Below are 115,343 nucleotides of genomic sequence, written 5' to 3'. Positions count from 1 at the left end.
CCTGCTGGACGTGGATGGCAAGTTGCTGCCGCGCTTTATCACCGTGGCCAACATCGAGAGCAAAGACCCGCAGCAGATCATCTCGGGTAACGAGAAAGTCGTGCGCCCACGTCTGACGGACGCTGAGTTCTTCTTCAAGCAAGACAAGAAGCAGAAGCTCGAAGACTTCAACCTGCGCCTGCAAAACGTGGTGTTCCAAGCGCAGTTGGGCAGCGTGTTCGACAAAGCCGAGCGCGTGTCCAAACTGGCTGCGTTCATCGCGCCACGCATTGGCGGCGACGCCCAGCGTGCTGCCCGTGCTGGTTTGTTGTCCAAGTGCGACCTGGCCACTGAAATGGTGGGCGAGTTCCCGGAGATGCAAGGCATTGCCGGTTACTACTACGCCCTCAACGACGGCGAGCCGGAAGACGTTGCACTGGCGCTCAACGAGCAGTACATGCCACGTGGCGCAGGCGCTGAACTGCCAGGCACCCTGACCGGTGCGGCCGTGGCCATCGCTGACAAGCTCGACACCCTGGTCGGCATCTTCGGGATCGGCATGTTGCCTACCGGCAGCAAAGACCCGTATGCCCTGCGCCGTGCAGCGCTGGGTATCCTGCGCATCCTGATCGACAAAAAACTCGACCTCGACCTGACTGAAGCCGTTAATTTCGCGGTGACCGCGTTTGGCGCCAAGATCAAGTCGGCGGGGCTGGCGGATCAAGTGCTGGAATTCATCTTCGACCGCCTGCGTGCGCGTTATGAAGACGAAGGCGTGGACGTGGCCACTTACCTCTCGGTACGTGCCCTGCAACCGACCTCGGCGCTGGACTTCGATCAACGCGTGCAAGCCGTACAGGCGTTCCGTCAATTGCCGGAAGCCGCTGCCCTGGCGGCCGTGAACAAGCGCGTGTCGAACCTGTTGAGCAAAGTGGACGGCACCGTGTCGACCCACGTTGAAGCCAAGTTCTTCGACAATGCCAGCGAGTTCTCGCTGTACTCGGCCATTCAAAAGGCCGATGAAGCGGTGCAACCCATGGCCGCTGCCCGTCAGTACAACGAGGCCCTGACCCGTCTGGCGGCGTTGCGCGAGCCAGTGGATGCATTCTTCGAAGCCGTGATGATCAACGCTGACGACGCCAACGTGCGGGCTAACCGCTACGCATTGCTGGCGCGCCTGCGCGGTCTGTTCCTCGGCGTTGCCGACATCTCGTTGCTGGGCTAAGGGGCTGCTGTTGAAACTGCTGATTCTCGATCGGGACGGAGTGATCAATTACGACTCCGACGCTTACATCAAGTCTGTCGAGGAGTGGATCCCGCTCCCCGGCGCGATTGAGGCCATCGCGCAGTTGAGCAAGGCGGGCTGGACGGTGGCCATCGCCACCAACCAGTCCGGCATTGCACGCGGCTACTACGACATCGCCACCCTGAACGCTATGCACGACCGTTTGCGGGCGCTTGTGGCCGAGCAGGGCGGCGACGTTGGCCGGATTGAATATTGCCCGCACGGGCCTGATGAAGGCTGCGACTGCCGAAAACCCAAACCCGGCATGCTGCGCACGATTGCCGAGCATTACAGCGCCGATTTACATGAATGTTGGTTTGTTGGCGACAGTTTGGGTGACTTGCAGGCTGCAAAAGCCGTCGGTTCACAGCCAGTTTTGGTGAAAACCGGAAAAGGCGAAAAAACGCTCGAAAAAAATCTTCCGGCTACTACCCTGATTTTTAACGATCTGGCGGCAGTTGCCGCAAAACTTATCCACACATAAGGCATTTTTGAACACCTGCTGACATCCGTTGCCCAGGCCTGTTCACAAATGCATTATCCGCAACGGTAAAAGCCTCTATGTCGATCCTGCAGGCCATCAGAACTTTTTTCTTTTACCTGCTGCTGGGCACCAGCTCGCTGCTGTGGTGCTCGCTGAGTTTTTTTGTCGCCCCCTTTCTGCCGTTTCGTGCGCGTTATCGTTTTATCAACGTGTACTGGTGCCGTTGTGCACTGTGGCTGACGCGGGTGTTCCTGAACATTCACGTTGAAGTGAAGGGCGCAGAAAACGTCCCGCAGCGTCCGTGCGTGATTCTGGCCAACCACCAAAGCACCTGGGAGACGTTTTTCCTCTCCGCTTACTTTCAGCCGCTGAGCCAGGTGCTCAAGCGTGAACTGTTGTATGTGCCGTTTTTCGGCTGGGCCATGGCCATGCTGCGCCCGATAGCCATCGACCGTGACAACCCGAAAGCGGCACTCAAACACATCGCCAAGAAGGGCGACGAGCTGCTCAAGGACAACATTTGGGTGCTGATCTTCCCGGAAGGCACGCGGGTGCCTTACGGCACGGTGGGCAAGTTCTCCCGAGGCGGTACGGCGCTGGCGGTCAATGCTGATTTGCCGGTGTTGCCGATTGCCCATAACGCGGGCAAGTACTGGCCAAAAGTGGGTTGGGCGAAAAAACCCGGCACGATCGAGGTGGTGATTGGCGAGCCGATGTACGCCAATGGCACCGGGCCACGCGCCATTGCCGAGCTGAACGACCGGGTTCAAGCCTGGAACGAACAGGCTCAACGCGCCATGGGTTCGCTGCCGCCAGTGACTGAACCGGTTGAAGCGATTGAGCGCTAGGCGTTTTGTGGATAACGTGTGTACAAGTTTTGGACCTCTTCGTAAAAACGCTCGTAACTCGTTGATTTGTTTGCTTATTTCTCGGTATGACTTTTTAACGTAAAACGTGCATAAGTTTTTCTAAGGCTTAAAAAAACCGGCATTTTCGCCGGTTTTTTTGTGCCGCTTATACAGCCTCTTACACCTTATCGATATTCACGTTCCGGGTTTCCTTAAGGCACAGCATGCCCACCACCAGGCTGACCCCGGTAATCAGCACCGGATACCACAGCCCGTAGAAGATATCCCCGGTGTACACCACCAGCGCGAACGACACGGTGGGCAGAAAACCACCAAACCAGCCATTGCCGATGTGGTACGGCAGCGACATGGACGTGTAGCGAATGCGGGTCGGGAACAGTTCCACCATCACCGCGGCCAACGGGCCGTAGGTCATGGTCGCAATCAACGTCAGCATGACCATCACCAGCACCACCATGGGCTGGTTGACAGCACTTGGGTCAGCCTTGGCCGGGTAGCCGGCGGCCGAGATGGCGGCACGCATGGCCGCTTCGTCGAAGCCCTGGATCTGCTGCTCGCCCACCGACACTTGCACGGGCGTGCCGGGCGCTGCCGACACAGAGGTGTACGGCAAACCCTGTTTCACCAGGAAGGTTTTGACCTTGTCGCACGGGCTGTCGAAGCGCGCCTTGCCCACCGGGTCAAACTGAAACGTGCAGGTCGAAGGATCGGCCATCACCACAATCGGTGACTGGCGGCTTGCCGCGTCAATCTGCGGGTTGGCGTAGTGGCTGAGGGCTTTGAACAGCGGGAAGTACAGCACGGTGGCCAACAACAAGCCCATCATCAGGATCGGCTTGCGCCCGACGCGGTCCGACAGCCAGCCAAAGAAGATGAAGAACGGCGCGCCAATCACCACGCTGATAATCAGCAGCGTGTTGGCCTGCGCCGGGTCCATCTTGAGCATTTGCGTGAGGAAGAACAGCACGTAGAACTGCGCGGTATAGAAGGTCACGGCCTGCCCGGCGTTGATGCCGAACAGCGCAATCAGCACGATTTTGAGGTTTTCCCATTTGCCGAAAGACTCGCGGATCGGCGATTTGCTGCTTTTACCTTCGGCCTTCATTTTCACGAAGGCAGGTGACTCATGCATGCTCATGCGGATCCAGGTCGAGATGCACAACAGCACGATGGACAGCAGGAACGGCAGGCGCCAGCCCCACACTTCAAACTCGTCGCCCGTCAGGTAGCGACAGCCCAGCACCACCACCAGCGACAGCAGCAGGCCCAGGGTCGCGGTGGATTGAATCCAGCTGGTGTTGAAGCCGCGCTTGCCGGGCGGCGCGTGCTCAGCCACGTAAGTGGCAGCACCGCCGTATTCACCGCCGAGCGCCAGCCCTTGAAGCATGCGCAGCAGCACCAGCATGATCGGGGCCGCAATGCCGATGCTGGCATAGGTGGGTAGCAAACCGACGGCAAAGGTCGAAAGGCCCATCAGAACGATGGTCATGAGGAAGGTGTATTTTCGCCCGATCATGTCGCCCAAGCGGCCGAACACCAGCGCCCCGAACGGACGCACCAAGAAGCCGGCAGCAAAGGCCATCAGCGCAAAAATGAACGCAGTGGTGTCATTCACCCCGGCGAAGAACTGCTTGCTGAGGACCGTCGCCAGCGCGCCATACAAGAAAAAGTCATACCACTCGAAAACGGTCCCGAGGGATGACGCAAAAATGATTTTTCGTTCTTCTCGACCTGTCGGCGCTTTCGCGACGCCAGCCGTTTGTGCGATTGAGTCTGACATGTTCAATGTCCTCGGCCCTTGGGGCCACAGTGATTATTGTTGTTGTCCACTGTCGGTTCCGGATGACTGCGACCGGAACCACGATCACCTTCAGGCGACCGGTATTGCTGCTACGCGAGACGTATCCACCGCTTTTTCTGCCCGATTGACGGGTGGTTCAAGAATCAATTGCGCAGCTTTTTCGCCAATCATCAGCGTAGGCGAACAGGTATTGCCCGACACGATATCGGGCATGATCGACGCATCGGCCACCCTTAATCCCACGACGCCATGAACCCGCAATTGAGCATCCACCACGGCGTCTGAATCCTGCCCCATGCGGCAGGTGCCCACGGGATGGAAAATCGTCGTACCGATGCGGGCGGCCGCTTCATACAACTGTTGCTCAGTTTGCAGTTCAGGGCCAGGCAGATATTCCTCGGGGCTGAAGCCTTGCAGGGCAGGGCTGGCGACAATGTGGCGCGTCAGCCGGATGGCATCCGCCGCCACGCTTAAATCGTCGGGGTGGCTGAGGTAATTAGGATCGATCAACGGCGCGTCGTCCGGGTTGGCAGAGCGGATATCCACGCGGCCGCGACTCTTAGGCCGCAGGTTGCACACCGATGCGGTGAAGGCGGGAAAGGTGTGCAACGGCTCACCGAAGCGTTCCAGCGACAATGGCTGCACGTGGTACTGCAAATTCGCGGAAGGCTGCGCGGGGTCTGACTTCACAAATGCCCCCAACTGGCTGGGCGCCATGGCCAGAGGGCCGCTGCGGTCGTAAGCGTAACGCAGGCCCATGCCCAGTTTGCCCCACAGGCTATTGGCCACCTGATTGAGGGTGCGCGCTTTGCTCAGTTTGAAGATCAGACGCAGTTGCAGGTGGTCCTGCAAGTTGCCGCCGACACCGGGCAGCTCGTGCTCGACCTTGATGTTCAGGCTTTCGAGTAAGGGTCGCGGGCCAATCCCCGAGCGCTGCAAAATCCCCGGCGAGCCTATCGCGCCTGCGCACAGAATGATTTCACGCTGCGCGTTGAAGTCCTGTTCCGTGCCTTGCCAACGTGCGCGCACATGGGTGGCGCGGCCATTGTCTAACAGCACTTTATTGACGTGAACGTCGGTGAGCACGGTCAAATTCGGCCGTTTCAGGATCGGCCGTAAAAATGCTTTGGAGGCGTTCCAGCGCACCCCGGCACGCTGATTGACCTGAAAGTAGCCACAACCCTGATTGTCGCCGGTGTTGAAATCGTCGACGGTTGGGATGCCGCTTTGGGCAGCGGCGGCGCGAAAAGCGTCGAGTATGGGCCAGGAATAACGCTGTTGCTCCACGCGCCATTCGCCGTCACTGCTGTGCATATCGGCATTGCCGCCGTAGTGTTTTTCGCTGCGTTTGAACAGCGGCAGCACGTCTTTCCAGGCCCAGCCCGGGTTGCCCTGTTCGGCCCAACGGTCGTAATCACTTGCCTGACCGCGCATGTAGATCATGCCGTTGATCGACGAACAGCCGCCCAGCACCTTGCCCCGTGGATAACTCAGGCTGCGGCCTTGCAAGCCGGCCTGCACTTGGGTTTTGAAGCACCAGTCGGTGCGCGGGTTGCCGATGCAGTACAGATACCCCACAGGGATGTGAATCCATGGGTAGTTATCGCGGCCGCCCGCTTCCAGCAGCAGCACCGAGTGGGCAGGGTTGGCCGACAAACGGTTGGCCAGCACAGAACCGGCAGGGCCTGCGCCCACAATGATGTAGTCATAGACCTGAGTCGCTGATGGCATGAAGCACCTCGCGCCTGTATTTATTTTTATTGTCCTGCCCCATCGTATTGATTAATTTCGAGTTGAAAACGCGCGATTTCGCCCATGGCCTGTGCGTTTTTGCACAACACCTCCTACAGCTGCGCCCGAGGACACTCATGTTCGACTGGAATGACCTGCGGTATTTTCTGGAGTTGCAGCGCAGCGGCCGCCTGCTGACCGCCGCCAAACGCCTCAATACCACCCACAGCACGGTGGCGCGGCACATTGAGACCATCGAACACCATCTGGGCACAGCGCTGTTCGTGCAGCATGCGCAAGGGTACGAACTGACCCCGGCCGGGCAAGCGCTGCTCAAGCACGCCGAGGCAATGGAAAACGTCGCGCTGCTGGCTCAGGAAGAAATCACCCAGGCCATGGCGCCGCTGGGCAAGATCCGTCTGGGGGTCACCGAAGGCATCGGCATCATGTTCATTACAGCCCGTCTGCGCGGCCTATTTGAGCGCTATCCGGGGCTGGAGGTGGAGCTGGTGGCGGTGCCGCGCTTTGTCAGCATTCTCAACCGTGAGGCCGAAATCAGCATCCATCTGGAGCGACCCAACGCCGACCTGTTGATCACCCGCAAACTCACGGATTACACCCTCGGGCTTTATGCCAGCCCCACGTACCTGGAAAGAGCACCCGCGCTCAATGATCGCGATGACCTTGGCCAGCACGATTGGATCGGGTACGTCGATGACCTGTTGTTCAGCCAGGAGCTGCTGTTCCTGAATACCTTCTGCCGCACCCCGACCGTGACGTTTCGCAGCACCAGCGTGATCGCACAGCAACAGGCGGCAAGCGCCGGGTTGGGCATTGCCGTGCTGCCCAATTACATGGCCCGTCACGACCCGGCGCTGGTGCGGGTCTTGCCGCAGGAGTCGGTGCAACGCAGCTACTGGATCAGCACCCGTCGCGAGCTGCATAAGTCTGTGCGGTTGCGCGTGGTGTGGGACTTTTTGCTGGCGCTATGCACAGCCGAACAACCCGTGCTGATGGCCCCCTGACCGGCCCACGCGCGCGGGGGCCTGTGGATAACGTTTAAAAAACAAAAACGCGAAACAGCCCACACCTTGTGCATAAATTCGGCAGCACATAAAACCCTGTTCTAGAGTCACGCCCTTAAATCGGGACTTCGCGATAGAAGCCCGCGCTCTAATAACGATAAGAAGTGAGCTTTTATGAACAGGGACGTTCGTCGTGGCAGCGCCGCGCCTATTGTTTGCGCCAGCCTGCTGGTGATGCTTTCTACCCCGGCCCGGGCGGTGTATCAGGAACAGGGCACCGCAGGCGATGCGGCCAGCTGGCGCTCCGCCGAGTATGGGCAGGATTGGGGCCTTGAGCGGCTGTCGGCCAATGCGGCGTACGCGGCGGGTGTCACCGGGGCCGGGGTCAAGATCGGCGTCATGGATTCGGGGTTCGACCCGGGTCATCCCGAAGCCGCCCGCTTCCAGGCCGTTACGGCCAGCGGTCAGTCCGCAGACGGCACGCCCTTTTCGGTCAGCGGCGTGCTCAACCCGCGTAACGACTCCCACGGCACCCACGTCACCGGCACCATCGCCGCCGCCCGTGATGGCGTTGGCATGCACGGTGTGGCCTTCAATGCCGATCTGTATGTGGCCAATACCAACCAGAACGACGGTTTTCTGTTCGGCCCCCACCCGGATGCACTCTATTTCAAGGCCGCCTATAACGCGTTGGCGGATGCAGGCGTGCGAGCGATCAACAACAGTTGGGGCAGCCAGCCCAAAGACGTGAACTATCAAACCCTCGGTGGTCTGCACGCGGCGTATGCACAGCATTACAACCAAAACACCTGGCTGGATGCGGCTGCCGACGTGTCGCGTCGTGGGGTGATCAATGTGTTCAGCGCCGGTAACAGCGGGGTGGCCAACGCCAGCGTGCGTTCAGCGTTGCCGTACTTTCAACCCGACCTTGAAGGACACTGGCTGGCGGTCTCCGGGCTGGATAAAAACAATCAGCAAAAGTACAACCAGTGCGGCATCGCCAAGTACTGGTGCATCGCCACCCCCGGCGCATTGATCAACAGCACTATCCCGGGCGATGGCTACGGGGTGAAGTCCGGCACTTCCATGTCGGCCCCGCATGCCACGGGCGCTCTGGCGCTGGTCATGGAGCGCTACCCGTACCTGAACAACCAGCAAGCCCTCAACGTCTTGCTGACGACCTCCACCCAACTGGACGGCTCGCTCACTCAGGCACCGAGTGAGCGGGTGGGCTGGGGCGTACCGGATCTGGACCGGGCAATGAAGGGGCCGGGCCAGTTGCTCGGGACCTTTGATGTGCAACTGAACAACGGGCAACACGATGTGTGGAGCAATAACCTGACGGATACCGCGCTGGCCGCCCGTCAGCAGGAAGACGCGGCCGAGCATCTGGCGTGGCAACACACGCTGATCGACAACGGGTGGACTCAGGGCCTTGCGAGCGGCGCCAGCCAACAGGAACACACCGATTACGCCATTGGCATGGCCCGCGATGCAGCCGCTGCCCAACGCGAATACCAGGGCCGTCTGATCAAGTCCGGTGCAGGCAGCCTCACGCTGACCGGCGCCAACACCTATCGCGGCCCCACCACAGTCAATGGCGGCACCCTCAACGTGAACGGCTCGATCACCTCGAACGTGACGATCAACGACAGCGGCACACTCGGCGGATCGGGCAGTGTCGGCGGTTTGATCGCCAACACAGGGGCGAGTGTGGCGCCCGGTAACTCCATCGGCACGCTGAACGTCGCGGGCGACGTGACCTTCAAGGCCGGCTCGACCTACGCCGTGGAGTTATCCCCAACCCAAAGCGACCAACTGGTCGCGGGCGGCAAGGCCACGCTGGAGGGCGGTACTGTGACACTGGCGCTGGAAAACACCCCTGATCTGCTTACCCAGCCGCAAGCGCGCAGCCTGCTAGGCCGCCAGTATCAGATCCTGCACGCGGCGGGCGGCATTGAAGGGCAGTTCGCCAGCGTCATGCCCAATTTCCTGTTTATCGGCGCACACCTCGACTACTCGGCCAGCACCGTGCAGATGGCGATCGAGCGCACGGCCACCGCCTTTGCCGACGTCGGCGCCACGCCGAACCAGCGCGCTGTCGCCGCCGCCAGTGAACAATTGGGCGCGGGCAATGCGGTGTATGAAAGCGTATTAAACGCTCCGTCGATCGCCGAGGCTCAACGCGCATTCCAACAGTTGTCGGGAGAAATTCATCCGGCACTGGGCACGATGCTGATCAACGACAGCCGTCAATTACGGGAGGCAGTCGGTGAACGCCTCAATTCGCCAGACGCCTGGCAGTCATCGCACGCAGCGCCCGAGGTGTGGTTCAAGGCACTCGGCGCGTGGGGCAAAACCGACTCAGGCCATGACACGGCGGATTACACGACCTCGATTGGCGGTGCAGTGGCCGGCGTGGATGGCGCACTCAATGACGAAACCCGGCTCGGCCTGCTGGGCGGTTACAGCGACAGTTCGCTGAATATGGGCACCGGCACGCATTCGCGGGCCACGGTGGACAGCTATCACGTAGGCGCCTACATCGGCCACGCGCTGGGGGCGGTTCGGGTCAGCGGCGGTGCAACCTACAGCTGGCACCGTGCCGATGTGAAACGCGACTTGCAGTACAACCACAGCAGCGCCAAACAAAAAACCAAACGTGACGCGCAAACGGTGCAGGTCTTTACCGAAGCGGCCTACCGCGTGGACTTGCCAGCGGTGGAGCTGGAGCCGTTCGCCCATCTGGCGTACATCCACCTCAACAGTGAGGGGTTCACCGAAAAAGGGGACGCCGCCGCACTCAAGGGCAGTCACGATCAACGCGACGCGGTGCTCGGCACATTAGGTCTGCGGGCGCTGAAAACGGTGCATATCGCCCAGCAACCACTGGATCTGGCGGGCAGCCTGGGCTGGCAGCACACCCTCAGCGCAGTCGATTCGGGCACCCCTGTGCGATTCGCCTCGGGCGGGCCGAGCTTCACCGTTGAAAGTTCGCCGTTGGTACGGGATGCCGCCCTTGTCGGCGCGCACGCCAGCCTCGCGATCAACCGCGACTTGCGCGTCAACCTGGATTACAGCGGCCAACTGGCCAATCGGGAAAAAAGCCACGGCGTGGGCCTGAGCCTCAATTGGCAGTTCTGATTTCACGGCTTTCGTAAACACCCTGTGCCTTGGGCGCAGGGCTCTTCAGCACGTCACCAGGGAAGGTCATTAAATGGACGTAACACGTGGGCAACTCCTGCCTGTAGGAACGCTGCCGTTTAAAAAACGGGTCATGTCATTGGCATTGGGCATGGCATCAGTGGGCATGATCGGACAATTGCACGCTGCTCCTTATCTAGAGGCCGGACGGGCAGGTCAGCCCGATAGCTGGCGCAGCCCGGAGTTCAAGGCGGACTGGGGCTTGGGCGCGATCAATGCGCAAGATGCCTACGCCGCGGGGTACAGCGGCAAGGGCGTCAAACTCGGGATCTTCGATCAGCCGGTCTACGCGCAGCACCCTGAGTTCAACAGCCCGAACAAAGTCATCACCCTGACCACCTCCGGCATTCGCGAATACACCGACCCGTACATTCCGGTCAAAGCCGGTGACGCGTTCATCTACGACGGCAGCCCGTCGGCCGGGTCGGACGGCAAATTGGGCTCCCACGGCACCCACGTCGGCGGCATTGCAGGGGGCAACCGCGATGGCGGCCCGATGCACGGCGTGGCCTATGACGCGCAGATCATCATGGCCGACAACGGCGACCCCGGCCCGGAAGACGGCATTATTCGTGGCAATGACGGCGCGGTTTACAAAGCTGGTTGGGATGCGCTGGCCGCCAGCGGGGCGCGGATCATCAACAACAGTTGGGGCATTGGTATCACCGACACGTTTCGCCTGGGCGGACGCGACCCGGCTTACCCGCACTTCACCGCGGACGACGCGCAGAAGCAGTTCGATCAGATTGTGCCGCTGCTCGACACCAAGGCGGGTGGCGCTTACAGCGGTGCCATCGAATCGGCGCGCAGTGGCATCGTGACCATTTTCGCCGCCGGTAATGACTACAATCTCAACAACCCGGACGCCATTGCAGGGCTGGCGCATTTCGTCCCGGACATCGCCCCCAACTGGATCACGGTTGCCAGCTTGCAGCAAAACCCTGACACCACCAGCGCCATCCCTTACACCCTGAGTACGTTCTCATCCCGGTGCGGGTATGCGGCCAGTTTCTGCGTGTCCGCACCGGGCACCGGGATCTACAGCGCCGTGATCGGTGGCACCACGCTGGACAACATGACGGTCGGTTACGGCAATAAAAGCGGCACCTCAATGGCCGCCCCCCATGTGGCGGGCAGTGCAGCCGTGTTGATGGAGCGCTTCCCGTACATGACCGGGGCACAGGTGGCAGGCGTGCTTAAGTCCACGGCAACCGACCTGGGCGCGGCGGGTGTGGACGAGCTGTATGGCTGGGGCATGATCAATCTGCATAAAGCCATCGACGGCCCCGGCATGTTCATCGCCGATGCCGATATCCCACAAGCCCTGCGCGTAGCAGGCTCGTACGGCGACGGCCAGTTTGTGGCAGACATGCCGGGCGTGGGCGCGCTGATAGATGCCGGAAAACCCACGGAGCGACGCTGCACGGATGCCAGCTGCGGTTTGGATGTCTGGCGTAACGACATCGGCGGCCACGGCGGGCTGACCAAACAAGGCATCGGTACGTTGGTGCTGACTGGCGCCAATACTTACAGTGGGCCAACGGCGATCAATCAGGGCCTGCTGGCGGTGAATGGCTCGCTCAGCTCCGCCGTCACGGTGAACCAGAACGGCGTTCTGGGTGGCAGCGGCCAGGTCGGCGCACTGACTGCCAACGCGGGCGGTACGGTGGCGCCGGGCAACTCGATCGGCACGCTTAATGTGGCGGGTAACGTGACGTTCGAGCCGGGCGCCACCTACGCCGTTGAGTTATCCCCAACCCAAAGCGACCGAATTGTGGCGGACGGTAAAGCCACATTGAAGGGCGGCACAGTGACCCTGGCACTGGAAAACAATCCTGCGCTGTTGAGTCGCCAGCAAGCCGGCAGCTTGTTGGGCCAACAGTTCAGCATTCTCCAGGCCGCGGGCGGGGTAGAGGGGCGATTCGCCAGCGTCTTGCCCAACTACCTGTTCATCGGCGGGCAGCTGGATTATTCAGCCACGGCGGTGCAATTGGGCATCGAACGCACGGCTGCATCATTCGCCAGTGTCGCGCTAACCCCTAACCAACGAGCCGTGGCCGCCGCAGCGGAAGGGCTAAGCGCTGGTAATGCGGTGTATGAAGGGATTTTGCTGTCCCCTTCGGTGACCAGTGCGCGTCAGGCGTATCAGCAATTGAGTGGTGAAATTCACCCTGCCATTGCCACCCAACTGATTAACGACAGTCGCCACGTACGCGACGCCGTGGGTGATCGTTTGCGCCAGCATGACCTGTACACCGCCGGTTCAGAGGCGGCTGGCCAGAACTCTGTCTGGGTCAAGGCCCTCGGTGCGTGGGGTAAAACCGATGCCGGCTCATCCAACGCGCAGTACACCACCTCGTTGGGCGGCATGCTGATCGGCGCGGACGGGCTTATCACCGAGGCCACCCGCGTCGGCCTGTTCACCGGTTACAGCCACAGCGGCCTGAACATGGGAGACGGCACGCACGCCAACGCGTCGACCGACAGCTACCACCTCGGCGCCTACGTAGGGCATGAAATCGATGCCCTGCGCCTGAGTGCGGGTGGCGCTTATAGCTGGAACCGGACCGACGTGAAACGTGATGTGCAATTTGCCGACATCGATGCCAAACAAAAAACCAAACGCGATGCTGGCACTGCGCAGGTCTTCACTGAAGCCGCCTACCGCATCCAACTCCCGTCGCTGGCGCTGGAGCCTTTCGCTAACCTGGCGTATGTACACGTGAGCAGCGACAGCTTCCATGAAAAGGGCGGGGCCGCAGCACTCAAAGGACGCCGCGATAATCGCGAAGCCGTGTTATCGACCCTCGGCCTGCGGGCTGCCAAAACCTTCACCTTAAACAGTGACCAAAAAATGGACGTAGCGGGCAGCCTGGGTTGGCAACACAACTTGAATGCTGTGGGCTCGGATCAGGACTTGAGCTTCGTGGCGGGCAGCACGCCCTTCAGCGTTCACAGTGTTTCATTGGCCCGCGATGCAGCGGTGGTAGGTGCTCAAGTGGGCGTGGCACTGGGTAAAGACACGCGCCTGGAACTGGATTACAACGGGCAGTTGAGCAACAAGGACAAGACGCACGGGGTAGGGTTGAACCTGAGCTGGCAGTTCTGACGACCGCGCTTTCTGCGCGCATAAAAAAAGGCCAACGCTTGCGTTGGCCTTTTTCGTGGTGCATTTACATCCGCATTAGAAGTCCAGGTTGGACACCGCCAATGCGTTGCTCTCGATGAACTCACGACGCGGTTCAACTGCGTCGCCCATCAAGGTATTGAAGATCTGGTCAGCGCCGATCGCGTCTTCAATGGTGACCTTCAGCATGCGGCGCACGCTTGGGTCCATGGTGGTTTCCCAGAGCTGATCCGGGTTCATTTCACCCAGACCTTTGTAGCGCTGAATGGTGTGACGCTTGGTGCTTTCAGCCATCAACCAGTCCAGTGCTTCCTTGAACTCGGTGACTTGCTTGCGGCGTTCGCCACGCTGGATGTAGGCGCCTTCATCCAGCAGGGTGCTCAACTGCGCGCCCAGGGTCACAACGGTTTTGTAGTCGTTGCTGCCGAAGAAATCACGGTTGAAGGTGATGAACGTCGAGTGGCCGTGGGAGATCAGTTCGACTTCCGGCAACCAGACGTTGCGCTCCGTGTCTTCACGCAGGCTGGCTTTGTACACCAGACCCGATTTCTCGACCAGACGCAGACGCTCTTCGAACTTGGCCATCCACGCCTGCATGGCAGCGTGGTCACCCAATTGCTCAAGGGTCACGGCCGGCAGGTAGATGAAGTGCTCGGTCAGCTCCTGAGGGTACAGGCGCGACAGACGCTTAAGGGTTTTCATCACCATGCGGAAGTCGTACACCAGACGCTCCAGTGCCTCGCCGGAGATGCCCGGGGCGTCTTCGTTCAAGTGCAGGCTGGCGTCTTCAAGGGCCGACTGCGTCATGTACTCTTCCATGGCGTCGTCGTCTTTGATGTATTGCTCTTGCTTGCCCTTTTTGACTTTGTACAACGGCGGCTGAGCGATGTAGATGTAGCCACGCTCGATCAGCTCCGGCAACTGACGGAAGAAGAAGGTCAGCAGCAGGGTACGGATGTGCGAACCGTCGACGTCAGCATCGGTCATGATGATGATGTTGTGATAGCGCAGTTTGTCGATGTTGTACTCTTCGCGGCCAATCCCGCAGCCCAGCGCCGTGATCAAGGTGCCGACTTCTTGCGAAGAAATCATCTTGTCGAAGCGAGCTTTCTCAACGTTGAGGATTTTACCTTTCAACGGCAGGATCGCTTGAGTGCGGCGGTTACGTCCCTGCTTGGCGGAGCCGCCAGCAGAGTCACCTTCCACCAGGTACAGTTCGGACAACGCCGGGTCTTTTTCCTGGCAGTCAGCCAGCTTGCCCGGCAAACCTGCGATATCCAGCGCGCCTTTACGGCGCGTCATCTCACGGGCTTTACGCGCTGCTTCACGGGCACGGGCGGCGTCGATCATTTTGCCGACAACCAGCTTGGCTTCGTTCGGGTTTTCCAGCAGGAAGTCCGAGAAGTACTTGCCCATTTCCTGTTCAACAGCGGTCTTCACTTCGGAAGAGACCAGCTTGTCTTTGGTCTGGGAGCTGAACTTCGGGTCAGGCACTTTTACCGAAATAATCGCGGTCAAACCTTCACGGGCGTCATCGCCGGTGGTGGCTACCTTGTGCTTCTTGGCCAGGCCTTCAGCTTCGATGTACGTGTTCAAGTTACGCGTCAGGGCAGAGCGGAAGCCCACCAAGTGCGTACCGCCATCGCGCTGCGGAATGTTGTTGGTAAAGCACAACAGGTTTTCGTTGAAGCTGTCGTTCCACTGCAGAGCAATTTCTACACCGATGCCGTCTTCACGCTGAACGCTGAAGTGGAACACCTGGTTAACGGGTGTCTTGTTGGTGTTCAGGTAGTCAACGAATGCACGCAGACCGCCTTCGTATTTGAACAGCTCTTCCTTGCCGCTGCGCTCATCCTTCAGGACGATGCCAACACCGGAGTTGAGGAAGGACAGCTCACGAATACGCTTGGCCAGGATGTCCCAGCTGAAGTGAATGTTCTTGAAGGTTTCTGCCGACGGCTTGAAGTGGATCTGGGTACCGGTGGTTTCGCTCTCACCGACGATGGCCATCGGCGCCTGAGGCACACCGTGAACGTAGGTCTGTTCCCAGATTTTGCCGCTGCGACGTACGGTCAGCACCAGAATTTCGGACAGGGCGTTAACCACCGACACACCTACACCGTGCAGACCGCCGGAGACTTTATAGGAGTTGTCGTCGAACTTACCGCCAGCGTGCAGCACCGTCATGATGACTTCAGCTGCGGAAACGCCTTCTTCTTTGTGCACATCGACCGGAATGCCACGACCGTTGTCGCGCACGGTGATGGATTCATCCGGGTGGATGGTGATGGTGATGTCGTCGCAATGGCCAGCCAGCGCTTCGTCGATGGAGTTATCGACCACCTCGAACACCATGTGGTGCAGACCGCTGCCATCGTCGGTGTCACCAATGTACATACCGGGACGTTTGCGTACGGCATCCAGGCCTTTCAGCACTTTAATGCTCGTTGAGTCGTACGTATTTTCTTCGCTCAATGCCTTCACTCCCGATGGTCGTGGGTCTGGGTGATACAGCCCTGTTCCACGTGGAACAGTGCAACTGGCGTTTCCGTCTGCCAGCCTTCCCTCAATAATTCGTGATCTACACAGGTGATAAACACCTGGCAGCGTAAGTCTTCCAACAAGCGACACAGTGCGTGGCGATGTTGCTCGTCGAGTTCAGACGGCAAATCGTCCACCAGATAAATACATTGGCCGCGCCGTGCCTGACTGACCAAATGCCCCTGAGCAATTCGCAAAGCGCAGACCACTAACTTTTGCTGCCCGCGCGAGAGGATTTCTGCGGCGTTGTGGCCGCCCAGCTTCAGGCGTAAATCAGCACGTTGCGGTCCCGCCTGGGTATGACCCATTTGCTGATCGCGGTGGACGGATGCGGCGAGCACTGCGCTCAGCTCACGGTCTTTGTCCCACCCACGGTAATAACTCAGCGTTAACCCTTCGAGCTCCAACAACTCGCTCAGGGTCTGCTCAAAGACTGGTTTCAAGGCTTTGATATAGGCGCGTCGGTATTCATCGATTTCAGCACTGGCCAGACACAGTTCCCGGTCCCAGGCCGCTTGTGAAACGGCGTCGAGTGTACCATGCCGCAGCCATGAGTTCCGCTGCCGCAGGGCCTTCTGTAGCCGCTGCCAGGTCGACATGAAGCGCGGTTCGACGTGGAACACTCCCCAATCCAGAAACTGCCTACGGATCTTCGGGGCGCCTTCCAGTAGACGGAAGCTGTCCGGGTTAATTAATTGCAGCGGTAATATCTCGGCCAATTGCGCCGCACTGCGCGCATTCTGGCCATCGATACGGATTTGAAACTCCCCCTGCCGGTCGCGTGAGATGCCCAGCGCACTGTGGCCACCTTCAGCCAACTCAACCTGGCCGAAGACGGTGCAGGTCTGTTGTTCATGCTGAATAACGGGGTTGAGGCGCACGCTACGGAACGAGCGGGCCAGCCCCAGCAAGTGGATAGCTTCCAGCACGCTGGTTTTACCGCTGCCGTTGTCGCCGTACAGGATATTGATGCGGGGGGAAGGGGAGAACGTCACCGGGTGCAAGTTACGCACCGCGGTGACTGTGACACGACTGAGGGACATCTAGTGCAGGCTGTGCATAAGTTACAGACGCATCGGCATGACAACGTAGGCCGAATCGTCGTTGTCCGATTCTTGCACCAACGCACTGCTGTTGGAGTCCGACAGGATCAGACGCACTTGCTCAGTGGTCATGACGCCCAGCACGTCCAGCAGATAGCTCACGTTGAAGCCGATCTCCAGCGAGCCGCCGTTGTAGTCAACGCCCACTTCTTCTTCCGCTTCTTCCTGTTCCGGGTTATTGGCCTGGATTTTCAGTTGGCCATTGGCCAGTTGCAGACGAATACCGCGGTATTTCTCGTTGGACAGAATCGCAGTGCGGCTGAACGCTTCACGCAAGGCCTGACGATCACCGATAACGGTTTTGTCGCCGCCTTTAGGCAGCACGCGCTCGTAGTCCGGGAACTTACCGTCCACCAGTTTGGAGGTGAAGGTGAATTCACCAGTTGTTGCGCGAATGTGGTGAGCCCCCAGCACGATGCTGACTTCACCGTCCGGTTCCGTCAGCAGGCGGGCCAGCTCCAGGATGCCCTTGCGCGGCACGATGACCTGATGGCGATCCGGCTGGCCGATATCGGCTTTCATCGAACACATGGCCAGACGGTGTCCATCGGTGGCTACGGCACGGATGATCCCGGCCGACACTTCGAGCAACATACCGTTGAGGTAGTAGCGTACGTCTTGTTGCGCCATGGCGAAGCTGGTGCGCTCGATCAAACGACGCAGCTTGCTCTGTTGCAGGTTACAGGTCAACGAACCTGGGCCTTCTTCAACCGTCGGGAAGTCATTGGCAGGCAGGGTCGACAGCGTGAAGCGGCTACGTCCGGCCTTGACCACCAGCTTCTGGTCATCAAGCTTGATGTCGATCAGCGCATCGTTGGGCAAACTTTTGCAGATATCCATCAGCTTGCGCGCAGGTACGGTGATTTCGCCGGGCTCAGCCGGCTCTTCCAGTTGTACGCGACCTACCAGCTCGACTTCCAGGTCAGTACCGGTCAGCGACAGTTGCTGGCCTTCGACAACCAACAGCACGTTGGACAATACCGGCAAGGTCTGGCGGCGTTCAACGACGCCTGCGACCAGTTGCAGGGGTTTCAACAGGGCTTCGCGTTGAATGGTGAAATGCATGGTCTAGTCCCTTGCCTTAATAAGCTGCGCTGGTGTCATCAGGTGGTCAGTGTACGCAGCAGGTTCTTGTAGTCCTCGCGGATGTCCGCGTCGGATTCCTTGAGTTCGTTGATTTTGCGGCACGCATGCAAGACCGTCGTATGGTCGCGGCCACCAAACACGTCACCGATTTCCGGCAAGCTGTGGTTGGTCAGCTCTTTGGACAACGCCATTGCGACCTGACGTGGACGCGCCACCGAGCGCGAACGGCGCTTGGACAGCAAATCCGAGATCTTGATCTTGTAGTACTCCGCGACAGTGCGCTGGATGTTATCCACAGAGACCAGCTTGTCTTGCAGCGCCAGCAAGTCTTTAAGGGATTCGCGAATCAGCTCGATGGTGATGTCGCGGCCCATAAAGTGCGAGTGAGCAATCACCCGCTTGAGTGCGCCTTCAAGCTCACGCACGTTGGAGCGAATGCGTTGTGCAATAAAGAAGGCAGCATCGTGGGGCAAATCGACTTTGGCCTGATCGGCCTTCTTCATCAGGATCGCCACACGTGTTTCCAGTTCCGGCGGCTCGACGGCCACTGTCAGGCCCCAGCCGAAACGTGATTTGAGGCGTTCTTCCAGGCCTTCGATTTCTTTCGGGTAACGGTCGCTGGTCAGAATCACTTGCTGACCGCCTTCAAGCAGGGCGTTGAAGGTATGGAAGAACTCTTCCTGAGACCGCTCCTTGCGCGCAAAGAACTGAATGTCATCGATGAGCAACGCATCCACCGAGCGGTAGAAGCGCTTGAACTCATTGATCGCGTTGAGCTGCAGGGCTTTGACCATGTCCGCTACAAAACGCTCGGAATGCAGGTACACCACCTTGGCATTCGGGTTCTTCTTGAGCAGGTGGTTGCCCACAGCATGCATCAAGTGAGTCTTACCCAGACCTACACCGCCGTATAGAAACAGCGGGTTGTAACCGTGCTTGGGGTTGTCCGCCACTTGCCACGCCGCAGCGCGGGCCAGTTGGTTGGATTTACCCTCGACAAAGTTTTCAAAGGTGAACGTGCGGTTCAGGTAACTGGTGTGCTTGAGCGCACCTTCGACTTGAACGGTACGTTGCTCGGCGCGAACCGGCGCTTGTTGCGAACTGGCGCCAGCCATTGGATCGAAGCTGTCGCGCGACGGCTCTTCACTCGTCTGCGTTGCAGGCTTGGGCGCAGGCGCAGGTGTTGCAGCGGCCTGAGAAGGAGCACTTGGGGCTACGGAGGGGGCGGGGGCCTGTTGCGAGGCAGCAGCCGCCAACGGCGCATTCGGTGCAGCGCGAGGCGCCGAGCTGCGCTTGCTGCCTATTAATAAGGACAACGCAGGCGCCATGCCATTGCTGTGCTCATTCAACAGCTCAAGCAGACGGCTCAGGTACTTCTCGTTCACCCAGTCGAGCACAAAACGGTTGGGTGCATACACGCGCAACTCGTCGCCTTCGGCTTCGACCTGTAGTGGACGGATCCAGGTGTTGAATTGCTGGGCAGGCAGTTCTTCGCGCAAAAGCTCTACGCACTGCTGCCAAAGTTCCACTGACACGGATATCCCCTAAGTTGAAAGCCGGTGAGGCAAAAACAGGCGCCATTGTAGCGACCACGCGTTCACTTATCCACATGTAGGTTGCCTGTCTATAAGGAAGGATTCGGTTTTTATCCCTGAATAAAGCGACAAATGGTAGGTGCATAAGGTCTGTGGATAAGCGGGCCTAAGCCCGTTGCACAAGTGGGGGTGAAACGTTGTGCATAAGTCGCCTGTGGATAAAGAGCCCTTTCATGCACAGCTTTTCCGACGGTGCGGCACAGGCAGAGCACGGCTTGTGGACAACCTTTTGAATCGCTGAAAGCCCTTTCCCATATGGCCTACAGCGTTTTATCCACAGATACCGGGCTCTGTAAGAGTAGTTAGTTCTTTAAAAGAGCTTTAAATAAAACGTTTTTTAATTTCTATAGCTACGCCGTGAGAGGGCTGTGTAAAAAAGCCCACATCTATTTACCAGGAAAGGTTGGTTGGAAATTGACCTATTGGCTTGCATTCTCTAGAATCGCCGGTCTCTTAAAACGGGGGCCATTCCGGCCCGTTGTGGACGAACCAGGTAGCACGACATGAAACGTACTTTCCAACCAAGCACTATCAAACGCGCCCGCACTCACGGTTTCCGTGCACGCATGGCTACTAAAAACGGCCGTGCCGTCCTGTCGCGTCGCCGCGCCAAAGGCCGTGCGCGTCTGGCAGTTTGATAATCAGACAATGGTGGTGAGTCAGGACTTCAGTCGGGAAAAGCGGTTACTCACTCCCCGGCATTTCAAGGCAGTCTTTGACTCCCCCACCGGCAAGGTACCGGGGAAAAATCTCCTGCTCCTTGCGCGCAGTAACGGTCTCGATCACCCCCGCTTGGGGTTAGTGATCGGTAAAAAGAGCGTAAAGCTCTCCGTTCAGCGCAATCGCCTTAAGCGTTTGATGCGTGAATCGTTTCGTCTCCACCAGGATTCACTGGTCGGTTGGGATATCGTTATCGTCGCGCGCAAAGGTTTGGGTGACGTAGAGAACCCCGAATTGATTCAGCATTTCGGCAAACTCTGGAAGCGCCTGGCGCGTAATTCGCCAGTTCCAGCGGTTAACTCCGAAACTGTAGGGGTAGGCAGTCCTGATGCGTAAACTGGCACTCGTTCCGATCCAGTTTTATCGTTATGCCATTAGTCCTTTGATGGCCAGCCACTGCCGTTTCTACCCCAGTTGTTCCTGCTACGCGTTGGAAGCCATCGAAAATCATGGCGTTCTTCGCGGCGGCTGGCTGACCTTTCGTCGTTTAGGTCGCTGTCACCCGTGGAATCCCGGTGGTTATGACCCGGTTCCACCTATCCCTACCTCCCGTTCTTCTTCGATGGCCGAGTAATCATGGATATTAAACGCACGATCCTGATCGTCGCCCTGGCAGTCGTGTCCTACGTTATGGTTCTCAAATGGAACCAGGACTATGGTCAGGCTGCTCTGCCGACTCAGAATGTTGCCGCCAGCAGTACCACCGCGCCGGCTTTGCCCGACACGGTTCCAGGTAACAACGCTTCCAACAGTGCTGATGTCCCTAGCGCCACGGCTGATACCAGCACGCCGACCGAAACACCGGTTGCTGCTAGCAAAGACTTGATCCACGTAAAAACTGACGTACTGGACATCGCAATTGATCCACAGGGCGGCGACATTGCCCAATTGCGTTTGCCACTGTACCCGCGCCGTCAGGACCACCCGGATGTTCCATTCCAGTTGTTCGATAACGGCAACGAGCGTACCTATCTGGCGCAAAGCGGCCTGACAGGCAAGGATGGCCCGGATGCACGTTCTACCGGTCGCCCGGTTTTCAGCACCGAGAAAAAAACCTATGAGCTGGCCCCAGGCCAGGATCAATTGGTTGTTGATCTCAAATTCAGCGAAAACGGCGTCAACTACATCAAACGTTTCACGCTCAAGCGTGGCCTTTACGATGTACAAGTCACTTATCTGATTGATAACGAGAGCGGCAAGCCGTGGAACGGCAACCTGTTCGCGCAATTGAAACGTGACGCCAGCTCCGATCCTTCGTCCAGCACCGCGACCGGTACTGCTACTTACCTGGGCGCTGCCCTGTGGACAAGTGCAGAACCGTATAAAAAAGTGTCGATGAAAGACATCGACAAAGGTCAGCTTAAAGAGACCGTTGAAGGTGGTTGGGTCGCCTGGCTGCAGCACTACTTTGTAACGGCGTGGATTCCTCAGAAAGGCGATAACAACGTCGTTCAGACCCGCAAAGACAACCAGGGCAACTACATCATCGGTTTCACTGGCCCGACGTTGACCGTTGAACCGGGTAAAACCGCTGAAACCAGCGCCACCCTGTATGCAGGTCCAAAGAGCCAGGGTGTACTCAAAGAGTTATCCCCAGGTCTGGAACTGACAGTCGACTACGGCATCCTGTGGTTCATTGCCCAGCCAATTTTCTGGCTGCTGCAACATATCCACAGCATCGTGGGTAACTGGGGTTGGTCGATCATCTTCCTGACCATGCTGATCAAAGGGATCTTCTTCCCGCTGTCGGCCGCCAGCTACAAGTCGATGGCTCGCATGCGCGCTGTGGCGCCAAAACTGGCCGCTCTGAAAGAGCAGTTCGGTGATGACCGTCAGAAAATGTCGCAAGCAATGATGGAGCTGTACAAGAAAGAGAAGATCAATCCACTGGGCGGCTGCTTGCCGATTCTGGTGCAGATGCCTGTCTTCCTGTCCTTGTACTGGGTACTTCTGGAAAGTGTTGAAATGCGCCAGGCGCCGTTTATGCTCTGGATTACCGACCTGTCGATCAAAGACCCGTTCTTCATTCTGCCGATCATCATGGGTGCAACCATGTTCATCCAGCAGCGTCTGAACCCGACACCTCCGGACCCGATGCAGGCCAAGGTGATGAAGTTGATGCCGATCATCTTCACCTTCTTCTTCCTGTGGTTCCCGGCTGGTCTGGTGCTGTACTGGGTTGTGAACAACTGCCTGTCCATCGCTCAACAGTGGTACATCACGCGTAAAGTTGAAGCGGCTACCAAAAAAGTCGCCGAGTAACTTACTCTGGTAAGCACCACTCAAAACGCCCCCTAGTGGGGCGTTTTGCTATCTGACACTTTTGTTTTCGAGGCCCGTTTTATGAGTGTTCCGGCTGAAACCATTGCCGCTGTGGCAACCGCCCAAGGGCGAGGTGGTGTGGGGATCGTGCGCATTTCCGGTCCACTCGCGAGCAAGGCTGCACAAGCGTTCAGTGCACGCGAGCTCAAACCGCGTTATGCCCATTACGGGCCGTTTTATGGTGAAAACCGCGAAGTGCTGGATGAAGGCATTGCCTTGTACTTCCCGGGGCCCAACTCATTCACAGGCGAAGACGTCCTGGAATTGCAGGGACATGGCGGGCCTGTCGTGCTCGATATGCTCCTGCAACGCTGCATGGAGCTGGGCTGTCGACTGGCCCGTCCGGGGGAATTCAGCGAACGCGCTTTTTTGAATGACAAACTCGACCTGGCCCAGGCCGAAGCCATTGCCGACCTGATCGAGGCGAGTTCTGCACAGGCCGCGCGCAATGCACTGCGATCGTTGCAGGGCGCGTTTTCGCAGCGTGTGCATAACTTGACCGAGCAACTCATCAGTCTGCGGATTTACGTTGAGGCCGCGATTGATTTTCCGGAAGAAGAAATCGATTTTCTGGCCGATGGTCATGTCCTTGGCATGCTGGACAAGGTTCGCGACGAGTTATCCACCGTTCAGCGCGAAGCCGGGCAGGGTGCCTTGCTGCGCGACGGGATGACGGTTGTGATTGCGGGGCGGCCAAACGCGGGGAAATCCAGCCTGCTCAATGCCCTCGCAGGGCGTGAGGCGGCCATCGTGACTGAAATTGCCGGCACGACACGCGATGTGTTGCGCGAACATATCCACATTGATGGCATGCCGCTGCACGTGGTGGACACGGCGGGTTTGCGCGATACCGAAGATCACGTTGAGAAAATCGGTGTGCAACGTGCCCTCAAAGCCATTGGTGAAGCCGACCGCGTGTTGCTGGTCGTCGATGCGACGGCTCCGGAAGCCGATGATCCGTTTGCACTGTGGCCAGAGTTTTTGGAACAGCGTCCCGATCCGTCGAAGGTCACGCTGATTCGTAATAAAGCCGACCTGACGGGGGAAGCCATTGCACTGGAAGTCAGCGAAGATGGCCATGTCACCATCAGCCTGAGCGCACGTTCCACTGAAGGTCTGGATTTATTGCGTGAGCATCTGAAAGCCTGCATGGGGTACGAACAAACCTCAGAGAGCAGTTTCAGCGCCCGGCGGCGGCACCTTGAGGCCCTGGGGCATGCCAGTGCTGCGTTGGAGCATGGTCGGGCGCAACTGACCCTGGCTGGCGCCGGGGAACTGCTGGCTGAAGACTTGCGACAGGCCCAACATGCATTGGGAGAGATCACAGGCGCATTCAGTTCAGATGACCTACTGGGCCGGATTTTCTCCAGTTTCTGTATCGGCAAGTGATGCGGATAGCGGCTGTGTCAGTCAACTCACGCAGCCGCCGTTGAACCGACTCAATAAAAGGCATCCTCATGCCTTTTCAACTGCTAGAGTTTTTGCATTCCTACAGAGGTATTAGTCCAATGCGCCATTGATGCCGCCGCGATGTTAGCGGCCAGTTCTTGTTCCCCTCCTGGCAGGGGCCGTTCTGCGCATCTTTGGAGTACATATGACTCACGCCACCTATGTGACGCTTGAAGGCGTTTCGTTACATCTGCCCGATGGCAGACCACTCTTCACGCAACTTGACCTACAGCTGGACCAACCACGCATGGCGCTGGTGGGGCGCAATGGTGTGGGGAAAAGTCTGTTGGCCCGCTTGATCGCCGGGGCCATCTTGCCCACAACCGGGCGCTGCCTGCGAGCAGGCTCTGTGTACTACCTGGGTCAGTACATGACTGAAGAACCTGGTTGCACAGTCGCGGATCTTTTGCGCGTCAAACCAGTGGTCCAAGCGCTGGAACGCATGGAGCAGGGCCATTACTCGCCGCTTGATCTCGACCTCATCGGTGATCAGTGGATGCGGCGTGAACACCTGCTGAATGCGTTGGCCAACGCGCACTTGTCACACCTCACACTGAACACGCCAGTCGCCTCACTGAGTGGCGGCGAAGCCATGCGGGTTGCTCTACTAGGGGCGTTTGCGTCTAAAGCGGATCTGTTGATTCTTGATGAACCGACCAACCATCTGGATGCCTGTCACCGACAGCTGTTGAGCGAGCAGCTGGATAAATGGCCGAAAGCGGTGCTGGTCATCAGTCATGACCGCGTTTTACTGGAGTCCATGCAGTGCATTATCGAGTTATCGTCGCAAGGGCTAATTCGCTACAGCGGCGGCTATTCGAGTTATGCACAGGCCAAGGATTTACAACAAAAGCGTGCCCAGCAGAGGTTGGAGCGGGCCAAGGTTGAACAAAAACGTGAAGCACAGGCATTGCGTGCGCAACGAGAAAATCTCGAACGCAAACAGGCCCGGGGTCAAAAACAGGCCAGTGACTCCAACCAGGCAAACATCCTGTTGGGTCGACAGAAACAAAGAAGCCAGCTAACCCACGGCAAGGTGCTTAAGCAGCAAGACGCAACCCTTCAAACGTTGGCCACGGAGGTGAAGGCAGCCGCGTTAGGGGTGGAAGAACCACACAGCATCTTTATCCAGCCTGCCAAAACACGTTCAAATGCTCCTGTGCGCAGTGCCGAATTGATCGAGGCGCGCTTGCCTTTTGCAGCGGCCGATGAAGATTCCCTCAACCTGATGTTGACTCGCGGGCAACGAATAGCCGTATCCGGGCCTAACGGTTGCGGCAAGTCGACCTTGTTGAAGGTGCTGGCGGGGCACTTGCCCTTGATTTCGGGGGTATGCACAAGGTTTGTACACACCGCTTACCTTGACCAGACTCTGTCATGCCTGTCGCCACGGCGTTCCAGCCTTGAACAGCTGCAATCCCTTAATCCTGCCATCCACCAAGGGGAGTTGCGCACATGGCTGGCGCAGCTTGGTCTGGGCGCACACCAAATCCACCTTCCATGTGCGCAACTCAGTGGGGGGGAGCGTTTAAAAGCAGCTATGGCATGTGTGTTTTACAGGGCTCAGCCCGTATCGCTGTTATTGCTCGATGAACCGACCAACCATCTGGATCTGGCTTCCATCCAGGCGCTAGAAGTCATGCTCAAGCACTACACGGGCACCTTGGTGATCGCCTCACATGACCACCACTTTATCCGTGCGTCAGAGGTCACTCACACGCTGAAGCGCATCGCTAACGGCTGGCAAATCGCACAGTCTTGATTACCCCTTCATCACCAAACCCGACCTTGCATTCAAAAATCGTCTGACTCTGATGGGGACTGACGGTTTTCTGCTGCCTGAAAGACAGAAGAATGGCTATTTTCTGTGGATTAAGCCCTGTGCATAACTGGGCCACAGCTCGGTGGGTAAGTAGGGTTCAAAACTGAAGATAACCTCGCCTGTGGATAATCCACTGTAATATCCACAGGCTTAAGGCACTTATCCCATCCCCTCATGGGCACATGACCACAGACTTTTGATTCTCTGTACAGTACGTAAAATAAGGCCTTCAAAGATCTATCCACAGAAAAGTAGCTGCATAGAAATAAACATAAAAACAAAGCTTTAATAAATTTCTTCTTTATTTATTTTTCTATCTTGCCTTATCCACAGCTGGTTAAATTTTGTGCAAAGGGTTCTTTAAGAAGGGCGAAGTCCCTATACTTCGCGGTCTATCCAAAACTCCCTAGAAACAGGCACGAGGTGCGTGGTGAATTTCCCTTCCCGTTTTGCAGTGATCGTCATCGGCGGCGGTCACGCCGGAACCGAGGCTGCACTTGCTTCAGCGCGCATGGGCGTAAAAACCCTGTTGCTGACCCACAACGTGGAAACCCTCGGGCAAATGAGCTGCAATCCTGCAATCGGCGGGATCGGCAAAAGTCATCTGGTTAAAGAAATCGACGCCCTCGGCGGCGCGATGGCGACGGCTACCGATAAAGGCGGTATCCAGTTCCGCGTACTCAATGGCCGCAAAGGTCCTGCGGTGCGGGCAACACGTGCTCAGGCGGACCGCATCCTCTACAAGGCCGCAGTGCGTGAAATCCTCGAAAATCAGCCCAACCTGTGGATATTTCAACAGGCCGCTGATGATTTGATCGTTGAACAGGATCAGGTACGTGGCGTTGTGACCCAAATGGGTCTGCGTTTCATGGCCGATGCCGTGGTGTTGACCACCGGCACATTCCTGGGCGGACTTATCCACATCGGTATGCAGAACTATTCGGGCGGACGCGCGGGTGATCCGCCGTCTATCGCCTTGGCTCAACGCCTGCGTGAATTGCCTTTGCGGGTGGGACGCTTGAAAACCGGCACACCGCCGCGTATCGATGGCCGCTCTGTCGATTTTTCGGTCATGACCGAACAGCCTGGGGATACGCCGATTCCGGTGATGTCGTTCATGGGCAACAAGGAACAGCACCCGGCGCAGGTCAGTTGCTGGATTACCCATACCAACGCGCGGACTCACGAAATCATTGCCTCCAACCTTGATCGTTCACCGATGTATTCGGGGGTGATCGAAGGTATCGGGCCGCGTTATTGCCCCTCCATCGAAGACAAGATCCATCGCTTTGCCGACAAAGAAAGCCATCAGGTCTTCATCGAACCGGAAGGCTTGACCACCCACGAGCTGTACCCGAACGGGATTTCAACTTCCTTGCCGTTCGATGTGCAAATTCAGATCGTGCAATCGATTCGCGGTATGGAAAACGCCCACATCGTGCGTCCGGGTTATGCCATCGAGTACGACTATTTCGATCCGCGTGACCTGAAATACAGCCTTGAAACCAAGGTGATCGGCGGTTTGTTCTTCGCCGGTCAAATCAACGGTACTACCGGTTACGAAGAAGCCGGCGCCCAGGGTTTATTGGCGGGAACCAACGCCGCGTTGCTCGCACAAGGCAAAGAAAGCTGGTGTCCGCGTCGCGATGAAGCCTACATCGGCGTATTGGTCGATGACCTGATTACCTTGGGCACTCAGGAACCGTACCGGATGTTTACCTCCCGGGCGGAATACCGTTTGATCCTGCGTGAAGACAACGCCGACATGCGCTTGACTGAGAAAGGCCGTGAGTTAGGGCTGGTCGATGACGCTCGTTGGGCAGCTTTTTGCGACAAGCGCGAAAGCATTGAGCGCGAAGAACAGCGCTTGAAAAGCACTTGGGTTCGTCCAGGCACGGAACAAGGCGACGCCATTGCTGCCAAATTCGGTACGCCGCTTACCCACGAGTACAACTTGCTGAATTTGCTGACCCGTCCTGAGATCGACTACGCCGGTTTGGTTGAAGTGACTGGGCAGGGCGCTATTGACCCGCTGGTTGCTGAGCAAGTTGAAATCAAAACCAAATACGCGGGCTACATTGATCGCCAACAGGATGAAATAGCCCGGCTGCGGGCCAGTGAAAATACCAAATTGCCTGTGGATATCGATTACACGACCATCTCCGGTCTGTCGAAAGAGATCCAGAGCAAGCTGGGTGCCACACGCCCTGAGACACTGGGTCAGGCTTCGCGGATTCCTGGCGTCACCCCGGCTGCGATTTCCCTGTTGATGATTCACCTGAAAAAACGCGGCGCAGGCCGCACGTTGGAGCTAAACGCTTGAGTTCGCTGGTCACTGCACAACACGCCGAAGAGTTATCCACAGGTGCACGCCTGCTGGGCGTCAATCTGACCGAAACCCAGCATCAGCAACTGCTGGGTTATCTGGCCCTGTTGATCAAATGGAACAAGGCTTACAACCTCACGGCTGTGCGTAACCCTGACGAGATGGTGTCGCGCCATTTGCTCGACAGCCTGAGTGTGATGTCTTTCATCGAAAACGGCCGTTGGCTGGACGTCGGCAGCGGAGGCGGCATGCCCGGCATCCCTCTGGCGATTTTGTTCCCGGACTCCCAAGTCACGTGTCTGGACAGCAACGGCAAGAAAACCCGTTTTCTGACCCAAGTGAAACTTGAGCTTCAGCTGGGCAATCTTCAGGTTATCCACAGTCGAGTTGAAGAATATCAACCTGAGCTGCCGTTCAATGGCATTGTGTCCAGAGCTTTCAGCAGCATGGAGAACTTCACTCATTGGACTCGCCATCTGGGCGACAGCGAAACACGCTGGTTGGCCATGAAGGGCGTTCATCCTGCTGATGAGCTGGTAGCATTGCCCACTGATTTTCGTCTAGATAGCGAACACGCCTTGACCGTACCGGGTTGCCAAGGCCAACGCCATCTGCTGATACTGCGCCGCACGGCATGATTGGGAACGCACGCAAGAATGGCTAAGGTATTCGCAATAGCGAACCAAAAGGGTGGTGTGGGTAAGACCACCACCTGTATCAACCTCGCGGCATCGCTGGTCGCTACCAAGCGTCGGGTGTTGTTGATCGACCTTGATCCACAAGGCAACGCCACCATGGGTAGCGGTGTGGATAAGCATGGTCTTGAAAATTCGGTATACGACCTGTTGATCGGTGAGTGCGATTTGGCCCAGGCCATGCACTATTCCGAGCACGGTGGTTACCAGTTGCTGCCGGCCAACCGGGATCTCACGGCGGCGGAAGTCGTGCTGCTTGAGATGCAGATGAAAGAAAGCCGTCTGCGTACAGCGTTGGCACCGGTTCGAGAAAGTTACGATTACATCCTGATCGATTGCCCCCCGTCACTGTCGATGCTGACCTTGAACGCGCTGGTGGCTGCCGATGGGGTCATTATCCCCATGCAGTGCGAATACTTTGCGCTGGAAGGGTTGAGCGACCTTGTGGATAACATCAAGCGCATCGCAGAACTGCTGAACCCTAACCTGAAGGTCGAGGGCCTGTTGCGTACCATGTACGATCCGCGCCTGAGCCTCATGAACGATGTATCGGCCCAGCTCAAAGAGCATTTCGGCGGTCAGCTCTATGACACGGTGATCCCGCGCAACATTCGTTTGGCCGAGGCTCCGAGTTACGGAATGCCGGCGCTGGCGTATGACAAAAACTCCCGTGGCGCGATTGCTTACCTGGCCCTGGCGGGCGAGTTGGTTCGTCGTCAACGTCGTAGCTCCCGCCCTGTTCAGCCAACTTAAGGAAATCCCATGGCCGTCAAGAAACGAGGTCTAGGACGCGGACTGGATGCACTGCTCAGTGGTCCTACGGTCAGCTCGCTGGAAGAGCAAGCGGTCAAGGTTGATCAAAGTGAATTGCAGCATTTGCCACTGGACCTGATCCAGCGCGGTAAATATCAACCGCGCCGTGACATGGACCCGCAAGCCCTCGAAGAACTTGCCAACTCGATCAAATCCCAGGGCGTGATGCAGCCGATCGTGGTGCGCCCGATTGAAGGCAACCGCTTTGAAATCATTGCGGGCGAACGTCGCTGGCGTGCCAGCCAACAGGCGGGCAAAGAGACCATCCCGGCGATGGTGCGTGATGTACCGGACGAAACCGCCATCGCGATGGCATTGATCGAGAACATTCAGCGCGAAGATCTCAATCCGATCGAAGAAGCCATTGCCTTGCAGCGTTTGCAGCAAGAGTTTCAACTGACTCAACAACAAGTGGCTGATGCGGTGGGTAAGTCCCGCGTGTCTGTGGCTAACTTGTTGCGTTTGATTTCCCTGCCTGACGTGATTAAAACCATGCTGTCGCACGGTGACCTTGAAATGGGTCATGCCCGTGCGTTGCTCGGTTTGCCGGAAATTCAGCAGGTTGAAGGGGCGCGACACGTTGTCGCACGCGGACTGACCGTACGTCAGACCGAAGCGCTGGTGCGTCAGTGGTTGAGCGGCAAACAGGAGCCTGCCGAACCGGTTAAACCTGATCCGGACATTGCACGTCTGGAACAGCGACTGGCTGAACGCCTAGGCTCTGCGGTGCAGATCCGCCACGGAAAGAAGGGAAAGGGCCAATTAGTAATTGGTTACAATTCTCTGGATGAGCTCCAGGGTGTGCTTGCACACATCCGCTGAAACAATTCCTCGTGTAGCGCGCAGTCGGAAATCACTACCTGACAGTTGAATAGGGGATTAAGCACCCCTATACTCTGCGCGCATTTTGTCGGCACAAATTATGCCAAGTTATTACTTTTGGCAGCCGACCTTTGAGGAGCAGATGTGATGGAAACACGCACGCCAAACCGCTTGCCGTTCCATCGCCTGGCGGTTTTTCCGGTTTTACTGGCTCAATTTTTCGTTTTATTGCTAGCTGCTCTGGGGCTCTGGCAATGGCATGGAGTTGTCGCCGGATATTCGGGACTCTGCGGAGGCCTGATTGCTTTGCTACCCAATGTGTATTTTGCTCACAGAGCTTTCCGGTTTTCCGGCGCTCGAGCAGCGCAAGCCATCGTGCGGTCGTTTTACGCCGGCGAGGCGGGCAAATTAATTTTGACGGCAGTGCTGTTCGCGCTGACGTTTGCAGGTGTGAAGCCATTGGCGCCGTTAGCAGTATTTGGCGTCTTCGTGCTGACCCAACTGGTCAGCTGGTTCGCTCCCCTGCTAATGAGAACAACACTTTCGAGACCTTAGGGCGTTTGAGGCAACCATGGCAGAAACAACCGCTTCGGGCTATATCCAGCACCACTTACAGAACCTGACCTTCGGGCAGCTACCTGATGGCGGCTGGGGCTTTGCTCACACCGTTGCAGAAGCTAAAGAAATGGGCTTTTGGGCATTCCACGTCGATACACTCGGCTGGTCGCTGTTTGTAGGCCTGATCTTTATCCTCGTTTTCCGCATGGCGGCCAAGAAGGCAACTTCCGGTCAACCAGGCGCACTGCAGAACTTCGTAGAAGTGCTGGTGGAATTCGTTGATGGCAGCGTCAAAGACAGTTTCCACGGCCGCAGCGCTGTAATTGCTCCGCTGGCGCTGACCATTTTCGTGTGGGTGTTCCTGATGAACGCCATCGACTTGATCCCGGTGGACTGGATTCCTCAGTTGGCCATCCTGATCACTGGCGATGAGCACTTCCCGTTCCGTGCCGTACCGACGACTGATCCGAACGCTACCCTGGGCATGGCCCTGTCGGTATTCGCGCTGATCATCTTCTACAGCATCAAGATCAAGGGCATCGGCGGCTTCATCGGCGAACTGACCCTGCACCCGTTTGGCAGCAAGAACATTTTTGTTCAGGCGCTGCTGATTCCGGTGAACTTCCTGCTCGAATTCGTGACGTTGATTGCCAAGCCAATCTCGCTGGCACTGCGTCTGTTCGGCAACATGTACGCTGGCGAGCTGGTGTTTATCCTGATCGCCGTAATGTTCGGCAGCGGCCTGCTTTGGCTTAGCGGTCTGGGCGTGGTGCTGCAATGGGCGTGGGCTGTATTCCACATCCTGATCATCACCTTGCAAGCGTTCATCTTCATGATGTTGACCATCGTTTACTTGTCGATGGCGCACGAAGAGAACCACTAAGGTCCGTTTCGGCGAGCCTGGTGCCCCTCTCGCTTCGGTGAGAGGGTGTCGCAAAATGATTTTGTTTTACCGCTTTAATCTAAAAACCTAAACCATACGACGTAAAAGTCGGGAGGAAAGATGGAAACTGTAGTTGGTCTAACCGCTATCGCTGTTGCACTGTTGATCGGCCTGGGCGCACTGGGTACTGCAATTGGTTTCGGCCTGTTGGGCGGCAAGTTCCTGGAAGGCGCTGCGCGTCAACCAGAAATGGTTCCAATGCTGCAAGTTAAAATGTTCATCGTTGCCGGTCTGCTCGACGCCGTAACCATGATCGGTGTTGGTATCGCACTGTTCTTCACCTTCGCTAATCCCTTCGTTGGTCAACTCGCTGGCTAATCACTCGAATTTTCGAGTTGATTAGAGTGATGGACAACGAACGAGCGAGGTGTTGGCGTGAACATTAATGCAACCCTGATTGGCCAGTCCGTTGCGTTCTTCATTTTTGTACTGTTTTGCATGAAGTTCGTGTGGCCTCCGGTCATCGCGGCATTGCAAGAACGTCAGAAGAAGATTGCGGCTGGACTGGACGCTGCTAACCGAGCAGCTCGCGACCTGGAGTTGGCCCAAGATAAAGCGGGTCAGCAACTGCGCGAAGCTAAGGCTCAAGCAGCTGAAATCATTGAGCAAGCCAAGAAACGCGGTACTCAGATCGTAGACGAAGCCCGTGAACAGGCTCGCGTTGAAGCTGACCGTGTGAAGGCTCAGGCTCAGGCCGAGATCGAACAGGAACTGAACAGCGTCAAAGACGCCCTGCGTACCCAATTGGGTGGCTTGGCTGTTGAAGGTGCTGAGAAGATCCTGGGTGCCACAATCGATCAAAACGCGCACGCGGAGCTGGTTAATAAACTGGCTGCTGAAATTTAAGCGAGGGCGATCATGGCAGAATTGACCACGTTGGCCCGACCTTACGCTAAGGCAGCCTTCGAGCACGCCCAGGCCCACCAGCAACTGGCCTCTTGGTCAGCCATGCTCGGCCTGGCTGCAGCAGTGTCGCAAGACGACACTATGCAGCGCGTGCTCAAGGCCCCGCGACTGACGAGCGCAGAAAAGGCCGCCACATTTATTGATGTGTGCGGCGACAAGTTCACTGTAGAAGCACAGAACTTCATCCATGTCGTTGCCGAAAACGACCGTCTCCCGCTGTTGCCGGAGATCGCCGCTCTGTTTGACCTGTACAAGGCCGAACAAGAGAAATCGGTAGACGTTGAAGTGACCAGTGCTTTTGCATTGAACCAAGAACAGCAAGACAAACTCGCCAAGGTTCTCAGTGCACGACTCGACCGGGAAGTGCGCCTGCAAGTTGCGGAGGATGCCAGCCTGATAGGTGGTGTCATCATCCGCGCCGGCGACCTGGTTATCGATGGCTCGGTTCGCGGGAAACTCGCAAACCTTGCCGAAGCATTGAAATCTTGAGTTTGAAGGGGCAGCAGAGCAATGCAGCAACTCAATCCTTCCGAAATAAGTGAAATTATCAAGGGCCGCATCGAAAAGCTCGATGTGACCTCTCAAGCCCGCAACGAAGGCACTGTCGTCAGCGTATCTGACGGCATTGTGCGGATTCACGGTCTGGCCGACGTAATGTACGGCGAAATGATCGAGTTTCCGGGCAGCGTCTTCGGCATGGCGCTTAACCTTGAGCAAGACTCTGTAGGTGCCGTAGTACTGGGCGCATACACGACTCTGGCTGAAGGCATGAGCGCCAAGTGCACCGGCCGCATCCTGGAAGTTCCGGTTGGTAAGGAACTGCTGGGTCGCGTTGTCGACGCACTGGGTAACCCAGTTGACGGCAAAGGTCCGCTGAACAACACCGAGACCGATGCGGTCGAGAAAGTTGCTCCAGGCGTGATCTGGCGTAAGTCGGTAGACCAGCCTGTACAGACTGGCTACAAGGCTGTCGATGCCATGATTCCTGTCGGCCGTGGCCAGCGTGAGCTGATCATCGGTGACCGTCAGATCGGTAAAACCGCTCTGGCGATCGACGCGATCATCAACCAGAAAGACAGCGGCATTTTCTGTGTATACGTAGCGATCGGTCAGAAGCAATCGACCATCGCCAACGTGGTTCGCAAGCTGGAAGAAAACGGCGCGCTGGCTAACACCATCGTCGTGGCTGCCAGTGCTTCCGAATCCGCAGCGCTGCAGTTCCTGGCACCGTACTCCGGTTGCACCATGGGCGAATACTTCCGCGACCGCGGTGAAGACGCACTGATCGTTTATGACGATCTGTCCAAGCAAGCAGTGGCTTACCGCCAGATTTCCCTGCTGCTGCGCCGTCCACCAGGCCGTGAAGCTTACCCAGGCGACGTGTTCTATCTCCACTCCCGTCTGCTGGAGCGCGCATCCCGCGTTTCGGAAGAATACGTAGAGAAGTTCACCAACGGCGCAGTGACCGGCAAAACCGGTTCCCTGACCGCACTGCCGATCATCGAAACACAAGCTGGCGACGTTTCCGCGTTCGTTCCGACCAACGTGATTTCCATCACTGACGGTCAGATCTTCCTGGAATCGGCCATGTTCAACTCGGGCATCCGTCCTGCAGTGAACGCCGGTGTTTCGGTATCCCGTGTGGGTGGTGCCGCTCAGACCAAGATCATCAAGAAGCTGTCCGGTGGTATCCGTACCGCTCTGGCTCAGTACCGTGAACTGGCGGCATTCGCCCAGTTCGCTTCTGACCTGGACGAAGCGACCCGTAAGCAACTTGAGCATGGTCAGCGCGTTACCGAGCTGATGAAGCAGAAGCAATATGCACCAATGTCGATCGCTGACATGGCGCTGTCGCTGTATGCCGCTGAGCGTGGGTTCCTGACTGACGTCGAAATCACCAAGGTCGGCAGCTTTGAACAAGCGCTGATTGCTTACTTCAACCGCGATCACGCCGATTTGATGGCGAAGATCAACGTGAAGGGTGACTTCAATGACGACATCGACGCTGGCATGAAAGCCGGTATCGAGAAGTTCAAGGCCACCCAAACCTGGTAAGCCGCAGCGGGAGCCGCAAGGCTCCCGCTTGCTAACCTGATAGGTGTTACATGGCAGGCGCAAAAGAGATTCGCAGTAAGATTGCGAGCATCAAAAGCACGCAAAAAATTACCAGCGCCATGGAAAAAGTGGCGGTCAGCAAAATGCGCAAGGCACAAATGCGCATGGCTGCTAGCCGTCCTTATGCGGAGCGCATCCGCCAGGTTATTGGGCATTTGGCCAACGCCAACCCGGAATACCGCCACCCTTTCATGATCGACCGCCCTGTTAAGCGTGTTGGTTATGTTGTAGTGAGCAGTGACCGTGGTTTGTGCGGTGGTTTGAATACCAACCTGTTCAAGGCTTTGGTCAAGGACATGGCGGTAAACCGCGAAAACGGCGCCGAGATTGATCTGTGCGTGGTCGGCAGCAAGGGTGCGGCTTTTTTCCGTAACTTCGGCGGTAACGTCGTCGCTGCCATCAGCCATCTGGGTGAAGAACCGTCGATCAATGATTTGATCGGCAGCGTTAAGGTGATGCTGGATGCTTACCTGGAAGGCCGTATTGATCGCCTGTCCGTGGTGTCCAACAAGTTCATCAACACCATGACGCAACAGCCGACTGTGGAGCAATTGATTCCACTGGTGGCGACCCCGGATCAAGAACTCAAGCACCACTGGGACTACCTCTACGAACCAGACGCCAAAGAGCTGCTTGACGGCTTGATGGTGCGTTACGTGGAATCGCAGGTATACCAGGCGGTGGTCGAGAACAGTGCAGCTGAACAAGCTGCGCGGATGATCGCAATGAAGAACGCCACTGACAACGCCGGTGATTTGATCAGCGATTTGCAGCTGATCTACAACAAGGCGCGTCAGGCTGCGATCACCCAAGAGATCTCGGAAATCGTCGGCGGCGCTGCCGCGGTTTAACGGTTCAAATATTCAGAGGATCCAGCTATGAGTAGCGGACGTATCGTTCAAATCATCGGCGCCGTGATCGACGTGGAATTTCCACGCGAAAACGTACCGAGCATCTACAACGCGCTGAAAGTACAAGGCGCGGAAACAACTCTGGAAGTTCAGCAACAGCTGGGCGACGGCGTTGTTCGTACCATTGCGATGGGTTCCACCGAAGGCTTGAAGCGCGGTCTGGACGTCATCGACACTGGCGCAGCCATCTCCGTACCGGTCGGTAAAGCGACTTTGGGCCGGATCATGGACGTACTGGGCAACCCGATTGACGAAGCTGGCCCGATTGACACCGAAGAGCGTTGGGGCATTCACCGTCCTGCACCGTCCTTCGCTGAACAAGCTGGCGGCAACGATCTGCTGGAAACAGGCATCAAGGTTATCGACCTGGTTTGCCCGTTTGCAAAAGGCGGTAAGGTGGGTCTGTTCGGTGGTGCCGGTGTAGGCAAAACCGTAAACATGATGGAACTGATCCGTAACATCGCCATGGAACACAGCGGTTACTCCGTGTTCGCTGGTGTGGGTGAGCGTACTCGTGAGGGTAACGACTTCTACCACGAGATGAAGGATTCCAGCGTACTGGACAAAGTGGCACTGGTTTACGGTCAGATGAACGAGCCGCCGGGTAACCGTCTGCGCGTAGCACTGACCGGCCTGACCATGGCCGAGAAGTTCCGTGACGAAGGTAACGACGTACTGTTGTTCGTTGACAACATCTACCGTTACACCCTGGCCGGTACTGAAGTATCCGCACTGCTGGGCCGTATGCCTTCCGCAGTAGGTTACCAGCCGACCCTGGCCGAAGAGATGGGTACTCTGCAAGAGCGTATCACTTCGACCAAAAGCGGTTCGATCACCTCCATCCAGGCGGTATACGTACCTGCGGATGACTTGACTGACCCGTCGCCTGCAACCACGTTTGCCCACTTGGACGCGACCGTTGTACTGTCCCGTGACATCGCCTCCCTGGGTATCTACCCGGCGGTTGATCCACTGGATTCGACTTCGCGCCAGCTGGATCCGAACGTCATCGGCCAGGAACACTACGACACCGCTCGTGGCGTTCAGTACGTATTGCAGCGTTACAAAGAACTGAAGGACATCATTGCGATCCTGGGTATGGACGAGCTGTCGGAAACCGACAAGCAGTTGGTATCCCGTGCTCGTAAGATCCAGCGTTTCTTGTCTCAGCCGTTCTTCGTGGCTGAAGTCTTCACTGGCGCTTCGGGTAAATACGTTTCCCTGAAAGACACCATTGCTGGCTTCAAAGGCATCCTCAACGGTGACTACGACCACCTGCCAGAACAAGCGTTCTACATGGTCGGCGGCATCGAAGAAGCGATCGAGAAAGCCAAGAAACTGTAATTCGGGCGCCCGGAAACGGGCGCTAATCAGGTTGAGGCAATCAGATGGCTAATATGACAGTCCATTGCGATATCGTCAGCGCGGAAGGAGAAATCTTTTCCGGTCTGGTTGAGATGGTGATTGCGCACGGCAGCCTGGGTGATCTTGGTATCGCTCTGGGTCACGCTCCGCTGATCACTGAACTCAAGCCAGGTCCGATCCGCCTGATCAAACAGGGTGGGGAAGCCGAGGTGTTTTACATCTCCGGTGGTTACCTCGAGGTTCAGCCGAACATGGTCAAGGTGCTTGCCGACACCGTGCAACGTGCTGCCGACCTGGATGAAGCCTCCGCTCAGGAAGCCGTCAAGGCTGCCGAGAAGGCCCTGAACGAAAAAGGCGCAGACTTCGATTACGGAGCTGCGGCTGCACGACTGGCCGAGGCCGCAGCTCAGCTGCGCACCGTCCAGCAGATCCGCAAGAAGTTCGGCGGCTAAGCTGCCTGCTTCATTGTGTGATTGATTAAAAAGGGTAGCCTCGGCTACCCTTTTTCTTTTTCCGCGAAATACTTTTGGTCGCATCCGCTGACCACCCAGGATTGGTAGCCAGTCATGTCTCTCGATATCGTAATTCTCGCCGCAGGTCAGGGCACCCGCATGCGTTCGGCCTTGCCCAAGGTTCTGCACCCGGTGGCCGGTAACTCCATGCTGGGTCATGTTATCCACAGCGCCCGCCAACTGAAGCCAAACGGGATTCATGTCGTTATCGGTCATGGGGCGGACAGGATCCGCGAGCGCCTCGCCGCGGACGATTTGAACTTTGTGCTGCAAGACCAGCAATTGGGCACCGGTCACGCAGTGGCCCAAGCCCTACCCTTTTTGACGGCAGAGAATGTCCTGATCTTGTACGGCGACGTACCGTTGATTGAAGTCGACACGTTGCAGCGGTTGCTCAAGCACGTAACGCCGCAACAGTTGGGCTTGCTCACAGTCAACCTGGATGATCCGACCGGGTACGGCCGCATCGTGCGTGACGCAGCCGGCAAGGTGAGTGCGATTGTTGAGCACAAGGATGCAACTGAAGCCGAGCGCACCATTACTGAAGGCAATACTGGCATCCTCGCCGTTCCGGCCAGCCGTCTGGGTGACTGGATGAGCCGGTTGTCCAATAACAACGCGCAAGGTGAGTATTACCTGACTGACGTGATTGCCATGGCCGTGAACGATGGCTTGATCGTCGCCACGGAACAACCGCACGACGCGATGGAAGTGCAGGGCGCCAATGATCGTAAGCAGCTGGCGGAGCTGGAACGTCATTATCAACAACGTGAAGCGCGTCGTTTAATGGCGTTGGGGGTCACCTTGCGCGACCCGGCACGCTTCGATGTTCGAGGTGACGTAACCGTGGGACGTGATGTGCTCATCGACATCAACGTTATCCTCGAAGGTCGCGTGGTCATCGAAGACGATGTGGTCATTGGGCCGAATTGCGTGATCAAAGACAGCGTCTTGCGTAAAGGGGTCGTGGTCAAAGCCAACAGCCATCTCGATGGTGCGGTGATGGGCGAGGGCAGTGATGCCGGCCCCTTTGCGCGCCTGCGTCCAGGCAGCGTGCTCGATGCCCGGGCCCATGTGGGTAACTTCGTCGAATTGAAAAACGCCCATCTGGGTGAAGACGCCAAATGCGGCCATCTGACCTACCTTGGGGATGCCGAGGTTGGCGCACGCACCAACATTGGTGCTGGCACCATTACGTGCAATTACGATGGCGCCAACAAGTGGAAAACCGTGCTGGGCGCTGATGTCTTTATTGGTTCCAATAACTCACTCGTAGCGCCTGTGGATATCTTAGACGGTGCAACCACGGCCGCCGGTTCGACGATCAATCAAAACGTACCGGCCGAACACCTTGCCGTTGGTCGGGCACGGCAGCGCAACATCGAAGGTTGGAAACGCCCGGTTAAGCAGCCAAAGGCGTGAAGCAGGGTTATCCACACGCTAAATGCGAACAATGTGGGTAATTTTCTATTGTTACAAATTGCTTAATAATCAATGAGTTATAAAAGCCCTTATCCTCTAGCTGTGGATAAGGGCTTTTTTATTCATACCAATCGATCCTGAATCGCCTCTGGTTATCAGGATTTGAAGAGTTATGCACAGCAAAAAACCCAACAATTCCGTTGACGTCGAATTCGAGATCAGGTCTCATTGCTTTCGTTATCTTTCGAAACGAAACTTAAGGCGTTTATGTCAAAGCGCAATACTCCACAGCGTAGACACAACATCCTTGGCCTGCTCAATGAGCAAGGCGAAGTCAGTGTGGATGAGCTGGCCAAACGCTTCGAAACTTCAGAGGTTACGATTCGCAAGGATTTAGCCGCCCTCGAAAGTAATGGGCTGCTTTTGCGCCGTTACGGCGGGGCTATCACCCTGCCGCAAGAGTTAGTGATAGACCCGACGCAACCGGTGTCACTTTATAAGCAAGCCATTGCCCGGGCGGCCGTCAATCTGCTCAAAGAACATGCGCGCATCATCATTGACAGTGGCAGCACCACGGCTGCCATGATTCCTGAACTCGGGTTGCAGCCGGGCCTGGTGGTCATGACCAATTCACTTCATGTCGCGAATGCCTTGAGTGAACTGGAACACGAGCCGGTGTTGCTCATGACAGGTGGAACCTGGGACCCGCATTCGGAATCTTTTCAGGGCCAGGTGGCCGAACAGGTGCTGCGATCGTACGACTTTGATCAATTGTTCATTGGCGCTGACGGCATCGACTTGCAGCGCGGCACCACCACGTTTAACGAATTGTTGGGGCTGAGCCGGGTCATGGCAGACGTCGCGCGTGAAGTGATCGTGATGGTGGAGGCCGACAAGATCGGTCGCAAAATACCCAATCTGGAACTGCCCTGGAGCAGCGTCCATACCCTTATTACTGATGATCGCTTGCCTCAAGAAGCGCGCGAACAGATTCAGGCCCGAGGCATAACCTTGTTATGCGCGGCACTTAGTTAGGAGAACGTTATGTGTGGAATTGTTGGCGCAGTCGCTGAACGGAATATCACGGCCATTCTGCTCGAAGGCCTGAAGCGTCTTGAATACCGCGGGTATGACAGTGCCGGTGTCGCTGTTTTCACAAACAACGGCACGCTGGAGCGTATGCGTCGCAACGGCAAAGTGGCAGAGCTTGAACAGGCGCTGGCCGGCGAGCCGTTGGTGGGGCGTCTAGGTATCGCTCACACTCGCTGGGCTACACACGGCGCTCCCTGCGAGCGCAATGCGCATCCGCACTTTTCGGGCTCCGATCTGGCAGTCGTGCACAACGGCATCATCGAAAACCATGAAGCCCTGCGCGAACAACTCAAGGGACTGGGCTACGTATTTACCTCGGACACTGACACTGAAGTCATCGCACACCTGCTTAACCATAAGCTCAAAGATAACAACGACCTGACGGCGGCCCTCAAAGCGACTGTCAAAGAGTTGCACGGGGCTTATGGTTTGGCCGTTATCAGTGCCAAACAACCGGACCGTCTGGTCGCTGCTCGCAGCGGCAGCCCACTGGTGATTGGCCTGGGTCTGGGGGAAAACTTCCTGGCCTCTGATCAACTGGCCCTGCGCCAGGTCACTGACCGGTTCATGTACCTGGAAGAAGGCGACATCGCTGAGATCCGCCGCGACAGCGTGCAGATCTGGGATGTGAACGGCCACAGCGTTCAGCGTGATACCGTGCAGTACAGCGACGGCGCCGAAGCAGCCGACAAAGGCGAGTTTCGTCACTACATGCTCAAGGAAATTCACGAGCAGCCTTCGGTCGTTCAACGCACGTTGGAAAACCGCTTGGGTCAAGACCACGTCTTGGTTCAGGCTTTTGGTCCACACGCGGCCGAACTGTTTGCCAAGGTCCGCAATGTTCAGATCGTCGCCTGTGGCACCAGCTACCACGCTGGCATGGTTGCGCGTTACTGGCTGGAGTCTTTGGCAGGCATTCCTTGCCAAGTCGAAGTGGCCAGTGAATTCCGTTATCGCAAAGTGGTGGTCCAGCCAGACACATTGTTCGTTTCCATCTCGCAATCGGGCGAGACCGCTGACACGTTGGCCGCTCTGCGCAACGCTAAAGAGCTGGGCTTCCTGGGCAGTCTGGCCATTTGTAACGTTGGCATCAGCTCGCTGGTACGTGAGTCTGACCTGACCCTGCTGACCCAGGCGGGTCGCGAAATTGGTGTGGCTTCCACCAAAGCCTTCACCACCCAACTGGTGGGGCTGTTGCTACTGACGCTGTCGTTGGGGCAAGTACGCGGGACGTTGGAGGAGGGGGTTGAAGCCCAACTGGTAGAAGAACTGCGTCGCTTGCCTGCCCGTCTTGGGGAAGCACTGGCGATGGATGCGACCGTCGAAAAAGTCGCGGAGTTGTTCGCTGACAAACATCACACCCTGTTCCTGGGTCGCGGTGCTCAGTTCCCGGTGGCGATGGAAGGTGCGCTCAAGCTGAAGGAAATTTCGTATATCCACGCAGAAGCCTACCCGGCCGGTGAGTTGAAACATGGACCGCTCGCGCTGGTGGATAACGACATGCCGGTGGTGACCGTCGCGCCGAATAACGAATTGCTGGAAAAGTTGAAATCCAACTTGCAAGAAGTGCGTGCACGCGGTGGCGAGTTGATTGTTTTCGCGGATGAACAAGCGGCCATGACCAATGGGGAAGGCACGCATGTGATTAACATGCCACACATCCATGACGTACTGGCGCCCATCCTCTACACCATCCCGTTGCAATTGTTGTCGTACTACGTCGCTGTGCTCAAAGGGACGGACGTCGACCAGCCGCGCAACCTGGCGAAATCCGTCACTGTTGAATAAGTGCCCCGACGATAAAAGTCGTTGGTGTTAGACAATTAAAATTGTCGCAGGAGTCGGCAGGTCTGCCTTGCCGCCTCCTGCCTTTCCCAATGGGCCGCTCAGGCCCGTAAAGCGTGACCCCCGTTCTCCGGGGGATCCTCGCAACGGATAGACAAACACTCAGTGAACAACGCCATTAAAGGTGGAAGTCGCCCGCAGCCTCCGGCTGGTACAGCACTTTCCTGATCTCAATGCGGCGCGTGCGATCTGAAATTCGCCAGTTGATGGCGTCCCCCTCTTGATAACCCAGAATCGCGGCGCCGATGTCAGATGACACGGAATATTTGCCTGCGTTACTGTCCGCGTCTTCAGGGTAGACCAAGGCCACCTCCATCTCTTCGCCATCCAGCTGCAGCAAGGCCCTGGAGTTCATCGTGACGACATTGCTCGCCACCTGCTGCGGGTTGACGACAACCGCGCGCTCTAATTCATGTTCGAGTTCCACAACAACTGGGCCTTGTTCCAGCGCGATTAGACTCTCGAGCCTGGCCTTGTCGATTTCAGTGATGTAGATCCGGGTGGCGTCGTCAACGGCCCCTTCGCGCAATAACTGAAGATAACGTCCCGCCGTCATGGAGAACGATTTCAAGGTCGGCGTTTCGCTCTCGAGTTTAAAGCCGCTGCGCAGAAAGGCTTTCAATGAACGCGCGTTGTGCGGATGTATCTTGGCGATGAGTTTCTTGGCCCGCATGTCGAGGAAGGCCATTTTCATGCCCTCGCGGATCGTGCGGGCGCCGAGGTTTCGGCCCCATTTTTCACTGTCTCCAATGGCCAGAACGATCTCGCACTCAGAGCCGGTCTTGATTAGTCGGACAAAGCCCACCGGGTCGTCATACCGGTCATAGGCCATAAAAAATCGGCCGCCCCGGTTGAACAGGTGGGTCAGGATCGGCAATTGAGTCCGGTCGATCGCGTGTTCGAGGGTGCGTGAGACATCACGCGAATCGCTCAGGTAGCAGGTGACACGTTCATCTTCCAACCAATCCATCAACGTCAGCGCGTGCGCCCGAGTTACTTCAGGGCACAGCGAAATGAAAGGCTTGTTCATCTTCACCACACGTATTTGTAAAGGATGAAAGCCTGTCATGGGGATGACCATGCTGGTTCTTTCGGCAACTGGCTATGTTAAGACATATCGTGAGTAATGCCGAATCGATCTAAGAACGTAAGCAATCATGCCTCGGGTTGTGGGTGCTGCACGTCAGGAGACTTAACAGGGTGGAAAGCGGCCGCCTGTCCACGCTGCTATAAAAAACGCGTCAGCCGTTGATTAACCTCTGTTCAGGCTATGCAAACTCACCCCTTTTCGCGCAAGGTGGTGTGCGGCCATGAATCGGACAAGGAACATTCGTTTCAGCACTTGGCCATTGTTTTGTTCCTCTGCAGAGGCCTCTTCATGTTCAAGCGTTTATCCAGACCCGCGCGCATCAGTCTCTTTTGTCTTTCAACGCTGGCCGCCTCTTTCGCCAGTGCCGCCGACACCCCTTATCCGGATGCGGCTGCCAGCGATCCTGCAAAAATGGGCTGGATGGTCGGTGCTCCGCCACCGCCTGACCGTATCATTCGCTTCGCCGATGGCAGTTATTTCAAGTTTCCGGCCATGCGCTGGAGCGTGTCCAACTTCCGCCAATTGATGCCGACCACTAACGTATCCCGTGGTTTGGGCGCTCCAGTACCGTTAGCACGTGCGTTGCGCACCGACATCGATCAACTGACGTTTATACCGACCGGCAGCACAGAACCCATGACCTGGGAACAATCACTGGCGGCCAACTACACCGACGGCATTGTCGTGTTGCATCGCGGCAAGGTCGTGTACGAACGGTATTTTGGTGTGTTGAACCCTGAAGGTGAGCACGCCGCCATGTCGGTGACCAAATCGGTGGTCGGGACAATGGGAGCGATGTTGGTGGCGGATGGCACATTGGATGCCAATAAAAAAATTGTCGATTACGTGCCTGAACTGGCCAACTCAGCGTTTGCCACGGCCACGCTGCGTCAGGTACTCGACATGACCACCGCGCTTAAATTCAGTGAAGACTACGCCGACCCCAAGGCGGAAGTCTGGCAGCACGCAATGGCCGGTAACCCGCTGCCCAAGCCGGCAGGCTACACCGGACCACAAACCTACATGGAATACCTGCAAACGGTTCAACCTCTGGGCGAACATGGCAAAGCCTTTGGGTACAAGACCGTGAACTCGGATGTCTTGGGATGGGTTATTGCCCGGGTAACGGGGCGCAATGTGGCGCAGTTGCTGTCGGAGAAAATCTGGCAACGTCTGGGGGCCGAGCAAGATGCTTACTTTACGGTGGACTCCATCGGTACACCGTTCGCCGGTGGCGGCTTCAATGCCGGTCTGCGAGACATGGCGAGGTTCGGCGAGTTAATGCGCAACGACGGCCAATACTTGGGGCAACAAATTGTTCCCAAAGCGGTGGTGGAAGATATTCGGGCGGGTGGGGATAAAGCAGCCTTTGCCAAGGCTGGCTACGACCAACTCAAAGGTGGCAGCTACCGCAACATGTGGTGGGTGACGCATAACGCCGACGGTGCCTACATGGCTCGCGGCGTATATGGGCAGCGCATCTACATCGACCCTAAAGCCGAGATGGTGATTGTGCGTTTCGCCTCAAACCCCATTGCCAGTAATTCGGCCAATGACCCGGTGACCATTCCTGCGTTTGAAGCGTTGGCCAAACAGTTAATCGCTCACCCCTGATACTGCAAGGCGTGACTATCCGGTTTGCGCTTCGTTTTGAATGATTCAACGTCTGGGGCGGTGAAACTTAAAAAAGGTTTCATCCGCTCTAGATCAAACCTTCTGGCCCGTGAGCCTGACAGTTTCAGTTAATCGACTACCCTTATTTTTTGACGTCTGAAATGAGGGAGGACTACTGATGCTTGCGCAACTGCCACCAGCTTTACAGAATCTCAAAATTCCACTTCGCCTGAAGCTATGGGATGGTCTCGAATTCGACTTGGGCCCAACGCCCAGTGTCACGATCGTGGTCAAGGATCCAACCATCGTTTCAGAAATCACCCACCCCACGCTCGACTTGCTAGGCAGCGCTTTTGTAGAAGGGCGCCTGGAGCTGGCTGAAGGTTCTATCAGTGAAGTCATCCGGGTGTGCGATGAGCTCAGCCAGGCGCTATTGGTTGAGGACGATGACGCCACGCCCCCGCGCCAGTATCACGACAAGGCGACAGATGCCGAGTCGATTTCCTACCATTACGATGTGTCCAACGCGTTTTATCAGCTCTGGCTGGATCGCGACATGGTTTACTCCTGTGGGTATTTCGAGACGGGCGAAGAAAGTCTGGAGGAGGCGCAACAGGCAAAATTTCGTCACCTGTGCCGTAAGTTGCGACTTAAGCCGGGCGAATACCTGCTGGACGTTGGATGTGGTTGGGGCGGGCTTGCGCGCTTCGCTGCTCGGGAGTTCGGGGTCAAAGTGTTCGGTATTACCTTGAGCAAGGAACAACTTGCCTTGGCTAAAGAGCGCGTTAAGGCGGAAGGCCTGCAAGATAAGGTCGACCTGCAACTGTTGGATTATCGGGATCTGCCTCAGGACGGACGTTTCGACAAGATTGTGAGCGTGGGCATGTTTGAACACGTCGGGCACGCCAACCTGCGAGAGTACTGCCAGATTTTGTTTAATGCCGTGCGTGAAGGCGGCTTGGTGATGAACCACGGTATTACCGCCAAGCACACTGACGGTCGTCAGGTGGGACGCGGGGCGGGCGAGTTCATTGAGCGCTATGTGTTTCCCAACGGGGAGTTGCCGCACCTGTCGATGATTAGTGCCCAGATCAGTGAAGCCGGGCTGGAAGTGGTCGACGTCGAAAGTTTACGCCTGCATTACGCGCGTACGTTGGAGCATTGGAGTCAGCGCCTGGAGCAGAACCTTGATGCCGCGGCCAACGAAGTCCCCGAACAGATTTTGCGTATTTGGCGGCTTTATCTGGCAGGTTGCGCTTATGCCTTTACCCGTGGCTGGATAAACATTCATCAGATTCTGGCCACCAAACCCCATGCGGATGGCTCAATTGAATTACCCCCAACACGCGCGGATCTCTATCGCTGAGCGATGCCTGGCCCTGAGATTTGATGAAAACCGTGCCACTGAGTGACACGGTTTTTTTTTATAGAACGGGCGAAACCAGGCGCGCAATGCGCATCCCCAGTTGCTGTAAATGGTGGGTGCTTTTGATGTCGTCTTCGGTGATTTCGCGAGCCAATGCAAAGTCGTCATGCAGCATGTTTTCAACTTCTCGGGCAAAGGATTCATCAACCGTCAGTAACATCACTTCAAAGTTAAGACGGAACGAACGGTTATCCATATTGGCGCTGCCGATGGCGCTGATTTCGTTGTCGACCAACACGACCTTTTGATGCACGAACCCTGGCTGATAACGGAATATTTTTACCCCGGCCCGGACCGCTTCGAAGGCATACAGACTTGAAGCGGCGTACACAATTTTGTGATCCGGGCGCGAGGGAATCAGAATCCGTACATCTACCCCGCGCAACACGGCGAGTCTAAGAGCCGAAAATACAGCCTCGTCGGGTACGAAGTAGGGCGTCGTAATCCATACGCGTTCGTTAGCAGCATGGATGGCTTCGACGAAAAACAACGAGCAGGTTTCGTATGAGTCGGCAGGGCCACTGGCCAAAAACTGACACAGCACGCCACCCTCCGGGTAGGTCTGGGGCAAGATGAGGGGCGGCAATTTACGGGCCGCCCAGAACCAGTCTTCAGCAAATGACTCTTGCAAGCAGGCCACCACGGGGCCACTCACTTCCACGTGGGTATCGCGCCATGGGGACAAGGGAGGCTTGCTGCCCAAGTATTCATCCCCGACGTTATGCCCGCCGACGAACCCTTTAACCCCATCGACCACGACGACTTTACGGTGGTTGCGAAAGTTGACCTGGAAGCGACTGATCCAGCCCCCGCGTGTCGCGAAAGCCTTTGCCTGAACACCGCCAGCTCCCAGGGTTTCAGCATAACTCCCGGGCAAGGAGTGGCTGCCGATGCTGTCGTACAGCAAATACACCTGTACGCCTTGGGCGGCTTTTTCCAGCAACAAGGCATGTAGCTTCTTACCCAGGTCATCGTCATGGACGATAAAAAACTGAACGAGCACCACTTCTTTGGCAGCTCGAATGGCGGCAAAAATGGCATCGAAGGTGGCGGCTCCATTGATGAGTAACCGAACCTGATTGTTGGCCAGGCAAGGCATGCGGCCTAACTTCGGCATTGCGCGCAGCGAGGTATACGCTTTTGAATTACGGGCTGCCAGTGCCTCTTCTACCCAAGGTCTCCAGTCCAGATTGGCAATGGCCTCACGCATTTCCTGGTTGGCCTGTCGACGCGCCTTGATGTAATCGTCGAACGTACTGCGCCCAAAAATCAAATAAGGAATCAGGGTGAAGTAGGGGATGAAGAACAACGACATGGCCCAGGCAATTGCACCTTGAGCGGTTCTCACGGTTAATACCGCATGCACCGCGGCAATCAAACCCAGGCTGTGGATCAATAAAATCAGATAACCGAAAACGTGCGGGCCGAGATAATCCATGCGTATCCTTGCTCCTCAATGTTTGACGCCAAGTACGTAAAAGACCACGTTCTGGTATGAATGTCCCTAATTGTTTACTGATGCAACACCCGCTGTTTTGTGACGTCTAACGCTGACTTATCAATAGGAGCTGCTTGATGAATGTTCGTTTGCTTGGGCTTGTCATGGCCTTTGGTTTATCGATCCCTGTGGCTCAAGCCCAAATGTTGCAACCCGGTCTGTGGGAGCTGACGTCGAGCAATATGCAGGTGGACGGTAATCAACTCCCCGATTTTCAAATGATGATGGGTCAACTCAAAACCATGCTGACCCCTGAGCAATTGGCTCAACTGGAGAAGCAAGGCATCAACATGGGCGGTAAAGGTGTTCGGGTATGCCTGACCCCTGAACAGGTGAAATCCGATTCCATCCCCCTGACTGATCCCCAGTCGGGATGTCAGCAGCAGATCACTGAGCGTAGTGGAAATCAGTGGAAGTTTCGCTTTAGTTGTCCAAAAGCTCAGGGGGCAGGTGTGGCGACATTTGCCAGTGATCGTGAATTCACGACCCATGTTACGGGCACCTTCAATGCGACAGGCCTTAAGCAAACGGGGAGCCTGGATTCCCAGGCTGTCTGGTTGGGTGCTGATTGTGGAACCGTAAAACCTCGCGCCTAAAGCGATATGCCGCGCTCTGCACCGTCAGCGCGCGGTTAACACTGCAATGCTTATCTACGCCAATTCCAACGACTCTTCGCTACAGCATCATGGCTGTGCAAACTCTCTGCATGCACCACCTTCAGATTGAATCCTTTCACCGCTGAAGTGGACTTCAGTGCCACATGCAACCGTCGCACTGCATCCTCGCAAAACATCAAATTCTGTCCATTGGCTAACGCGAAGGCTTGCTCGTCCTCGCGTTTCACAGCGGTTTGTACGGCGGTGCCCAGTGCCTTTTCGGCCTTATCAATGACGTGCTCAATAGGGAAATTGTCTCCGTCTTCGCGGATGTGCAATTGCAAGTGAGCTGTACTTCTCTGGCTATGGGGGGTCGCTACAATCCCTCGCGTACTGCCGAGCCACGCTAAAACCTCGGCGTGCTGAAGTGTTTTATTTGCGTAGTCATCGACAAATTTCTGCTGGATGAGTTGTCGTGCCAAGGCTGCTGAGCAGGGGCACGTTGATGAATATTCCACTTCAACATTTAGTTCCACGTGGAACATTCCGTTTTCCAGGGATGCTTTTATCTCCACGGGATAACTCTTCCAACCACTCAATGGGCTGATCAATGCCGGCCGCTTCAAGAGCATTTGAGTGTTGAGATTCAGGTAGGCACATGTGGACAAGTCGTCATGCGAGTCTAAAAAACGCTGCAAAATTTTCTTCAAAAGTGCGGGGTTCACGGCCTGCGAATCTAAAACTTCTAGCGCTAAAAATAAGCGTGACATGTGAATACCGCGCGCTTCGCCATCATCGAGGCTGACCCCCGCATCGGCTGTCGCTGCTAAGCGTTGCCCATTAATGACAACTGGCAGCGCAATGCCGCACATGCCGACCCAATCCAAGGGAATGTCGTGAAGCGCAGTTTGTGAGGCAATGTCAGGCAGGGTGAGAGAGGTCATGTGTGTTTTCCATTAAGGGAACGCATTTGTGTTACACAGTAACAATTATAGCCTTGTATTGTTATAGTGTATCAATTGCTTCGCTTGCGTCGGTCGCTCCCACAAGCGGGCGTTTTGACCTGCTCACCCTGATGAGGAATCACCATGCCCAAACGTCTTCCCGTAACAGTGCTGTCAGGTTTTCTCGGTGCAGGCAAAAGCACCCTGTTGAATCACATCTTGCGCAATCGTGACGATCTGCGCGTGGCCGTCATCGTCAATGACATGAGTGAGATAAATATCGATGGAGCTGAGGTTCAGCGCGATGTCACCCTGAACCGTGCAGAGGAAAAATTGGTGGAACTGAGCAATGGGTGTATCTGCTGCACCTTGCGCGAAGACCTTTTAGAGGAGGTCAGCAAATTGGCCAAGGAAGGTCGTTTCGATTATTTATTGATCGAATCCACCGGCATTTCTGAGCCTTTGCCTGTCGCTGAAACATTCACCTTTCGAGATGACGCGGGTCAAAGCCTGGCGGATATCGCACGTCTGGATACCATGGTGACGGTCGTGGATGGGCTTAACTTTCTGCGCGATTTTCAGGCCGCCGAGCAGTTGGCGTCTCGCGGTGAAACCCTGGGAGAAGACGACGAGCGCTCAATCACCGACTTGCTGATCGAACAGGTCGAATTTGCAGACGTCATTTTGATCAGCAAGATTGATCTCATCAGCCGGGCCGAACGTGAAGAACTAAAGGCCATTCTTCAGCGACTGAACGCAGAAGCAGAAATTCTCCCAATGGTGATGGGAGAAATTGCGCTGAAAAAAATTCTCGATACCCGCCGTTTCGATTTTGAGCGTGCCGCCCAGTCGCCCGGCTGGTTGAAAGAAATGCGCGGGGAACATGTACCTGAAACCCAGGAGTACGGCATCGCTTCGACGGTCTATCGTGCGGTTCGGCCTTTTCACCCTGAGCGTTTTTTTAACGTTATCGACCGGCCCTGGACCAACGGTAAATTGCTGCGCTCCAAAGGTTTTTTCTGGCTGGCGAGCAAGTACCAGGAGGCCGGTAGCTGGTCTCAGGCAGGGGGGCTGATGCGGTATGGATACGCGGGTCGCTGGTGGCGTTTTGTACCCCAGGATCAATGGCCTGAAGATGCAGAAACTCGCGCCGAAATCCTTAAAAAATGGCTTCCTGAGACAGCAGATTGTCGTCAGGAATTGGTGTTTATCGGTCAGCACATCGACTTCAACGCACTCACCGTCGAACTAGATGCTTGCTTGCTGACCGATGCTGAAGTCGCAATGGGCCCTGAAGCCTGGCTACAGCTGAGCGACCCATTTGGCGACTGGTACAGCGAGGTGGCCGCGTGATGAAGGCTGACGCGCGCCTTATTCAACATGCGCAGGGGAAAGCCCCGCAGGTGTTGACGCGCATCCACGAGGAAGGCGTAAACATGGCCGTGTGGCAACGCGCATTGCCGGTCCATATCGCAGACTTCTGTGCGCTGTTGTTGTCACTCGATGAACCCCTTGCGCAAGCCTTGAGCTTCGAATTACCCGATGAAAATACACCGCCCAATCTGCAAGGGCTGGCGCAGCGATTCTGCGACCTGGAAGGCTATACGGGCTTCATGGCAGATGTTTGCTGGCTAGTCAGTGCCTATGCGTGCCTGCTTGGGGCCAAGCGCGTTGGACTGCGCCTCAGAGCCCTGGATAAAGCCATGTGTCCGCGCTTTCATGTGGACCATGTGCCCGCACGACTGGTGACGACTTATGCCGGGCCGGGCAGCGAGTGGGTAGAAGAAGGCGTGATGGATCGTCAGCATTTAGGCAATGATCAGGCTGAGGGCCCCGACAGTACGTTCATTCAGCAGATGAGCGCGGGAGACGTCGCGCTGCTTAAAGGCGAAAAGTGGCAGGGCAATCAGGGGGCGGGTTTGATCCATCGTTCACCGGCATTGAAAACCGGGGAGCGACGGCTGATTTTGACCCTCGACTGGCTCGCCTGAGGCATATTGCAGCCTTGGATTCCTACAGAAGCGGGCGATGATGTTGCACAACATTCCTACTCATGTGATCGCCGGGCCGCTCGGTGCAGGTAAAACCAGTCTGATTCAGCACCTGATGGCACAGAAGCCGGCACACGAACGCTGGGCGGTTTTGGTGAATGAGTTCGGGCAAATCGGTCTCGACGCGGCCTTGATGAGTTCGGCAGATGATCAAATCGCGATCGCTGAAGTGGCGGGCGGGTGCGTGTGTTGCGTGAACGGCGCGCCTTTTCAAATTGGCTTGAGCCGCCTTTTACGCAAGGCAAAACCCGACCGCCTGTTCATCGAACCCTCTGGCCTTGGCCATCCCGCGCGCATCCTCCAGCAGTTAAGCGTGACGCCCTGGCTGGGTGTTTTGGCGTTACAACCCTGCGTCATGGTCCTGGATACCGAAGCGCTCGCTCAGGGAAAACCCTTGTCGCAAAGCCAGCGCGAAGCCCTGGAAATGGCCGGTTTATTGGTCATGAATAAATCTAATAGTGTGGAAAAAGAGCAACGTGAGCAGATTGCATCATGCCTGCCAAAGTGCCCTCTGCTATGGACCGAACAGGGCTACATCCCGCTAAATACGCTGCCTGTAGCCACTATTAGCGATATTCATGTTGTGGATAACTCATTGATTTATAAGGATTTTAATTCACTTGGCAGTATTTTTTCCGGGCCTGAGACGCCCATTATTGTGTTCAGGCAGCAGCCTGAAGGGTGGAGTGCCGGCTGGAAATGGCAGCCCTCGCGCCAGTTTGATCTGCAAGCGCTGAACCGATGGCTTGAAGGCCTGAATTGGCTGCGTGCAAAGCTGGTTGTTCATGGATCTGCGGGCTGGATGTCCTCAAATTCGCTGAAAAATCGGCTGGAACCCTGGAAAAACGCTGAATGGCGCAAAGATTCACGTATTGAACTGATCTTCGACGCCCCGCAGGACCTGAATGCCCTGACAGAAGGCCTGCAACAATGCCTTTCGCACTGAATTTCCTCTGAAAAGTGCCAATCTGTACTGGTAAAGTTGTCCTACAATTCGTGCTGATTGCGAAAAGTTGAGCTGAAAATATCCACTGGAAAGCGTCTATTTAGGGGTTTTCAGGCGTTTTTAGTGCAATCTGCAAGAAAGTTATCCACAGGTCGCCTAAAAAGCGTAGAGAAGGTTGCCGCGTCCCAGGAGAGGATCAAGTTTCTCCTGGGTTCGGCACTATTGGCGGGGTTTGGTGTGTTGCTGGCGCCATTGGCTCAGTTCGATGACTTGAGCGCTGGGGATATCGCGCTGTTCAGGCTCTGGTTCAGCCTTGAACGGGTAGGGGGCCAGTTCAATTTTGGCGCTGTGGGCTCCAAATTGAGTGATGGTGCCCGCATGGCGCTGATCACCGGTGACGGTGAATTCAAAGTTATACACACGGGCCAGGCGGCGATTGCCCTTGGCGTCCGGGATAAAGGCGATCTTCTTCAGGGCCACGTTTTCATCGAGTAACTCGATGTCGAGTTTGTTGCAGTGCTGTTTGACGCGCTCCAGCGCCCGCTCGCGCATGCCGTGGTTGTGCCACAGCCAGGCAGCGCCTGTTGCCAATAACATCAGCACAAACATATTTCCAAGGGTCAGCATCACATGTGCTCCAACAGAGTGGGCTCAGCTTAACTGCGTCTTCAGCCTGTCGTACAGGTTGCTTTTCGTCGCATACTGCGTGGCTTGAATCCACACGCAGTCTGGAAGCCGGCATGAAACGTACGCCTCACTTACTCGCCATCCAATCCCACGTGGTTTTCGGCCATGCCGGCAACAGCGCGGCCGTTTTTCCCATGCAGCGCGTGGGCGTCAATGTATGGCCTTTGAATACCGTGCAGTTCTCAAACCACACTCAGTATGGCCAATGGGCTGGCGAAGTGCTGGCCCCGGACCAAATTCCGGCGTTGGTTGACGGGATTGCCGCCATCGGAGAGCTGGGCAACTGCGACGCCGTGTTATCCGGTTATTTGGGCAGCGCTGCGCAAGGGCGAGCCATTCTCAGTGGGGTCGCGCGGATCAAGGCCGTTAACCCCAACGCGCTGTACCTGTGCGACCCGGTCATGGGGCACCCGGAGAAAGGCTGCATTGTGCCGTACGAAGTCAGTGATTTTTTGCTGAATGAAGCGGCCGCCGTGGCCGACTTTCTGTGCCCCAACCAGTTGGAGCTGGACAGCTTCTGTGGTCGTCACCCGCAGTCGCTGTTCGATTGCCTGGCGATGGCGCGCAGCCTGTTGGCACGCGGCCCCAAGGCCGTTCTGGTCAAGCACTTGTCCTACCCTGGCAAGCCGGAAGAAAGTTTCGAAATGCTGCTGGTCACCCCTGAAGGCAATTGGCACCTGCGCCGCCCGTTACTGGCGTTTCCCCGTCAGCCCGTCGGTGTGGGCGATTTGACGTCCGGCTTGTTCCTGGCGCGGGTATTGCTGGGAGACAGCCTGGTCGCCGCGTTCGAATTTGCCGCTTCGGCCGTGCATGAAGTGCTGCTGGAAACCCAGGCGTGCACCAGCTACGAACTGCAACTGGTGCGTGCCCAGGACCGTATTGCTCACCCGCGAGTGCGGTTTGAGGCGATGCCGATCCACCTGTAAACCCCGTTTGCTGGCGATAAAACCTTCCCGGTCATTCAAAAATGACGGAATGGGCTGAATCGCCAGTACGCGTGCTCCTACAGGAGCGGCTGAGGTTTACAGCGTCTCGTCTTTCAATTCCTGATAGCGTTTTTCCAGTTCCTGTCGGATCTGGCGACGCTGTTTGCCCTGGATAAAGCGACGTTTGTCTTCGCTGTTAACGGGCTGTAAAGGCGGTACAGCCGCCGGCTTACGATCATCGTCCACCGCCACCATGGTGAAGAAGCAGCTGTTGGTGTGACGCACGGAGCGCTCACGGATGTTTTCAGTGACGACCTTGATCCCCACTTCCATCGACGTGGTGCCGGTGTAGTTGACCGAGGCCAGAAAGGTCACCAGCTCACCGACATGCACCGGCTCGCGAAAAATTACCTGATCGACTGACAGGGTCACGACATAGCGCCCGGCATAGCGGCTGGCACAGGCGTAGGCGACTTCGTCGAGGTACTTGAGCAGGGTTCCGCCGTGAACATTGCCAGAAAAATTGGCCATGTCCGGGGTCATCAAGACCGTCATCGACAGTTGGGCGTTTCCGGGTTCCATAGCAGCAGGCTCGCGGTAATGTTGCAGCAGTGAAAAAGGTATCTCTGTGGATACTTTTCGCGTTTTTTGAAAGCTTCAACAACGGGACGCTGCCGCACGGGCTGCCGTCACGCTCTGGCGCACATGTTTCCACATATTGCGCTGCCTTTCTGCGGTAAATCCCGGTGTTAACCTGCAAACGCCCGTTTCCAGGGTATTTCCTACACTTCAAGCGTCCGCTACGCACAGAGTAATCCTCTGTGTCTGTCGTTTTGTTTCCGGACAGCACTCACACAAGGAGGCGACACGTCATGCATGCCATCAGTTTTATTCAGGATCTGGCAGTCATCATGCTGGTCGCAGGTGTGGTGACCATTCTATTTCACCGTTTCAAGCAGCCCGTGGTCTTGGGGTACATCGTGGCGGGTTTCATCATTGGCCCGCATACGCCACCGTTTGGCCTGATTCACGACGAACAGACCATCAAAACCCTGGCGGAGTTGGGGGTGATATTCCTGATGTTCTGCCTGGGGCTTGAGTTCAGCCTGCGCAAATTGTTCAAAGTGGGCGCCACGGCGTTTATCGCGGCGTTCATGGAAATCACCCTGATGATCTGGATCGGCTATGAGATCGGCCGCTGGTTCGACTGGAACACCATGGACGCGTTGTTCCTCGGCGCCATTTTGGCTATTTCGTCGACCACGATCATCGTCAAGGCGCTGAACGACCTGAAAATGAAAAACGAACGGTTCGCACAGCTGATTTTTGGCGTGCTGATCGTCGAGGACATTTTGGGCATCGGGATTATTGCCCTGCTTTCCAGCATCGCCGTCAGTGGCAGCGTGAGCCCGGAAGAGGTGTTCTCGACCGTCGGCAAACTCTCGTTGTTCATGATCGTGGCATTGGTCATTGGCATTTTGCTGGTACCCCGGGTACTGGCTTATGTAGCGCGGTTTGAAAGCAATGAGATGCTACTGATTACCGTGCTGGGGCTGTGTTTTGGTTTCTGTCTGCTCGTGGTCAAGCTGGAGTACAGCATGGTGCTGGGGGCGTTTTTGATCGGCGCAATCATGGCCGAATCCCGGCAGCTGCTGAAAATCGAAAGGCTGATCGAGCCGGTGCGTGACCTCTTCAGTGCGATCTTTTTCGTCGCCATCGGCTTGATGCTCGATCCTGCCATCTTGTGGGAATACGCTCTGCCGATAGTCGTCATTACCTGTGCGGTGGTACTGGGCAAGATGTTGTCCTGTGGCTTGGGTGCGTTTATCGCAGGTAATGATGGACGGACCTCGCTGAGAGTCGGGATGGGGCTCTCTCAGATCGGAGAGTTTTCATTCATCATCGCGGCACTGGGCATGACCTTGCAGGTCACCAGCAGCTTCCTGTACCCCGTAGCGGTCGCTGTGTCGGTGCTGACCACCCTGATGACCCCGTATTTGATTCGCGCCGCTGATCCGCTCTCGCTCAAGCTGGCGCAGATCATGCCCAACCGGGTGTCGCGCGTGTTCGGGCTCTATGGCGAATGGCTGAGCAGTATTCAGCCCCAGGGCGAAGGGGCACGGTTGGCGGCGATGATTCGCAAGATCTTGCTGCAAGTGGGTGTCAATCTGGCCCTGGTGATGGCCATATTCTTTGCCGGGGGGTATTTCGCCCCTCGCATTGCGGTGTATTTGCAGGGGTGGGTGATGAAATCGAGCTGGCAGCATGGCTTGATCTGGGGCGCCGCGTTATTGCTGTCGCTGCCGTTTCTGATCGCGGCGTATCGCAAACTCAAGGCACTGTCGATGCTCTTGGCAGAGATGGGGGTTAAACCCGAGATGGCGGGGCGGCACACACAGCGCGTCCGTCGCGTGATTGCTGAAGTGATCCCGATTCTATCGTTGCTGGTTATCTTCTTGCTGCTGTCAGCCTTGTCCGCCAGTATCTTGCCGACCAATGAACTGCTGATCGTGATTGCGGTGGTTGCAGCCGGGGTCGCGGCGGTGTTGTGGCGCTGGTTCGTGCGCATTCACACGCGCATGCAAGTGGCCTTGCTGGAAACCCTCGACAACCACAAGGATGTGGGCCACTAGCGGCCTGGTTTATCTTCTGCAGGAGCGAGCTTGCCTCGTGATGGGGATGGTGCTCAGCCCCTCTCGCGCACGCTCACTCCTGCAAAGCAGCTGGCGGGTGTATCAGCTTTCCAGCCAGACATCCCGTGCCCAGTGCCAGACCGATTCCCATGTCTCTTCGGTAACCAGCTCTTCTTCGGCGGACCACAGCACGACCGTGCCGTCTTCCTCGACGCAGTAGTAGTCGTCGCCGTCCTGACAGATAGGGATCAGGCTGCGGTCTACGCCCGCATCCCATGCATTGGCCGCGACGTCAGGCAGGTAGGTATGCGATTGCGGGTCGGTCACAGTGACCGGTTCCAGGCTGCCATACACCACGTCGCTGACCGTCAGCAAAAACTCTCGGAAAACAAAGGGAATATCGATGAACAGCTGTTCTTCGATTTCCACCAGCAAATCTTCGTCAGGCAGTTCCAGAGGAACCGGGACGGGTTCATTTGCCTCACGCAATTGTTCAATGATCTCTTCCACGACCTCAATCCTCATACTCTAATGGCGCGGTTTTATATGACGCGCTTTATACAGTAGCTCGTTATAAGTGCAATCGTGAAATGCAAAGCCCCGGACAAGTCCGGGGCTTTGGTTACAACCTGTTAAGCGAAATCGATCAGCCGTTCTGACGGATACCGGCTACAAGCCAAGGCTGGTTTTCACCTTGAACGCGTTCCATGTTCCAGCTTTCGCTGAAGGCTTCACCCTGATCAAAACGTGAGGTTTTGGAGAGGCCGCTGAACGTCAGTGTGGCGATGGTTTTATCGGCGCGATCGTCCAGGCCGTCCAGCTGAACGGTCAGGTTATCGATGTACGTCGAGTTGAAGCCATCACCCAGATCAGCGCGCTCGCGCTTGAGGAATTCAAGCATTTGCGGAGTCACGAACTCAGCGATCTTGTCCATTTCGTTAGCGTCCCAATGCTGTTGCAAGGACTGGAAATGGTTGCGCGCGGCTTCCAGGAAGCTCTGCTCGTTGAACCAGGCGGGCGCGTTGATGACCGGGCGTGGCGCCGCGGCAGAAGAACCGCCACCGAAGATCGACGCAGTGGCTGGCTTGGCGTCGAACGCTTCGCGCTGCATCGGTGCGTGACCCGCCGGGGCCAGGTCAGCTTGTTGCTTGCGACGACGCGCGGCGATGAAGCGGAAGATCACAAACGCAATGACCGCCATGATCAGGATGTCGAAGATCTGCATGCCCTGGAAGCCGTCGCCCATGAACATGGAAGCCAGCAGGCCGCCGGCAGCGATACCGGCCAGAGGGCCAAGCCAGCGTGAAGCACCACCGGCCTTGGCAGCTGCGCCAGCAGCGGCAGGGGCTGCGGCTGGAGAGGCAGGAGCGGCTTGGCGAGTCTGGTGGCTAGGCGCCGAACCAAAACTTTTGCCGCCGCCGAAGCGCTTGGCATTTGCGTCGAGACTCATCGTCAAACCGATGCACAACGCCATGGCGATGCTAAGAAAACGTTTCATAAAGGGAATTCCCATTTGTGGATGACACGCGCGCCATGGTGCACAGGTGAGGTGTGACTGGCTAGCGGTGAAGTGTTTCGGATTTTTGCCTAATTTAGAGTAAGACGTTTCTTTGTATTCTGTAGTTCACGTTGAAAAGACACGATTGTCGACTCAGTGGGACCCACGGTACGGCGTCTCTAGCGCTTGAGCGCCAGCATCACCACGCCCGCCGTGATCAAGCCGATTCCGCCCCATTGTCGCAGGTCGAGTTTTTCGCCCAGCAGCAGTACACCGATGATCGCCACCAGTACCACGCTGAGCTTGTCCACCGGTGCGACGAGTGACGCGGGCCCCAGTTTCAAGGCGCGGAAGTAGCAAAGCCAGGATGCCCCGGTCGCCAGCCCCGACAACGCTAAAAACAGGTAACTGCGTGGGGAGATCGAACTCAGCGGTTGATACTGGCCTGTGGCGTAAAGAATCAGCGCCAGGCTGACCAGCACCACTGCGGTACGCAACAACGTCGCGAAGTCGGAATTGACGTGTTCGATTCCGACCTTGGCAAAGATCGCCGTCAGCGCAGCGAACGTGGCTGACAACAGGGCCCAGAATGTCCAGGAAGAAAAAAAGCCTGAGCCCATGTTGCCTACCTTATCGTCCGATGGCTGTCGGGTTGCTGTCAGACCGCCTCAAGTTTGGCGTAGCCCATCATCAGCCACTTGCTGCCTTCAGAGAAGTTGACCTGCACCCGCGCCTGCGCACCGGCGCCCTCGAAGTTGAGGATCACACCTTCACCGAATACCGCATGCTTGACCATCTGACCCAGTTTGAATTCGGTTTCCGGAATCTCCGAACCCCCAAACAGGGTGCTGGCGCTCTGCTGTTGACCGCCGCCGAAAGGGCGGCTGACGCTGTTGGACAAACGCACTTCCTGAATCAGCCCTTTTGGTACTTCGCGTACGAAGCGTGAAACCTTGTTGTAGGTCTCACTACCGTAAAGACGTCGGGTCTCAGCATAGGTCATCACCAGGTTCTGCATGGCCCGTGTGATGCCCACGTACGCCAGTCGGCGCTCCTCCTCAAGACGGCCGGGCTCTTCAAGGCTCATCTTGTGCGGGAACAGGCCTTCTTCCATGCCCACCAGGAACACGTAGGGGAATTCCAGCCCTTTGGCGCTGTGCAGGGTCATCAACTGGATGCCGTCTTCGTGCTCTTGCGCCTGGGTGTCGCCGGCCTCCAGCGACGCATGGCCGAGGAATGCGGCCAACGGTGTCAGTTCTTCGTCTTCTTCCGTGTTCTCGAAGTTGCGCGCGGCGCTGACCAGTTCCTCAAGGTTTTCTACCCGGGCCTGGCCTTTCTCACCTTTTTCAGCCTGGTGGTAGGCAATCAGCCCGCTTTGCTCGATCACGGTCTGGGTCATCAGATGCAAAGGCATCTCCATGACTTTTGCCGCGAGGCTTTCGATCAATTCGACAAAACCGGCAATGGCACCCGACGCACGGCCGGGCAGCGCTTTATTGGCGATCAGCTGGCGCATGGCTTCCCACATCGACACATCATTGTGACGTGCGTGTTCACGAATCGCTTCGACGGTTTTTTCGCCAATACCGCGAGCCGGGACGTTAATCACCCGCTCCAGTGCAGCATCATTCCCACGGCCTTCAAGCAAACGCAGGTAGGCCATGGCGTTCTTGATCTCGGCGCGTTCGAAGAAGCGCTGGCCGCCATAAATTCGATAAGGAATGCGTTCGCGCAACAACGCCTCTTCCAGTACCCGTGACTGGGCGTTGGAGCGATACAAAATGGCGATGTCGTTGTGCGCCAGCCCGGTTTTCAGCGCGCTTTCGATGGTTTCAACCACGTAGCGGGCTTCATCGTGCTCGTTGAATGCCGCGTACAGATTGATCGCTTCGCCATCGCCGCCGTCGGTCCACAGCTCTTTACCCATGCGCCCGGTGTTATTGGCAATCAGCGCGTTGGCAGCCTTGAGGATGCCCGCCGTGGAGCGATAGTTTTGCTCGAGACGAATGGTTTCGGCGTCGGGGAAGTCTGTGGAGTACTGGTAGATGTTCTCAATTTTGGCGCCGCGCCAGCCGTAGATCGACTGATCGTCATCGCCGACCACCATCAAGCTGTCGCCACCCTTGGCCAGCAAGCGCAACCAGGCGTATTGAACGGCGTTGGTGTCCTGGAACTCGTCCACGAGAATGTGCCGGAAACGCTTTTGATAGTGCGCCAGCAGGCCCGGGTTATCGCGCCACAGATCGAGCGCACGCAACAGCAACTCGGAGAAGTCGATTACACCTGCGCGCTGGCACGCGGCCTCATAGGCCTCATAAATGCTGCGCATGGTGGCCAGGAACAAATCGCCGCTGGCCTGAATATGTTTCGGACGCAGGCCTTCGTCTTTTTGACCGTTGATAAACCACTGCGCCTGACGCACTGGCCAACGCTGTTCGTCCAGCCCCAGTTCCCGAATCACACGCTTGACCAAGCGTTGCTGGTCGTCGCTGTCGAGGATCTGGAAGGTCTGGCTCAGCCCGGCTTCTTGCCAGTGAGCGCGCAGCAGGCGATGCGCCAGCCCGTGGAACGTCCCGACCCACATGCCGGCCGGGTTGATCCCCATGAGCTGTTCGATGCGATGACGCATCTCGGCAGCGGCCTTGTTGGTGAACGTCACCGACAGGACGGAGTGGGGTGAGGCGTTCTCGACCTGGATCAACCAGGCGATACGGTGCACCAGCACACGGGTTTTGCCGGAACCTGCGCCGGCCAGGACCAACTGACGCCCGACACTGGCCGTGACGGCCTGACGTTGGGCATCGTTGAGGGAATTCAATAAGAGAGAGAGATCTTCGCGCATCGGGGCATTCTAGGGTGCTGGCTCAAACCGGGCAAACGCCAATCCTGTTCCCGCGGGCCGCCTGTCGCAGCTTCGACACGCGTCTTTGAAAAGGCAGGGCGCGCATCTGTTAATTGCGTGGCGTTATTTCGTCTTTTTAATGACGTGTCTCAGTTTGGTCGTGAGCATTGCTTGTGTATGCTCGGGCGACTTTTTTGGCTCATCCACGGATAAGAATATTGCCAATGATTCAGGGTCTTAGCGCGTCGGGTGTGTTGATCGGCACCGGGCTCGGTTTTTTTCTGACTGTGCTGGGGGTTGCTGGCTGGCAAGTCAATCAGCGTCGTCGTGGGAAATCTCAATCTTTGCCGACACTGCCAGAGGCGCAGTCCCCGGCTGCGGAGCGTTTACGCGAGGCTGAGCAGCGACGCCTGGCGGCCACCGTCTTTGAAGCGGCCAGCGAGGGCATTGTGATCCTCGACCCGGATTACCGCATGTTGGCGGTGAATCAGGCATTCAGTCGATTCAGCGGTTATGCGGTTGAAGAACTGGTCGGCCGCCGCGTGAGCGAGCTGGCGTGCAGCCGCGATGCGCTGCGCCACTTCCCGGTCATCCAGCCTGTTTTGGAACAGCAGGACCGCTGGCAGGGTGAGCTGGTTGAAACGCGCAAAACCGGCGAGTTGTACCCGCAGTGGCTGCAATTGAAAGTGGTGCGTGATGATGACGGGCGCATCAGTCATATCGTGGCGTTTGTCAGCGACCTGTCGGCGCGGCGCCGCTCCGAAGCCCGTGTTCGCCACCTTACGCACTTCGATGAACTGACCGGGCTGGCCAATCGCCTGTTGTTCAAAGAGCGGCTTGAAGAGGCCAATCAACGGGCTCGCCAAGGCGCGCGTAACCTTGCCCTGCTGTACATCAACCTGGATCGATTCAAGCTGTTGAACGACAGTCTAGGATCAGAACTGGCCGATCAGGTCCTGCACAAAGTCGCCAGACGCCTGACCAGAGCGCTGCCTGAAGCCGACACCATCGCGCGGTTGTCAGGGGATGAGTTCGCTGTGTTGTTCGACTCCTACGCCAGCCTGACCAGTCTGGCGCGGGTCGCGACGCGGCTGCTGGCCAAGCTGGGCCGGCCGCTTATGATTGAGGGCCATGAACTGGTCATCAGCGCGTCCATGGGGATCAGCCTGCTGCCCGATAGTGCGCGAGACATCGCCACGCTGGTCAGTCAGTCGAATCAGGCCATGCTCCAAGCCAAGCACTTGGGCGGCGGCAGTTTTCAATTCTTCAGCCACAGCTTGCAGCACAGCACCCTGGAGCGCTTACAGCTGGAAAACCAATTGCGCAAAGCGATTGCCGAACAGCAACTGACCGTCTTCTATCAACCCAAGTTGTGTCTGGCGACGGGCCGTATGAACGGAGCCGAAGCACTTGTGCGCTGGGATCACCCCCAGTTGGGCAGCGTGCCGCCGGGCGATTTCATCGGCCTGGCCGAAGAGACCGGGCTGATCGGGCCCATCGGTGAGTTTGTGTTGCGCGAGGCGTGTCGGCAGGCCTGCCAATGGCAGCGCGAAGGGCTGGCGCCGATACGGGTGTCGGTCAATTTGTCGGTGCACCAATTACGGCAGGGCAAGCTGGTCAGTCTGGTGCGTCAGGTGCTCGAAGAATCCGGGCTGGCGCCGCAGTATCTGGAGCTTGAATTGACGGAAAGCCAGCTGCTCGACAGCGTTGAGTCCATTATTTCGACCTTTGAGCAGTTGCATCAGTTGGGCGTCAAACTGGCGATTGACGACTTTGGCACCGGGTATTCCTCCCTCAGTTACCTCAAACGGTTTGCCGTGGACTACGTCAAAATCGACCAGACCTTCATTCGTGGCGTGGGGCGCTGCGCTGAAGACGAAGCCATCACCAAGGCAATCATTGCGATGGCTCATAGCCTTGAATTAAAGGTCGTGGCAGAAGGCGTGGAAGAAGACGTGCAACTGGCTTTTCTCAAGGCGCAACAGTGCGACGAAGTGCAGGGGTATTTGATCAGTCGTCCGATTAACGCGGCCGCTTTGGGCGATTTATTGCGCAGCGATGTAGTCTTTTTGTAGTGCTCAAAAGGGCTACATAGAGCGCGGGCGGCCTGAATAGGGGAGAAAGCCGCGGTTTTAGTCGTGGATTGGTTGGGCAGAAAACGAATTCTTGTAGTATAACTACAAGATTGCTACATCCCGGCCATCCAACCCTTTCAGACCGAGTCCTGCCCTTTGAACTTGCTGCAACATATCGCCCAGTCACGCCACTTGTTACGTAAATCGGAACTCAAGGTCGCCGATCACGTGCTGCTTGATCCTGCGGCTGTAATGCACAGTTCCATGGCCGACCTTGCCCACAGCGTGGGTATCAGTGAGCCCACCATCGTGCGCTTTTGCCGGGCGATTGGTTGCTCGGGGTTTCAGGACCTGAAACTCAAGCTCGCGCAAAGCCTTGCGGCGGGCGCCAGCTTTGGCCAGTTCGCCATCCACGAAGACGACTCGGTTGCTGACTACAGCCTGAAAATTTTCGACACCACACTCCACACCCTGATGGACGTGCGCGAAAAACTCGACCCGGTCGCTTTGCAGCGCGCTGTGACAGCAATGTCTCAGGCCCAGCGCGTCGAGTTTTATGGCTTTGGTGCGTCGGGTGCCGTGGCGGCGGATGCCCAGCACAAGTTTTTCCGTTTGTTGCTGACGGCAGCGGCGTACTCCGACCCACACATGCAGGCGATGTCGGCTGTCACGTTGAAGCCCACTGACGTGGCGATTTGCATTTCCCAGTCAGGGCGCTCCAAGGACCTGTTGATTACCGCCAATCTGGTGCGTGAAAGCGGCGCGACATTGATCACCTTGTGCCCGAGCCAAACGCCGCTGGCGGAACTGGCGACCGTCAACCTGGCGATTGATGTGCACGAAGACACCGAAATCTATACGCCGCTGACCTCGCGCATTGCGCACCTGGTGGTGATCGATGTGCTGGCCATGGGCGTGGCCATGGCGCGCGGCCCGAGCCTGGTCAACCACCTGAAAAGCGTCAAACGTAGCTTGCGCAGCCTGCGCCTGTCGCCTAAATCGCTGAAAAACATAGAAGACTAACAACCCCTCGCGCTCTCCCTTCTCAACAGGGAGAGCGGGCGCACCCAGCGCGTTTCACGCATCTGTCATCTCGACTTCCCCAATTCGTCATAAATCTGGTCCATCGTAAAGCTCCCGTACACGCCTTGGGAGACTCGAAATGGCTCAGCCTTACGAAGAACGCAACAGCGCCGTCAAAACCCGCCGCCAACAGGAAGATCAGCGCCGCATGGCCTTCCGACGTGCGATTGAAGACCATACGGACCAGCGCCAATTGCGCCTGGAAACAGCCGACTACCCGGACCTGAGCGCCATCAATTATTGGCAAGCCTCGTCGGCAAGTGGCCGTCGAAGCGCTCAACCAGCGCGCTGATTTGCAGACGCTCGCTGCGGATAAACCCCAGGAATGCATGCGCCACCGGTGACAGGCGCTTGGCTTTGGCCTGCACCACGCACCAACTGCGGTACAGCGGCAACTCCTCGACAGGCAGCTCGCGCAGCAAGCCTGTTGCCAACTCCAGGCTGACGGCGTGGCGCGTTAACAGCGCCACGCCCAGCCCGGCCACGGCGCACTCACGCTGGGCATCGGTCGACGCCACCTCCAGCGTTTGATTGAAGTGCACGCGCTTCTCCTTGAAATACTCCTCACACGCCCTGCGCGTGCCCGACCCTTGCTCGCGCATTAACAGCGTGAAGGGTTCCAGGTCCTGCAAATGCAAGGTGTCGCGCTGGCTCAGCGGGTGGTCGGGCGGGGCGACGGCCACGATCGGGTTATTCAAAAACGGCAAAAATTCTAGCCCCATGTCCAGCGGCACCATCGACATGATCACCAGATCATCGCGGTTGTCCGACAGCCTGCGCACCGCTTGTGCGCGGTTGACGACCGTGAGCTGCAAATTCACTTCCGGGTGCTGGCGCTTGAACGCCGCGAACAGGTGTGGCACGAAATACTTCGCGCTGGATTCCACCGCCAATTTCAGTTGACCTTGCAGCGAACCGAGCATGTCGGACAACTGCATATCAAGGTTTTCCAGGCGGCCAAAAATATCGCGACTGGCGCGCTGAAGCGCTTCAGCGGCTTCGGTCATGTACAGCTTTTTGCCCACATAATCGAACAACGGCTGCCCGATCAGCTCTTCTAACTGACGAATTTGTAGACTTACGGCGGGTTGCGTCAGCGACATTTCTTCTGCCGCACGGCTGTAAGAACGCAGGTCACACACTTCATTGAACACTTGAAGTTGTCGAAAAGTGATACGCATCAATGACTTACGCATTTTTGACGTTTATTCCGAGCGCAGGGGATGGGTTGACTATAAGTCGTTACTTATGCATGACCCAAGAATTATTGATTTTTGTTTATCGATGCGCAGGTCTAGTGTGACGACACAACGGTTCAGACACATTTGGACACGTGCCGACCTGGTCTAGCAGGTCGTTTGTTCCATGGGCTTTAGGAAAATCCAAGTGATAAAAAAGATCCTGATCGCCAACCGCGGAGAAATTGCTGTGCGCATCGTGCGTGCCTGCGCCGAGATGGGCATTCGCTCTGTCGCGGTCTACTCCGAAGCGGATCGGCATGCTTTGCACGTCAAGCGCGCCGATGAAGCGCACAGCATTGGTGAAGACCCGCTGGCCGGCTATCTGAACCCGCGCAAACTGGTGAACCTGGCGGTCGAAACCGGCTGTGACGCCTTGCACCCCGGTTACGGCTTCTTGTCAGAAAACGCTGAATTGGCTGACATCTGCGCAGAGCGCGGCATCAAGTTTATTGGTCCGGCCGCTGAAGTCATTCGCCGCATGGGTGACAAGACCGAAGCCCGCCGCAGCATGATCAAAGCCGGTGTGCCGGTCACGCCAGGCACCGAAGGCAACGTGGCCGATATCCACGAAGCGTTGCTCGAAGGCGAGCGCATTGGCTACCCGGTCATGCTCAAGGCCACCTCGGGCGGTGGCGGTCGCGGCATTCGCCGTTGCAACAGCCGTGAAGAGCTGGAGCAAGCCTTCCCCCGCGTGATCTCCGAAGCCACCAAAGCCTTTGGCTCGGCCGAAGTGTTCCTCGAAAAATGCATCGTCAACCCCAAGCACATCGAAGCGCAGATTCTCGGTGACAGCTTTGGCAACGTGGTGCACCTGTTCGAGCGTGACTGCTCGATTCAGCGCCGTAACCAGAAGCTCATCGAAATCGCCCCAAGCCCCCAGCTGACCCCGGAACAGCGCGCCTACATCGGCGACCTGTCTGTGCGCGCAGCCAAGGCCGTGGGCTATGAGAATGCTGGCACCGTGGAGTTCCTGCTCGCCGAGGGCGAGGTGTACTTCATGGAGATGAACACCCGAGTGCAGGTGGAACACACCATCACCGAAGAAATCACCGGCATCGACATCGTTCGCGAACAAATCCGTATCGCCTCCGGCTTGCCGCTGTCGATCAAGCAAGAAGACATTCAGCACCGCGGCTTTGCCCTGCAATTCCGGATCAACGCCGAAGACCCGAAAAACAACTTCCTGCCCAGCTTCGGCAAGATCACGCGCTACTACGCGCCCGGTGGCCCCGGCGTGCGCACAGATACGGCGATCTACACCGGCTACACCATTCCGCCGTTTTACGACTCCATGTGCCTGAAGCTGGTGGTGTGGGCGCTGACCTGGGAAGAAGCGATGGACCGTGGTTTGCGCGCCCTCGACGACATGCGTCTGCAAGGGGTCAAAACCACCGCCGCGTACTACCAGGAAATCCTGCGTAATCCGGAATTCCGTAGCGGCCAGTTCAACACCAGCTTTGTCGAAAGCCATCCCGAACTGACCAACTACTCGATCAAGCGCAAACCCGAAGAGCTGGCATTGGCCATCGCTGCCGCCATCGCCGCCCACGCAGGCCTGTGAGGAACATAAGAATGTCCAAGAAGATTTTTGTAACTGACACCATCCTGCGTGACGCCCACCAGTCGCTGCTGGCGACCCGCATGCGCACCGAAGACATGCTGCCGATCTGCGACAAGCTCGACAAAGTCGGCTACTGGTCGCTGGAAGTGTGGGGCGGCGCGACGTTTGATGCCTGCGTGCGCTTCCTCAAGGAAGACCCGTGGGAGCGTCTGCGCCAACTGCGCGCGGCACTGCCCAACACCCGCCTGCAAATGTTGCTGCGCGGTCAGAACCTGCTGGGCTATCGCCACTACAGCGACGACGTGGTCAAAGCATTTGTGGCCAAGGCTGCGGTCAACGGCATCGACGTATTCCGCATCTTTGACGCCATGAACGACGTGCGTAACCTGCGGGTCGCCATCGAAGCGGTCAAGGCGGCCGGCAAGCACGCACAGGGCACCATCGCCTACACCACCAGCCCGGTTCACACCACCGAAGCGTTCGTGGCGCAAGCCAAGCAGATGGAAGCCATGGGCTGCGATTCCGTCGCCATCAAAGACATGGCCGGTCTGCTGACACCCTTCGCCACGGGTGATCTGGTCAAGGCACTGAAAGCTGAAATCAGCCTGCCGATTTTTATTCACTCCCACGACACCGCCGGTCTGGCAGCCATGTGCCAGCTCAAAGCAGTGGAAAACGGCGCCGACCACATCGACACCGCGATCTCCAGCTTCGCGTGGGGCACCAGCCATCCTGGCACCGAATCGATGGTTGCAGCCCTCAAAGGCAGCGAATACGACACCGGCCTGGACCTGGCGCTGTTGCAGGAAATTGGTTTGTACTTCTACGCCGTGCGTAAGAAGTATCACCAGTTTGAAAGCGAATTCACCGCAGTTGATACCCGTGTGCAGGTCAACCAAGTGCCGGGCGGCATGATCTCCAACTTGGCCAACCAGCTCAAAGAGCAGGGCGCACTGAACCGCATGAACGAAGTGCTGGCCGAGATCCCGCGGGTGCGCGAAGACCTGGGCTTCCCGCCGCTGGTGACCCCGACTTCGCAAATCGTGGGGACGCAGGCGTTCTTCAACGTACTGGCAGGCGAGCGCTACAAAACCATCACCAACGAAGTGAAACTTTACCTGCAAGGTGGCTACGGCAAGGCGCCGGGCGTGGTGAATGAAAAGCTGCGTCGTCAGGCGATTGGCAACGAAGAGCTGATAGACGTGCGCCCGGCCGATTTGCTCAAGCCGGAAATGGTCAAACTGCGCGGTGAAATTGGCGCGCTGGCCACGTCCGAAGAAGACGTGCTGACCTACGCCATGTTCCCGGACATCGGCCGTAAATTCCTTGAAGAGCGTGCGGCGGGTGCCTTGGTGCCTGAAGCCCTGCTGCCGATCCCGGAAGCGGGCGGCGTCACCAAGGCCGGTGGCGAAGGCGTACCGACTGAGTTCGTGATCGACGTACACGGCGAAAGCTACCGCGTGGACATCACCGGAGTGGGCGTCAAAGCCGAAGGCAAGCGTCACTTTTACCTCTCCATCGACGGCATGCCGGAAGAAGTGGTGTTCGAGCCGCTCAACGAATTCGTCGGCAGCGCGATTGGCAAGCGCAAGCAAGCCAGCGAACCGGGCCACGTCAGCACCACCATGCCGGGCAACATCGTCGATGTGTTGGTCAGCGTCGGTGACACCGTCAAGGCCGGCCAATCGGTACTGATCACCGAAGCCATGAAAATGGAGACCGAAGTACAGGCCGCCATTGCAGGCAAAATCGTCACCATCCACGTAATCAAAGGCGACCGCGTCAACCCGGGCGAAATCCTGATCGAAATCGAAGCCTGATACGCCTTTGATTAAAACGCTTTAAACCTCGGGGGAGCATGTGCTCCCCTTTTTTTACCCAAAATTCACCGGCCTAACCCCAACGTGTAGGAGTTGCCGGAGCAGGCTGTATAAAAACGTTTTTAAGCTAACAGGTATTCAAAACCAGACTGTAAATCGCGCTTCCACGCAAAATCCACATTTGCTGATGTGCCGATAAATGTCAGATTTAACGTAGAAGCACACACTTCGATTTTGGCGACGCGTTTTTACACTTTCTGGAAGGCTGCGGTCTTTTGATTTTTAAAAAGATCGCAACCTTCTGTAACTCCTCCGAGGAGCCCAAAAATCCGGCATTTCGTACGACGCCTCCCTTTCAATCCGTAGAAACTTCCGAGCGAATCAACATCGCTTGCGTCGGCCAAAAACGGGGGCTAGTCTCGGCCCATCGAAGTAAAAAATATGATCGGCTTATCATTCGTATATATACTTAAATATAGATTTCTGCGTTCGAAGTCAGCTGATTTTATGTGAAATAAAATAATTATGGCTGTTACTGTAATTCTCTTGTGTGAGTTTTACGTGTTCTTTTTATTTATCAGTCCATGAGTCGAAAGGAATATTTTTAAATTTATCGCGCAGATGTCTATCCAGAGATGCTAGTACTTGATGGTCTATCTTCATAAAATAAAGAGTGAATTATATGCAGCAAGAAAAAAATATTCTTGTAAATAGAGGAATACCCAGAGCTCTTTCTGTCTCAGGTCACAGTTCAGGGAGGATGTCACTTGGGGGAATACTGTATCCATCATCTGGGTCGGGAGGATTTCATTCTGATTTCGATGATCTTAGTGACTTTGACCGTGGTCGAATTGTGAAAGATCTTAATTTTCATTATCTTCGAGGAAAAATTATTTCAGCGTTAGATAGATTGCAAAATAAGATTGATGCGATGTATACCGAACTTTCTACTGTTACATCGACCCTAGTGGAGAAAGAGCTTGCAGGAGCAGGTTTTAGATCCAGTGAAAGCCGAGAAGCTATTACGCTTAACAATAGTATTATCGAGGGTTTGATAAAAGAGCATAAGAAAAATTTAGAAGCTTTTATTAAAACGGCTAACCTTTATTCAGGTGGCAATCCATTGGCCCTTACAAAGTCAGAGCGAACAACGATTGGTATCAAGGCTATGGGAATGAATCCCCGCCTTTTCGCTGAGCGTTCAAAGGAGCAGCTTGAGAGTTACGGTACTTCGTACATGGCTGCCAAAGATGCCAAAATTCTGACTCAGGTCATTGACCAACTGGTTGCTCGGTCTAAGGCTCTATCACATCAGCTTTATCTAGCCGAAGCCGCTGATGCTTCAGCTTTAGAGGCCGCAAAAGAACAGGTCCGATTAAAACAGTTTCCTAGCGCTCCGCCGGGAGTCTCTTTAGACAACAATATGGAGGAGACTTTGAAGCATGATCTGTTTTACCCCTCCCGTCGCGGTGCGTTATTTTATAGTTGGTTTTATGTTAAGGTTCGAAACGGAGGACCGTGGGATTACAAGAAAGGTCAGCCTCAATATGAAAATTTTGGTAATTTCCATTACGGTGCAGTTGGTGCGGCAGCCGGAATCCCAGAGGCGGTACTTTTGAGAGCTGCCGGCGCCGCACAGATGAGGGCAGGTACTTCAGAGGAAAGTTTTGGTTACTTTTGGGCTGATGCCCCTTATGGGGATGATCCGGTTGACCAGGTGTGGATTAAGGCTGGCATAGATTATGCGAAATCTAAGGGTTATTAATTGGGCAGTTTGGGGGCTTTTGGTTATTTGTTTAGTGCAGGCTATATATATCTTTATACCCTCACCATTCAGACCAAACCCTAGCAAGATCGTATCAGTCACCAAAGTTATCGAAGGGGGGGCAGTTTATGAAGTGCTGTATGACTCTGGGGGGGCCACTGTGGCGGATACTTATAGGTATTTTCTCATGGAGGTTCAGCCCAGTGACGAAGCGGCTCTTGATAAATCAAAAGAGATTGGACCATTCCTTGTTACCAAGAGTGCTAACGCTGTTCGTGAGGTCTTAGGTGATAAGGTAAAATTAAAGACTAATAATACGGTCTATGAGTTTCATAGTAACTCAATATTTAAAATAAATGGAGAAATTCAGATGGTAAGGTTTGAACTTGATTCTACCACTCCTTAAGGATGGACTAAATTATCCTTCAACTTTTGACGCTTTATCTGCTGGAGGTTTATAAATAACAATATGGTCAAGTAATAAAAATTTTCTTTTTCTTAATTCATGATTATTTCTAATAATCTGAGTTATCGTCATGAAGAAAATCGTCCCCGAGGCACCTGCCCTCGACACTGCTGCGAGCACCGACCTGTTATTGGATCGTGCCGCCACGGATCGCGCGTTAAAAATAATTACCTGCTCAACCACTGTGCACCTCAACCCGCGAAAACCGCCACCTATGCCATCTGGCGACAGCGTTAGGGAAAGCTCCGATCAACTTGCCGCAACCGTGCGGCAAGTTGAAAATCCCGCTGAACTTGGCGCTATTGACCGCGAAATATCCTGTACGCGCCGCCTTGGCGAGCGTCCCAGCCATTTCTCCGTGTAACGCGCGTAATTAGCCCATACCCATCAGCTTTTTTCGAGCCATCCACAAATTGGACAAGGCAAATAATGTGGTCAATAGAGTGGTGTTTTTCATCAGTCCGCGAAAGCGCACTTTCACATAACACTACGTAGTGTTTGCGTATGGGCGTTTACAAGGCCGAATGAACGGGCTTAAAAGCAATGGCGAAGAGGACAATAAGCTGGATTCAAATGTGCTCGCGCTCCGTGTGCATTCCAGCGCTGCATCAACAAACCCATCGGCTGCAAATGGGTGTCGTTCGATTACCGCGCCTGTTCTGATCATTTTTTCTACAGCCAAAGCTTGGCATTCTTCCAGCGTCTTGATTTGGCCGCTTTCTGGCTGGTTATCACGTGCCAGCCACTTCCCATTATTTGAACTGACCCTATTTCTGCACTTTAATGCAGAGGATCAATTCAAAGAATGCTTAATCTGCATTAAAATACATATTTTAGCGGGATAAGCGCGCTTAACTGCACTATATTGCAGTTATTGCGGGTTTTACGTGTCTCGATAGGCATTAAATTGCAGGTGAAATCATGTTTCAGCTGACATTACAGCTCTACAGCGATGGCCAGTGGCAGGACGCTATAACGCTGCTTTTTCCTGAGCCAGAGAAAGGGTTCGATGGGCCGTGCCGTTTTGGCTACAAGCAGGATTATTTGCTGCAAAACCTGGATCTCATCGACAGTCCATTTATGAAGTCTGTGAGTGCTCGCGTGCCGCTTGGGTGGGATGCACACAATGTGAAAAAAGCACCTGCGTTTTTGCATGACATTGCGCCTGGCGGTGCGGCGAGAAAAATCCTGATCAAGCAAATAGGTCGAGAAAAGCCTGAAGGCCTGAGTATTGATCTGTTTCTACTCGGGCGCAGCACGCCTGCGCCGATAGGTCATTTACGCGTTAAAGAGTCGTTTGAGCGACTTGATACGCTGGCACCCTTGGGCTTCGCTCGCCAGGACGTGATTGATCGCGACAATCGTTTTCTTGAGTACGCTCACGAACAAGGGGCCGCTATTGGCGGCGCAACCGGGGCGGGTGGCGAAGCACCCAAGCTCTTGATGGCGCAAAGTGCGGAGGGCCTTTTATACCCGGATGCCACGTTGGCAGATGTGGACGTCAAGCAGCACTGGTTTATCAAGTTTGCGCGTAACCGGGCCCTTCGCCTTGACTGCGATATTTTGCGCAGTGAATTTATGTACTACAAAGCCCTGCAAGCGCTGGGTATTGAAACCGTCCCGGCTCAAGGGCTAGCGCTGGAGGAGGGTCGCAAGCCTAGTTTGTGGATGCAGCGCTTTGACCGAAAAGTTACAGCGCAAGGCGTAGAGAGGCTTGCAGTAGAGTCGATGTATTCCTTGGCTCAGGTGACGCAAGCCGGGAGCGATATGACTCATCATCACGTGCTCAAGCTACTGGCGTCGCTCTGGACGCAGGCGGGCCTGCACGATCAGATTCCGGACATGGTGGCAGACTATTTGCGCCGCGATTTGTTGAACAAAATCTTGGGTAACAGTGATAACCACGGGCGTAATACCGCGATCATCCGGGACGTGGATGCGCTGCGTCTGGCTCCCATTTATGATTTGGCGCCGATGGTTATGGATGACGAAGGTATTACGCGTACAACCAAATGGTCCCGGGATGTAGAGCGTGCGGGACAGATCAATTGGCGTGCGGCGTGTGAATCACTGAAGGAGATTATTGATCCTGACAGTGCATTTGAACGCTTGCGCGCCGATGCCGAGTTGTTGCGACCCTTACCCGACGTACTCCGCGCGCAAGGGCTGCCGGACGTGACCATGGATCACCCTCATATTGCGCTTAAGCATCTTGATCAACGTTTGCGGGAGTGGGGGTTGAAATGACTGTTTCGATTGATGCACGCCGCTTGATGATCGAGGCCATTGAAGCGGATTTGGCTCGGGGCGAAATCACCTTGGGCGATGCCGTGAAGCGGCTCAGGGGGGAGGTGACAAAGCTGCAGCAAACGCAATTCGCCCGAATGTGCAAAATTTCGGTGCGAACGTTGATTCAAATCGAGCACAACGAAGGCAATCCCACGCTCAAATCCTTGAACGCCGTCTTCAAGCCCTTTGGGCTGCAAATGGGCGTCGTACGATTACCGCGCCCGTTTTAACCCTTTCTCAACGCAAAAACGCCCGACAGTCCTTGTTGGGCGTTCTGATTATTTTTTATACAGCTAATGCCCTGCAGGCTTCCAGCGTCTTGATTTGGCCGGTTTTTGGCTGGTTATCACGTGCCAGCCATTTTTCGAAGCCTGCCGCGACAGCTGGCCATTCCGTACTAATGATGCTGTACCACGTGGTATCCCTATTTTTGCCTTTGACCACCATATGCTGGCGAAAAACACCTTCAAAGGTGTATCCCAATCGTACTGCTGTACGTTTGGATCGAGCGTTGTCGTTGTTGCATTTCCATTCCAGCCGACGATTGCCCAAGTGGAAGGCTTCTCTGGCCAGCAGGTAAACGGCCTCGGTGCTTTTAGGCGAGCGCTGCATCGGCGCGCCAAATGCCACATGGCCAATTTCGATACGCCCATGTTCCGGCACGATGCACATCAGGCTGAGCAAACCCTGTGCCTGTTCAGCGACGCTGTCGATGACCGCATAAAAATGCGGGTCGCGGCTGGCGGCGTTTTTGGTCAGCCATTGATCAAATGCAGACCGTTCGTTGAAAGGCCCATACGGCAAGTAATCCCACAGCTTGGGATCGCTCGTGGGCCCCTGTAAGGCTAGCCACAAATCGTCGCCATGCCGGGCCGGATCGAGTTTTTCGAGGCGAATGTAAATCCCCTCTAGTGTTCGGTTATCCGGTGTTTTGGCCGGTTGCCAGTGTTGTAGAGATTCGGACATGGCGCGCTCCTTGATTACGACAAGACTTTGCGAAATTGAATGAAGCCTGGACGATCCGCGATGCGTTCGTACAGGCGAATAGCCGTGGCATTGGTTTCCTGCGTCAGCCAATGCACTTTGGCGCAATCCAGGGCGCGGGCCTGGGCGTACACATGCTCGATCAACTGGCGGCCCACCCCGGTGCCGCGTACCTGTGGGCTGACATACAGGTCTTGCAGGTAGCACGAATTACCCACGCTCCAGTTGGAGCGATGAATCACCGTCTGCACCATGCCCACCGCCTCATCACCTTGCCAGGCAAGGGCCAGATGGGTCGGTTCGGACGGGTCCATGAAGCGCTGCCATGTGCTCTCGCTCACGTCGTCGCCCAGCTCGGTGTTGTAAAACGTCAGGTACGCCTGCCAGAGCGGCATCCAGGCATCACGATCGGCGGCGGTAGCGGGTTTGATTTGAAGGGGCTGGGTCATGGGGCTATTCCTTGGCGATTAATTGAGCGAGTGCGTGGTCGTACGGGTTGTCACTGGCCAACAGGCCGTCGCGCACGCCAGCCTGATCGGCAGCGCTGCGGTTTTGGCTGAGTTTGCGCTGACCTGTCAGGCGGCTGATGGGCAGGCTGAAGCCGACGATCGCCTTGAGCAGGTTGTCGATGTACTCGCGGGGCGCGTCACTGACCGCCCACGGCGCGGGTCGATTGGCCTCATGGCGCTCACTTAATTGAGTGACCACCCGCAACAGCCCTGGCGCGTCATCAAAGACGGTGGCGTGGCCGTAAGCATGGACGGCAACGTAGTTCCAGGTCGGAACAGCCTTGGCGTGTTCGGCTTTGCTGGGGTAGAACGCCGGGCTGATATACGCCTGTTCCCCGGCAAAAATGACCATCGCTTCTGCCCCCTCGGCCAGCGCCTGCCACTGCCGATTGGCACGGGCTAAATGCCCGTAGAGTGTGCCGCGGCTGCCTTCGTTCGGGTTCAGCAACAAGGGGATATGACTGGCGATCAGGCCGCACTCGCCCTGGGTCACGAGCACAGGCAGCGGGGTGGCGAGCATCTGGGCCTGCAAGGCTTCAAGGTCGTTTTCAGCAAATGCGCGAGGTACGTACATGGAAGAATTCCTTGGCGAATGCCTGCATCCTAGGCAGGCTATTGGTTCGTTGTAAGAGCCACTCATGGTCAATTTCGTAGGTCCAATGCATGTCGGATTCAGTGCTGCCCATCGCCTTCAACCCTGCGGGTATCCTCCTTGATCCTAAAAAAGGGCTGAGCCGTCAGCTCTATCACGCCCTGCGTGCGCGCGTGCTGGACGGGCGGCTGAGTGGCGGGGCGCGTTTACCGGCTAGCCGCGATCTGGCGGCCGCGCTCGGTATTTCGCGCAACAGCGTGGTACGTGCTTACGATCAGTTGTACGCCGAAGGCTTTATCGAAGGGCGTATCGGGGATGGCACCTACGTGACGCAATTACCTGAAAAAACCTCGCCGCCAAAAAAGTTGTCCACCAACTTGTCCACAGGGTTTTCAACAGGCTTACCCACAGGTTTATCCACAAAAACGCCTGTTTTACCTGTGATTACATCCAGTAAAGTTATCCACAGCAGCGCGCTGCATAAGGTCGCCCGACACTCACTGGACAGCCCGCCAAGTGGTCCGCCGCGTGCTTTTCGGGTGGGTGTTCCGGCCTTCGACTTATTCCCTTTTGATGTATGGAGCAAGCTGCAAGCGGGTTTCTGGCGAAAACCGGATTTGCAGCAGTTGTGTTATGGCGATCCGGCAGGGGATGCGCGATTACGTGGGCTGATTGCCGCCTATTTGCGCACCTCGCGGGGTTTGGCGTGCACGCCTGAACAAATTTTGATCACCTGCGGCGCACAACAGGGAATTAGCCTTTGTGCACAGTTGCTGGTGGAGTTGGGCGAAGGGGTGGCTGTGGAAAACCCCGGCTACCACGCTGCCGCCCAAGCCTTTGCTATTGCGGGGGCGCAAGTGTTGGGCGTACCGGTGGACCAAGAGGGCATGCAATGCGACGCACTGGCAGGTTTGCCCCATTGCCGCCTGGCCTATGTCACGCCGTCCCATCAGTACCCGTCCGGCGTGACCATGAGCCTGGCACGGCGGCTGGCGTTACTCGATTGGGCCGAGCGCACCCAGGGCTGGATCGTCGAGGACGATTACGACGGCGAGTACCGCTACAGTGGCGCGCCCTTGTCGCCACTGGCGGCGCTGGATCGTCAAGGGCGAGTCATTTATGTCGGCACCTTCGGCAAGGTGGCGTTTCCGGCCCTGCGCCTGGGGTATCTGGTGCTGCCCAAGGCCCTGATCGAACCGTTCGCCCAGCGCCGTTCATTGGACATGCGTCACTCTGAGGTCAGCACCCAGGCGGTCATGGCTGAATTCATGGCATCCGGGCATTTTCAACGCCATATCCGGCGCATGCGGCGTGCCGCCTTGAGCCGTCGCAATACGTTGCTGGCGCACTGGCCACAGGGGGTAGAAGGGCTCGGAGAACTGCCGGCCATCGTCGCGGGCCTGCATGTGACCGTTGCGGTCAGCAGCCTTGAACGTGAACAGGCCTTGCTGGCGTTGGCCAGTCAGGTGGACGTAGAAATCAATGGGTTGAGCCGCTACTGGCTGCGTGATTCCACCGAGCCTGTGGATAACCGCGCCGGTCTGGTGCTGGGGTTTGCAGCCGTGCCCGAGCTGGCTATCAAAGCCGCACTCGCGCGCCTCAGCCACGTGTGGCGATAAAACCCGTTGCCGCTGGCGCAGGTGGCGCCAGCGGCAGCAGGTCGACTCAGGTGCCCGACTTGATTTTGGTCCAGGCGCGCGTGCGGGCGCGTTCGGCTTCTCGGGGCAATGGGGTCAGGGTGTACAGCGTTTCCATTGCCGCTTGCGTCGGGTACAGGTTCGGGTTGTTACGGATGCTCGGGGCCACGAGGTCGGTCGCATCTTTGTTCGGGTTGGGATACCCGACAAAATCACTGATCGGTGCAATGACCTGGGGTTGTAGCAAGTAGTTGATGAAGGTGTAGGCGTCTTCTTTATCTTTAGCGCCTTTCGGGATCGCCAGCATGTCGAACCAGATCGGTGCGCCTTCTTTAGGCAAGCGCATGTCCACGGTCACGCCATTGTTGGCTTCCTTCGCCCGGTTGGCCGCTTGCGAGAAACTGCCGGAATACCCCACCGCCACGCAGATGTCGCCATTGGCGATGTCGGCCATGTACTTGGAGGAGTGGAAGTACGTGATGTACGGCCGAATCTTCAGCAGCAGGGCTTCAGCCTTGGCGTAGTCCTTTGGGTTTGTACTGTTGGGATCAAGCCCCAGATGTTGCAGCGCCAGCGGCAAAATTTCAGACGGCGAATCCAGTAACGCCACACCACATTGCTTGAGTTTGCTGATGTTCTCTTCGTTGAAAATCAGATCCCAGCTATTCACAGGCGCCTGTTCACCCAGCGCCGCCTTGACCTTGTCAGGGTTGAACCCGATCAAAATCGTGCCGTACATGTACGGCACGGCGAACTGGTTGCCGGGGTCGTTGGCCTCGATCAGCTTCATCAGCTTGGGATCAAGGTGGTTCCAGTTAGGGAGTTTGCTGCGATCCAGCGGCTGAAACACGCCCGCCTCGATTTGTTTGGCCAGAAACACATTCGACGGCACTACCACGTCATAGCCAGAGTTGCCGGTGAGCAGCTTGGCTTCCAGCGCCTCATTGGTGTCGAAAATGTCGTAGATCAGCTTCACCTTGGTGTCTTTTTTAAAATCCACCAAGGTCTGCGGGGTGATGTAGTCGAACCAGTTGTACACCCGCAACGTACGTTCTTCGGCATGGACGGCGGCGCTGGCCAGCGCCGCGGCACACAGCGCGGGAGTGAATAAACGCGTAAGAGCTTTCATTGTTATTAAATCCTTATTGAGCGCTCAAAAAGCCTTCAAGTACGTTGACGGCATTAACGCCAATCTCTTCTACCGCGTACCCGCCTTCCATCACGAACAGCGTTGGCTTGCCCAAGCGCGCAATGCGTTCGCCCATGCGCAGGTAGTCCGGGCTGTCGAGTTTGAACTGGGAAATCGGGTCGTTTTTGAACGTGTCCACGCCCAGCGAGATCACCAGCACCTCGGCGTCGTAGCGCTCGATTTCAGCACACGCCTTTTCCAGTGCAGCGCTCCAACGATCCCAGGCCGAGCCTGCGGCCAGCGGGTAGTTGAAGTTGAAGCCTTCGCCCGCGCCTTCACCCACTTCGTCTTCGTAGCCCAGAAAGAACGGAAACTCCGCTTCAGGGTGGCCGTGGATCGAGGTGAACAACACGTCGCTGCGTGCGTAGAAAATCGACTGCGTGCCGTTGCCGTGGTGGTAGTCCACGTCAAGGATGGCCACTTTGCTGCGACCCTGATCGAGGAACGCCTGCGCCGCGATGGCGGCGTTGTTGAGGTAGCAATAACCGCCCATCAAATCGCTGGCGGCGTGATGGCCCGGTGGCCGGCACAAGGCGAACGCGCTGTGTGCGCCGCGCTGGATTTCTGCCTGTGCTGTCAGCGCCACTTGCGCCGCGCTGTAGGCCGCTTGCCACGTACCCGCCGTAATGGGGGCGCCGCCGTCGAAGCTGTAATAACCCAATTGCCCATGCAGGCTGGTGGGGATCACGGCGCGCAAAGTGCGGGCAGGCCAGGTGTAGGGCAACAGGTCACCGTCGCGCCCGTGCTCGGTCCAGCGCGCCCAGGCGCCCTGAAAAAAATCCAGATAGGCCGGGGTGTGAATGCGTTCGAGGGGGCCGCGGCCAAAGTCTTGCGGGGCCTGCACCGGGCCCAGTTTGCGGGTTTGCACCCGTTGCAGGATGTGATCGGCACGCGAAGGCATTTCGAAGCAAGGCATCAGTTGCCCGTCCATCAACTCGCAACGGCCGTGATGCAGGTGGTGATCGTCTGAATAGATCGTCAGCATTTTTCTTATTCTCCGCAGGCTTGATCGGTGACCTACAGTTTTGCGGCCCTGAACGTTTCAGAGAACGGCAGGAGCGGCCAAAAGGGGATGGATATGGCCAATATGATTGACCTGAATTCGCCCCTTTTCGGCGCGGGCGTGCGCCATTTGCAGGCATCACCCTCAGCGGGCAGGGCATGGCGGGGTGTTTACGCGCGAAACTGGCTGGGTGAGACGCCGCTCCAGCGCACGAACGCGTGGCGAAAGCTGGCGGTTTCGCTGAAGCCCAGGTGTTCGGCGATCCGGTAGATTGGCCATTCGGTGTCGTTGAGCAGCCGTTTGGCGCGTTCAAAGCGCAGGTCGTCGAGCAGCGTTTGATAGCTGCACCCCATGTCGTGCAGGTGGCGGCGCAACGTGCGCGGCGAGCAGTTCATTTGCTCGGCCAGGCCCTCAAGTCCCGGGGCGGCCTGCAGTTGCGCGGTCAACAGTTGGCGGATGCGATCGAGCCACGACTGGCGGCCCGTGAACTCCAGGTTCTGTTTGCGGCAGCGCTCGGCCATGGCCTGATGGGTCACGGCATCGGCCAGCGGCAAGGGTTCATCGAGCCAGCGCGGGTCGAAGCCGAACGCGTTGTCACAGGCCTGGAAGGCATGCGGGCAGTCAAAGCTGTGGGCGTAATGGGCGTGATAATCCGGGGCGGGGTGAGCGAAGCGTGCCCCGACGAGGGGCAACGAGCGGCCCAGTAAATCCTCACAAATGACCTTGAGCGACGTCAGGCACAGCTCGGCGTTGAACACCGCCAGGTGCGGGCTTTCGCGATAACCCGTTGCGCAGAACCAGACGACGCCGTCTTCCTGGGCCAGGCTCAGTTCAAAAAGTGTTCCCAGCAACGCCGGGTAGCGCAAAGCCAGGCGTAAAGCGTCACCTAAGGTGGCACTGGTGAGTAAGGCGTAACCCAGCATGCCGTAGGACGACACGTGCATGCGCTGACCCAATTCCAACCCGATTTCGCGGCGAAGGGCCACGGCGTTGGCGCAGACGCGCATTTCTTGATTGGTGGTGATGCGCGTGTCGGCGCGGCTCAAGTCGGCGGCACGTATGCCGCTGCCGGCCAGTAGCGCCTCACTCGACCAGCCTTCGGCCTGGAAGGTGCTGAGCACCAACGAAACCGCGTTCAGGGTAGTGAGATGGGAATGCAGCATGCTCGCTTCCAGCGGGGGGATGCTGGAAGGGAGCAAATTATGTGCCGAGTCGCGCAGTGATGACCGGCGTTACACCAGCTCCCCGCACAGATCGAGTTCAATCAGGCGGCGCACGTCGGTCAATGACAGGTCGGCGCCCAGCAACGCCTGGAGCTTGCCGAACACCGCTTCGCGGGTCATGCCGCCCCCCGAGAGCACACCCGCCTCACGCAGGCGGCTACCGGCTTCGTACACGTCCAGCTCCACACCGCCTTCATGGCATTGGGTGATGGCGACAATCACGATGCCGTTTTCCTGCGCTCGTTGCAGGCTGGCAAGGAAAGCCGGGTCGTCACTGGGACCGGTGCCGCTGCCAAAACATTCCAGCACCAGGGCTTCGAGGCCGCTGTTGAGCAGTGCATCGAGCTGCGGCGCGCCAATGCCCGGCACCAGGGGCAGCACACCCACGCTGGCCACGTGCTTGGGCCGGGTATAGAACAACTGGCCGGGGATGTCAGCGGCCGGGGTGCCGCCGCCGTTTCGGGCCAGGGTTACAAACGGGTGGCGCCCGAAACTGCGCACTTTGGCGCAGCGCGTCGGGGCCATCAGTTGGCCGTGGAAGTACAGCTGAACCCCGAACGGTTGACCCTCGGCCAACGCCGACAGCGCACCGCTGACGTTCTCCCAGGCGTCGCTGTCAGGCACGCCCGCAGGCAGCATGGAACCGGTGAACAACACCGACGCCGGCAGGCCGATCAGTTGAAAGCACATTGCCGCCGCACTGTAGGCCAACGTGTCTGTGCCATGCAGGACCAAGACGGCGTCGCAGTCCTCCTGCTCAACCGCTTCGACGATGGCCGCGCTCAGGCGCAACCAGTAGGCGGGCGTCATGTTGGCGCTGTCGATCAGTGGGCTCATCTCGCGAAAGCGCCATTGCGGCACGTGCAGGTCCGGCTGGCTGGCGAGAAAGGCGATCATTCGCGCCTCAAAACCCGAAGCGGGTGCAAGCCCGTTGGCGCTGGCTTGCATGCCGATGGTGCCGCCGGTGTACAGCACCATCACGCGTTTGGCAGGGTAGGAAGTGGCAGCAGTCATGTGGAGTCCCCATAAGCAAAAACGCGGCGGTTCTGTTCAGAACCGCCGCGTCAGTGTCAGCGTTTTGTGTCTTCGACCTTGGCGGCCGGTGTCGGCGGCCAGGCCTTCAAGTCCAGGTCCAGGTCCGGGAATTTACTGGAATCGAACACCGGTGTCTTGATCCCGGCGCGACGTTGGTCGTCGTAATCCTTGAGCACGCGCATGCAGATTTTGAACAGCATGGCCAAGGCAATCAGGTTCACGAACGCCAGCATGGTCATGGTGATGTCAGCGAAGGCGAAGACCGTTTGCAGGTTTTCAATCGAGCCCCAGAAGATCAACACCAGCACCAGTGCGCGGTAACCCATCAGCGCCTTGCGGTTTTCACCAACCAGGAAACGCAGGTTGTTTTCGCCCAGGTAGTAGTTGTAGAGCATCGAGGTGAACACGAACAACGCCAGTGCCACGCTGATAAAAATGCGGCCCCATTCCCCGACCACCGCGGCCAGCGAGTTTTGGGTCAGGGCAATGCCGTCGCCTTCAAAGCCCGGCGTGTAAAAGCCCGACAGCAAAATCAGCAGCGCCGTACAGGTGCAGATGACGAAGGTGTCGAGGAACACGCTGAACGCTTGCACCACGCCTTGTGCGATCGGGTGCTCAACGTCTGCCACGGCGGCCACGTTCGGGGCGCTGCCCAAGCCTGCTTCGTTGGCGAATACGCCACGTTTGACACCCATCACAATCGCGCTGCCGATCAGGCCGCCAAACACCGGGTCCATGCCGAAGGCGCTTTTGACGATGTGGCCGAGCATGGCTGGCACTTGGTCAAACTGCAGCACGATCACGTACAGGGTCACGGCGATGTAGGCGAGGGTTTTGACCGGCACCAGCAGGTCGGCTACCGAGGCGATGCGTTTGATACCGCCGATGAACACCAGGCCCAGCAGCACGGCGATGGCAAACCCGGTGTAGTTGACCTGGAACCCGAACGCGTCTTGCAGCGAGTGCGTCACGGCGTGGGCTTGCAGGCCCATGAAGGCAAAACCGAAGGTGATCAGCAGCAGAACCGCCATCAATTTGCCCATCCACGCTTTGCCCAGCCCGTGCTTCATATAGAAGGAAGGACCGCCGCGCAGTTGGCCTTCGGCATCGCGGCGTTTGTACAGCTGGCCCAGCGAGCATTCGATCAGGCTGCTGGACATGCCGACCAACGCGGTCACCCACATCCAGAACACGGCGCCGGGGCCGCCGAGGGTCACGGCAATGCCGACGCCGGCGATGTTGCCCGCGCCCACGCGGCCCGCCAGGCTCAGCATCAATGCCTGAAACGAGCTCAGTTGACCGGCGCTGCTGCGCAAGCTGTCTTTGAACACCGCAAACATGTGCAGGAAGTAACGAAACTGAACGAAACGCGAGCGGATCGTGAAGTAGCCACCGAGCCCAACCATGAGCACGATTAGCACTTTCCCTGAGAGGAAGTCATTGATGACTTCAAGCATGGATTATTCCTCGCTGTTTTTATCTGATGGCAATACGGCCGGATCGAAATATCGCGTTACACCCGTGTGTGCAGGGCGAAAACGTAGGCGATCAAGGCGATCCTGGCCATGTTGCTGCTTGGTTTACGATGCTGTTTGCGCAGTGCCACTGGCCGCTGTTGCGGGGCCGATGCATGGCAAGAGGGCGGGCACTATACCTAGGCGCAGTGGAAGCGTCTGCATAAGCCATTGATTTTTCATCTGCATACGTCTGAAAAGCGCTGCTTAAATGTAGGAATTAACCGCGATTCAGAGGGTGCGAGCACCGGCCGCAACCTTCGTGTGGAGGGGGTTGAACATCGGATGGACGGGCATTGTTCACCCGGGTGCTGTAGCAGGCCGCATGAGGCCCGCAGAACGCTGCTCAAGGCCACGCCGGCGTGGCTGAAAACCGCTGAAAATCAGGGTTTTCGTACGATGCTTCCCTTTCATTCCGCAGAAACTTCCTTGAAAATCCCGTTCGCTTGCGCCTGCCAATTTCGGGGTCTAGTCTCGGCCCACCGCTGCACACTCAGCGGTCGGGTTTAGTAGCCCGGCGATATGATCAGGCGCAAGGCGCCACCTCCGCGAGGCGCTTTTTTTCGGCCTCACGTTTTATGGTGGCCGTGCGCAGGGCGCCTTCGAGCGCGCCGGTTCTCCTGATCACCGGTCTACTAACCTGCGTACGGCTGCCACCCATCGTTTAGTAGCGACGGGTGTCAGCTCCTTGAATTGATTGGGAGTCATGTCATGAAAAAAATTGTTCCAGATCCCCCTTCGTCCGGCCTGTCGGATGCGGCTGAGTGCCTTGCCCTGTCACTTGACCGTGCGGCCGCCGAGCGCGCGCTCAATTACTACCTTAACGACCATCAGCCTGCTCGCCCCGTGGGCACTGCCACGTATGCCATACCCGACAGTGTCAATTTAGAAGCGGCCCTGGCCCAGGCGTCAGACTTGTTGCGCTGCATGGGAGCAACGGCGAGCGAGGCGGGGAATGGATTGAACGGGTCGCCGCGTGATGTGGTGTTGTCGATTGTGCATTTGGCGGAGCTGGCCAAGGCGTACGTCGACAAATCGCTGGACTGTCTAGTGGCGCACTAAGCCGCACGCGCCTGCTTGGCGACAGGCGCGTCAAACCCCTGTTGGGTGCAACGACAGGCGAGCAAAAAAAAAAGGACCTGCAGATAAATCTGCAAGTCCTCAAAAGGTGAGAGGTGTCTAGTCCCTCGACCTGGTGATCGTGTTACCGCATCAGGCCTTCAGAGGCACCAGACGCGGAGCAATCATGTTTTCCGGGCGCAGGATGTCGTCGAGCATGGCGTCGTCGAGCAAGCCTTCTTCGCGCACCAGTTCCAGCACGCCGCGGCCGCTTTCGAGGGCGATACGGGCGATGCGGGTGGCGTTTTCATAGCCGATGTACGGGTTCAGTGCAGTCACCAGACCGATCGAGTGTTCGACCAGTTCGCGGCAGCGCGCTTCGTTGGCGGTGATGCCGACGATGCAGTGTTCGCGCAGCATGTCCATGGCACGTTGCAGCAGGCGGATCGAGTCGAAGATCTTGAAGGCGATCAAGGGCTCCATCACGTTCAATTGCAGTTGGCCACCTTCGGCGGCGATGGTCAGTGCCAAGTCGTTACCGATGATCTGGAACGCCACTTGGTTAACGGCTTCCGGGATAACCGGGTTGACCTTGCCAGGCATGATCGAGCTGCCGGGCTGGCGCGCTGGCAGGTTGATTTCGTTGATGCCGGTACGTGGGCCGCTGGACAGCAGGCGCAGGTCGTTGCAGATCTTCGACAGTTTGACGGCGGTACGCTTGAGCATGCCGGAGAACAGGACGAATGCGCCCATGTCCGAGGTGGCTTCGATCAAGTCGGCGGCCGGCACCAGCGGGTGGCCGCTGATGGTGGCCAGACGGGTCACAGCCAGGTTCTGGTAGCGCGGGTCGGCGTTAATACCGGTCCCGATGGCAGTACCGCCCAGGTTCACTTCGGTCAGCAGCTCTGGCGCCAGTGTTTTCAGGCGAGCCAAGTCTTCGCCCAAGGTGGTGGCGAATGCGTGGAATTCCTGGCCGAGGGTCATCGGCACGGCGTCTTGCAGCTGGGTACGGCCCATTTTCAGGACGTGGTTGAACTCAACCCCTTTGGCCGCGAACGCTTGAATCAGGCTGTCGAGGCTGGCCAGCAGCGCATCGTGACCCAACAACAGGCCCAGACGGATGGCCGTCGGGTAGGCGTCGTTGGTGGACTGCGCCATGTTCACGTCGTTGTTAGGGTGCAGGTATTGGTATTCGCCTTTCTGGTGGCCCATGGCCTCCAGTGCGATGTTGGCGATGACTTCGTTGGCATTCATGTTGGTTGAAGTGCCAGCGCCGCCTTGAATCATGTCCACCACGAACTCTTCGTGGAAGTCGCCGCGCACCAGACGGGCGCAGGCTTCACTGATGGCCGCGTGCTTTGGCGCGCTCAGGTGGCCCAGTTCGCGGTTAGCATCTGCCGCGGCTTGCTTGACCATGGCCAGGGCCACAACCAACTTTGGGTAATGCGAAATCGGAACGCCGGAGAGACGGAAGTTATTCACCGCTCGCAGGGTCTGGATGCCGTAATACGCTTGAGCGGGTACTTCGAGTACGCCAAGCAGGTCTTTTTCAGTGCGGAAAGATGCAGCGGAGGACATGATAGAAATCATCTCGATAAGGACCCGGTATAGGCCGGAACGCTGCGAATCCTAGGCTTGCGGGGTATTTTGGGCCAATGCCTTTAAACACTATCCTATGCAGAAACGGCATAATGCCGACGTGACGCGACGGGCGCGTCGAACGTGTGACCCAATTTGGTGCGCCTCTGGGAGGCTCGATGAATCTCGAAAGTAAATGGCTGGAGGACTTCAGTGCCCTGGCCGCCACGCGCAGTTTTTCTCAAGCGGCTGAGCGTCGTTTTGTGACGCAACCGGCCTTCAGTCGACGTATTCGCAGCCTCGAAGCGGCCTTGGGGCTGACGTTGGTGAATCGTTCCCGCACCCCGGTGGAGTTGACCGCGGCCGGTCAGTTGTTTTTGGTCACGGCGCGCACAGTGGTCGAGCAGCTTGGGGAGGTGTTGCGTCACCTGCATCACCTCGAAGGCGGGCAGGGCGAGGTCATGCAAGTGGCTGCCGCTCACTCGTTGGCGCTGGGTTTTTTCCCGCGCTGGATCGCCCAATTGCGTAACGAAGGGCTGAACATTGCGACACGTCTTGTTGCGACTAACGTCGGAGACGCGGTGCACGCATTACGTGAGGGCGGTTGCGATTTGATGCTGGCGTTTTACGACCCGGACGCGGCGTTGCAGATGGACCCGGAGATTTTCCCGTCGCTGCATTTAGGCAATACCGAGATGTTGCCGGTGTGCGCCGCCGATGCGGACGGCAAGCCGCTGTTCGACCTGGAAGGCGATGCAAGCGTGCCCTTGCTGGCCTACAGCGCGGGGGCTTTTTTAGGCCGTTCGGTCAATTTGTTGCTGCGCCAGCGCAGCCTGCGCTTTACCACTATTTATGAAACCGCCATGGCGGACAGCCTCAAAAGCATGGCGCTGGAAGGGTTGGGCATTGCGTGGGTGCCGCATTTGAGTGTGCGCGCCGAGCTGGCACGCGGCGAACTGGTGGTGTGTGGCGGCCCGCAGTGGCACGTGCCGCTGGAGATTCGTTTGTACCGCTGCGCGTTGGTACGCAAGGCCAACGTGCGGTTGTTGTGGCGCAAACTCGAAGGTGGCGCCGCGCCTTCGGCGACGTGAAGGGCAAGGCCTCTGGATCCGGCTTTGCCCGTTTCATTCATCGCTTGAGTGAGCAGTTGAATCAGCCACTTGGCGTAAAGCGCTTAAGGGGCATCCTTTAAGTAGTTATGAATGTTGTAGCGGTTCTCTGCACTGTAGCCAAAGAGTGCGCACGTCCATTCCGGGCGCTGGGTGGCCATGAATGTGGCGCAGTGATAGGGGTCATTGAATTGGGTGTCTCTGTACAGCGCGGCATCCTCATGGGTGGCCCCCAAGCAGTGGCCCACTTCATGGGCGACCACCACACGGCCGAAGGTGGTGGCGCATGCGATATTGGCCTCGGGTAGCGCGATGCCTTCAACCTGTAGGGATTTAACGAGGTAGCCATCGATCAACAGCAGGTCAATGTCTGTCAGCTTTGCGGGTCTCGGCGAGTTGGCCTTGCAGGCCGCGAACGCTGTTTGAAGATCAGCGCTTATCGCTTCTTCAAAGGCGCATAAATCTGAGTAGCAGTCTGAATAATGGGCATAGCTAAAGTCTGTTATGCCCGGCACATTACGATGGAACGTAACGGTGACCTCACGCCCTGTTATTTCAGATAACTCCGGCGTAAATACACTAAAAAATAAATATTCAAGTTGTTTGTCGTTCGTTTCTTGAACGGTGTCGTGAACATACGTATGGATGTTAATCGGCAGCATTTTAAAGTCCTGAGACAGGCTAATAAGTTCCGCAAGCTGGCTGAGCAACTTGCACGTACCGCACGCTTTCGTGAGGGTGTAGTGCCCGCTTATGGCGTGATGGAAAACAGCACGGGTCTTTTTTAAGGGACGTCTTTCAGGTAATTAACAATGTGCTCACGGTTTTTCGGGGTATAGCGATAGCAATTGGCACGGTTTTTACTCACCTCGGGAAACACATAGGTTTCACACGGCAAACCCCACGCGTTCCAGCCGATTTCGGCATCTTCATGGGTCGCTGTGAAACTGTGCCCAACTTCATGGGCAATCACTTGATAGCTGCTGACACTGGCAATCAGCGCGGGTTGTCGCGGGAGGGCCGCACCTAATACCTGGTCATTAATTTTGCCCTGGGTGACCAAAATGTAACGGTCGGTGCGGGTCCAGCCCAAGTTGTGGGTGTTTCTATAGTCGGCGGCCACCGCCATCCAGCGGTCAGCGACTGCTTGGGCATTTTGAGAAGCGTATTTGAAGTTCGTGACGCCCGGGATGTTTCTGAGCATGTTGAATTCGAACGAACGTCCTGTAATGGCGGAGATTTCTTCAGTGAACTTTTTGAAATATTGAAGGCCGAGGACACGGTCGCTCAGGGTGACATCGTCGTGAACAAAAATATGAAACGTGATGGGCTTCATCGATAAATCCTTTTATGTATGAAGAGCGCCTCGCCGGGTGTGCAGGACGCGGTGTCATGTCAGTTTTTCAAGGTGACTTCATCAGTTAAGGCGCAGGGGGTGGTTTTAACGACGCGCGGTGTCTGTGAGTCGACCTGTTTATTTCGCCTGTAGCTGTAGGCTTTTTCGATTGTTTGCCGGCGTGGTGGCGGGATCGCGGGCATGCCTGTGGCCTGACCCAAGGGTCAGTAAAACCGGGTGTTTGCCGGATTTAAACGGCTGCGGACAGATGGTCGTCAAAGGTGCTGTTAACGCACTTCTTTGGGGTATACTGCGCGGCCTTCGGCTGGCTTGACCGGCCTTAATTCCTATAACAAGCCACGTCGGATCCCCCACGTGGCTTGTTGTTTTTTGACGCGCCTGCGGGCGCCCAAGAGAAGAGGCGCGACGATGAGTGCACTGGTAGGCGTGATCATGGGCTCCAAGTCCGATTGGTCCACCCTCAGCCACACCGCCGATATGCTGGAAAAACTCGGCATCCCTTATGAAGTGAAAGTGGTCTCTGCCCACCGAACGCCGGATTTGCTGTTCCAGTATGCCGAAGAGGCCGAAGGCCGCGGAATCGAGGTCATCATTGCCGGTGCCGGTGGCGCAGCCCACTTGCCAGGCATGTGTGCGGCTAAAACCCATTTGCCTGTACTCGGCGTACCGGTCCAGTCGTCGATGCTGTCGGGTGTCGACTCGCTGCTGTCGATCGTGCAAATGCCCGCGGGCATTCCGGTGGCGACGCTGGCCATCGGCAAGGCCGGGGCGATCAACGCCGCGTTGTTGTCCGCCAGCATCCTGGGCGCCAAACACCCGCAATTCCATACCGTTTTGAAAGCATTCCGTGCTGAACAGACTGACAGCGTGCTGGACAATCCAGACCCGCGCCTGGCCTGAGGTTTCTGACGATGAAAATCGGTGTAATCGGTGGCGGCCAGTTGGGTCGCATGCTGGCTCTGGCGGGCACTCCGCTGGGCATGAACTTCGCCTTCCTTGACCCGGCGCCCGACGCCTGTGCGGCGCCTTTGGGCGAGCATATCCGTGCGGATTACGGGGATCAGGATCACCTGCGCCAGTTGGCGGACGAAGTCGATCTGGTGACCTTTGAGTTCGAAAGCGTGCCAGCCGAAACCGTGGCGTTCCTGTCGCAATTCGTACCGGTGTACCCGAGTGCCGATGCGCTGCGCATTGCCCGTGATCGCTGGTTCGAAAAAAGCCTGTTCAAGGACTTGGGTATTCCTACCCCGGCCTTTGCCGACATTCAGTCCCAGGCGGATCTGGATGCAGCGGTGGCCAGCATTGGCCTGCCAGCCGTGCTCAAAACCCGCACCCTGGGTTACGACGGCAAGGGCCAGAAAGTGCTGCGCACCCCAGCCGATGTGGTGGGGACGTTTGCCGAGCTGGGCAGCGTCGCGTGCCTGCTGGAAGGATTCGTGCCGTTCACGGGTGAAGTGTCGCTGATCGCCGTGCGCGGTCGTGATGGCGAAACCCGGTTCTACCCGTTGGTGCACAACACCCACGACAGCGGCATTCTCAAGCTGTCGGTTGCCAGCACCGATCACCCGCTGCAAGCACTGGCTGAAGACTACTCCAGCCGGGTGCTTAAGCAGCTGGATTACGTGGGCGTGATGGCGTTCGAGTTCTTTGAAGTCGACGGTGGCCTCAAGGCCAACGAAATCGCGCCCCGCGTTCACAATTCGGGCCACTGGACCACCGAAGGCGCCGAGTGCAGCCAGTTTGAAAACCACCTGCGTGCCATTGCCGGGCTGCCATTGGGCTCGACCGCCAAAGTGGGCGAGAGCGCCATGCTCAACTTTATTGGCACGGTGCCACCGGTTGAGAGGGTGATCGCGATTGCCGACTGCCATTTGCATCACTATGGCAAGGCGTTCAAGGCGGGCCGCAAAGTGGGTCACGCCAACCTGCGTTGCGCCGACATGGCGACCCTGCAAGCGCAGATCCTGCGGGTCGAAGCACTGATCGACGAAGCCTGAGCGGTACATCGGCGGGAACCATTCGGTTGCCGCCGCCCTCTGATGGCGTGATGCCAAAGTGCTGACTAGGCTTTGGTTTAACGCCATTTAAAGAGAGGAAGCGTCCATGGGCATTATCGGAACCATTTTTATCGGCTTGATCGTTGGCCTGCTGGCCCGTTTCCTGAAGCCGGGCGATGACAGCATGGGCTGGATCATGACCATCCTGCTGGGTATCGGCGGTTCGTTGGCAGCCACCTATGGCGGCCAAGCGCTGGGTATCTACAAGGCGGGCGAAGGTGCCGGCTTTATTGGTGCCGTGGTCGGTGCCGTGATTCTGCTGGTCATTTACGGCCTGGTCTCAAAAAAGAGCTGATCGGACGTGGGTGCTCTCTGCGCCCGGCGCAGAGAGCGCTAGAATGCGCGGCGTCTTACGTCTTTCTTAATTGAGTCCGCCATGCGCCGTCTTGTAATGACCTTTCTTTTGCTGGGCGCAAGCCTGGTACACGCGGCAGACCTGCCGGAAACCGACTGGCTCGACCTGATGCCCAAGTCGGATCAAATGGCCCTCGAACAGATGCCTGAAATCGACCACGACTCGCCTGAAGCTCAGGGGACGTTTACCGATAAGGGTGGCCTGAAACAAAGTAAAGGCCTGCCGGCCGTGATGTATTCCACCAAGACAGTGGCCAGCATGAACGGCAAGCACATCCGTCTGGGCGGCTATCCAGTGCCGCTGGAAAGCGACGCGAAAGGGCGCAGCACGCTGTTTTTCCTTGTGCCTTATCCGGGTGCCTGTATCCACGTTCCGCCGCCGCCTCCCAATCAACTGGTGCTGGTACGTTATCCAAAAGGCTTGAAGCTGGATGACATTTACACGCCGCTGTGGGTCACGGGGACGTTGAAGGTTGAAAAGGTCAGCAATGATCTGGCCGATGCGGCGTATGCGCTGGACGCCGGGCAGGTGCGGGTGGTGAAGGAAGAGGATCTGTAAGGCTGTTGCCAGTCGCTGACGGGCCGCGCATTGATCGCGGCTGCCCGTCAGCGATTGCAGAGGTTAAAGCACGTTTGCGCTGATACTGACGCCCAGCGTGTGGCTGGCGTCCGGTTCCAGTGTGATCACGTCGTCCATCACATTGGCCGTTTCGATGCACAGCATGCGCTGCCAGCCGTCGGCGGCCATGTCGTTGAAACGCGCGGTCTTGTCGATCCACGGGTTCCAGATCACGGCGCTGCGTGAACCCTCGCTCTTGAGGGTGATGCGACGTTCCCATTCAGGGTCAACGATGCTCAGTGTGTCAGGGGTGTCGAGGTAGATGCGGTCGGTTTCGCCGCTAAAGGTCAAATCCCCTGACTGCTTGACGCGTTTCCAGTCATCCAGGGTTTCGATGTAGGTCAGCCCCTCCACGCCTTCGACATGCACCTGGCGCACATCGCTGACCGCAAAATAGCTGTGCAGCGCTTGGCTGATGCTCACGGCGGTGTCGCTGCGGTTATGGCTGACGAGGTTCAGGTGCAGTTGAGTGTCGAGGCGGATGTGCAGGGTCAGGGTCACGTCGTGCGGCCAGCCTGGCAGGCCGCCCTCAACCTGAGGCAAACGCAGCGCTATATGCAGCGCCTCGCCGGCGTCATCGTAATCGTGCAATTCCCACTCTCGCGTGCGCACCAGACCATGGGCCGTGGCGGGTTCTGTGTTGACGCGCATGGCTTGCACGCTGGGCGGGTTGAGGGCCAGGTTGCCAAACCAGGGCCAGCAAATCGGTACGCCGGTGCGAATGCCTTTGCCGTGGGTGTACTGGGCTTTTTCGTTCAGCCAGATCACCGGCTTGTCCTTGCCGACCTGATAACTGAGCACCTGTGCGCCCTGTTTGGCGATCAGCAGTTGCGCTTGCCCGTGGATAAAGTGCCAGCAGTCCAGCTCGCCCAATTTCAGTGAAGTGCTCGGGAGTGACGGGTGGCAGTGCATGACAGGCTCTCTATGACAGGACAAGGGCAGCAGTAGACAGGCAAAACACCGTCAGGTTTAACGGCGTGGCGGCACTGAGCGCGTGCGGCCGCTGCCATCGATGGCGACGAACACAAATACCGCTTCGGTCACTTTGCGCCATTCGCTGGAGAGCGGGTCGTCGCTCCACACTTCGACCATCATCTGAATCGAACTGCGGCCGATTTCCAGGGCCTGGGTGTAGAAGGACAATTGCGCGCCGACGGCGACCGGGACCAGAAACGCCATGCGGTCGATGGCGACGGTGGCGACACGTCCGCCCGCCACTTTGCTGGCCATGGCCGTGCCGGCGAGGTCCATCTGGGACACCAGCCAACCGCCGAAAATATCGCCAAAACCATTGGTTTCGCGGGGCAGGGCAGTAATTTGCAAGGCCAGGTCGCCTTGCGGGATTGGATCTTCTTGTTCGAGCTCTAGCATGCCGAAGGGCCTCTGACCCGTGATTCATCATGTGTATTGCGGGTGAAAAAGCGTCTTTAGAAAAACGATTCAGCCCGAACATACTGCGTTCGTCACGTTCTTCCCAAGCCGCACCAAGGGGAAACATCGTCGATGTATCGGCTGAAGGGACGCATTAGGGCGTTTCGTACAGCCACTCACCATCCGTAGGTCGTTGCTTACGGTCCGCGAGTATATCGGTCGGCAACGCCGTCGACGACCGTCTGATTCTGCTTTTTAAAAGGCCGACACGTCTACCTCTGTGCTTTTGCAGACAATTTGTTATCGTTCGGGACCGCCCGGCCGATGCCGGCGGTGTTGCTGCTTTTGCCTAGCCTAATAAGAGATGCCCAAATCCGATGATCACCGAGCCTTCCAGTGCTGCGCCTCCCTCGCGTCCCCTGACCCGTAATGACTACAAAACCTTGTCGCTGTCCGCCTTGGGCGGTGCGCTGGAGTTTTACGATTTCATTATTTTTGTGTTCTTTGCCACGGTGGTCGGCAAGCTGTTTTTCCCGGCCGACATGCCCGAGTGGCTACGGTTGATGCAGACCTTCGGTATTTTCGCGGCCGGTTATCTGGCGCGGCCGTTGGGTGGCATTGTCATGGCGCACTTTGGCGACCTGCTGGGGCGCAAGAAGATGTTCACCTTGAGCATTTTCATGATGGCTGTGCCGACACTGATCATGGGGTTGTTGCCCACCTATGCGCAGATTGGCATGTGGGCGCCGATCCTGTTGCTGTTGATGCGAGTGATTCAGGGCGCAGCCATTGGGGGTGAAGTGCCGGGGGCCTGGGTCTTTGTGGCCGAGCACGTGCCGCCACGGCATGTGGGCTATGCCTGCGGCACGCTGACCTGCGGCCTGACGGCGGGTATTTTGCTGGGCTCGCTGGTGGCCACGGCTATCAACACGATTTACACCCCGGTGGAGGTGTCGGACTACGCGTGGCGTATTCCCTTCCTGCTGGGCGGTGTGTTTGGTTTGTTTTCGGTCTACCTGCGTCGCTGGTTGCACGAAACCCCTGTGTTTGCCGAGTTGCAACTGCGCAAGGCATTGGCAGAAGAAGTGCCGCTCAAAACCGTACTGCGCGATCACCGTGGCGCCATCGCCGTGTCGATGCTGCTGACGTGGTTGCTGTCGGCCGGGATCATCGTGGTGATCTTGATGACCCCGACCGTGCTGCAAACCATTTATGGCTTCTCGGCCACGGTTTCGCTGAAAGCCAATAGCCTGGCGATTGTCTTTTTGAGCCTGGGGTGTATTGCGTCGGGTGCGCTGGCGGATCGGTTTGGGGCGGGCAAGGTGTTTGTCTTCGGGTGTGCTGCGCTGTTGATCACCTCGTGGACCTTCTACCACAGCCTGTTGCAACACCCGGATTGGCTGTTTCCGTTGTACGCGTTGAGTGGTTTGTTCGTAGGAACCATTGGCGCTGTGCCGTATGTCATGGTCAAGGCGTTCCCGCCAGTTGTGCGTTTCAGCGGTTTGTCGTTTTCCTACAACTTGGCCTATGCCATTTTCGGCGGTCTGACCCCGATGGCCGTGACCTTATTGCTCAAAGAAAGCCCGATGGGCCCGGCGTATTACGTTGCAATCATTTGTACGATGGGGTTGTTGGTGGGTGCTTATCTTTGGAAGAAAGGGCGCTGACCCGCAGGCTATAGCGTTTGCGCATCACAACACTTCTCTTTAAAAGGCCAGCCATTCATTGCGAATGCTGGCCTTTCATCTAATTGTCACAATCGGTTCATAGAGTAGTCACATGGCCTGCAGATACTGGCCCCCGATTCATCTAACCCCGTTTGCTAGGAGTAAGGCATGAGACTGAAGCGTGTGATGGCGGCCCTGACTTTTGTCGCCGCAGGCGTTGCAACTGCGAATGCGGTTGCCGCGGGTGTTGATCCGGCAATCCAGCCGTACGTTAAGACCACCGGTGTGTCGGGTAACCTCTCCAGCGTTGGTTCCGATACCCTGGCGAACCTGATGACCTTGTGGGCTGAGGCTTACAAAAAAGAATACCCGAACGTCAATATCCAGATTCAGGCTGCCGGTTCTTCGACCGCGCCACCGGCGATCACTGAAGGCACCGCTAACCTGGGCCCGATGAGCCGCAAGATGAAAGACAACGAACTGGCGGCCTTCGAGCAGAAGTACGGCTACAAGCCGACCGCTATCCCGGTGGCTGTCGATGCCCTGGCGGTGTTCGTGCACAAAGACAACCCGATCAAGCACATGACCATGGAGCAAGTTGACGCTGTCTTCTCCTCCACGCGTCTGTGTGGCGGCAAATCGGACATCAAAACCTGGGGTGACCTGGGGGTGACCGGCGATCTGGCCAACAAGCCGGTGCAACTGTTTGGTCGTAACTCGGTGTCCGGCACCTACGGTTACTTCAAGGAAGAAGCCCTGTGCAAAGGTGACTTCAAGCCAAACGTGAACGAACAGCCGGGCTCGGCTTCGGTGGTGCAGTCGATCAGCAGCTCGCTCAACGGCATCGGTTATTCGGGCATCGGTTACAAAACCGCCAGCGTGAAAACCGTACCGCTAGCCAAAAAAGGCAGCACGGAGTTCGTTGAAGACACCGAAGAAAACGCCTTGAACGGCAAATACCCGTTGTCGCGTTTCCTCTACGTGTACGTGAACAAAGCACCGAACAAGCCACTGAACCCGCTGGAAGCCGAGTTCATCAAGCTGGTGCTGTCCAAGCAAGGTCAAGAAGTCGTGGTCAAGGATGGCTACATCCCGCTGCCAGCCAAAGTCGCTGCCAAAGCCTTGGCTGACCTGGGTTTGAAAGAAGGCGCATAACCCTGTAGCGGCTGGCGCAGGCTGCGAGCACGACGCTCAGTCTGCGCCAGTGACCACAGGTTGTGAGCCCGGTAACTACTCAATTTTCCATTCCGCTGCCAGCACCACTGGGCAGCGGCTTTTTTGCGTCACTGCTTTGTCATCTTTTTGTCATACAGGACCGCTAGGGTGTGCGCATGAATGATCTGGCCAATTCCCCAATGACTACGACATCCGCTCCCAAGCGCATTGATTTCAATACGCCTGAACTGCAACGCAAGCGCCGCATGCGTGCGCTCAAAGATCACCTGACCCGCTGGTATGTGTTTATCGGCGGTCTTGCCGTGCTCGGCGCGATCACACTGATTTTCTTCTTCCTCGGTTATGTGGTGCTGCCGCTGTTCCAGGGCGCCGACCTGAATGCCAAGCAGGCGATTACGCCTGTGTGGATGCAGGACGCAGGCAAGCCGTTGATGCTGTCGGTCGAAGAGCAAAATCAGGTCGGTATGCGCGTGTCCGATCAGGGCATGGTGCTGTTCTTCAATGCCAAGAGCGGCGAAGAACTCTCCCGCGTGAACCTGCCGCTGCCCGCCGACACCCATGTGACGTCGCTGGGCGAGGATCAGCCGGGTAACCCGGTGGTGGTCCTGGGCTTGTCCAACGGCCAGGCGCTGGTGTTTCGCCACACGTATAAAGTCAGCTACCCGGATGGCAAAAAGACCATCAGCCCGGCCATCGAATACCCGTACGGCGAGGCGCCTGTCGCGCTTGACCCTCAAGGGCGTGCGCTGGATCACGTGAACCTCAGCGTGAACGATTCGACGCTGGTGCTGGCGGGCTCGACCGGCGCGCAATTGCACGTGCTGTCGTTGGCCAGTGAAGAAAACATGATGACGGGTGAGGTCACGAACTCCGAGACCCGCATCGAGCTGCCGCAGATGACCGAGAAGGTCAAAGCGCTGTACATCGACCCGCGTCAGCAATGGCTGTATGTCATCAATGGCCGCGCTCAGGCCGACGTGTTCAGCCTGCGCGACAGAAGCTTGAATGGCCGTTACAAACTGGCCGAAGACGCCACCACTGAAATCACTGCCAGTACGCAGTTGGTGGGTGGCATTTCGCTGATCCTGGGTGACTCCACCGGCAGCCTGAGCCAGTGGTTCATGGCCCGCGACCCCGATGGCGAACAGCGCTTCAAGCACATCCGCAGCTTCAAGATGGGCGACTCGCCGATTGTTGAAATCACCGCCGAACAACGCCGCAAGGGTTTCCTGGCGCTGGACGCTGCCGGTGACATCGGTGTGTTCCACAGCACCGCGCATCGCACCCTGCTGGTCGAGAAGGTCGCTGAAGGCCCGGGCATTATGGCGCTGTCGCCTCGCGCCAACCGCGTCATCGTGGAAGAGGGCGGCAAGCTGCTGCCCTTGACCTTGAAGAACCCGCACCCGGAAGTGTCCTGGAGCGCGCTGTGGAGCAAGGTCTGGTACGAGAACTACGACGAACCGAAATACGTCTGGCAGTCGACCGCGGCCAACACCGACTTCGAACCGAAGATGAGCCTTGCACCGCTGACCTTCGGTACGTTGAAAGCGGCGTTCTATGCGATGTTACTGGCTGCACCGCTGGCGGTGGCCGCCGCGATCTACACCGCGTACTTCATGGCCCCGAGCCTGCGCCGCAAGGTCAAGCCGGTGATCGAACTGATGGAAGCGATGCCGACCGTGATTCTGGGCTTCTTCGCCGGTCTGTTTTTGGCGCCGTATGTCGAGGGGCATCTGCCGGGGATTTTCAGCCTGTTAATGCTGCTGCCGATCGGGATTTTGCTGGCGGGCTTCACCTGGAGCCGTCTGCCGGACTCGATCCGCCTGCGCGTACCGGATGGCTGGGAAAGCCTGATTCTGATCCCGGTGATTCTGTTCATTGGCTGGTTGTCGCTGTACATGAGCCCGTTCATGGAAGCCTGGTTCTTCGGCGGTGACATGCGCTTGTGGATCTCCCACGACCTGGGCATCACCTATGACCAGCGCAACGCTCTGGTGGTCGGCCTGGCGATGGGTTTTGCCGTGATCCCGAACATTTACTCGATTGCTGAAGATGCCGTGTTCAGCGTGCCGCGCGGCCTGACGCTGGGGTCGCTGGCGCTGGGTGCCACGCCGTGGCAAACCATGACCCGCGTGGTGATCCTGACCGCCAGCCCGGGGATTTTCTCGGCCCTGATGATCGGCATGGGCCGTGCGGTGGGCGAGACCATGATCGTACTGATGGCCACGGGCAACACGCCGGTCATGGAAATGAACCTGTTCGAAGGCTTGCGTACCTTGGCGGCGAACGTGGCGGTGGAGATGCCGGAGTCCGAAGTGGGCGGCAGTCACTACCGTGTGCTGTTCCTCTCGGCGCTGGTGCTGCTGTTGTTCACCTTCATCATGAACACTCTCGCTGAGCTGATCCGTCAGCGTCTGCGCAAGAAATATTCGTCGCTTTAAGGAAGGTAGAAGTCTGTGAAACAGAATTCCCTCAAAGGTTGGTTCAAGAGCGGCGCCCCGGGCGTCTGGATCAGCGGTGGCGCAGTGTCGCTCGCGGTCATCATGACCATTGGTTTGCTGGCCGTGATTGCGGTGCGCGGGTTGGGCCACTTTTGGCCGGCCGATTTGGTGCTGGCGCAGTACAACGTGCCGGGCTCTGCCCATCACGTGGTGCTGGGCGAAGTGGTGCAAAAGGAAGAAGTGCCCCGCGAGCGCCTGAAAAGCGCCGGTTTGCCGGTGCCGGAGCAAGGCCCGGAGTTCATGACCCGCGAGCTGATCAAGGTCGGCAACCGTGACCTGAACGGCAACGACTTTTCCTGGGTGGTGGGCGAGTGGCTGACCGACCTGAAGACCCCGCCCGAGTTACTGGCCATCGAGCGCCGTGAGTGGGGCAACTTCTACGGCTACCTGGTCAATGTGAAAGAAAACGGCAAGGTGATTGCCGAAGGTGAAGCGGCGTGGCCTGAGCTGCAAGCGCGAGTCAAGCGCGTCAACGATCTGGCCAAGCAACTCAGCCAGTTGGAAAAGAAAGACATTGGCGCCATCAACTATGGCTTGGAGCGGATCCGCCTGCAGGGTCGCAAGCTGGAGCTGGAAGGCAAACTGACACCGCAAGCCCAGGCGGACATGGAAGCCGAACGTGCCGAGCTGAATGCGCGCTACAAAGCGATTGAAGACCGCTTGGGTGATCTGCATGCCCAGTTCAATCGCGACAGCCTGACGGCCCGCGATGCCAACGGCAAAGAACTCGAAATCAACATCGGCAAAGTGGTCAAGGCCTACCAGCCGAACGCCATGAACAGCTGGCAGAAGCTGGCGATGTACTTCAGTAACATTTGGGAATTCCTGAGCGAAGATCCGCGTGAAGCCAACACAGAAGGCGGGATCTTCCCGGCGATTTTCGGCACCGTGATGATGACCCTGATCATGGCCGTGATCGTCACGCCGTTCGGTGTGCTGGCGGCGGTGTACCTGCGTGAATACGCCAAGCAGAACACCCTGACCCGGGTGATCCGTATTGCTGTGAATAACCTGGCCGGTGTGCCGGCGATTGTGTACGGCGTGTTTGGTCTGGGCTTCTTTGTGTACGTGCTGGGCGGCTCGGTTGACCGTCTGTTCTTTGCCGAGGCACTGCCCGCGCCGACGTTTGGTACGCCGGGCCTGATGTGGGCCTCGCTGACGCTGGCGCTGCTGGCGGTTCCTGTGGTGATCGTGGCCACGGAAGAAGGCCTGGCGCGGATTCCGCGTACGGTGCGCGAAGGCTCGCTGGCGCTGGGTGCGACCAAGTCTGAGACCTTGTGGAAGATCGTATTGCCCATGGCCAGCCCGGCGATGATGACCGGCATGATCCTCGCCGTGGCGCGGGCAGCGGGCGAAGTGGCACCGTTGATGCTGGTGGGTGTGGTCAAGCTGGCACCTTCGCTGCCGCTGGACGGCAACTACCCGTACCTGCACCTGGACCAGAAGATCATGCACCTGGGCTTCCATATTTATGACGTGGGCTTCCAGAGCCCGAACGTTGAAGCTGCGCGGCCGCTGGTATACGCCACGGCGCTGCTGCTGGTGCTGGTGATCGCGACCCTGAACCTGTCGGCGGTGTGGATTCGAAACCACCTGCGCGAGAAGTACAAGGCGCTGGAAAGCTGATAACGAACACTGACGGCAGGAGCGGCCCATGGGCCCTCCCGCCCACGAGAAGCCCGGTTGTAGACAACCGGAACGAATTTTTAGCGTATGGAGCAACCCATGCAGCATGAATCCACGTCCCACGGCATCAACATGTCCGCCTTGGGTCGCACCAAACAAAGCTTGAACCTGGCCAATGAAGAAGTTGCCATTGAAGTCCCGGGGCTGAATCTTTATTACGGCGAAAAGCAGGCGCTGTTCGACGTGAGCCTGAACATTCCGAAACAACGCGTGACGGCGTTCATCGGGCCGTCGGGTTGCGGCAAGTCCACCCTGCTGCGTACGTTCAACCGCATGAACGATTTGGTAGACGGCTGCCGCGTTGAAGGTGAAATCAACCTCTACGGTCATAACATCTACCGCAAGGGCGAAGACGTTGCCGAGCTGCGTCGCCGCGTGGGCATGGTGTTCCAGAAGCCTAACCCGTTCCCCAAGACCATCTACGAAAACGTGGTTTACGGCCTGCGCATTCAGGGCATCAACAAAAAACGCATCCTCGACGAAGCCGTGGAGTGGGCCCTCAAAGGCGCGGCGTTGTGGGATGAGGTTAAAGACCGTTTGCACGACTCGGCACTCGGCTTGTCCGGTGGTCAGCAGCAGCGTCTGGTGATTGCCCGTACCATCGCGGTCGAACCTGAAGTGTTGCTGCTCGATGAGCCGTGCTCGGCACTTGACCCGATCTCGACGCTGAAGGTTGAGGAGCTGATTTACGAGCTCAAGTCCAAGTTCACCATCGTGATCGTGACCCACAACATGCAGCAGGCGGCGCGGGTGTCGGATTACACCGCCTTCATGTACATGGGCAAGATGGTTGAATACGGCGACACCGACACGCTGTTCACCAACCCGGCCAAAAAGCAGACCGAAGACTACATCACCGGGCGCTACGGCTAGTTGGCGCGGCCTCTGCCGCTTGGCGTAATGACACATTTGGCTGGCCGCCTGGCGCGTGCCGCTCACAGTTTTTGCGGAGCAGAACCATGATTTCAAAGGATGGCCTCACCCATCACATTTCCGCGCAATTCAACGCGGAACTCGAAGAAGTGCGCAGCCACTTGCTGGCCATGGGCGGACTGGTTGAGAAGCAGGTCAACGACGCGGTCACCGCGTTGATTGAGGCTGACTCCGGGTTGGCGCAGCAAGTGCGCGAGATCGACGAACAGATCAATCAGATGGAGCGCAACATCGACGAAGAATGCCTGCGCATTCTGGCCCGTCGCCAACCTGCGGCGTCTGATTTGCGGCTGATTATCAGCATTTCCAAGTCGGTGATCGACCTGGAGCGCATCGGTGACGAGGCGACCAAAATTGCTCGCCGGGCGATCCAGCTCTGTGAAGAGGGCGAAGCGCCACGCGGTTACGTCGAAGTGCGCCACATCGGCGATCAGGTGCGCAACATGGTGCGCGATGCGCTGGACGCGTTCGCCCGCTTCGACGCTGACCTGGCGCTGTCTGTGGCGCAGTACGACAAAATCATCGACCGCGAATACAAAACGGCGCTGCGCGAGTTGGCCACCTACATGATGGAAGATCCGCGTTCAATTTCGCGGGTGCTGAGCATCATTTGGGTACTGCGCTCACTGGAGCGCATTGGCGATCACGCCCGCAATATTTCGGAACTGGTGATCTACCTGGTGCGCGGAACGGATGTGCGCCACATGGGCCTTAAGCGCATGCGCGAAGAAGTTGAAGGCACCGGTGCCGATAACGCTAATGTTCCGCAGGTGCCTGACGATAAATAAGACTGCCCGAGATTAAAAACGCCCGGCTTTGGCCGGGCGTTTTGCGTTTCGGCGTTCACATTCAGGCGCTCTGCGAACGTAAAGTCATTCGGGGTGCCCCAAGATTTGGCACATGGCCATCATTCGGCGCATGCTAGTCAAGATTTCAGAGGAGCAGTCGATGAGCAAGGTCAGTGTGTTGGTGGTGGATGACGCGTCGTTTATTCGCGATTTGGTCAAGAAGTGCCTGCGTAACTACTTCCCGGGCATCAAGATCGAAGACGCGGTTAACGGTCGCAAAGCCCAGGCCATACTGGCCCGCGAAACCTTCGATTTGGTGCTGTGTGACTGGGAAATGCCTGAAATGTGCGGCCTTGAGCTGCTGACCTGGTGCCGCGAGCAAGATCACCTGAGAACCCTGCCGTTCATCATGGTCACCAGCCGTGGCGACAAAGAGAACGTGGTGCAGGCGATTCAGGCCGGTGTGTCGGGGTACGTCAGCAAGCCGTTCACTAACGAACAGTTGCTGACCAAGGTCAAACACGCCCTGAACAAGGCCGGCAAACTTGAAACCCTCCTGGCCAGTGCGCCAACGCGGATGAACTCGGCATTCGGTAATGATTCGCTCAGCGCGTTGACCGGCGGCAAGGCTCAAGTGGTAGCGCCAACGCCTGCCGCGCCTGCGCGCGTTGCCCTCCCGGTGGCGGCCGCCAAACCTGCGGCAAAAGCCCATGCGCCGGCTGGTCGGGGCCAAGGGCAACTGCGTCTGTCCAGCGGCACCCAGGCGTGTGTCATCAAGGCCTTGAGCCTCAAGGAAGCGCTGCTGGTGGTGCGCCGTGGCGACGTGCTGCCGCAGGTGCTGGAAAGTGCCGTGCTTGACCTTGAGCAGGGCGAGAGCGCCGAGGTGGCCCGCCTTAACGGTTATTTGCACGCTATCGTGGCGTACGAGCCCAAGCCCGACAGCGACTGGCTGCAACTGACCTTTCGCTTTGTGGATCAGGATGCCGCGAAAATGGGCTACCTCTCGCGCCTGATTGCCCATGGCACCGCCCAGAAACACTTTGTGCCGGGTGCATAACACCCCAACACAGGCTTATGGCAATTGCAGGCCGCCGGAAGCCTTGTGAATCGCCCGCAAATGCTCGCCGATCTGTTTGACGTTGGCTTCGGTCGCGGCAATCTCGGCGGCGCGGGCGGGTTCCAGCAAGCTGCGCACTTCCTTGTCCAGGTCCCCGGTCAGGCGCAGTAATTGCTGCTGGCGCTGACTGCTTTCGGATTCGAGCATTTCCCATTCTTTGGCTTGCGGCAGGCCATAGCCGCTGCTGCCCAGCAATTCAGCCGGGCGACTGAGAAAGCCGCTGCTGGCGAGAATTTCTTGCAATGTCTTGTTGGCCTTGTCCATGCCGGCCCCCTCGATCCCGCGCACTTTCAAGTACTTCTGTTTGACCTCGTCCTGGGCCAGCAGCAATTGGCGGCGAAAGGCGGCCTGTTCAAGCAGCAACAACGCTGCGCTGGCGCGCAGGTCGGCCTGTTCGATCCAGGGGCGCCGTGCATCCGGGCTGAGGGCGAGCCAGTCTTCGACGCTGGCCTGCTGGATCGGCAGGCGGGTCTTGAGTACATCGAACATCGCCTGATAGCGATCACGGTATGAGTCAAAGCGATAGCCCAGCCTCAGCGCTTCTTTTTTGTCGTCCAGCACACGGGTGTCGGCCAACCCGCGTGCCTTGAGCACTTCCAGCAGGCCATTGGGCATGATGCTGTCCAGGCCTTTGAGCTGCGTGTTGTCACTGCCGCTGCGCAGTAATTTCAGGGTTTCGACCGCGCAGTTATTGGAGATGAAGTAATAGTTGCCGTCATAACTCCAGTGCATTTCTGCCGCGTGCTCGACCACTTCTTCGATTTCCGGACGGCTCAGGGTGAGGGGCACGGAGGCCAGGCTGCGCAGTTCGGTTTTGGTGTATTCATCGATCACTTGAGCCAGCGGCAAGACGAAAAGCCGCGAGGGGTAAGCGCCGGTCAGCCCGTCCCAGCTTGATAGCTGTACGTCGTTGACGAATGCCCGGTAAGACAACACCAAGTGTTCTTGCAGGTCGAGTCGGCAATCGGGCCCGCGCGGACGTCCGGGCGCGCAAATCACCAAACGCAACATGCTGTGCCCCCAGCGGCTCGCCCATTCCTGATTGGCCTCGGCAAGCAGGTAATCGACGGCGTACACACGCTCGGGGTCGACGGTGCCGAGGGGCTGTTTGGCGAAATCGTTACCGGCGTTCAGAAAGGCAAAGCCTGTGGGGCATTCATCCCGGGCAGCCGGGGCCCAGCCGAAGTGATCCCGGTAGTAGCGATACAGGGCCGGGCGCCGACAAGCGTAAGCCGGGTCGAGGAGGAAGTACTCCATGTTGACCGCGACAAACTCTCTGGGGTTGGTGACTTCGTACAGATCGGGGCTGCGCACGATCTGGTGGTTGTCTTGTTCGCGTTCACCGCGTCGACCGACATATTGTTGCCAGCCGGCGAGGTCGAGCAGGCGCGGGTCATCGCTGAGGGTGAAACGGCGTTCGGTCTGGCCCCGGCATTCGTCCGGCAGGCCAATCAGCCCGGCGCTGTTGTGCTGACGTGTACAGCGCTGGATGAGGGCGCGTTGGGCGTGCGGCCACACACGGGCGCGGTCATAAATGTGGGTCAGTTCGTGCAGGACGGTGGCGAGCATTTCCCGGCGCACGGTGCCGTGGGGGCGGTTGGTTTGCTCGGTCGCGGCCGAGCCGTCGGTCAAGCTCGCCAGCAATTTGCGGTTGAGGTCCAGCTCGGAGATCAGCGACGCTTGCCCGTAGGCATTGCTCGGCATGTCATCGGTCCAGCCCACCAGGATCTGGCGGTCCAGTTGCTCGATAAAGCGCGGTGGCAGCTTGCGCATGGCCTCGTCCAGCAGCGCCTGACTGGCCTGCTGTTCAGGTGGGCTCAAGCCTTCGGTCTTGAGTTGCAGATGCAACGCGGCCTGGGCGTTGCTGCCGATCAGCAGCAGGCCGCAGGCGGCAAGCCAACGCGCGAGCGGCCTCACAGTGCGAGGATGGCTTCGGCAAGTTCCTGATCGCTGGCGCTGCGGGCTTCTGGCACACGCTCACGCAAGGTATTGAAGGCGGATTCCAACTGAACGCCGCGAATGTCGCCTTGGCTGGCGACGAAAGTGGCGGCGTCATCGTGGGCTTCACGCACCACTTTAGAGTCACGGATCGACGTGGTGGTGTCGGAAGTGAAATCAATGGCGCGTCCGAATGCACGAACAATGATGTTACTGGTCTGCACCAGGGTTTGTGCCTGAGCCACATCTGCCAGCAACAGCAGGCCAAGGGTGGCGACAATCAACGGGTTACGCATGAATATTCTCCAGAAAACGCGGGTGCTTATTGGACGAGAATTGCCTGTGCCAGTTCAAGGTCGCTGGCAGTCAATTTTGGCTGGTCGTGGCGCAGGTAGCGCAAGGCCGATTCCAGCTGTGAGCCTCGTAGTTGGCCGTCACTGGCGATAAATGCGGCAGCGTCATCCTGAGCGGCACGAATCAGTTTGTTTTCGAACGGTGTTGAGGTCACTTTGCTGGTGACGTAGCCAGAGAGCACGGTGGTTTGTGTGCTCGTGTCGAAGGCGGCAGCAGTTTGAGTCCAGCTAAAGGCAAGTAGAGCAATTGAGAGAAAGCGCATGGGTCTCGACGTTAATTGAGCGAGGGCCAAGGCTAGCGTAATGGGCGGGGCAGGGCAAAGCGGATGTGCCCGCTGTCCGGGGGCGAGGCTGTGCTCGAATGACCTCGCACATAGCCTCGCACTGCCCGGCAGCGATGACACGGCAAATCAGAGGGTGAGGATCGCCTGGGCCAGTTGTGCATCGGACGCTTGCAGTTGTGGCGCCTGCTGACGAATGAAGTCCAGCGCGCTTTCGAGCTTGACGCCACGGATGCTGCCTTCGCTGGCGACAAAACTGGCGGCGTCGTCACGGGCGGCGCGCACGATTTTGTTGTCGCGGATGGAGTTCGTGGCGTCGGACGTCAGGTCGGTCGTGGCCTTGAGCGTGCCTACGATGGCATCGGTGGTCGCGATGAAGCTGGAAGCATGGGCGCTGGCCGCAACAGTCAGCAGCGCCGCCGCGCTAAGTAGGCGAAGAGTGGACATGGTGATACTCCTTGGCATGAGCTTATAAGTTAGACGTTTATAAGCCGAATAGTAGGCCCGGCGTCGCGTACGGCAAAGAACGTTTTGCGGTGACACGCCGTTTTGAGGCGTTGAGCCAAGGAATGCGTCAACTGTACCTGTATGTTTTAAACATTTTTAAAACTGTACCTGTGACGGTCTGCGAATACAAAATGCTCTTCCAGAACGACAAAACCCGTCAGCGGTTTCCCGCGACGGGTTCTGTTTTACAAATTCTGGGTGCTGGCGGTAAATCGTGAATCAAGGCCAGCGAGCGCTTGTTAGCGCCAGAACGGCTTGCTCAGCTCTTCGTAGCGCTGTGCTTCGCTAATCCCGGCATCAGCCAGAAGACGCGAGTCCAGGCGAGCCAGTTGATGGCGGCTGGAAATACGGCGCTGCCACAACATGAGGTTGGCAAGTACGCGCAAAGGCATCGAAGCCTGGTTGTTAACAGTGTTGCTTTCAGTGAACAAATCGGAACTGAGGGTACGTTCCATGATGGCATCCTTCCGCTTGTGGCGGCATTGGCTAGTGGTTTAACTGGTGCCCATGATCCTCTTGTGCGTCCAGACTCTCTAGATACAGTTCATCTGTATTGTGCAGAGCCAGTTAACTGTTTATGGGGGCTGTACGGGCGCAAATGACTACAACTGTACCGGTAGGCACTAAGTTGGTGCATTTTTAGCCATTTATGTGTGAAAAGGCGGCTGTAAGGGTAGGAAATGACCAGTACAGCAGTACAGTTTTTGAAATTGCAGCGATAAAAAAGCCGCCGAGAAAACAGTGTTTTCATCGGCGGCTGTCTAGCTCGCGTGTTACGGGAGCATTTTGCCGGTTTCTTCCAGGTTGATATGCCAGCTCAACGCTTCGCGCAGAATGTGCGGGGTGTGGCCACCGATTGCACAGGCTTTGCTGAAGTAGTCATTGAGGGCTTCACGGAAGTCCGGGTGCACACAGTTGTCGATGATCACTCGGGCGCGCTCGCGTGGCGCCAGACCGCGCAGGTCGGCCAGACCCTGTTCGGTTACCAGGATGTCCACATCGTGTTCGGTGTGGTCAACGTGGCTGACCATTGGCACCACACTGGAGATCGCACCGGCCTTGGCAATGGACTTGGTGACAAAGATCGCCAGGTGAGCGTTACGGGCGAAGTCGCCCGAACCGCCGATGCCGTTCATCATGCGAGTGCCGCAGACGTGGGTGGAGTTCACGTTGCCGTAGATGTCGAATTCCAGGGCGGTGTTGATGCCGATGATGCCCAGACGACGCACGACTTCAGGGTGGTTGGAGATTTCTTGCGGGCGCAGGACCAGCTTGTCCTTGTAACGCTCCAGGTTGCCGAACACGTCCGAGTTGCGACGTTCCGACAAGGTGATCGAACTGCCCGATGCGAAGCTCATCTTGCCGGCGTCGATCAGGTCAAAGGTCGAATCCTGCAGTACTTCGGAGTACATGGTCAGGTCTTCGAACGGTGAGTCGATCAGGCCGCACATCACGGCGTTGGCGATGTTGCCGATACCGGCCTGCAGCGGACCCAGCTTGTTGGTCATACGCCCGGCTGCCACTTCTTGTTTGAAGAAGTTGATCAGGTGGAACGCAATGCCGTCGGTTTCGCTGTCCGGTACCGAAACGGTGGACGGCGAATCAGGCTTGTTGGTGATGACGATCGCAACGATTTTTTCCGGCGGAATCGGAATTGCAGTGCTGCCGATGCGGTCGTCGACTTTTACCAGCGGGATAGGCGTGCGCGTTGGGCGGTAGGTCGGGATGTAGATGTCGTGCAGGCCTTCCAGGTTCGGGTTGTGCGCCAGGTTGATCTCAACGATCACCTGTTTGGCGAAAATCGCGAAGCTGGCCGAGTTGCCGACGGAGGTGGTCGGCACGATATGGCCTTGCTCGGTAATCGCGACGGCCTCAATCACAGCGATGTCCGGCAGCTTGAGCTGCTGGTTACGCAGTTGCTCTACGGTTTCAGACAAGTGCTGATCGATGAACATGACTTCGCCGGCGTTGATCGCCTTGCGCAGTGTGCTGTCTACCTGGAACGGCATGCGACGCGCCAGCACGCCGGCTTCGGTCAATTGCTTGTCCAGGTCGTTGCCCAGGCTGGCGCCTGTCATCAGGGTGATTTTCAGCGGCGCCAGTTTGGCGCGTTCGGCCAGCGCGTGCGGAACGGCCTTGGCTTCGCCGGCACGGGTAAAACCGCTCATGCCAACGGTCATGCCGTCTTGGATAAGGGCGGCGGCTTCTTCGGCGCTCATGACCTTATCGTGTAGGGAATTTAGGCGAATACGTTCACGGTACATGGATTGTTATCTCGGGCAACGGAAGCAAGATGCGCAGTCTATTCATTTTCAAAGGCTGGCGTCCCGCTACCATGGTCGAATGCCTGACGGCGATTTAGACCCTTTGGTCGGGATCTTTGCAGAAATAAAAAACCCCGGTCAATTCAGCGCCGGGGTTCTCGGTGTGGCAGTGGCGGGGGATGTTACTCGACCGCCTTGACCATATCTTCAATAACTTTCTTGGCGTCACCGAAGACCATCATGGTTTTGTCCAGATAAAACAGTTCGTTATCCAGTCCGGCGTAGCCACTGGCCATCGAGCGTTTGTTGACGATGACGGTCTTGGCTTTATAAGCCTCAAGAATCGGCATGCCCGCAATCGGCGATTTCGGATCGTTTTTCGCGGCCGGGTTGACCACGTCGTTGGCACCCAACACCAGCACGACATCAGCCTGTCCGAATTCGGAGTTGATGTCTTCCATCTCGAACACTTGGTCGTAAGGCACTTCTGCCTCGGCAAGCAGGACGTTCATGTGGCCGGGCATACGACCTGCCACCGGGTGGATCGCGTATTTCACCGTGACGCCGCGGTGGGTCAGCTTTTCGGTGAGTTCTTTCAGGGCGTGCTGAGCACGTGCAACCGCCAGGCCATATCCCGGCACGATGATGACCGTGTCGGCGTTGGTCAGCAGGAAGGTGGCATCGTCAGCCGAGCCTGATTTGACCGGACGGGCTTCTTGCGTACCCGCCGGGCCGCCCGCATCCGTTGCACCGCCAAAGCCGCCCAGGATCACGTTAAAGAACGAACGGTTCATCGCCTTGCACATAATGTAAGACAGGATCGCGCCCGACGAGCCCACCAGCGAACCGGCAATGATCAGCATCGAATTGTTCAGCGAGAAGCCGATCCCGGCTGCCGCCCAGCCCGAATAGCTGTTGAGCATCGATACCACAACCGGCATGTCTGCCCCGCCAATCGGGATGATGATGAGGACGCCCAGCACGAACGCCAGTGCCAGCATGAGTGCGAAGGCGTTGAGGTTGCCGGTCAGCATGAAGGTGATGCCCAGCCCGAGGGTAGCCAGTCCGAGCACCAGATTCAGCGTGTGCTGACCACTGAATTGCACGGGAGCGCCCTGGAACAGGCGAAATTTGTATTTGCCTGACAGTTTGCCGAAGGCGATCACAGAGCCGGAGAACGTGATGGCACCAATCGCAGCGCCCAGGAATAGTTCCAGGCGGTTGCCCGCAGGAATGGCATCGCCCAGTTGCTTGACGATGCCCAGCGATTGCGGCTCGACCACGGCGGCGATGGCGATAAATACCGCCGCTAGACCGATCATGCTGTGCATGAAGGCGACCAGCTCTGGCATTTTGGTCATTTCAACGCGCTTGGCCATGATCGACCCCGCCGTGCCGCCGACCAGTAGGCCCACGATCACATAGCCGATACCGGTTGTAGCTATTTCAGCGCCTAGCTTGAAGACCAGTCCTACGGTTGTGATGACTGCCAGCGCCATGCCGAGCATGCCGAAGAAGTTGCCACGACGTGAGGTTGTGGGGTGCGACAGGCCTTTGAGGGCCTGGATGAAACATATTGACGCGATCAGATACAGAACGGTGACCAGGTTCATGCTCATGGCTTGCGCACCTCTTCTTTGGCTTTAGGTGCTTTCTTCTTGAACATTTCCAGCATGCGCCGGGTGACCAAAAATCCACCAAATACGTTAACGGCGGCCAAGGCCACCGCCAGGGTGCCCATGGTTTTGCCCAGTGGGGTGACCGTCAGTGCAGCGGCCAGCATCGCACCTACGATCACAATGGCCGAAATGGCATTGGTGACCGCCATCAGTGGTGTGTGCAGGGCAGGTGTGACGTTCCAGACCACGTGATAGCCCACATAGATAGCCAGCACAAAGATGATCAGGTTGTAGACGCCGGGGGAGATCAGCTCTTCCATTGTTTTTATCCTCAGCCGTTTTTGCGCACGACTTGACCGTCGCGGCACATCAGGCACGCGGCGACGATGTCGTCTTCTAGGTTGATCTGGAACTGTCCTTCAGGGGTGAAGACCAGTTTGAGGAAGTCCAGCAGGTTGCGGGCGTACAGTGCGGAGGCATCTGCGGCAACCATGGCGGCCAGATTGGTATGGCCCACGATGGTGATGCCGTGCTCGACCACCACTTGGTCCGCGACGGTCAGCGGGCAGTTGCCCCCTTGGGCAGCGGCGAGGTCGATAACGACGGAGCCCGGTTTCATCTGTGCCACGGTTTCAGCGCTGAGCAGCACTGGCGCCTTGCGGCCTGGAATGAGCGCGGTAGTAATGACGATGTCGGCCTGCTTGGCACGTTCGTGAACGGCCAGTGCCTGACGCTGCATCCAGCTTGCAGGCATAGGACGCGCATAGCCGCCAACCCCTACGGCGCATTCGCGTTCTTCGTCGGTTTCGTAAGGCACGTCGACAAATTTGGCACCCAGCGACTCGATCTGCTCTTTTACGGCAGGGCGCACATCAGACGCTTCGATCACGGCCCCCAGGCGTTTGGCGGTTGCAATGGCCTGAAGGCCTGCAACGCCTGCGCCGAGGATCAGCACGCGGGCAGCTTTCACAGTGCCCGCGGCGGTCATCAGCATCGGCATGAAGCGCGGGTAATGGTGAGCGGCCAGCAGCACGGCTTTATAGCCGGCAATGTTGGCCTGGGACGACAGCACATCAAGACTTTGCGCCCGAGAAGTGCGTGGTGCGGCTTCCAGTGAGAACGCCGTAATGCCATGGCTGGCCAGTTTGGCAATGGTTTCATCGCTGAACGGATTGAGCATGCCAATCAGCACTGCGCCGCGATTTATCAGGGCCAGTTCGCTGTCGTTGGGAGCAACCACTTTCAGGATCAGCTCGGCACCCAGCGCGTCGCCGGCACTGCCAATGGTTGCGCCGGCGGTTTCATAAGCGCTGTCGATGACGCTGGCGTTAATGCCTGCGCCGCTTTGAACAGTCACTTTATGGCCTTGGCCGATCAGCTTCTTGATGGTTTCCGGGGTTGCAGCAACCCGCGTTTCACCCTGATGGGTTTCGAGAGGAACACCAATGTGCACGTCATATCTCCTGCGTGATCTTTTATAAGAAATCCAGCGCACTTCGGATGGCGCGGCTGGGGCGGCCGATCAGCACGATCCCACCGGAATCAGGGTGGGGCGCCGCATAATGCAGGCGATTATTTGGCCCTTCAAGAACTTATGAAGGGTGACGGAATAATTACTACAAGTCATGCCGTGACCGAATGTCGCAAGGTTCCTTTGGAGACCAGTAACGGCGTGGCTTTCAGGGATTAAAGGATGTTTTAGAGTTTTTTTCACATTTCTTTTAGTTATCTGGCCATAACTTTCAGAAATACCCTGTAAGCCACGTGGTTACTGGCTTACAGGTTTGTCCAGATAGACATAAGTTTAGGCTGCTTAAAAGCGACATTTACATATATATGTAGGGTGTTTTTATTAGTCACTACATAACTCGTCTGGACGATGTAATGCGCTAATCAAGGCTGTATTGCTGGGCTTTCTGGATGAGCCAGTCGCGAAACGCCTGAAGCGAGGCGGACTCGATTTTGCGTTCGGGAATCATCAAGTGATAAGCCTTGGTGCTCGCGAGCGTTGCAGTGTTAGCGATTACCAGTCGTTGCTCGGCCAATTCGCGTTGAATCAAGAAGGGTGGGATCAGTGCGATGCCCATGTCGTGCATAGCGGCCTGGGCCAGCATCGAGAACAGTTCGTAGCGCGGCCCGGTCATGTCGCGGGGGACGTTCAGGCCTTGTGCGTTAAACCACTGTCGCCACGCATAGGGGCGCGTGGTTTGTTGCAGTAATGGAAGTTCTGCGAGTGCGTCTGGCGTGAGGGTTTTCTCGGCTGGCAGCAGACGGGGGCTGCATACGGGAACGGGATTTTCACCCATCAAGCGATAGGACGAAGTGCCTGACCAGTCGGCATCGCCGAAATAGATGGCGGCGTCAAAGTCGGTGTCAGCAAACAGAAAGGGGCGCGTGCGGTTGGTGAGGTTGACCGTGACGTCGGGGTGTTGCTGCTGGAAGTCTTTGAGTCGCGGTAGCAGCCATTGCGTACCGAAGGTGGGGACGACGGCCAGTTCAATCACGTTGGCGCCTTGCTGGCCCATGATCGAGAGGGTGTCACGCTCGACGGCATCCAGTTGGGTTGCGACACGTCGGCTGTAGGAAAGCCCTGCTTCCGTCAGCTTCACACCGCGCTTTGAGCGTCTGAAAAGTTCGATGCCAAGGAATTCTTCGAGGCTGGCTATTTGTCGGCAGATCGCCCCTTGGGTCAGAGAAAGCTCCTGCGCGGCTTTGGTGAAGCTTTCGTGCCGAGCTGCCGCCTCAAAACTGATAAGTGCGGCCGTGCTGGGAATCTTGCGGCGCATGTACGGCTTCCTCACTAAAGGTCGTCAGATATGGCGTTTTTGATCTTCACGGAGTGAGAAATTATCACAAGAGAGTGCCGAATCCTCGTTTGTCCTTCTATATAGGTGCGGCCTACGATCGGCCCACGACATTTGATCTATATCTCGAGGGTTCACTCATGGCGGGTAAGGCAAGCTTCAACTGGATCGATCCACTGTTGCTGGATCAGCAGCTCACTGAAGAAGAGCGCATGGTGCGCGACAGTGCTGAGCAGTTTGCGCAGGGCAAGTTGGCGCCTCGAGTGCTTGAAGCTTTCCGTCATGAGAAGACTGATCCGGCCATTTTTCGTGAAATGGGCGAGACCGGTTTGCTGGGAGCGATGATCCCCGAGCAATACGGCGGCAGCGGCCTCAATTATGTGAGCTATGGCTTGATTGCGCGGGAAGTGGAGCGTGTGGACTCTGGCTACCGTTCAATGATGAGTGTGCAGTCGTCGCTGGTGATGGTGCCTATCAATGAGTTCGGGACTGAAGCCCAAAAGCAGAAATACCTGCCCAAGCTGGCTTCGGGTGAATGGATTGGCTGTTTTGGTCTGACTGAGCCAAATCACGGTTCTGATCCTGGTGCGATGATTACGCGTGCACGCAAAGTCGAAGGCGGCTACAGCTTGACGGGCGCCAAAATGTGGATCACCAACAGCCCGATTGCTGATGTATTTGTGGTGTGGGCTAAAGATGATGCCGGGGATATCCGTGGCTTTGTGCTGGAAAAGGGTTGGAAGGGTCTGAGTGCGCCTGCAATTCACGGCAAGGTAGGTTTGCGCGCATCGATCACTGGCGAAATCGTTATGGATAACGTGTTTGTACCTGAAGAGAACATTTTTCCGGATGTGCGTGGTCTGAAGGGGCCTTTCACCTGTTTGAACTCGGCCCGGTACGGTATTTCGTGGGGGGCGCTGGGGGCTGCCGAGTTTTGTTGGCATACCGCACGCCAGTACACCCTCGATCGTCAGCAGTTTGGCCGGCCACTGGCTGCCACGCAGTTGATTCAGAAAAAGCTGGCGGATATGCAGACTGAGATTACGTTGGCGCTGCAGGGTTGCCTGCGTCTGGGGAGAATGAAGGACGAGGGCACGGCGGCGGTGGAGATCACGTCCATCATGAAGCGTAATTCGTGCGGCAAGTCGCTCGACATCGCTCGCATGGCGCGTGACATGCTGGGGGGGAACGGCATTTCTGATGAGTTTGGTGTGGCGCGCCACCTGGTCAACCTTGAAGTGGTGAATACCTATGAAGGCACCCATGACGTGCACGCCCTGATTCTGGGTCGGGCGCAGACAGGTCTTCAGGCGTTCTATTAATAGAGGGGGGGGGCGGCTCATGGGGGCTTTATCGCATTTGCGGGTGCTGGATTTGTCGCGGGTACTGGCAGGTCCTTGGGCGGGCCAGATTCTGGCCGACCTTGGGGCTGAGGTCATCAAGGTCGAGCGTCCGGGCAATGGAGATGACACGCGCGCCTGGGGGCCGCCCTTCCTTAAAGATGCCTATGGAGAGAGTACTGGCGAGGCGGCGTACTACCTGTCTGCCAATCGCAATAAACAGTCTGTGACGATCGATTTCACCAAGCCAGAAGGTCAGCGACTGGTGCGCGAGCTGGCGGCGAAGTCCGACATTTTGATCGAGAACTTTAAGGTGGGTGGGTTGCAGGCTTATGGTCTGGACTATGCGTCGCTAAAAGACGTTAACCCTGATTTGATCTACTGCTCGATTACAGGGTTCGGTCAAACGGGGCCGTATGCCAAGCGTGCCGGTTATGACTTCATGATTCAGGGCTTGGGCGGCCTGATGAGTCTGACCGGGCGGCCTGAGGGGGAAGAGGGTGCGGGGCCGGTGAAGGTAGGGGTGGCGCTGACCGATATACTGACCGGGTTGTATTCGACGGTTGCGATTCTGGCTGCGCTGGCTCATCGCCAACATGATGGGGGTGGGCAGCACATTGATATGGCGTTGCTCGATGTCCAGGTTGCCTGCTTGGCGAATCAGGCCATGAACTATCTCACTACAGGTATTTCACCTAAGCGCTTAGGCAATGCCCATCCGAATATCGTGCCGTATCAGGATTTTCCTACGGCAGATGGTGACTTCATTCTTACCGTCGGGAATGACAGCCAGTTCAGGAAGTTTGCGCAGGTGGCGGGTTGCAGTGAGTGGGCTGACGATCCCAGGTTCTCGACTAATACCGCGCGGGTGGCGAATCGGTCGGTGCTCGTGCCTTTGATTCGTCAGACGACTGTGTTCAGGACGACGGCGCAATGGGTGTCTGAGTTGGAAGCGGTCGGCGTACCTTGCGGGCCTATCAACGATTTGGCGCAGGTATTTGAGGATTCTCAGGTGCAGGCGCGTAACTTGGCGATAGCGTTGCCTCACCCGTTGGCGGGGCTTGTGCCGCAGGTGGCGAGCCCGATCAGGCTGTCGGCCACCCCGGTTGAATACCGTAATGCGCCGCCATTGCTGGGCGAGCATACGCAGGAGGTCTTGCAGCGTGTCTTGGGGGTGACTGCGGGGGCGCTGGAAGGGCTGCGCACGTCGGGCGTTGTTTAGGCCTTTGCAGAGGGGCGCTAGTGCCTCTCTATATAGTTAGGTTTTAAGTTTTTTTCGGGTAATTGATAGAGTCGCTCAATTAGGGCTTGACTCAGGATTTCAACGGCCTATAATTCGCCCCACTTCCGGCGCAGTCGAAACTGAAAACTCCTTGAGTTTCAATGAGTTAGACGGTTTTGACGATGCCAGCTTCAAATCATCGAAGCAGGAAATGAGGTGTTGACAGCAGCGTGTAACGCTGTAGAATTCGCCTCCCGCTGACGAGAGATCGAAAGCGCAAGTGGTTGATGTTGCAGAGGAAACTTTGAAAGCATCTTAAAATAACCGCTTGACAGCAACAGAGGCTGCTGTAGAATGCGCGCCTCGGTTGAGCGAAAGCTTAACCAACCGCTCTTTAACAACTGAATCAAGCAATTCGTGTGGGTGCTTGTGGAGTCA

101 protein-coding genes and 3 pseudogenes (1 of these 104 running past the window's edge) are annotated in these 115,343 nt (G+C 57.2%); 63 read left to right on the top strand and 41 right to left on the bottom strand.

All coding sequences use genetic code 11. The features are described 5' to 3' along the window. The 3 genes from glyS to V6F78_RS06970 all read left to right on the top strand — a co-directional run. Positions 1-1,204: the 3' portion of a glycine--tRNA ligase subunit beta gene (gene glyS / locus V6F78_RS06980; protein WP_047279626.1), read on the top strand. It extends 851 nt beyond the left edge of the window; only the last 1,204 of its 2,055 coding nucleotides appear in the window; its start codon lies beyond the left edge, outside the window; its stop codon occupies positions 1,202-1,204. 10 nt (positions 1,205-1,214) lie between these two features. After that, on the top strand, positions 1,215-1,748 hold the full coding sequence (gene gmhB, locus V6F78_RS06975; RefSeq protein ID WP_047278969.1) for a D-glycero-beta-D-manno-heptose 1,7-bisphosphate 7-phosphatase: 534 nt from the start codon (positions 1,215-1,217) through the stop codon (positions 1,746-1,748). A 77-nt stretch (positions 1,749-1,825) separates the two neighbouring features. After that, positions 1,826-2,596 (top strand): lysophospholipid acyltransferase family protein, encoded by a 771-nt coding sequence (locus V6F78_RS06970; protein ID WP_047296403.1) that lies wholly within the window; start codon positions 1,826-1,828, stop codon positions 2,594-2,596. A 178-nt stretch (positions 2,597-2,774) separates the two neighbouring features. On the opposite strand, the gene V6F78_RS06965 is transcribed toward V6F78_RS06970, so the two are convergent. Together V6F78_RS06965 and V6F78_RS06960 are read right to left on the bottom strand one after the other, a co-directional pair. After that, positions 2,775-4,397 (bottom strand): MFS transporter, encoded by a 1,623-nt coding sequence (locus tag V6F78_RS06965; protein WP_047279627.1) that lies wholly within the window; start codon positions 4,395-4,397, stop codon positions 2,775-2,777. Positions 4,398-4,487: 90 nt separating this feature from the next. Then, entirely contained in the window at positions 4,488-6,149 is a 1,662-nt protein-coding gene (locus V6F78_RS06960) for a GMC family oxidoreductase (protein ID WP_332726910.1), read from the bottom strand. Positions 6,150-6,286: 137 nt separating this feature from the next. On the opposite strand from V6F78_RS06960, the gene V6F78_RS06955 reads away from it, so the two are divergent. The 3 genes from V6F78_RS06955 to V6F78_RS06945 all read left to right on the top strand — a co-directional run bounded on the left by V6F78_RS06955 (position 6,287) and on the right by V6F78_RS06945 (position 13,487). Next, positions 6,287-7,174 (top strand): LysR family transcriptional regulator, encoded by an 888-nt coding sequence (locus tag V6F78_RS06955; protein ID WP_047278977.1) that lies wholly within the window; start codon positions 6,287-6,289, stop codon positions 7,172-7,174. Between the two features lie 174 nt (positions 7,175-7,348). After that, a complete protein-coding gene (gene eprS / locus V6F78_RS06950; RefSeq protein WP_332726909.1) occupies positions 7,349-10,318 on the top strand; it encodes an autotransporter serine peptidase EprS in 2,970 nt (989 codons plus the stop codon). A 133-nt stretch (positions 10,319-10,451) separates the two neighbouring features. Continuing rightward, positions 10,452-13,487, top strand: coding sequence for an autotransporter domain-containing protein (locus V6F78_RS06945; protein ID WP_332727047.1), 3,036 nt, complete (start codon positions 10,452-10,454; stop codon positions 13,485-13,487). Between the two features lie 75 nt (positions 13,488-13,562). On the opposite strand, the gene gyrB is transcribed toward V6F78_RS06945, so the two are convergent. The 4 genes from gyrB to dnaA are packed head-to-tail and all read right to left on the bottom strand — an operon-like array spanning position 13,563 to position 19,770. Further along, positions 13,563-15,980 (bottom strand): DNA topoisomerase (ATP-hydrolyzing) subunit B, encoded by a 2,418-nt coding sequence (gyrB, locus tag V6F78_RS06940; protein ID WP_048376900.1) that lies wholly within the window; start codon positions 15,978-15,980, stop codon positions 13,563-13,565. A gap of 5 nt (positions 15,981-15,985) precedes the next feature. Next, positions 15,986-17,089 carry a DNA replication/repair protein RecF gene (recF, locus tag V6F78_RS06935; protein WP_047278983.1) on the bottom strand — a complete coding sequence of 368 codons (1,104 nt, stop codon included), beginning with the start codon at positions 17,087-17,089 and terminating at the stop codon, positions 15,986-15,988. A gap of 21 nt (positions 17,090-17,110) precedes the next feature. Beyond that, positions 17,111-18,214, bottom strand: a complete 1,104-nt coding sequence (dnaN, locus tag V6F78_RS06930; RefSeq protein WP_047278985.1) for a DNA polymerase III subunit beta — start codon at positions 18,212-18,214, stop codon at positions 17,111-17,113. A gap of 38 nt (positions 18,215-18,252) precedes the next feature. Beyond that, positions 18,253-19,770 (bottom strand): chromosomal replication initiator protein DnaA, encoded by a 1,518-nt coding sequence (gene dnaA, locus V6F78_RS06925; RefSeq protein WP_047296580.1) that lies wholly within the window; start codon positions 19,768-19,770, stop codon positions 18,253-18,255. A 563-nt stretch (positions 19,771-20,333) separates the two neighbouring features. Between dnaA and rpmH the strand changes: the two genes are divergently transcribed. From rpmH to glmS, 22 genes are all read left to right on the top strand, one after another. Beyond that, positions 20,334-20,468: a 50S ribosomal protein L34 gene (rpmH, locus tag V6F78_RS06920; protein WP_003213577.1), complete on the top strand. Its 135-nt coding sequence runs from the start codon at positions 20,334-20,336 to the stop codon at positions 20,466-20,468. Positions 20,469-20,484: 16 nt separating this feature from the next. Next, complete coding sequence (gene rnpA / locus V6F78_RS06915) at positions 20,485-20,886, top strand: ribonuclease P protein component (protein ID WP_202969404.1); 402 nt, start codon at positions 20,485-20,487, stop codon at positions 20,884-20,886. Beyond that, positions 20,879-21,124, top strand: a complete 246-nt coding sequence (gene yidD / locus V6F78_RS06910) for a membrane protein insertion efficiency factor YidD (protein WP_048402126.1) — start codon at positions 20,879-20,881, stop codon at positions 21,122-21,124. The genes rnpA and yidD overlap by 8 nt, the downstream gene beginning before the upstream one ends. A gap of 2 nt (positions 21,125-21,126) precedes the next feature. Beyond that, the gene (yidC, locus tag V6F78_RS06905) at positions 21,127-22,812 is read left to right on the top strand and encodes a membrane protein insertase YidC (RefSeq protein WP_047278991.1); all 1,686 of its coding nucleotides are present in this window, start codon (positions 21,127-21,129) and stop codon (positions 22,810-22,812) included. Positions 22,813-22,893: 81 nt separating this feature from the next. Continuing rightward, entirely contained in the window at positions 22,894-24,261 is a 1,368-nt protein-coding gene (mnmE, locus tag V6F78_RS06900) for a tRNA uridine-5-carboxymethylaminomethyl(34) synthesis GTPase MnmE (RefSeq protein WP_047296573.1), read from the top strand. A 205-nt stretch (positions 24,262-24,466) separates the two neighbouring features. Further along, on the top strand, positions 24,467-26,083 hold the full coding sequence (locus tag V6F78_RS06895; RefSeq protein WP_332726908.1) for an ABC-F family ATP-binding cassette domain-containing protein: 1,617 nt from the start codon (positions 24,467-24,469) through the stop codon (positions 26,081-26,083). A gap of 490 nt (positions 26,084-26,573) precedes the next feature. After that, on the top strand, positions 26,574-28,466 hold the full coding sequence (mnmG, locus tag V6F78_RS06890; RefSeq protein WP_047279736.1) for a tRNA uridine-5-carboxymethylaminomethyl(34) synthesis enzyme MnmG: 1,893 nt from the start codon (positions 26,574-26,576) through the stop codon (positions 28,464-28,466). Continuing rightward, positions 28,463-29,107: a 16S rRNA (guanine(527)-N(7))-methyltransferase RsmG gene (rsmG, locus tag V6F78_RS06885; protein WP_047279727.1), complete on the top strand. Its 645-nt coding sequence runs from the start codon at positions 28,463-28,465 to the stop codon at positions 29,105-29,107. The genes mnmG and rsmG overlap by 4 nt, the downstream gene beginning before the upstream one ends. Before the next feature lie 18 nt (positions 29,108-29,125). Next, positions 29,126-29,917 (top strand): ParA family protein, encoded by a 792-nt coding sequence (locus V6F78_RS06880; protein WP_047278999.1) that lies wholly within the window; start codon positions 29,126-29,128, stop codon positions 29,915-29,917. A 9-nt stretch (positions 29,918-29,926) separates the two neighbouring features. Further along, positions 29,927-30,799, top strand: coding sequence for a ParB/RepB/Spo0J family partition protein (locus V6F78_RS06875; RefSeq protein WP_047296568.1), 873 nt, complete (start codon positions 29,927-29,929; stop codon positions 30,797-30,799). Between the two features lie 147 nt (positions 30,800-30,946). Beyond that, positions 30,947-31,354, top strand: coding sequence for a F0F1 ATP synthase subunit I (locus V6F78_RS06870; RefSeq protein WP_332726907.1), 408 nt, complete (start codon positions 30,947-30,949; stop codon positions 31,352-31,354). Between the two features lie 16 nt (positions 31,355-31,370). Next, entirely contained in the window at positions 31,371-32,240 is an 870-nt protein-coding gene (atpB, locus tag V6F78_RS06865) for a F0F1 ATP synthase subunit A (RefSeq protein WP_047279004.1), read from the top strand. 120 nt (positions 32,241-32,360) lie between these two features. Further along, positions 32,361-32,618: a F0F1 ATP synthase subunit C gene (gene atpE, locus V6F78_RS06860; protein ID WP_002555987.1), complete on the top strand. Its 258-nt coding sequence runs from the start codon at positions 32,361-32,363 to the stop codon at positions 32,616-32,618. Between the two features lie 57 nt (positions 32,619-32,675). Beyond that, a complete protein-coding gene (locus V6F78_RS06855; RefSeq protein ID WP_047279006.1) occupies positions 32,676-33,146 on the top strand; it encodes a F0F1 ATP synthase subunit B in 471 nt (156 codons plus the stop codon). 12 nt (positions 33,147-33,158) lie between these two features. Continuing rightward, positions 33,159-33,695 carry a F0F1 ATP synthase subunit delta gene (locus V6F78_RS06850; RefSeq protein ID WP_047279008.1) on the top strand — a complete coding sequence of 179 codons (537 nt, stop codon included), beginning with the start codon at positions 33,159-33,161 and terminating at the stop codon, positions 33,693-33,695. A gap of 21 nt (positions 33,696-33,716) precedes the next feature. Next, complete coding sequence (gene atpA, locus V6F78_RS06845; protein ID WP_047279010.1) at positions 33,717-35,261, top strand: F0F1 ATP synthase subunit alpha; 1,545 nt, start codon at positions 33,717-33,719, stop codon at positions 35,259-35,261. A gap of 50 nt (positions 35,262-35,311) precedes the next feature. After that, a complete protein-coding gene (gene atpG / locus V6F78_RS06840; RefSeq protein WP_019409117.1) occupies positions 35,312-36,172 on the top strand; it encodes a F0F1 ATP synthase subunit gamma in 861 nt (286 codons plus the stop codon). A gap of 27 nt (positions 36,173-36,199) precedes the next feature. After that, positions 36,200-37,576, top strand: coding sequence for a F0F1 ATP synthase subunit beta (gene atpD, locus V6F78_RS06835; RefSeq protein WP_047279012.1), 1,377 nt, complete (start codon positions 36,200-36,202; stop codon positions 37,574-37,576). 53 nt (positions 37,577-37,629) lie between these two features. Next, entirely contained in the window at positions 37,630-38,049 is a 420-nt protein-coding gene (locus V6F78_RS06830; protein WP_371264276.1) for a F0F1 ATP synthase subunit epsilon, read from the top strand. Between the two features lie 114 nt (positions 38,050-38,163). Further along, entirely contained in the window at positions 38,164-39,531 is a 1,368-nt protein-coding gene (glmU, locus tag V6F78_RS06825) for a bifunctional UDP-N-acetylglucosamine diphosphorylase/glucosamine-1-phosphate N-acetyltransferase GlmU (protein ID WP_094990997.1), read from the top strand. 267 nt (positions 39,532-39,798) lie between these two features. Then, a complete protein-coding gene (locus V6F78_RS06820; RefSeq protein ID WP_047296564.1) occupies positions 39,799-40,566 on the top strand; it encodes a DeoR/GlpR family DNA-binding transcription regulator in 768 nt (255 codons plus the stop codon). Positions 40,567-40,575: 9 nt separating this feature from the next. After that, positions 40,576-42,411 carry a glutamine--fructose-6-phosphate transaminase (isomerizing) gene (gene glmS, locus V6F78_RS06815; RefSeq protein WP_070415052.1) on the top strand — a complete coding sequence of 612 codons (1,836 nt, stop codon included), beginning with the start codon at positions 40,576-40,578 and terminating at the stop codon, positions 42,409-42,411. Positions 42,412-42,586: 175 nt separating this feature from the next. On the opposite strand, the gene V6F78_RS06810 is transcribed toward glmS, so the two are convergent. Next, the gene (locus V6F78_RS06810; protein WP_070414930.1) at positions 42,587-43,549 is read right to left on the bottom strand and encodes a bifunctional GNAT family N-acetyltransferase/nucleoside diphosphate kinase regulator; all 963 of its coding nucleotides are present in this window, start codon (positions 43,547-43,549) and stop codon (positions 42,587-42,589) included. 297 nt (positions 43,550-43,846) lie between these two features. Between V6F78_RS06810 and V6F78_RS06805 the strand changes: the two genes are divergently transcribed. Together V6F78_RS06805 and cfaB are read left to right on the top strand one after the other, a co-directional pair. After that, entirely contained in the window at positions 43,847-45,172 is a 1,326-nt protein-coding gene (locus V6F78_RS06805; protein ID WP_332726899.1) for a serine hydrolase domain-containing protein, read from the top strand. 178 nt (positions 45,173-45,350) lie between these two features. Then, entirely contained in the window at positions 45,351-46,538 is a 1,188-nt protein-coding gene (cfaB, locus tag V6F78_RS06800) for a C17 cyclopropane fatty acid synthase CfaB (protein WP_094991125.1), read from the top strand. Between the two features lie 58 nt (positions 46,539-46,596). On the opposite strand, the gene cls is transcribed toward cfaB, so the two are convergent. Continuing rightward, on the bottom strand, positions 46,597-48,036 hold the full coding sequence (cls, locus tag V6F78_RS06795) for a cardiolipin synthase (RefSeq protein WP_047296558.1): 1,440 nt from the start codon (positions 48,034-48,036) through the stop codon (positions 46,597-46,599). A 137-nt stretch (positions 48,037-48,173) separates the two neighbouring features. Here cls and V6F78_RS06790 point away from each other — a divergent pair, with 137 nt between their 5' ends. Beyond that, positions 48,174-48,692 (top strand): DUF3617 domain-containing protein, encoded by a 519-nt coding sequence (locus V6F78_RS06790; RefSeq protein WP_047279719.1) that lies wholly within the window; start codon positions 48,174-48,176, stop codon positions 48,690-48,692. 50 nt (positions 48,693-48,742) lie between these two features. Here the strand turns inward: V6F78_RS06790 and folE2 are convergent, their stop codons facing one another. Continuing rightward, positions 48,743-49,636, bottom strand: coding sequence for a GTP cyclohydrolase FolE2 (gene folE2, locus V6F78_RS06785; protein WP_095007493.1), 894 nt, complete (start codon positions 49,634-49,636; stop codon positions 48,743-48,745). Between the two features lie 144 nt (positions 49,637-49,780). Here folE2 and zigA point away from each other — a divergent pair, with 144 nt between their 5' ends. From zigA to V6F78_RS06770, 3 genes are read left to right on the top strand one after another with little or no spacing between them, the layout of a single operon-like run. Then, complete coding sequence (gene zigA / locus V6F78_RS06780) at positions 49,781-50,989, top strand: zinc metallochaperone GTPase ZigA (protein ID WP_047296554.1); 1,209 nt, start codon at positions 49,781-49,783, stop codon at positions 50,987-50,989. After that, positions 50,989-51,627 carry a DUF1826 domain-containing protein gene (locus V6F78_RS06775; protein WP_332726892.1) on the top strand — a complete coding sequence of 213 codons (639 nt, stop codon included), beginning with the start codon at positions 50,989-50,991 and terminating at the stop codon, positions 51,625-51,627. Before zigA ends, V6F78_RS06775 begins: the two co-directional genes overlap by 1 nt. A 40-nt stretch (positions 51,628-51,667) precedes the next feature. After that, entirely contained in the window at positions 51,668-52,633 is a 966-nt protein-coding gene (locus V6F78_RS06770) for a CobW family GTP-binding protein (protein WP_094991134.1), read from the top strand. 219 nt (positions 52,634-52,852) lie between these two features. Here the strand turns inward: V6F78_RS06770 and V6F78_RS06765 are convergent, their stop codons facing one another. After that, the gene (locus tag V6F78_RS06765) at positions 52,853-53,260 is read right to left on the bottom strand and encodes a DUF3301 domain-containing protein (RefSeq protein WP_047279036.1); all 408 of its coding nucleotides are present in this window, start codon (positions 53,258-53,260) and stop codon (positions 52,853-52,855) included. A 113-nt stretch (positions 53,261-53,373) separates the two neighbouring features. Here V6F78_RS06765 and pdxY point away from each other — a divergent pair, with 113 nt between their 5' ends. Beyond that, positions 53,374-54,246 carry a pyridoxal kinase PdxY gene (gene pdxY, locus V6F78_RS06760; RefSeq protein ID WP_047279037.1) on the top strand — a complete coding sequence of 291 codons (873 nt, stop codon included), beginning with the start codon at positions 53,374-53,376 and terminating at the stop codon, positions 54,244-54,246. A 96-nt stretch (positions 54,247-54,342) separates the two neighbouring features. On the opposite strand, the gene V6F78_RS06755 is transcribed toward pdxY, so the two are convergent. Further along, entirely contained in the window at positions 54,343-54,828 is a 486-nt protein-coding gene (locus tag V6F78_RS06755; RefSeq protein ID WP_047279223.1) for an acyl-CoA thioesterase, read from the bottom strand. Positions 54,829-55,118: 290 nt separating this feature from the next. On the opposite strand from V6F78_RS06755, the gene V6F78_RS06750 reads away from it, so the two are divergent. Further along, entirely contained in the window at positions 55,119-56,879 is a 1,761-nt protein-coding gene (locus V6F78_RS06750) for a cation:proton antiporter (RefSeq protein WP_047279039.1), read from the top strand. A 102-nt stretch (positions 56,880-56,981) separates the two neighbouring features. Here V6F78_RS06750 and V6F78_RS06745 read toward each other — a convergent pair whose 3' ends face one another. From V6F78_RS06745 to uvrD, 4 genes are all read right to left on the bottom strand, one after another. Next, a complete protein-coding gene (locus tag V6F78_RS06745; RefSeq protein WP_014720555.1) occupies positions 56,982-57,389 on the bottom strand; it encodes an SMI1/KNR4 family protein in 408 nt (135 codons plus the stop codon). A gap of 136 nt (positions 57,390-57,525) precedes the next feature. Beyond that, positions 57,526-58,377 carry a Tim44 domain-containing protein gene (locus V6F78_RS06740; RefSeq protein ID WP_047279043.1) on the bottom strand — a complete coding sequence of 284 codons (852 nt, stop codon included), beginning with the start codon at positions 58,375-58,377 and terminating at the stop codon, positions 57,526-57,528. Between the two features lie 179 nt (positions 58,378-58,556). After that, on the bottom strand, positions 58,557-58,997 hold the full coding sequence (locus V6F78_RS06735; RefSeq protein WP_047279712.1) for an EamA family transporter: 441 nt from the start codon (positions 58,995-58,997) through the stop codon (positions 58,557-58,559). Between the two features lie 38 nt (positions 58,998-59,035). After that, positions 59,036-61,219 (bottom strand): DNA helicase II, encoded by a 2,184-nt coding sequence (gene uvrD, locus V6F78_RS06730; RefSeq protein ID WP_048376886.1) that lies wholly within the window; start codon positions 61,217-61,219, stop codon positions 59,036-59,038. A 398-nt stretch (positions 61,220-61,617) separates the two neighbouring features. Between uvrD and V6F78_RS06725 the strand changes: the two are divergent. From V6F78_RS06725 to V6F78_RS06715, 3 genes and pseudogenes are all read left to right on the top strand, one after another. Continuing rightward, positions 61,618-63,294, top strand: a pseudogene (locus V6F78_RS06725) (putative bifunctional diguanylate cyclase/phosphodiesterase); the annotation flags it as partial. A gap of 156 nt (positions 63,295-63,450) precedes the next feature. Continuing rightward, on the top strand, positions 63,451-64,317 hold the full coding sequence (gene hexR, locus V6F78_RS06720; RefSeq protein WP_047279049.1) for a transcriptional regulator HexR: 867 nt from the start codon (positions 63,451-63,453) through the stop codon (positions 64,315-64,317). A gap of 139 nt (positions 64,318-64,456) precedes the next feature. Then, positions 64,457-64,669, top strand: a complete 213-nt coding sequence (locus tag V6F78_RS06715) for a PA3496 family putative envelope integrity protein (RefSeq protein WP_080963843.1) — start codon at positions 64,457-64,459, stop codon at positions 64,667-64,669. Here V6F78_RS06715 and V6F78_RS06710 read toward each other — a convergent pair. After that, positions 64,611-65,573 (bottom strand): LysR family transcriptional regulator, encoded by a 963-nt coding sequence (locus tag V6F78_RS06710; protein ID WP_047279710.1) that lies wholly within the window; start codon positions 65,571-65,573, stop codon positions 64,611-64,613. The genes V6F78_RS06715 and V6F78_RS06710 overlap by 59 nt on opposite strands. A gap of 190 nt (positions 65,574-65,763) precedes the next feature. Between V6F78_RS06710 and V6F78_RS06705 the strand changes: the two genes are divergently transcribed. From V6F78_RS06705 to V6F78_RS06685, 5 genes are all read left to right on the top strand, one after another. Then, on the top strand, positions 65,764-67,179 hold the full coding sequence (locus V6F78_RS06705) for an acetyl-CoA carboxylase biotin carboxylase subunit (RefSeq protein ID WP_047279055.1): 1,416 nt from the start codon (positions 65,764-65,766) through the stop codon (positions 67,177-67,179). Between the two features lie 11 nt (positions 67,180-67,190). After that, positions 67,191-68,999, top strand: coding sequence for a sodium-extruding oxaloacetate decarboxylase subunit alpha (oadA, locus tag V6F78_RS06700; protein ID WP_332726884.1), 1,809 nt, complete (start codon positions 67,191-67,193; stop codon positions 68,997-68,999). A 682-nt stretch (positions 69,000-69,681) separates the two neighbouring features. Further along, a complete protein-coding gene (locus V6F78_RS06695; protein ID WP_306453103.1) occupies positions 69,682-70,764 on the top strand; it encodes a polymorphic toxin type 44 domain-containing protein in 1,083 nt (360 codons plus the stop codon). Between the two features lie 187 nt (positions 70,765-70,951). After that, positions 70,952-71,170 (top strand): hypothetical protein, encoded by a 219-nt coding sequence (locus V6F78_RS06690; RefSeq protein ID WP_139048425.1) that lies wholly within the window; start codon positions 70,952-70,954, stop codon positions 71,168-71,170. 130 nt (positions 71,171-71,300) lie between these two features. After that, on the top strand, positions 71,301-71,594 hold the full coding sequence (locus V6F78_RS06685) for a hypothetical protein (RefSeq protein ID WP_175302156.1): 294 nt from the start codon (positions 71,301-71,303) through the stop codon (positions 71,592-71,594). A 9-nt stretch (positions 71,595-71,603) separates the two neighbouring features. Here the strand turns inward: V6F78_RS06685 and V6F78_RS06680 are convergent. Beyond that, a pseudogene (locus V6F78_RS06680) lies at positions 71,604-71,714 on the bottom strand (IS5/IS1182 family transposase); the annotation flags it as partial. A gap of 40 nt (positions 71,715-71,754) precedes the next feature. On the opposite strand from V6F78_RS06680, the gene V6F78_RS06675 reads away from it, so the two are divergent. From V6F78_RS06675 to V6F78_RS06665, 3 genes are all read left to right on the top strand, one after another. Continuing rightward, entirely contained in the window at positions 71,755-72,075 is a 321-nt protein-coding gene (locus tag V6F78_RS06675) for a hypothetical protein (protein ID WP_169862274.1), read from the top strand. 76 nt (positions 72,076-72,151) lie between these two features. Continuing rightward, positions 72,152-73,477, top strand: coding sequence for a type II toxin-antitoxin system HipA family toxin (locus V6F78_RS06670; RefSeq protein WP_332726880.1), 1,326 nt, complete (start codon positions 72,152-72,154; stop codon positions 73,475-73,477). Then, on the top strand, positions 73,474-73,749 hold the full coding sequence (locus tag V6F78_RS06665) for a helix-turn-helix domain-containing protein (RefSeq protein WP_047283340.1): 276 nt from the start codon (positions 73,474-73,476) through the stop codon (positions 73,747-73,749). The genes V6F78_RS06670 and V6F78_RS06665 overlap by 4 nt, the downstream gene beginning before the upstream one ends. Before the next feature lie 55 nt (positions 73,750-73,804). On the opposite strand, the gene V6F78_RS06660 is transcribed toward V6F78_RS06665, so the two are convergent. Genes V6F78_RS06660 through V6F78_RS06650 form a run of 3 tightly spaced genes read right to left on the bottom strand, consistent with a single transcriptional unit; the run spans position 73,805 to position 75,586 of the window. After that, the gene (locus V6F78_RS06660; protein ID WP_094989534.1) at positions 73,805-74,485 is read right to left on the bottom strand and encodes a GNAT family N-acetyltransferase; all 681 of its coding nucleotides are present in this window, start codon (positions 74,483-74,485) and stop codon (positions 73,805-73,807) included. A gap of 14 nt (positions 74,486-74,499) precedes the next feature. Then, positions 74,500-74,952 carry a GNAT family N-acetyltransferase gene (locus tag V6F78_RS06655; protein ID WP_047279707.1) on the bottom strand — a complete coding sequence of 151 codons (453 nt, stop codon included), beginning with the start codon at positions 74,950-74,952 and terminating at the stop codon, positions 74,500-74,502. 4 nt (positions 74,953-74,956) lie between these two features. After that, positions 74,957-75,586 carry an FMN-binding negative transcriptional regulator gene (locus V6F78_RS06650; protein WP_094991129.1) on the bottom strand — a complete coding sequence of 210 codons (630 nt, stop codon included), beginning with the start codon at positions 75,584-75,586 and terminating at the stop codon, positions 74,957-74,959. A gap of 89 nt (positions 75,587-75,675) precedes the next feature. Here V6F78_RS06650 and pdxR point away from each other — a divergent pair, with 89 nt between their 5' ends. Further along, a complete protein-coding gene (gene pdxR / locus V6F78_RS06645) occupies positions 75,676-77,223 on the top strand; it encodes a MocR-like pyridoxine biosynthesis transcription factor PdxR (protein ID WP_094991130.1) in 1,548 nt (515 codons plus the stop codon). A gap of 46 nt (positions 77,224-77,269) precedes the next feature. Here pdxR and V6F78_RS06640 read toward each other — a convergent pair whose 3' ends face one another. From V6F78_RS06640 to V6F78_RS06620, 5 genes are all read right to left on the bottom strand, one after another. Beyond that, a complete protein-coding gene (locus V6F78_RS06640; RefSeq protein ID WP_047281686.1) occupies positions 77,270-78,370 on the bottom strand; it encodes a polyamine ABC transporter substrate-binding protein in 1,101 nt (366 codons plus the stop codon). Between the two features lie 13 nt (positions 78,371-78,383). Further along, positions 78,384-79,415 (bottom strand): histone deacetylase family protein, encoded by a 1,032-nt coding sequence (locus tag V6F78_RS06635; protein ID WP_048376879.1) that lies wholly within the window; start codon positions 79,413-79,415, stop codon positions 78,384-78,386. Positions 79,416-79,603: 188 nt separating this feature from the next. Next, the gene (locus V6F78_RS06630) at positions 79,604-80,596 is read right to left on the bottom strand and encodes an AraC family transcriptional regulator (RefSeq protein WP_047296533.1); all 993 of its coding nucleotides are present in this window, start codon (positions 80,594-80,596) and stop codon (positions 79,604-79,606) included. 69 nt (positions 80,597-80,665) lie between these two features. Further along, positions 80,666-81,670 (bottom strand): asparaginase, encoded by a 1,005-nt coding sequence (locus tag V6F78_RS06625; RefSeq protein ID WP_094991131.1) that lies wholly within the window; start codon positions 81,668-81,670, stop codon positions 80,666-80,668. Between the two features lie 56 nt (positions 81,671-81,726). Then, on the bottom strand, positions 81,727-83,148 hold the full coding sequence (locus tag V6F78_RS06620; protein WP_047279078.1) for an alanine/glycine:cation symporter family protein: 1,422 nt from the start codon (positions 83,146-83,148) through the stop codon (positions 81,727-81,729). A gap of 768 nt (positions 83,149-83,916) precedes the next feature. Between V6F78_RS06620 and V6F78_RS06615 the strand changes: the two genes are divergently transcribed. Further along, positions 83,917-84,267, top strand: coding sequence for a DUF6124 family protein (locus V6F78_RS06615; RefSeq protein ID WP_047279701.1), 351 nt, complete (start codon positions 83,917-83,919; stop codon positions 84,265-84,267). 150 nt (positions 84,268-84,417) lie between these two features. On the opposite strand, the gene aspA is transcribed toward V6F78_RS06615, so the two are convergent. After that, positions 84,418-85,842, bottom strand: a complete 1,425-nt coding sequence (gene aspA, locus V6F78_RS06610) for an aspartate ammonia-lyase (RefSeq protein WP_047279083.1) — start codon at positions 85,840-85,842, stop codon at positions 84,418-84,420. A gap of 179 nt (positions 85,843-86,021) precedes the next feature. Here aspA and V6F78_RS06605 point away from each other — a divergent pair, with 179 nt between their 5' ends. Next, on the top strand, positions 86,022-86,933 hold the full coding sequence (locus tag V6F78_RS06605; protein WP_047279700.1) for a LysR substrate-binding domain-containing protein: 912 nt from the start codon (positions 86,022-86,024) through the stop codon (positions 86,931-86,933). A gap of 83 nt (positions 86,934-87,016) precedes the next feature. On the opposite strand, the gene V6F78_RS06600 is transcribed toward V6F78_RS06605, so the two are convergent. After that, positions 87,017-87,613: a hypothetical protein gene (locus tag V6F78_RS06600; protein ID WP_332726873.1), complete on the bottom strand. Its 597-nt coding sequence runs from the start codon at positions 87,611-87,613 to the stop codon at positions 87,017-87,019. A 122-nt stretch (positions 87,614-87,735) separates the two neighbouring features. Continuing rightward, a complete protein-coding gene (locus V6F78_RS06595; RefSeq protein ID WP_052959446.1) occupies positions 87,736-88,287 on the bottom strand; it encodes a reprolysin-like metallopeptidase in 552 nt (183 codons plus the stop codon). A 429-nt stretch (positions 88,288-88,716) separates the two neighbouring features. Between V6F78_RS06595 and purE the strand changes: the two genes are divergently transcribed. From purE to V6F78_RS06575, 4 genes are all read left to right on the top strand, one after another. After that, positions 88,717-89,208 carry a 5-(carboxyamino)imidazole ribonucleotide mutase gene (gene purE, locus V6F78_RS06590; protein WP_047279087.1) on the top strand — a complete coding sequence of 164 codons (492 nt, stop codon included), beginning with the start codon at positions 88,717-88,719 and terminating at the stop codon, positions 89,206-89,208. Between the two features lie 11 nt (positions 89,209-89,219). Continuing rightward, a complete protein-coding gene (locus V6F78_RS06585; protein ID WP_047296527.1) occupies positions 89,220-90,305 on the top strand; it encodes a 5-(carboxyamino)imidazole ribonucleotide synthase in 1,086 nt (361 codons plus the stop codon). A 106-nt stretch (positions 90,306-90,411) separates the two neighbouring features. Continuing rightward, positions 90,412-90,660: a GlsB/YeaQ/YmgE family stress response membrane protein gene (locus V6F78_RS06580; RefSeq protein ID WP_047279090.1), complete on the top strand. Its 249-nt coding sequence runs from the start codon at positions 90,412-90,414 to the stop codon at positions 90,658-90,660. A gap of 81 nt (positions 90,661-90,741) precedes the next feature. Beyond that, positions 90,742-91,278 (top strand): DUF3299 domain-containing protein, encoded by a 537-nt coding sequence (locus V6F78_RS06575; RefSeq protein WP_047279093.1) that lies wholly within the window; start codon positions 90,742-90,744, stop codon positions 91,276-91,278. A 63-nt stretch (positions 91,279-91,341) separates the two neighbouring features. Here V6F78_RS06575 and V6F78_RS06570 read toward each other — a convergent pair whose 3' ends face one another. Together V6F78_RS06570 and V6F78_RS06565 are read right to left on the bottom strand one after the other, a co-directional pair. Continuing rightward, complete coding sequence (locus V6F78_RS06570) at positions 91,342-92,250, bottom strand: D-hexose-6-phosphate mutarotase (protein WP_332726869.1); 909 nt, start codon at positions 92,248-92,250, stop codon at positions 91,342-91,344. A 57-nt stretch (positions 92,251-92,307) separates the two neighbouring features. Continuing rightward, positions 92,308-92,709, bottom strand: a complete 402-nt coding sequence (locus V6F78_RS06565; protein ID WP_003438129.1) for an acyl-CoA thioesterase — start codon at positions 92,707-92,709, stop codon at positions 92,308-92,310. A 377-nt stretch (positions 92,710-93,086) separates the two neighbouring features. Between V6F78_RS06565 and V6F78_RS06560 the strand changes: the two genes are divergently transcribed. The 7 genes from V6F78_RS06560 to V6F78_RS06530 all read left to right on the top strand — a co-directional run bounded on the left by V6F78_RS06560 (position 93,087) and on the right by V6F78_RS06530 (position 102,517). Then, the gene (locus tag V6F78_RS06560; RefSeq protein WP_047279098.1) at positions 93,087-94,376 is read left to right on the top strand and encodes an MFS transporter; all 1,290 of its coding nucleotides are present in this window, start codon (positions 93,087-93,089) and stop codon (positions 94,374-94,376) included. Positions 94,377-94,544: 168 nt separating this feature from the next. After that, positions 94,545-95,531, top strand: coding sequence for a phosphate ABC transporter substrate-binding protein PstS (locus V6F78_RS06555; protein WP_047279100.1), 987 nt, complete (start codon positions 94,545-94,547; stop codon positions 95,529-95,531). Positions 95,532-95,707: 176 nt separating this feature from the next. Continuing rightward, the gene (locus V6F78_RS06550; protein ID WP_169859152.1) at positions 95,708-97,993 is read left to right on the top strand and encodes an ABC transporter permease subunit; all 2,286 of its coding nucleotides are present in this window, start codon (positions 95,708-95,710) and stop codon (positions 97,991-97,993) included. Between the two features lie 15 nt (positions 97,994-98,008). Further along, positions 98,009-99,679, top strand: a complete 1,671-nt coding sequence (gene pstA / locus V6F78_RS06545) for a phosphate ABC transporter permease PstA (RefSeq protein ID WP_047279104.1) — start codon at positions 98,009-98,011, stop codon at positions 99,677-99,679. Between the two features lie 99 nt (positions 99,680-99,778). After that, the gene (pstB, locus tag V6F78_RS06540) at positions 99,779-100,612 is read left to right on the top strand and encodes a phosphate ABC transporter ATP-binding protein PstB (protein WP_047279108.1); all 834 of its coding nucleotides are present in this window, start codon (positions 99,779-99,781) and stop codon (positions 100,610-100,612) included. 86 nt (positions 100,613-100,698) lie between these two features. Further along, positions 100,699-101,460, top strand: coding sequence for a phosphate signaling complex protein PhoU (gene phoU, locus V6F78_RS06535; protein WP_047279110.1), 762 nt, complete (start codon positions 100,699-100,701; stop codon positions 101,458-101,460). A 160-nt stretch (positions 101,461-101,620) separates the two neighbouring features. Next, positions 101,621-102,517, top strand: coding sequence for a response regulator (locus tag V6F78_RS06530; protein WP_332726865.1), 897 nt, complete (start codon positions 101,621-101,623; stop codon positions 102,515-102,517). A gap of 15 nt (positions 102,518-102,532) precedes the next feature. Here the strand turns inward: V6F78_RS06530 and V6F78_RS06525 are convergent, their stop codons facing one another. The 10 genes from V6F78_RS06525 to V6F78_RS06480 all read right to left on the bottom strand — a co-directional run bounded on the left by V6F78_RS06525 (position 102,533) and on the right by V6F78_RS06480 (position 112,325). After that, on the bottom strand, positions 102,533-104,494 hold the full coding sequence (locus V6F78_RS06525) for a DUF7844 domain-containing protein (RefSeq protein WP_332726863.1): 1,962 nt from the start codon (positions 104,492-104,494) through the stop codon (positions 102,533-102,535). Beyond that, positions 104,491-104,811, bottom strand: a complete 321-nt coding sequence (locus V6F78_RS06520) for a DUF2388 domain-containing protein (RefSeq protein ID WP_047279694.1) — start codon at positions 104,809-104,811, stop codon at positions 104,491-104,493. Before V6F78_RS06520 ends, V6F78_RS06525 begins: the two co-directional genes overlap by 4 nt. A 26-nt stretch (positions 104,812-104,837) precedes the next feature. Next, positions 104,838-105,131 carry a DUF2388 domain-containing protein gene (locus V6F78_RS06515; protein ID WP_047279693.1) on the bottom strand — a complete coding sequence of 98 codons (294 nt, stop codon included), beginning with the start codon at positions 105,129-105,131 and terminating at the stop codon, positions 104,838-104,840. A 147-nt stretch (positions 105,132-105,278) separates the two neighbouring features. Beyond that, positions 105,279-105,596, bottom strand: a complete 318-nt coding sequence (locus V6F78_RS06510) for a DUF2388 domain-containing protein (RefSeq protein ID WP_047279124.1) — start codon at positions 105,594-105,596, stop codon at positions 105,279-105,281. 299 nt (positions 105,597-105,895) lie between these two features. Beyond that, positions 105,896-106,111, bottom strand: coding sequence for a DUF1127 domain-containing protein (locus V6F78_RS06505; protein ID WP_047279129.1), 216 nt, complete (start codon positions 106,109-106,111; stop codon positions 105,896-105,898). 318 nt (positions 106,112-106,429) lie between these two features. Beyond that, on the bottom strand, positions 106,430-107,920 hold the full coding sequence (locus V6F78_RS06500) for an acetyl-CoA hydrolase/transferase family protein (RefSeq protein WP_047279132.1): 1,491 nt from the start codon (positions 107,918-107,920) through the stop codon (positions 106,430-106,432). Between the two features lie 182 nt (positions 107,921-108,102). After that, complete coding sequence (locus V6F78_RS06495; protein ID WP_047279134.1) at positions 108,103-109,539, bottom strand: NAD(P)(+) transhydrogenase (Re/Si-specific) subunit beta; 1,437 nt, start codon at positions 109,537-109,539, stop codon at positions 108,103-108,105. Continuing rightward, the gene (locus tag V6F78_RS06490; protein ID WP_047279135.1) at positions 109,536-109,859 is read right to left on the bottom strand and encodes an NAD(P) transhydrogenase subunit alpha; all 324 of its coding nucleotides are present in this window, start codon (positions 109,857-109,859) and stop codon (positions 109,536-109,538) included. Before V6F78_RS06490 ends, V6F78_RS06495 begins: the two co-directional genes overlap by 4 nt. An 11-nt stretch (positions 109,860-109,870) precedes the next feature. Further along, positions 109,871-110,992 carry a Re/Si-specific NAD(P)(+) transhydrogenase subunit alpha gene (locus tag V6F78_RS06485; protein ID WP_047296516.1) on the bottom strand — a complete coding sequence of 374 codons (1,122 nt, stop codon included), beginning with the start codon at positions 110,990-110,992 and terminating at the stop codon, positions 109,871-109,873. 436 nt (positions 110,993-111,428) lie between these two features. Continuing rightward, the gene (locus tag V6F78_RS06480) at positions 111,429-112,325 is read right to left on the bottom strand and encodes a LysR family transcriptional regulator (RefSeq protein WP_047283345.1); all 897 of its coding nucleotides are present in this window, start codon (positions 112,323-112,325) and stop codon (positions 111,429-111,431) included. Between the two features lie 158 nt (positions 112,326-112,483). Between V6F78_RS06480 and V6F78_RS06475 the strand changes: the two genes are divergently transcribed. Together V6F78_RS06475 and V6F78_RS06470 are read left to right on the top strand one after the other, a co-directional pair. Next, positions 112,484-113,665, top strand: coding sequence for an acyl-CoA dehydrogenase (locus V6F78_RS06475; RefSeq protein WP_047279141.1), 1,182 nt, complete (start codon positions 112,484-112,486; stop codon positions 113,663-113,665). Positions 113,666-113,684: 19 nt separating this feature from the next. After that, positions 113,685-114,905 (top strand): CaiB/BaiF CoA transferase family protein, encoded by a 1,221-nt coding sequence (locus V6F78_RS06470; protein WP_332726857.1) that lies wholly within the window; start codon positions 113,685-113,687, stop codon positions 114,903-114,905. 191 nt (positions 114,906-115,096) lie between these two features. Here the strand turns inward: V6F78_RS06470 and V6F78_RS06465 are convergent. After that, positions 115,097-115,343 (bottom strand): annotated as a pseudogene (locus V6F78_RS06465) (hypothetical protein); the annotation flags it as partial.

It is taken from the genome of Pseudomonas sp. ESBL9 (assembly GCF_036668715.1).
GTDB classification, from domain to species: domain Bacteria; phylum Pseudomonadota; class Gammaproteobacteria; order Pseudomonadales; family Pseudomonadaceae; genus Aquipseudomonas; species Aquipseudomonas lundensis.
Note: the sequence above shows the minus strand (reverse complement) of the source record. Positions and strands in the feature narration are given on the sequence as shown.

What these genes read in the sequence shown, in the direction of transcription:
- V6F78_RS06770 (WP_094991134.1), top strand. Translation starts at nt 51,668, where the DNA reads ATGTTGCACAACATTCCTACTCATGTGATCGCCGGGCCGCTCGGTGCA.
- V6F78_RS06775 (WP_332726892.1), top strand. Translation starts at nt 50,989, where the DNA reads ATGAAGGCTGACGCGCGCCTTATTCAACATGCGCAGGGGAAAGCCCCG.
- V6F78_RS06790 (WP_047279719.1), top strand. Translation starts at nt 48,174, where the DNA reads ATGAATGTTCGTTTGCTTGGGCTTGTCATGGCCTTTGGTTTATCGATC.
- yidD (WP_048402126.1), top strand. Translation starts at nt 20,879, where the DNA reads ATGCGTAAACTGGCACTCGTTCCGATCCAGTTTTATCGTTATGCCATT.
- V6F78_RS06830 (WP_371264276.1), top strand. Translation starts at nt 37,630, where the DNA reads ATGACAGTCCATTGCGATATCGTCAGCGCGGAAGGAGAAATCTTTTCC.
- V6F78_RS06505 (WP_047279129.1), bottom strand. Translation starts at nt 106,111, where the DNA reads ATGGAACGTACCCTCAGTTCCGATTTGTTCACTGAAAGCAACACTGTT.
- V6F78_RS06740 (WP_047279043.1), bottom strand. Translation starts at nt 58,377, where the DNA reads ATGAAACGTTTTCTTAGCATCGCCATGGCGTTGTGCATCGGTTTGACG.
- eprS (WP_332726909.1), top strand. Translation starts at nt 7,349, where the DNA reads ATGAACAGGGACGTTCGTCGTGGCAGCGCCGCGCCTATTGTTTGCGCC.
- V6F78_RS06580 (WP_047279090.1), top strand. Translation starts at nt 90,412, where the DNA reads ATGGGCATTATCGGAACCATTTTTATCGGCTTGATCGTTGGCCTGCTG.
- V6F78_RS06475 (WP_047279141.1), top strand. Translation starts at nt 112,484, where the DNA reads ATGGCGGGTAAGGCAAGCTTCAACTGGATCGATCCACTGTTGCTGGAT.
- V6F78_RS06810 (WP_070414930.1), bottom strand. Translation starts at nt 43,549, where the DNA reads ATGGTCATCCCCATGACAGGCTTTCATCCTTTACAAATACGTGTGGTG.
- cfaB (WP_094991125.1), top strand. Translation starts at nt 45,351, where the DNA reads ATGCTTGCGCAACTGCCACCAGCTTTACAGAATCTCAAAATTCCACTT.
- V6F78_RS06470 (WP_332726857.1), top strand. Translation starts at nt 113,685, where the DNA reads ATGGGGGCTTTATCGCATTTGCGGGTGCTGGATTTGTCGCGGGTACTG.
- V6F78_RS06750 (WP_047279039.1), top strand. Translation starts at nt 55,119, where the DNA reads ATGCATGCCATCAGTTTTATTCAGGATCTGGCAGTCATCATGCTGGTC.
- uvrD (WP_048376886.1), bottom strand. Translation starts at nt 61,219, where the DNA reads ATGCGCGAAGATCTCTCTCTCTTATTGAATTCCCTCAACGATGCCCAA.
- atpE (WP_002555987.1), top strand. Translation starts at nt 32,361, where the DNA reads ATGGAAACTGTAGTTGGTCTAACCGCTATCGCTGTTGCACTGTTGATC.
- glmU (WP_094990997.1), top strand. Translation starts at nt 38,164, where the DNA reads ATGTCTCTCGATATCGTAATTCTCGCCGCAGGTCAGGGCACCCGCATG.
- V6F78_RS06880 (WP_047278999.1), top strand. Translation starts at nt 29,126, where the DNA reads ATGGCTAAGGTATTCGCAATAGCGAACCAAAAGGGTGGTGTGGGTAAG.
- V6F78_RS06520 (WP_047279694.1), bottom strand. Translation starts at nt 104,811, where the DNA reads ATGCGTAACCCGTTGATTGTCGCCACCCTTGGCCTGCTGTTGCTGGCA.
- V6F78_RS06495 (WP_047279134.1), bottom strand. Translation starts at nt 109,539, where the DNA reads ATGAGCATGAACCTGGTCACCGTTCTGTATCTGATCGCGTCAATATGT.
- V6F78_RS06600 (WP_332726873.1), bottom strand. Translation starts at nt 87,613, where the DNA reads ATGCTGCCGATTAACATCCATACGTATGTTCACGACACCGTTCAAGAA.
- V6F78_RS06625 (WP_094991131.1), bottom strand. Translation starts at nt 81,670, where the DNA reads ATGACTGCTGCCACTTCCTACCCTGCCAAACGCGTGATGGTGCTGTAC.
- V6F78_RS06490 (WP_047279135.1), bottom strand. Translation starts at nt 109,859, where the DNA reads ATGGAAGAGCTGATCTCCCCCGGCGTCTACAACCTGATCATCTTTGTG.
- V6F78_RS06685 (WP_175302156.1), top strand. Translation starts at nt 71,301, where the DNA reads ATGAAGAAAATCGTCCCCGAGGCACCTGCCCTCGACACTGCTGCGAGC.
- folE2 (WP_095007493.1), bottom strand. Translation starts at nt 49,636, where the DNA reads ATGACCTCTCTCACCCTGCCTGACATTGCCTCACAAACTGCGCTTCAC.
- V6F78_RS06560 (WP_047279098.1), top strand. Translation starts at nt 93,087, where the DNA reads ATGATCACCGAGCCTTCCAGTGCTGCGCCTCCCTCGCGTCCCCTGACC.
- purE (WP_047279087.1), top strand. Translation starts at nt 88,717, where the DNA reads ATGAGTGCACTGGTAGGCGTGATCATGGGCTCCAAGTCCGATTGGTCC.
- dnaN (WP_047278985.1), bottom strand. Translation starts at nt 18,214, where the DNA reads ATGCATTTCACCATTCAACGCGAAGCCCTGTTGAAACCCCTGCAACTG.
- pdxY (WP_047279037.1), top strand. Translation starts at nt 53,374, where the DNA reads ATGAAACGTACGCCTCACTTACTCGCCATCCAATCCCACGTGGTTTTC.
- V6F78_RS06710 (WP_047279710.1), bottom strand. Translation starts at nt 65,573, where the DNA reads ATGCGTAAGTCATTGATGCGTATCACTTTTCGACAACTTCAAGTGTTC.
- V6F78_RS06640 (WP_047281686.1), bottom strand. Translation starts at nt 78,370, where the DNA reads ATGAAAGCTCTTACGCGTTTATTCACTCCCGCGCTGTGTGCCGCGGCG.
- atpG (WP_019409117.1), top strand. Translation starts at nt 35,312, where the DNA reads ATGGCAGGCGCAAAAGAGATTCGCAGTAAGATTGCGAGCATCAAAAGC.
- V6F78_RS06550 (WP_169859152.1), top strand. Translation starts at nt 95,708, where the DNA reads ATGAATGATCTGGCCAATTCCCCAATGACTACGACATCCGCTCCCAAG.
- V6F78_RS06870 (WP_332726907.1), top strand. Translation starts at nt 30,947, where the DNA reads ATGGAAACACGCACGCCAAACCGCTTGCCGTTCCATCGCCTGGCGGTT.
- pstB (WP_047279108.1), top strand. Translation starts at nt 99,779, where the DNA reads ATGCAGCATGAATCCACGTCCCACGGCATCAACATGTCCGCCTTGGGT.
- V6F78_RS06585 (WP_047296527.1), top strand. Translation starts at nt 89,220, where the DNA reads ATGAAAATCGGTGTAATCGGTGGCGGCCAGTTGGGTCGCATGCTGGCT.
- V6F78_RS06820 (WP_047296564.1), top strand. Translation starts at nt 39,799, where the DNA reads ATGTCAAAGCGCAATACTCCACAGCGTAGACACAACATCCTTGGCCTG.
- phoU (WP_047279110.1), top strand. Translation starts at nt 100,699, where the DNA reads ATGATTTCAAAGGATGGCCTCACCCATCACATTTCCGCGCAATTCAAC.
- V6F78_RS06970 (WP_047296403.1), top strand. Translation starts at nt 1,826, where the DNA reads ATGTCGATCCTGCAGGCCATCAGAACTTTTTTCTTTTACCTGCTGCTG.
- atpB (WP_047279004.1), top strand. Translation starts at nt 31,371, where the DNA reads ATGGCAGAAACAACCGCTTCGGGCTATATCCAGCACCACTTACAGAAC.
- V6F78_RS06565 (WP_003438129.1), bottom strand. Translation starts at nt 92,709, where the DNA reads ATGCTAGAGCTCGAACAAGAAGATCCAATCCCGCAAGGCGACCTGGCC.
- V6F78_RS06850 (WP_047279008.1), top strand. Translation starts at nt 33,159, where the DNA reads ATGGCAGAATTGACCACGTTGGCCCGACCTTACGCTAAGGCAGCCTTC.
- V6F78_RS06755 (WP_047279223.1), bottom strand. Translation starts at nt 54,828, where the DNA reads ATGGAACCCGGAAACGCCCAACTGTCGATGACGGTCTTGATGACCCCG.
- V6F78_RS06955 (WP_047278977.1), top strand. Translation starts at nt 6,287, where the DNA reads ATGTTCGACTGGAATGACCTGCGGTATTTTCTGGAGTTGCAGCGCAGC.
- V6F78_RS06875 (WP_047296568.1), top strand. Translation starts at nt 29,927, where the DNA reads ATGGCCGTCAAGAAACGAGGTCTAGGACGCGGACTGGATGCACTGCTC.
- V6F78_RS06660 (WP_094989534.1), bottom strand. Translation starts at nt 74,485, where the DNA reads ATGTCCGAATCTCTACAACACTGGCAACCGGCCAAAACACCGGATAAC.
- pdxR (WP_094991130.1), top strand. Translation starts at nt 75,676, where the DNA reads ATGTCGGATTCAGTGCTGCCCATCGCCTTCAACCCTGCGGGTATCCTC.
- V6F78_RS06695 (WP_306453103.1), top strand. Translation starts at nt 69,682, where the DNA reads ATGCAGCAAGAAAAAAATATTCTTGTAAATAGAGGAATACCCAGAGCT.
- V6F78_RS06480 (WP_047283345.1), bottom strand. Translation starts at nt 112,325, where the DNA reads ATGCGCCGCAAGATTCCCAGCACGGCCGCACTTATCAGTTTTGAGGCG.
- aspA (WP_047279083.1), bottom strand. Translation starts at nt 85,842, where the DNA reads ATGTCCTCCGCTGCATCTTTCCGCACTGAAAAAGACCTGCTTGGCGTA.
- V6F78_RS06575 (WP_047279093.1), top strand. Translation starts at nt 90,742, where the DNA reads ATGCGCCGTCTTGTAATGACCTTTCTTTTGCTGGGCGCAAGCCTGGTA.
- oadA (WP_332726884.1), top strand. Translation starts at nt 67,191, where the DNA reads ATGTCCAAGAAGATTTTTGTAACTGACACCATCCTGCGTGACGCCCAC.
- glmS (WP_070415052.1), top strand. Translation starts at nt 40,576, where the DNA reads ATGTGTGGAATTGTTGGCGCAGTCGCTGAACGGAATATCACGGCCATT.
- V6F78_RS06895 (WP_332726908.1), top strand. Translation starts at nt 24,467, where the DNA reads ATGACTCACGCCACCTATGTGACGCTTGAAGGCGTTTCGTTACATCTG.
- V6F78_RS06570 (WP_332726869.1), bottom strand. Translation starts at nt 92,250, where the DNA reads ATGCACTGCCACCCGTCACTCCCGAGCACTTCACTGAAATTGGGCGAG.
- V6F78_RS06965 (WP_047279627.1), bottom strand. Translation starts at nt 4,397, where the DNA reads ATGTCAGACTCAATCGCACAAACGGCTGGCGTCGCGAAAGCGCCGACA.
- V6F78_RS06735 (WP_047279712.1), bottom strand. Translation starts at nt 58,997, where the DNA reads ATGGGCTCAGGCTTTTTTTCTTCCTGGACATTCTGGGCCCTGTTGTCA.
- V6F78_RS06510 (WP_047279124.1), bottom strand. Translation starts at nt 105,596, where the DNA reads ATGTCCACTCTTCGCCTACTTAGCGCGGCGGCGCTGCTGACTGTTGCG.
- atpA (WP_047279010.1), top strand. Translation starts at nt 33,717, where the DNA reads ATGCAGCAACTCAATCCTTCCGAAATAAGTGAAATTATCAAGGGCCGC.
- V6F78_RS06715 (WP_080963843.1), top strand. Translation starts at nt 64,457, where the DNA reads ATGGCTCAGCCTTACGAAGAACGCAACAGCGCCGTCAAAACCCGCCGC.
- V6F78_RS06515 (WP_047279693.1), bottom strand. Translation starts at nt 105,131, where the DNA reads ATGCGCTTTCTCTCAATTGCTCTACTTGCCTTTAGCTGGACTCAAACT.
- V6F78_RS06655 (WP_047279707.1), bottom strand. Translation starts at nt 74,952, where the DNA reads ATGACCCAGCCCCTTCAAATCAAACCCGCTACCGCCGCCGATCGTGAT.
- V6F78_RS06690 (WP_139048425.1), top strand. Translation starts at nt 70,952, where the DNA reads ATGGAGGTTCAGCCCAGTGACGAAGCGGCTCTTGATAAATCAAAAGAG.
- V6F78_RS06555 (WP_047279100.1), top strand. Translation starts at nt 94,545, where the DNA reads ATGAGACTGAAGCGTGTGATGGCGGCCCTGACTTTTGTCGCCGCAGGC.
- V6F78_RS06765 (WP_047279036.1), bottom strand. Translation starts at nt 53,260, where the DNA reads ATGCTGACCCTTGGAAATATGTTTGTGCTGATGTTATTGGCAACAGGC.
- V6F78_RS06945 (WP_332727047.1), top strand. Translation starts at nt 10,452, where the DNA reads ATGTCATTGGCATTGGGCATGGCATCAGTGGGCATGATCGGACAATTG.
- V6F78_RS06665 (WP_047283340.1), top strand. Translation starts at nt 73,474, where the DNA reads ATGACTGTTTCGATTGATGCACGCCGCTTGATGATCGAGGCCATTGAA.
- V6F78_RS06960 (WP_332726910.1), bottom strand. Translation starts at nt 6,149, where the DNA reads ATGCCATCAGCGACTCAGGTCTATGACTACATCATTGTGGGCGCAGGC.
- V6F78_RS06630 (WP_047296533.1), bottom strand. Translation starts at nt 80,596, where the DNA reads ATGCTGCATTCCCATCTCACTACCCTGAACGCGGTTTCGTTGGTGCTC.
- V6F78_RS06675 (WP_169862274.1), top strand. Translation starts at nt 71,755, where the DNA reads ATGAACGGGCTTAAAAGCAATGGCGAAGAGGACAATAAGCTGGATTCA.
- yidC (WP_047278991.1), top strand. Translation starts at nt 21,127, where the DNA reads ATGGATATTAAACGCACGATCCTGATCGTCGCCCTGGCAGTCGTGTCC.
- V6F78_RS06530 (WP_332726865.1), top strand. Translation starts at nt 101,621, where the DNA reads ATGAGCAAGGTCAGTGTGTTGGTGGTGGATGACGCGTCGTTTATTCGC.
- cls (WP_047296558.1), bottom strand. Translation starts at nt 48,036, where the DNA reads ATGGATTATCTCGGCCCGCACGTTTTCGGTTATCTGATTTTATTGATC.
- V6F78_RS06650 (WP_094991129.1), bottom strand. Translation starts at nt 75,586, where the DNA reads ATGTACGTACCTCGCGCATTTGCTGAAAACGACCTTGAAGCCTTGCAG.
- V6F78_RS06605 (WP_047279700.1), top strand. Translation starts at nt 86,022, where the DNA reads ATGAATCTCGAAAGTAAATGGCTGGAGGACTTCAGTGCCCTGGCCGCC.
- V6F78_RS06635 (WP_048376879.1), bottom strand. Translation starts at nt 79,415, where the DNA reads ATGCTGACGATCTATTCAGACGATCACCACCTGCATCACGGCCGTTGC.
- V6F78_RS06670 (WP_332726880.1), top strand. Translation starts at nt 72,152, where the DNA reads ATGTTTCAGCTGACATTACAGCTCTACAGCGATGGCCAGTGGCAGGAC.
- mnmE (WP_047296573.1), top strand. Translation starts at nt 22,894, where the DNA reads ATGAGTGTTCCGGCTGAAACCATTGCCGCTGTGGCAACCGCCCAAGGG.
- atpD (WP_047279012.1), top strand. Translation starts at nt 36,200, where the DNA reads ATGAGTAGCGGACGTATCGTTCAAATCATCGGCGCCGTGATCGACGTG.
- zigA (WP_047296554.1), top strand. Translation starts at nt 49,781, where the DNA reads ATGCCCAAACGTCTTCCCGTAACAGTGCTGTCAGGTTTTCTCGGTGCA.
- recF (WP_047278983.1), bottom strand. Translation starts at nt 17,089, where the DNA reads ATGTCCCTCAGTCGTGTCACAGTCACCGCGGTGCGTAACTTGCACCCG.
- V6F78_RS06620 (WP_047279078.1), bottom strand. Translation starts at nt 83,148, where the DNA reads ATGCTTGAAGTCATCAATGACTTCCTCTCAGGGAAAGTGCTAATCGTG.
- V6F78_RS06615 (WP_047279701.1), top strand. Translation starts at nt 83,917, where the DNA reads ATGAAAAAAATTGTTCCAGATCCCCCTTCGTCCGGCCTGTCGGATGCG.
- V6F78_RS06595 (WP_052959446.1), bottom strand. Translation starts at nt 88,287, where the DNA reads ATGAAGCCCATCACGTTTCATATTTTTGTTCACGACGATGTCACCCTG.
- V6F78_RS06500 (WP_047279132.1), bottom strand. Translation starts at nt 107,920, where the DNA reads ATGTACCGTGAACGTATTCGCCTAAATTCCCTACACGATAAGGTCATG.
- V6F78_RS06805 (WP_332726899.1), top strand. Translation starts at nt 43,847, where the DNA reads ATGTTCAAGCGTTTATCCAGACCCGCGCGCATCAGTCTCTTTTGTCTT.
- rpmH (WP_003213577.1), top strand. Translation starts at nt 20,334, where the DNA reads ATGAAACGTACTTTCCAACCAAGCACTATCAAACGCGCCCGCACTCAC.